We start from the raw sequence: 115,343 nt of genomic DNA, 5'->3' as shown, positions 1-115,343 counted from the left end.
AGCATCTGGTCGAGACTATAGGTTTGCATTTTCTACCGCTTGACGATATGCACTCTTACGTTGCATCAATAGCTCTTTGGAGTTGATGATGTTCTCGGCGAAATCGATCACCTGTTTCTGCAGACGTACGCGGTTGAGTTTGTTGATACGCGTGATGCCGCCCGGACTGAGGACGTTTACCTCGACCAGCTTATTGCCGATCACATCCAGACCGGTGAAGTAGAGGCCGTCGCGCACCAGTTTTGGGCCGATTGCGGCGCACAACTCGCGCTCTTCACGTGTAATAGTGTGTCTGACCACGCTGCCGCCGGCATGGACGTTAGATCTGAACTCGCCCGAGGCTGGCACGCGGCGCATGGCGCCAATGGGCTCACCGTTGAGCATCAATATACGCTTATCGCCTTCCTCGGCACCTTCGATGTAATCTTGCAGGATCACATAGTTGCTCTGTTCATCCGTGCCGATGTAGAAGTCCAGCAGTGAACTGAAGTTTTGGCGTGCGCTCTTTTCGATCACGATAACGCCATGACCGCCGAAGCCGTTCAGTGGCTTGAGGATCATCTTATCGCTGTCGCTCTCTTCCAGTACCCTTTGCAGGTAGTCGCGGTTCTTCGACACATGGGTGGTAGGAATGTACTGGCTCGCCGCACCGCTCATGCTGGCGGTGTAGAGTTTGTTGTTGGCGACTCTGAGTCCCTCGAGATCATTGATGATCAGGGTGTCGCCTTTGACCGAATCTAAGAAGTTGAGCGCCAGGTTATCCAGTGGCGGATTGGCGCGCATAAAGATGCAGTCGAAGCCGGCCATGGGCAGGCGCGCCTTATGAAATTCGGCGGTGCGATAAAAGCGGGGAATGTTGTCCGATATCTTCATCCCTTTCTTGATGATTTGACAAAACCCGTAGACGCTACTGTCACGAATGGTCAGCCCACTGGTAGTGGTGATGGCAACGGTATGACCACGCTGCGCGCACTCATGAACTAATCTCAGGGTGGTATCTGATTCAGGATCGATACGCTCCCACGGGTACATCAAAAAACAGATGTGCATTCTTTAAGCAACCTCATCTTCAGGGGGAGATTCCACATATTCATACTGCTCAACACGCTTGTTGCTCGTGCTGTTTAGGGTGTGGAACTTTTTGGGTTCGCGGGTAAGCTTGATGTACTTCAGCCATACATGCTCAAGCTTGGTATTTGCCTTGTTGGGGTGTTTCAGTACCTTAACAAAGTGTTTTTCCTCTGCAGTTTCAGGCTCAAGATCGCCTGCCTCAAAGGCTTGCATAGTGTCGCCATATAGGCTTAACAATTCAGCTTCAGACAAGGTAAACTCTCCGGACTTACTGAAGCCGCGGGGAAAGTTTTTGTCATCAAAAAAACGCTTTTGACCAAAACGAAATGACTCTTCTGACATAACAACCTCTCACTGTGATAGCAACGCTGTAACTACAGGGTTTTTCGATCGCGAAATTATGATTTTTGTCGTTAAAAGAGAAACAAAACTTTTTTATCGTCACCATTAGGATTAGTTGTTATTCTCTCGGTGAAATTGACCGAGAGACCAAAATGGACGTCAAAGTATTTAAGACCTTTCTAGAGGTGGCCAGAACAAGGCATTTCGGCCGTGCGGCAGAGAATCTCTATATCACTCAGGCGGCGGTGAGCGCCCGGATTAAGCAACTGGAGTCCTTCTTCGATTCCGCCCTGTTTGTGCGTAATCGCAACAGCATTCAACTCACCACCTCGGGCGAGCGCCTGGTGCCCTATGCCGAGGTGATGGTGAGTACCTTGGAGCAGGCGAAGAACGAGCTGGCGCTGACCAATCACAAGGCGTTGCAACTGACCATGGCGGGTACGCCCAATATTTGGGATGCCTATTTGCAGCACTGTCTGAGCAAGGTGACCGACGCCTTCGGCGGCTATGGCTTTCTGGCCGAGGCGCTCAGTCGCGAGCAGCTAAACCGTAATTTACTTGAGCGCACCTTAGATATGGCCTTTGCCTTTGACCCGCTTAAGTCGGAGGAGTTGGTGTGCAAACAGGTTGCAGATCTTATCTTGGTGTTGGTCTCGACCCGTCCCTGCGATCAGTCAGAAGCCCTGAGCGAAAAATATGTCTATGTGGATTGGGGGACACGTTTCGCCTCGGAGCATGCAGAGAGACACTATCGTATGCCGCCACCTTACCTGCGTACCTCTACCGGACGTATCGCCCTGGACTTTATTCTGGATAAGGCGGGGTCGGCCTATCTGCCGCTGTCGATCGTGGAGCCATTTCTACAGTCGGGTCAGCTTTATCGCGTCGAAGGGGTAGAGCCCTGGAATCGCCCCATCTATCTCTCCTACCGCAAAGACAGCGGCTCGCTGGAGGCGATCATCAAGATTGAGGAGCTGGTCAAGGAGATAGACCCCCTGACCGCCTTCAGCCTGCAACAGATCGGCCAGCTTGGCTGACAATCGAATTGAGGAGGTTGATTAATCGTCGGCCTCATCCCTCTGCTTGCGCCTGATGGCGATGCCGATACAGAAGGCGGCGCCGCCCCAGGTCAGGCTTAAGGCAAGCAGCATCATGATAAGGGCACTTTGACTCATGACTTGTCTCCCGGGTGTTTATCTGGATAGCCTGGCGATTTGCTGGTGAAGTTAATCAGCACGGCGAAGAAGAGCATGGTGCCTACTAAGCCCCAGCCTAAGAAAAGCTGATCGGCAATGGGATAATCGCCATAGCCGTTGACTAAGGTGTTGTAGAGATTCTTTATCAGTATGGTGGCTAAGATAGCCGGGCTGATGAAGCGTAGGCAGACGACAAACCAAGCGCCGACCCTGAACTCGGAGTTTTCATTGGCATGCTCATGAATCACAGTCACCTTCAGCAGCCAGGTGATGATCAGCAGCTCCAGCAGGCAGCTCAGCAGCAGGGCGATGTTGTTGATAAAGTAGTCCACCAGATCCAGTAGCAGTAGGCCGCCATTGGTGGCAAAGGCCATGGAAACCAGATAACCAATGCTGCATACCAGTACCGCGGCGGGCCTGCGGCGCGCATGGAACTTGTCGATGACCGCGCTGGTGACCGCTTCTATGATGGAGATGTGCGAGCTTAATCCGGCGATCACCAGGGCGATGAAGAAGAGTGGCCCCAGAATGTAGGGGGCCGGCATCAGGTTGATCGCCGTGGGTATGGTGACAAACGCCAGGCCTATGCCCGAGCTGACCACCTCGGTCAGGGGCTTCATCTGCTCCTCGGCCATGTAGCCCAGCACTCCGAAGATAAGTATGCCCGCCAGAATCGAGAAGCCACAGTTGATCAACACCGTCATGAAGGCGTTGTTGTTGATGTCGGCCTTGCTGGGCAGGTAGCTGGAATAGGCGAGCATGATGGCGAAGCCGACGCTGAGGGTGAAGAAGATCTGGCCATAGGCGGCGGACCATACCTGGGTGTCCAGCAGCCGGCTAAAGTCTGGCTCAAACAGATAGTTGAGCCCAGATAGCGCCCCAGGTAGAAACAGGATGCGACCTATCAGCACCAATACCATGATAAACAACACGGGCATCATGATCTTGTTGGCGCGCTCAATCCCCCCCTTTACCCCGGTAAAGACCGCCATGAAGGTCATCAGCCAGGCGATGCTCATGGCGATGGCTATGCCGACTTGAAAGTCGCCCAGATGGGAAGGTGAGTTGTTTCCTAGTTTAAGATATTGATTAAAAAAGAAGTCATTGGGATTGTCTCCCCAGGCCAGGCTGAAGGAGAAGCCGAGATAGGAGAGGGTCCAGCCGATTACGGCCACGTAATAGACGGCGATCACCGCGGCGATGAACACCTGGAACCAGCCGAGCCATTCGAGCCTGAAACCGAGGGTATGACCGAGCTGGGCGAAGATGCGTGGCGAGGTCTTCTTCAGCTTATGGCCCAGGCTAAATTCCATGATCATAAAGGGGATGCCGGCGGTGAGCATGGCGAACAGATAGGGAATAAAGAAGGCGCCACCGCCGTTGTCATAGGCCATATAGGGGAAGCGCCAGATGTTGCCCAGTCCTATGGCCGAACCGACCGCCGCCAATATAAAACCTACCCTGGAGTTCCACTGCTCTCGTTTCATCTATCACCTCGAGCCTCGCGCCTTTTAAGAATAATTCTAGACGCTTATGTCGAGGTCAGGGCAGAAAATCTCCTGCCTTACATATGACTTATGTGTGGCTTCATGTGCTGACGCATTTCAGGCCTTGTCGTCGCACTCGAGAGATTTAAGCTGCCGGTAGATGGCCTCATTGGTTGGTGTGGCGATGCCGTGGACGGCGGCGCGGCTCAGCAGGTAGCCGGTGATCGCCTCAATCTCTGTCTGGCGGCCGTGGTGGATATCCTGATGCATGGAGGAGTAGTTGCCGGCAGTCAGCTCGATCACTCGATAGACGCGTTCGGTCAGCTGCTGTCGCTCCAGCGTAATCCCTTCGGCGTTTGCCACGGCGATCACCTCCCCAATCAGCGCCAGTATGGTCGGCCTGAACTGGGCGTCGGCCAGTTTACCGTTAGGACAGTCATTGATGGCGGTCAGCGGGTTGATGGCGATATTGATGGCGAGTTTCTGCCACTGCATGGGCAGGATGGGGTCGCACCACTCGCTGTTGCTGATAGCCGTGAGCAGGGCCTGGCGTAGACTCGCCGCAAGGGGGGCACCCTGGGCATGGCCAAGCTGTGTCAGGCCGGCCCCCGTCTGTTTAATCTGCCAGCTGCCGAGTTTCAGGGCCCCTTGGGAGGTGGTGCCCAGGCTAAGGCCGCGGCCTGCTAGATGAGGTGCCACACTCAGGTGGGGCCCTAGGCCGTTGTGCAGCAACAATATGTGTGCGTCGGCAGAGAGAGTCTTTAACAGGGGCAGTAGCGCCGCCTCGACCTGATAGGCCTTGACGCAGACGATTAGCAACTCACAGCTTGCCAGCCCTGTTGGGTCGATGAACTGCGCTTGACGCTTTAGCGTCTTGCCATCGAGGTCGGTCAGTGCCAGCTCCTGGCTGCTGGCCTTTGTGTCTCTGGCCATTAGCACAGGCGCGAGCCCGTGGATGGATAGCTGGTGGAAGATAAGCTGACCTATGGCACCGGCGCCCAGGATGACTATTTTTCCTGGCTGAGCTTCACTGGGCTGGGTTTCAATGGGTTGAGCCTTGCCGGGTAGCATCTCGTTTTGCTTAGCCTTATCTAAAGTGGTCATGGTTGGGTCTTGGCTCTGGCTTTATTGGGCTCGGCTTTATTGGCCCCGGCTTTATTGAACATGCTGGCCTTGATATAGCGGCGGTAGAGCCAGAGGCCGAAGTAAAACAAGAGCACACCCACCATGTCGGCAACGAAGTCGGCGGTGGAGGCGCTGCGATAGGGCAGGCGAGACTGCACCAGCTCGATAAAGAGGGCATAGCCAGCCAAGATGCCCGCCAGACTGTACCACTTAGGTTCGAAGGCGAGATGGGTCAATAGCGCCAGACCGAAGAAGCTGCCTAGATGACCAAGCTTATCCATGTGTGGGATCACTTGTGGGTAGTTAGGGCGGGAGAATACCAGGTAACTGATCACTATGATGGAAAGAAGAAGCGCTATCTTAAAAAAGGTTTTTCGAGAATTCACGGGTCGCTTAGGTTAAGTGGCTTTGCCCAATCATAGGAAAATGTCATCTTAAAGTCATTAAGAAACGCCTGTTGAAACATTAAGAAATTTTGGCGCTCTCTGGCCCGAGCGGGTAAACTAGCGGGCAGATAAAGTGGTTAGGGCCTATTGAACTTTTAGGTTTCATTTTTGTTCAACCTAAACGTGTTTAGATGAACCCCTTGGGCAGCGTTTGTAGGCAATTTCTACGGCGTTATCGCCAGTTTGTGTAATTTTGGTTTATAAAAAACACTACACGACACAGGCCCTACCTTGTATAAATCACCTGCAGCTGCTGTAAAACCAACAGCAAAGATCAACAGGCCTTAAATAGAGGATGATAAATATGCCTTCGATGGATATCGTATCGGAAGTAAACGAAGTTGAACTTCGCAACGCCGTAGACAATACGCGCCGTGAACTGGATAGCCGTTTCGATTTTCGTGGTGTCGAGTGCGAAGTCACCTATAAAGATCATCAGGTGACCCTGTCATCTGAGTCCGATTTCCAGTGCCAGCAGATGGTGGATATGCTGCGTAACCAACTGAGTAAGCGTAACGTAGACCCGGCTTCCATGGACGTGGCCGAGAAGGCGATTCACAGCGGTAAGACCTTCTCGCTTAAGGTGACCTTTAAAGAGGGGATCGACAGCCTGGTAGCCAAGAAGCTGGTGAAGCTGATCAAAGACAGCAAACTTAAGGTGCAGGCAGCCATTCAGGGCGACTCGATTCGAGTGACCGGCAAGAAGCGTGATGATCTGCAGGCGGTGATGGCCATTGCCCGCGAATCGGATCTGGGCCAGCCGTTCCAGTTCAATAACTTCAGAGACTAATCATAGTCAATGATGTCAAAAGCCCCGCCGATTGAGCGGGGCTTTTTTATAGCCTGTTTTCATTGCCTGTTTTTAGCGGCCTACTCGGTAAATGATGTGCTAGTCGCTTGCCTGTCGCTCCTCGGACGGATTTAAGGGGGCGGCCTGCTCGTCACCGTTGGGATGCGGCGCATATTTCTGCACCAGTAGGATGAGTCCCAGCACAGGGAAGCCGATGACGCTGGCGGCGACGAAGAAGTTCACATAGCCGTAGGCATCGATATATTGGCCCGAGAAGCCCGCTACAAACTTGGGAAACAGCAGCATGATGGAGGAGAGCAGGGCATATTGGGTGGCGCTATAGCCGCTGCTGGTCAGGCTGGAGAGGTAGGCGATAAAGGCGGCGGTGGCGACTCCGGCGCTGAAGTTGTCGATGGAGATCACCACCGTCAATAGTTCTAGGTTGTAGCCGATCATCGCCTGATAGGCGAAGAGTAGGTTGGTGACCGCCACCATGAAGGCGCCGAGGAAGAGGATCTTCATGGTGCCGTAGCGGGCCAGCAGCATGCCGCCGGCACCGGCGCCCACCAGGGTCATGATCAGGCCATAGACCTTACTTAGGGTGGCGATCTCCGTCTTAGAGAAGCCCATGTCGACATAGAAGACATTAGCCATGATCCCCATGACGATATCCGAGATCCGGTAGCAGGAGATCAGTAGTAGGATCAGCAGGGCGCTGCGGCCGTAACGCTTAAAGAAATCGACGAAGGGCAATATGCTGGCGGTATAGAGCCAGGAGGCGGCGGCCGCCACAGGTTTGGGGTAGCGCGCGGATAGGCTCTGCTGCATGGCCGATTCAATCGCGTCAGCCTCCTTGGCCTCGACCTTAGGTTCGCTGCTCATCAGTGTGGTGAAGATGCCGATGAACATGAGCCCGGCCATCACCAGATAGGCGGTCTGCCAGGAAGCCAGATCATAGGCCTCGCTGTTGGGGTCGACCCAGGCGGCTATGGTCAGGGCCCCTGCGGTGGCGACAATCATGGCGCTACGGTAGCCCACTTGATAGGCGGCGGCGAGGGCCGCCTGCATCTTCTGCGGCGCGGACTCGATACGAAAGGCGTCGATAACAATATCTTGGGTGGCCGAGGCAAAGGCGACCATGAGGGCGAACAGCGCCAGGCGCTCCAGGTCGGCCAAGGGGTCACTCTGGCTCATGCCTAAGATGGCGAGCACCAGCAGGGTCTGGGCAAATAGCATCCAGCCGCGGCGCCGTCCCAATATTTGGGTGAAGAAGGGCAGCGACATGCGATCGACCAGAGGCGACCAGGCCCACTTGAAGCCATAGGCCAGGGCTATCCAGCTGAAGTAGCCGATGGCGGTGCGATCTATGCCGGCCTCTCTGAGCCAGAAGGAGAGTGTCGAAAACACCAGCATCAAGGGCAGGCCGGCGGAAAAGCCGAGAAACAGCAGGATCAATACCCGCTTGTGGAAATAGATGGTGAGGGCGTCTCGCAATCGGGAAACTCGGGATGCAATCAAAATAGCAGTCGGCTTTGTCAGGCTAGGTGGGGTTAGCTTAAACGCTGACGCGGCAAATAAAAAGTGAAAATTCGGTCATGAAAAAAGCCCAGTCCCGAGAGACTGAGCTTGGCTTTTTACGACTAGTAAAGCATTGGTTATGACATTGAGCTTGGCCTGGTACCGACACAACAACTTGGGCAGGTGCCGCCGAGACTGAGAAAGTCGCAGCAATCGTCGATCTGCTTTCGCAGGAACTGATTGCCCCGTATGGTCCAGTCGGGCCACCTGTCAAAGGCGTGTATCAAGTGCCAAAACACTCGCTCTATATCGGTTTGCGCGTCACCCTGATGATTGAACTGAGCCCACTCTTCTAGGGTGTCCCATAAGTAAAGCTGGATCTCATTGGAATCGAGTTGATTATTTAAAAACGCTTTTCCATATTGAGCCAGCTGGGGCGCTTTATTATCGATGAACTCATTTGCTGTCATCGTTCGCCTCCTTGCTACTACAGGCCTAAGTATAGCCAGTGGATTTGCCGCCAGTTGTCTGAGATAAAAAACTGTGCGTTCTGTTTTTATGGCACTTAGATGAAAGTGCCATTAATTTTGAATGAATGCAAAGCCTTATGTTTATCTTAGGCCGCTAACCTATACTTACTGTCTAGGTAGCAAGGTTGCCTTCTTGAGGATGATCGGCTGCACCGGGAAGTCGGGCCAGCCAAGCTTGGTGTTGATCTGCGTCTCTACCTCGGCCATGGCCTCGAGTACTTCCATGCCTTCCATCACTTCACCGAAGACGGCGTAACCCCAGCGGCGCTTAGAGGGATCCAGGCGCTTGTTGTCGCCCACGTTAAAGTAGAACTGTGCGGTGGCCGAGTGGGGATCGTCTTCGCGGGCCATGGCGATGGTGCCCAGGCTATTGCTCAGGCCGTTGCCTGACTCGTTGACGATAGGCTTGCCATAGGGCTTCTCTTCCAGCTTAGGATTGAGGCCGCCGCCCTGTACCACGAAACCTGGGATGATGCGATGGAACAGGGTGTTGTCGTAGTGGCCTTTGACCACATAGGTGAGAAAGTTATCGACCGTGATAGGGGCGCGTTTACGATCCAGCTCGACCACTATGTTGCCCATGGTGGTTTCCAGTTTGACCTTGGGATAGATGGTATCGCTTTGAATGTCCAATGCCTGCGCCAGGCCGGAAAATGCGAGTAATAGTAGGGCGCCAAGCCAGATTCTCATATGAACTTCCTTATCTTAGTTATTGTTGGATGAACTGGTTGAGTTCGGGGTCGTTGATGATCTTCGCCGTCAGGTCGCTGAGCAGATCGTTGACCGACAGCTCTAAGGTGGCAAAGTCGGCGCTAAAGGGACCGGAAACCAGGTTACGGGCCGTGTAGCGCTTGGTAAAGGTCTTGCTGGTGTTACTGGCGATGACATTGATGATGATGTCGTTGGTCGCCTGATAACCAAAGGTGGTGTCGCTGACATCGGTCAGCAGTTTTTCCAGTTGCAGCTGCATATGATTGACTGAGCTTGGGTCGATACGATATCCCGCCTTGGTAAATCCCTCTCGAAACACCTGTTCCAGCTGACGACGAGGCGACTCTGACGGGCTGACCAGCCTGGCGGCATCCCCTTCATTATTAAAGCGGGCAACAAAGTTTGCCGAGCGGGTATCTATCATCTCGATGGCGATGGGCTTAGCCGGGATCCCCTGAGATTCCACCACAGGCAGCTGTGGATTGAGCGCCATATGGGTCGGGGTATGGGTGGCGCAGCCAAAGAGCAGGCCGGCACAGGCGATGATGGGAATAATTCGTTTCATAGCGGAAAATCATGCTGTAAAAAGGTGGCATCAGCATACCAGAATCCTCATTGGATGCCAGTGTGAGGCGAGTTTGTTAAGGCTTTGTTGTTCGCCGGGGTTTTAACTTAAACCAGAAAGCGTTAGAGTAAAAATTCCACTAAAAAGGCGCGGCCAAGTTGCCGTCAGCCAGATAACAAAGATAAGAAAGATAACAAGCAATGAAGATGGATATTCAACCCGGCGCGGTGCAGACCCTGGGGGCGCCGGATAGCCTGATCTTAAGTTCGGGCCAGGTACAGTATGGTCACTTCGACGGCCCGGTCAAATCCTTTGGCCTGGAGCACTTTCGCTATACCAATGTAATGGACAAGCCTGCCAGTCATCTCGCCCGGCATTTTCATTTCAAACAGTTCCAGTTTGTCTCTGTGGTAACGCCAAGGTATGTGATTGGGGTCGCCATCGCCGATATCCGCTACGCCGGCACAGGTTTTTGTTACCTCTATGACATAAAAGCCAATCGGCTGGTGGAGACCACCTGGCTCAAGCCCCTCGCCATCGGCTGTCAACTGGCAGATTCGCCTTGGTCCGGTCGGGCGCAGCTTGCCAGCGGTAAGGGCAAGGTGACCATAGAGATAGTCGAGGGAATTTGGCAGCTCAATATCGACACGGCGCAGATAAAGGCCGACTTGCAGCTCACCCCTATGCCGCTGAGCCTGCCGATGGCCATGTGTAACCCGACCGGCTATAGCGGCTGGACCTATACCCAGAAGCACAATGGCCTCAAGGTGGGCGGCAAACTGACGATTCACCACGAGCCCCAGCCGCTCAATCGCACCCTGGCGGGCTATGACTTTTCGGCTGGCTATATGCGCCGGGAGACCAGTTGGCGCTGGGCCAGTATCAATGGCTATCAGGGGGATGCGCTGGTTGGTCTCAATCTGGCGGCCGGGGTGAACGAGACCGGCTGTAACGAGAATGTATTTTGGATCAACGGCGAGCGTCATCTATTGGGGCCTGTGCATTTTGCGTTTAGCCGCGCGCCCGAATCCGCTGATGATGTCAGCTGGCAGATCAGTTCTCAGGACGGCCGGGTCGCGCTGAACTTCCGACCGCTCAATCGTCGCCAGGAGAAGCTCAATCTCTGGTTGCTCAAGAGCAACTTCAGGCAGTATCTGGGCTACTTCGACGGTGAGATCCGCGACGGCCTGGGACGCACTCACCACATCGATAATCTGCTTGGCTTAACCGAAGATCACTTTGCACGCTGGTAAGGACTTTGCCCGCTGGTAGGGCGTGCTTAGGAAATAACTTAGGGAATATAAAGGAATAACTAGATGGATTTTAATTCACTCATCGAGCACCCCGAGGTGCTCTTACTGGTGCTCGCGCCGCTGTTTTTTGTCTGTATCCTGGCCGAATGGTATCTGGGGGATCGTCGCGGTCGCCTGCCGGATAATGCCCGTTATCATCTGCCCGAGGTGGTGTGTAACTTCACCCTGGCGGGCCTGCATCAGGGGGCGGATATTCTCACCGGGCTGCTGATCGCCAAGCTCTATCTGTGGGCATTCGGCTGGCGCCTCTTCGATATTCAGATTGGGCTGGGCAGCTTTATCGCACTGATTATTGCCCAGGACTTCTGTTATTACTGGTTCCACCGCGCTAGCCACAGGGTGCGCTGGATGTGGGCGGCGCACGTGGCGCACCACAGCTCTGAGCGAATGAACTTCAGCACCGCCTTCAGGCAGAGTCTGATGTACCCCCTTGCCGGCATGTGGATCTTCTGGCTGCCGCTGGTCCTAGTCGGCTTCGATCCTAACTGGGTGGTGTTTGCCGTGCTGCTTAACCTGGGACTGCAGTTTTTTGTCCATACCCAGGCGATCAAGACCCTTGGGCCCCTGGAGTGGGTGTTTAACACGCCATCCCATCACAGGGTGCACCATGGGCGCAACCCGCAATATATCGACAAGAACTACGCCGGGGTGTTGATCATCTGGGATCGCCTGTTTGGCACCTATGTTAAGGAAGAAGAGACGGTGGAGTATGGTATCACCAAGCCGGTGAACAGTTTTAATCCGCTGGTGGTGACCTTCAGTGAGTGGCGCGACATGTTTCGTGAGGCCTTTGCGCCCGGACTCAGTATGAAGCAGAGGTTAGCGCTGCTGTTTGCGCCGCCGGCGGCCGCCGAGGCGGGTGAAGAGGTGGACGATGCTGGGCCTGAGCACAAGCTGGTCTCTTAGTATGTTGGTTTAAGAAGAGAGGGATTTAGCGAAAACTATCGCTAGGTCGAGGTCGTCAGTCTAAGCGTCACTCAGCTTTATCCAGCAAATAAAAAACAGGGCTAAGGCCCTGTTTTTTGTATTCGCTTCGATGGCTGGAGGCTCGGGCGGGTTCGCCGCGTTACTTGTCTGCCCCCTGAGGAGACTTGATGGCCCTTAAGATCACAAACTTGCCGTTAGCTGCCGCGGTTGTGCAGTTCTTAAAGATCCGCTTGAGCTTGACGTGGTACCCCAGATGGCGATTGCCGACCACCTGCAACATGCCGCCCGGCCTGAGCCTATGGTAGGCGTCTAAAAACATCTGCCAGGCGATATGGTCTGTGATCGCTTCCCCCTGATGAAAAGGCGGGTTACAGAGTACCAGATCCGGTTTCACCTCATCGCCCAGATGTGTCAGGCAGTCGTCCCAGTGAAAGTGTCCCTGAGGTTGTGGCTGCTCAGGGTCATCGAGCTTATTGGCCTGCCAGTTTTGTTTCGCCGAGGTGATGGCCATCTCAGAGTCATCCACAAAATGTACCTGTGCATTTGGGTAGCACTGCTTGGCCCTCAGCCCCAGGATACCGTTGCCGCAGCCAAGATCCACTATGGTGTCGAACTGTCCCTCTGGCAGGTTATCCAGCATGATGCGCGCCCCGATATCCAGCTTGTTGGCGGCGAAGACATTGCTGAGGTTGCTGATGGTGAGGTTAAACTCCTTCACCGGCCAGCTGACCTCTTTCGGTAGCGCTCTGGGCTTGCCGTCGGCGATACAGGTGATCACCCGGGTCTTCTTCCAGGCCAGACTGGCGGTGGCGGGGCCCAGGTGCTTGGTGATGGTCTCCAGCAGTGTCTTGTTGATTGCCTTGGCCTTGGCACCGATATAGACAGGCGTATCGGGCGCCAGGCTTTGTGACAGGCGTTGTAGCTGGTGGACAAAATAGTTGAGGTTTTTAGGCAGCTTCATCAGCACCAGGGCTATGCATTTAGGCGGCAGTTCACGACTGTTGAGCCAGGCGAGATTGGTATAGCTTAACCCATTGGCACTGAAGTTATGCAGCGTACCTAGCTGGCTGGTCTTGGCATCTGTCTCGACCCAGATGGGCCAGTCGGCCTCACTGGAAGTAAGGGCGGTGCACAGGGCGCCGAAACTGTCGTTGACAACGGCCGTGTTGGCTTTGGGTTGCTCAATCTCCTTTAGGTGTTTTATCAGGTGCTCGTCGGCCGCATCCCAGGCCTGCAGGTTAGAGACCTGATTGGCGGGATAACGGGAGAGACTCAGCTCGATATCGGCAACGGAGAATTGAGTTGTCATGGCTAGGCTGCTACTTTGAAAATTGGGGCCGAGATTATCGCAGATTTGCCCCGACAGGTATATGCCTGGCGAGATGTGATTGAGTGAGATGTGATTGGGCGAGGTATGAACGCGTAAGCAGGAAAAGACAGATGCAACAGCGACAGAAAGGGTTTGAGTTTGGCGATATGGAGAACCAGGCCGCAGATGAAGGCGGCGAGGCGGAGCTAGCCTCTAAGCCGCCTATTACCCTGATACCAGGCTATCTCAATCAGGCGCAGCAGCAGGCGTTGATCCATGAGGCTGAACACTACCCCTTCACTCGCCCCGAGATAAGGATTTTCGGCCGCACTCATCCTATCCCCAGACGCCAGGTATGGTTTGGCGACGACGGCTGCGACTATCTCTATTCTGGCCTCTTCATTCGCGCTGAGCCCTGGCCCAAGTATGCCCTGCGACTGCGGGAAAAACTTCAGCGCGACTTTGGCCTGGTAAGCAACGGCGTCTTGGTCAATCACTATCGTGACGGCAGCGATACCATGGGCTGGCACAGCGACGATGAGGCGGAGATAGTGCCAGGTTCGGATATCGCCTCTGTAACCCTGGGGGTCAGCCGCCCCTTCTTTCTGCGCCACAACGAGAGCAAGACTAAGGTCGAGTTGATGCTCAATAGCGGCGATCTGCTGATCATGCACTGGCCCATGCAGTCGAGCTGGCAACATGCGCTACCCAAACGAGCCAAGGTGACTCGGCCTAGGCTAAACTTGACCTATCGGCATTTAATTCCACACTTTCATCAGGGATAAAGTGATCGCGCCGAGGCGGGAAGTGTAAGCTAGCTCTCACCTTTGAGTTGGTGAAAGTTTTATTCTCATCGTGAGCAGGTGTGTCGCACAATGTCTGTGGGACCCGATAATCACCAGAAGGAGTTGCTTATGAATAAGATGTTCGTGACCACGGTAACGGGTGTCGTTACCCCTGGGGTTGTTAAGGCGATGGCTAATCTGACCCGAGAGGCAGGTGGCGAGTGGTTAAGCAGCAAGGTGATCAAGATGGATGCCTGGTTTGCCGCCATGATGAAGGTGGCGATCGCTCAGGATAAGGTCTCCTCACTGCAGGCCGATTTTGTGCAGCAATTTCCTGAGCTGACCTTTAGCTTTAGCGACATGGCCGAGGTTTTGAGTGAGCACACCCGCAGCCTGAGATTCAATGTGGACTGCTCAGACAGGCCCGGCCTGACCCGGGAGATCGTCGATATCCTCTCTAACCTGGATCTCGAGGTGGAGCAGATGGAGTGCAACCGGGTCCATGTGTCTACCCTGGGGCAGACGGTATTCTCCGCCAAGCTGGCCGTGTCAGTGCCCGATGAGATCAGCGGCGACAGCATCATCGAGCTGTTGGAAAACGTCTCCCAAGATGCCAGAGTCAGCCTGACCTAAGCTAGAGGCAAGGGCTGTGGGTTAAGTGATCGCCTGCGGAGTCTGGGTGATGGAGAGTTGATCTTTGTTGCCACTCACAGTACTCTGCGGCCACTTAAGTTTTCTATTCGATAGAGACGATAGCCATGTCAGTAAAACAGCAGATAATCGATACGCTCACCCAAGTCTTAGCCCCTGTGCATCTTGAGGTGATCAACGAGAGCGACAACCATCATGTGCCGCCAAATTCCGAGACCCACTTTAAGGTGATCGTCGCCAGCGCCGTATTTGAAGGCCAGCGCCTTATTGGACGTCACCGAGCGGTTAACGAGGCGCTTAAGGCGCAGTTTGACGCCGGGCTGCACGCCCTGTCGATGCATACCTTTACCCCCGAAGAGTGGGATCAAGAGGTGCTGGTGCCCAACTCACCTAAATGCAAAGGCTAATGCCTAAATCTGGGCGATAATTGAAGACCACAAGGGCTATCACTCTTGTGGTTTTTGTCTTTATGGCCTTGAGCTAAGTTCACTTTACTTTCCCCGGCACCTACCGCATATTGTGTAGGTCTATCGTGGCGCAAGGGAGCACCTTGCTGCCGCACGCCATACTGGTGCTCGGCATGTCGGCCAATCGATAGTTTGAGCATCACTATTTTGGGAGAATAATAATGCCGTTACTCGACAGCTTCACCGTAGATCATACCCGCATGAACGCACCTGCCGTGCGCGTTGCCAAGACGATGACCACGCCTAAGGGCGATACCATTACCGTCTTCGATCTGCGTTTTTGTGTACCCAATAAGGAGATCCTGAGCGAGCGCGGCATTCATACTCTGGAGCATCTCTTTGCCGGTTTTATGCGTGACCATCTCAACAGCGATCGCGTCGAGATCATCGATATCTCCCCCATGGGATGTCGTACCGGCTTCTACATGAGCCTTATCGGCACGCCAAGAGAGGCAGAGGTGGCCGAGTGTTGGCTGGCCGCCATGGAAGATGTGCTCAAGGTAAAACAGCAGTCGGAGATCCCTGAGCTAAACGAATACCAGTGCGGTACCTATCAGATGCACTCGTTAGAGCAGGCCAAGGAGATAGCCAGAAACATCATCGCCGCCGGGGTGAATGTGAATCTCAACGATGACCTTAAGCTCAGCGATGAGATCCTAAAAGGCTTGTAATTCCGTTTGGGGAATTGGCTTCATCTGGATGGTTAAACGTCATAAAAAGCAGCTTAGGCTGCTTTTTATCTCTCAGTATCTTCTTTTGGGCGGTTAGAGGTCGCTGCGCCAAGCGGCATTATTGCTCAAGTTAACACCGACTTCTGGATGAATTTGGCTTATCGGGTGGTTAAACTTTAGTCGAACAGTCAGGCTTTCTGTTGGTTTTTTATGCGGTAAAAATGGGCTAAAAAAGATGCCCTCGGCGGCGCCATTTTGCTTCGTAAATCCATATAACCCTGCTAGGACAGGGGGCTAAATTAATTTCCGTTTACCTAAATCATAAAAATCTCTCTAACTGTGATCTATTCCTCACTGTAAAAATCCCCGCATCCCTTTTAAAACACCCGTATTTTTCATGGCGATAAGCATTTATTTACGGTAAAATGCGCCCGACCAGCGTGATTGCGATCGCATTTCTGTAATAAATCTGCGCTAGCTCAATGCGATAGCTGATGTTTGAAATCTATCTCATTTAGCAGGAACGCGACGCATTATCTTTCCTTCATAAACGTAGTGCTTGTGGATATGATTACAATAAAGAAAGGATTGGACCTGCCTATAACAGGCGGACCAGAGCAAGTTATCCATAATGGCCCAGCCATTAAACACGTAGCTACTTTGGGTGAAGAGTATATTGGCCTGCGCCCCACGATGAAGATCAAAGTGGGTGATAAAGTGCAGAAGGGTCAGGTGATTTTTGAAGACAAAAAGAATCCTGGCGTTAAATATACTGCTTTAGCCAGTGGCACCATCTCAGAAATTAACCGGGGCGCCCAGCGTGTTCTTCAGTCTGTCGTGATCGACGTAGAGGGAGACGACAGCGTTTCCTTCGCTAAGTACGATGCCGCAGCATTAGACACCCTAGAGCCGCAACTTGTACGCGACAACCTGATCGAGTCAGGTATGTGGCCTGCATTGCGTACGCGTCCTTTCAGCAAAGCACCAGCAGTTGACTCAACGCCTGCCGGTATTTTTGTGACCGCTATCGATACCCAACCGCTTGCTGCCGATCCTGCCGTTATCATTAACGAGCACAAGGAAGACTTTGCCAATGGCTTAAGAGTCCTTGCACGATTGACAGAAGGTAAGGTGTATCTGTGTAAGGCACCAGGAGCCGATATTCCTGCGGCCAACGCACAAGTCGAAGAGTTTGCCGGTCCGCACCCTGCGGGTCTAGCTGGCACTCATATCCATTTTGTTCTGCCTGCATCGGCTAAGCGTACCGTTTGGCATGTTGGCTACCAAGATGTGATCGCAATCGGTCAACTATTTACTACTGGTGAGCTAAACACTCAGCGCGTGGTGGCGGTTGCGGGTCCTAAGGCGCTTAAGCCTAGACTCGTTCGTACTCAGAGCGGTGCTTCTATTACCGAGCTTACTGCCGGTGAGACTGCCGACGGTGATGTACGCGTTATCGCAGGTTCTGTGCTTTCTGGTAAGACAGCGACCGGCCCACACGCCTACTTGGGACGTTTCTTTAACCAGGTTTCTCTGCTTGAAGAAGGCCGCGATCAAGAATTTATTGGCTGGGCAATGCCTGGTGCCAACAAGTTCTCTATCACGCGCGCTTTCCTGGGTCACCTGTCACCGTCTCGTCTGTTTAACATGACGACCAGTACAGGGGGCTCTGATCGTGCCATGGTGCCTATCGGCAGCTATGAGCGCGTTATGCCTCTCGACATTCTTCCTACCATGCTATTGCGTGACCTAGTGTCAGGCGATACCGACGGCGCAGCTGCCTTAGGCGCGTTAGAGTTAGACGAAGAAGATTTGGCACTATGTACTTTCGTATGTCCTGGTAAGTATGACTACGCGTCGTACCTACGCGACTGCCTAGATACGATTGTGAGGGAAGGCTAATGGGCTTGAAACAGTTTTTCAAAAGTATTGAACCCCAGTTTGAAAAGGGCGGGAAATACGAGAAATGGTATGCGCTGTTCGAAGCGGCATACACGGTATTTTATACCCCAGGTCACGTAAACAAGGGTCGTACCCATGTGCGTGATAACTTAGACCTGAAGCGTATGATGATTACGGTTTGGGCCTGTGCATTCCCTGCGATGTTCGTGGGTATGTACAACGTAGGTCTCCAGGCACAAGAAGCCCTGATGGCAGGCTTTGCCACGCCAGATACCTGGCAGGTGGCTCTGTTTGGCCTGTTCGGTACCGAACTGACGGCTGACTCTGGTGTGGCTGCCCTGATGTGGTATGGCGCCTGTTGGTTCCTGCCTATCTACGCGGTGACCTTCGCCGTGGGTGGTATCTGGGAAGTCCTGTTCGCCACAGTGCGTGGCCACGAAGTTAACGAAGGTTTCTTCGTTACCTCTATCCTGTTTGCCCTGACGCTACCGGCAACCATTCCGCTATGGATGGTCGCACTAGGTATCACCTTCGGTGTGGTCGTGGCTAAAGAGATCTTCGGTGGTACCGGACGTAACTTCCTTAACCCAGCATTGGCCGGTCGTGCCTTCCTGTTCTTCGCTTACCCGCTGAACATGTCTGGCGATACCACTTGGGTGGTTGCAGACGGTTTCTCTGGTGCGACGGCGCTGAGCCAAGCGGCACAGGGCACACTGGAATATGGCTTTAACCAAGCTTGGTGGGATGCCTTCCTAGGTTTCATTCCTGGTTCTGTTGGTGAAGTTTCTACTCTGGCGATTCTGCTGGGTGGTCTGGTGATCATCTACACCCGTATCGCATCATGGCGCATTGTTGGTGGTGTGATGGTCGGTATGATTGCCGTATCACTGCTGCTTAACGCAATCGGTAGCGACACTAACCCAATGTTTGCAATGCCTTGGTATTGGCACATGGTACTGGGTGGCTTTGCCTTCGGTATGATGTTTATGGCGACTGACCCAGTTTCTGCGTCTTTCACCAACCAAGCGAAGTGGGCGTACGGTATTTTGATTGGTGCTATGGCCGTATTCATTCGTGTCATTAACCCTGCTTTCCCAGAAGGTATGATGTTGGCCATCCTGTTTGCCAACCTATTTGCGCCGCTATTCGACCATTTCGTGGTTCAAGCGAATATCAAGCGGAGGATTGCTCGTGGCTAGTAATAAAGATTCGTTCGGTAGAACGCTGTTTGTTGTTGTTGGATTATGTTTTATCTGTTCGGTATTCGTTTCTACTGCGGCCGTACTGCTTAAGCCAACTCAGCAAGAAAACAAATTGCTTGATAAGCAAAAGTACATTCTTGAAGCCGCTGGCCTGGTAGACACTAAGTCTGGTGAAGTCAGCAAGGCTGAGATCCTCAAGACTTATGACAAGTATGTAGAAGCTAAGCTGGTTGACCTTAAGTCTGGCGACTGGGTTGAAGGCGATGCCAACACATTCGACACCGAAAAGGCGGCTCGTACTGTAGAGACCTCTTTCAAGCCTGAGAACGATATCGCTTCTGTTAAGCGTGTGGCGAACAAGGGCGTGATTTACCTGGTACGCGATGACGCTGGCGCACTGCAGACAGTGATCATTCCTGTTAAGGGTTATGGCCTGTGGTCAACCATGTATGCCTTCCTGGCGGTTGAGTCTGATCTGAACACGGTTCGCAGCCTGGTTTACTACGACTTTACCGGTTCGGGTGAAACACCTGGTCTGGGTGGTGAAGTACAAAATCCTAAGTGGATCGCCAAGTGGAAGGGTAAGAAGCTTTATGATGACCAAGGCAACCTGGCTATCAAAGTCACTAAGAACCCTGCCGTTGCAGAGACAGTTCACGGTGTCGACGCACTATCGGGTGCAACACTGACCAGTAACGGTGTACAGCACTCACTGGATTTCTGGTTGGGTAAAGAAGGTTTTGCACGTTTTCTTGAAAAGGCGCGCAACGGAGGGCTTAGCTAATGGCTGACGCAAAAGAACTTAAACAGGTTCTGACTGGACCTATCATTAGTAACAACCCGATTGCGTTGCAGATCCTGGGTGTATGTAGTGCCTTGGCGGTAACCAGTAAGATGGAAACTGCCTTGGTAATGACCATAGCTCTGACTGCCGTAACGGCCTTGTCTAACTTGTTCATCTCTATGATACGTAACCACATTCCAAGCAGTGTGCGTATTATCGTTCAGATGACCATTATCGCTTCACTGGTGATCGTGGTTGACCAGGTACTGCAAGCTTACGCCTATGACGTGGCTAAACAACTGTCGGTATTCGTGGGTCTGATCATCACCAACTGTATCGTAATGGGTCGCGCCGAAGCTTACGCTATGAAGACGCCACCTATGATGAGCTTCATGGATGGTATCGGTAACGGTTTGGGTTATGGTGCCATCTTGTTGTCAGTTGGCTTCGTGCGTGAATTGTTTGGTAACGGTTCGCTATTTGGTGTCGAGATCCTAAGCAAGATCTCTGACGGTGGCTGGTATCAGCCAAACGGTCTGCTCCTGCTGCCACCAAGTGCGTTCTTCCTGATTGCATCGTTGATCTGGATTATCCGTACCATCAAGCCAGAGCAAGTTGAAGCAAAAGGATAAGCGTAATGGAACATTATATTAGTCTATTAATCCGTTCTGTTTTCATTGAAAACATGGCGTTATCCTTCTTCCTTGGTATGTGTACCTTCTTGGCTGTGTCTAAGAAAGTCACCACGGCCATGGGCTTAGGTGTTGCCGTAATCGTGGTATTGGCAATTTCAGTACCTGTTAACCAAATCATCTATCAGGGTATTTTGGCACCGGGCGCCTTGGCCTGGGCTGGCGTACCCGATGCAGACCTGAGCTTCCTTAAGTTCATCACCTTTATCGGTGTGATCGCGGCGCTGGTTCAAATCCTTGAGATGGCATTGGATAAGTATTTCCCACCGCTATACAACGCGCTGGGGATCTTCCTACCGCTGATCACAGTAAACTGTGCGATTTTCGGTGCGGTTTCTTTCATGGTTGAGCGTGACTACAACCTGGGTGAAAGTTTAGTGTTTGGCATAGGTTCAGGTATCGGTTGGGCACTTGCAATTGTGCTGCTAGCTGGTATCCGTGAGAAGTTAAAATATGCTGATGTCCCTAATGGTCTGCGTGGTCTAGGTATTACCTTCGTGACTGCGGGTTTGATGGCGCTAGGTTTCATGTCGTTCTCAGGTGTGTCTCTGTAATAGAGACACCTTAACGGCTTCTGATTTTGAACCTTTAAGGATAAGTTAATGGGTATTATTGAATCTACTCCAATCGATGTATACCTCGGTGTGAGTATGTTTACAGCCATCGTACTGGTCTTGGTATTGGTGATTCTGTTCGCCAAATCAAAACTGGTTCCGAGTGGCGATATTACTATCGGCATCAACGAAGATGCAGATAAAGCAATTAAAACACCTGCGGGCGGCAAACTACTGGGCGCATTGGCTGATAACGGTATCTTCGTATCGTCGGCTTGTGGTGGCGGTGGTTCTTGTGGCCAGTGTAAGGTGATCGTTAAGTCTGGCGGCGGTGATATTCTGCCAACAGAACTCGACCATATCTCAAAGGGCGATGCCCGTAACGGTTGTCGTCTGTCTTGTCAGGTCAACGTTAAGTCAGATATGGAGATCGAACTGGAAGAAGAGATCTTCGGTATCAAGAAGTGGGAATGTGAAGTTATCTCTAACGATAACAAGGCAACCTTCATTAAAGAGCTTAAGCTGGCTATCCCTGATGGCGAGTCTGTGCCTTTCCGTGCCGGTGGTTACATTCAGATCGAGGCGCCTGCGCACCATGTTAAGTACGCCGATTTCGACGTACCGGAAGAATACCGTGGTGACTGGGAGCACTTTGGCTTCTTCAAGCTAGAGTCTAAGGTTGACGAAGAGACAATCCGTGCGTACTCAATGGCGAACTATCCTGAAGAGGAAGGTATCATCATGCTGAACGTACGTATCGCGACGCCGCCTCCACGTAACCTGTCACTGCCATGCGGTAAGATGTCATCATACATCTGGAGCCTGAAGGCGGGTGACAAGGTGACTATCTCTGGCCCATTCGGTGAATTCTTCGCGAAAGACACCGATGCCGAGATGGTATTCATCGGTGGTGGTGCAGGTATGGCACCAATGCGTTCACACATCTTCGACCAGCTCAAGCGTCTTAAGTCTAAGCGTAAGATGAGCTTCTGGTACGGTGCGCGTTCTAAGCGTGAGATGTTCTACGTTGAAGATTTCGATGGCCTGGCGGCCGAGAATGATAACTTCGTATGGCACGTGGCCCTGTCTGACCCACAACCCGAAGATAACTGGGATGGTTACACAGGCTTCATCCATAACGTACTGTATGAAAACTACCTACGTGACCACGAAGCGCCAGAAGATTGTGAGTTCTACATGTGTGGACCTCCAATGATGAACGCGGCGGTTATCGGTATGCTTAAAGATCTTGGCGTTGAAGATGAAAACATCCTGCTGGATGACTTCGGCGGCTAAGCAATCATTCTTGTGATATTATTGCCGTGATTATCGTGCTCCCTAAGGCGCCCAAAGGCCCTTAGGGAGTGTGTTACCGGGTTATCATTAAGGACAATGGTCAATATGTATAAGACCTTTATCAAGGGGTTAGTCCTGGCGGGACTAGCCTTTTTTATTTCGGCCTGTAGCCAACCTGTCAAGATGATTACTATGTCTGGGCAGACCATGGGCACCACCTACCACATCAAATTTGTCGGCGACAAGCAGATGCCCAACGAGCAGCTGCTGCAGGCGGAGATCGACCTGGCGCTGGAGCAGGTGAACGATCAGATGTCTACCTACCGTAAAGACTCTGAGCTGTCGCGCTTCAATCAGATGACACTCGAATCTAGCTTGGCGGTATCCCCCGATACGGCCAAGGTGGTGCAGGCGGGCATCGACCTCTATCGTAAGACAGACGGCGCGCTGGACATCACCCTGGGCCCGCTAGTGAACCTCTGGGGCTTCGGACCCGATAAGCGCCCGACTCGCGTGCCCAGCGCCGAGCTGATTGCCGCGACCAAGGCTAAGACGGGTATCGAGTATCTTAAGGTCGATGGCCTCAAGCTGAGCAAGACTAACCCGGCGCTTTACGTTGACCTTTCCTCCATCGCCAAGGGCTTTGGGGTCGACAAGGTGGCCAGCCTGCTGAGCAAGTATCACCCCAAAGGCTATCTGGTGGAGATAGGCGGCGAGATCAGCCTCTATGGCGTCAAGGCCGATGATAGTCCCTGGGTGATCGCCGTCGAGCAGCCAGATGAAGATGAGCGCGTAGTGCAGCAGGTGATTGAGCCTGGCAATATGGCCATGGCAACCTCGGGCGACTATCGCAACTATTACGAGGAAGAGGGGCAGCGCTTTACCCATATTATCGATCCCCGTAATGGCTATCCTATCGACCATAAGCTTGCCTCTGTTACCGTGCTGGCCAAGGAGAGCATGATTGCCGACGGTTATGCCACCGCCATGATGGTGCTGGGCACAGAGGCCTCGCTGGCACTGGCCGAGCGTGAGCATCTGGCCGTCATGTTGATCGAGAAGCAAGCGCAAGGCTTCAAGGTCTACTATAGCGATGCCTTTAAGCCCTACGTGGGTTTGTGATAGAATAGGCGCCACTGGTGCGCAGGTCCGTTCAAACATGGTGGCCGGGCGCATTCTAAAATGTTAGTTGAATAGCTAGTCAAATAGTTGGACACATAAGCGCAGCAGTGACTTATGTGTATCTGGAGTCAGTGATGAGCACTTTTTTAGCGGCTTTTGTGGTATTGCTACTGTTTTTCGTTCTTATGTCTATCGGCTACTTGGTGAAGCAGAAGGCTGTCGCCGGCAGCTGTGGTGGTCTGGGTGCCCTCGGTATCGAGAAGGCCTGTGACTGTGATGACCCATGCGATAAGCGTAAGGCGAAGATGGCCGAAGAAGAGGCCCGTCGCGAGAAGCTGGCCAAAGATCGCATCATCTAGCGAACGCCAGTGAGCGTCTGAACTAAAGGTCCCATTCGGGGCCTTTTTTGTTACCCCGTTTTTCTGCTCATGCCTACCTCAAGCCCCACCTTTTTCGGCTATCGTCCTTAACACTCTGGATTCATTATCTTTAATCGCCTTGCTAATCAAAGCGCGAATGAGAATGATTTTCTTTGGTAACTGATTGAAACTTAATGTTTATTTGTAATTGGGTGAAAATTGCTCTAGGCTTAAATATTGATTTAGATCAAATCTTACTAAGGAGATCAAATGAAGGGTCATCCGAACGTCATTCGTCAGTTAAACAAGATACTGACCTTCGAATTGACGGCCATTAACCAGTACTTCTTGCACGCACGCATGTACAAAAATTGGGGTCTGGAAGAGCTCAATGAGAAGTGCTACAAGAAGTCGATCAAAGATATGAAGCATGCCGACAAGTTGATCGAGCGGGTGCTGTTTCTCGAGGGGCTCCCTAACCTGCAACAACTTGAGAAGTTGCGTATAGGCGAGAATCCAGAGGAGATGTTGCAGTGTGACAAGACCATGCTCGAAGAGCAGCTGGTCGAGCTGCGCAGTGTGATCGCCCTGTGTGAGACGGAGCGGGATTATGTGAGCCGTGAGATCCTCGAAAACCTGCTCGAAGATGAGGAGGAGTATCTGGACTGGATAGAGGCCCAGCAAGATCTGATTAAGATGACAGGCATTCAGAATTACCTGCAGTCGCAGATAGAGTCGGAATAGGGAGAGAAAAATGAAAGGCAATCAGGAAGTGATCGACACCCTCAACAAGCTGCTTACCGGTGAGTTGTCGGCGATGGATCAATATTTCGTCCACGGCTTGATGTATGAAGACTGGGGCCTTGACGAGCTGCACGAGCGTATCTCTCATGAGTCTGACGACGAACGTGAACACGCCAAGAAGCTGGTTCAGCGCATCTTGTTCCTCGAGGGTAAGCCGGATGTCGCCAGTCGCGAGGCGCTGAACATAGGTAAAGATCCCCAGGAGATGTTGCAGAACGACCTCAACTACGAGTATCAGGTGGCGGCTAACCTGCGTGAAGCCATCGCCCTGTGCGAGAAAAAGCAAGATTACGTCTCCCGTGAACTGCTAGAGGTCTTGCTGGAAGAGACAGAGTCTGATCACATGTACTGGCTAGAGAAGCAGCTGGGCCTCATCGACAAGATAGGTCTGCAGAACTACCTCCAGTCTAAAATGTAAAAGACTGAGTCGATGGAAGACATTAGCCATTCGGCGCCACGAAACAGAGATAAAGCCACCTTAGGGTGGCTTTTTGCTGTCTGTCATTCAATGCTTTATTGCCTGCTATTCGAGCTTAGGTTATCAACCGCTCGGGAAGTGATTGAATACTGTTTAAATGTACAGTATTCTTGGCGATGGAGGTATTGAGGTGAAAAAGATTATTCATGTAGACATGGACTGCTTCTTTGCGGCGGTCGAGATGCGTGATTTTCCCGAGCTTAGGGGCAAGCCCATCGCCGTGGGTGGACGTAGCGATCGCCGCGGCGTCATCAGCACCTGTAACTATGAGGCGCGCAAGTATGGTGTGCGCTCGGCCATGGCCTCCGCCTATGCACTCAAGCTCTGCCCGGATCTCATCCTGGTGCCCGGACGCATGTCTGTCTACAAGGAGGTGTCGGCGCAGATCCGTGAGGTGTTTGCCCGCTACACAGAATTAATCGAGCCGCTCTCCCTGGATGAAGCCTATCTGGATGTCAGTGACTGCACCCAACACCAGGGCTCGGCCACATTAATTGCCGAGGCGATTCGTCGGGAGATCTTCGAGGCTACCGGACTCACCGCCTCCGCCGGTATCGCCCCGGTGAAGTTTCTGGCCAAGATCGCCTCGGATCTCAACAAGCCTAATGGCCAGTATGTGATCACCCCACAGATGATCCCCGAATTTGTGAAGACCCTGCCGCTGATTAAGATACCCGGCGTCGGCAAGGTGACGGCCGCTAAGCTCGAAGCCATGGGGCTCAACACCTGCGCCGACGTGCAGGCCTGCAGCCGTCAGAGTCTGGCGGATCGCTTCGGCAAGTTTGGTGGCGTGCTTTACGACAGGGCGCAGGGGATAGACCCCCGCGGCATTTCCCCCCACAGGGAGCGCAAATCGGTTGGGGTAGAGACCACGCTCGCCAAAGATATCTATACCTATGAGCAGTGCCAGGCGGTGATGCCCCAGCTTATCCAGGAGCTGTCCGGGCGTATCAGTCGCAGCGCCAAGTCGCGCCGCATTCATAAGCAGGTGGTTAAGCTCAAGTTCGATGACTTCAAACAGACCACCATAGAGCAGCGTAGCGACGAGGTATCGGTGAAGCTGTTTTACGACCTGCTCAGCCAGGCACTGGAGCGCCGCGCCGGTCGTGGTATTCGCCTGCTGGGGGTCTCAGTCGGTCTCGAGAGTGAGCTTACTCATGCCGGGCTGGATGAGGCCGAGCATGGGGCGCAGATGGATCTCGGGTTTTAGCGTTAACTCTATTAACCTTTTTGGCTTGTAGCTTGTAGCTTGTAGCTTGTAGCTTGTAGCTTGTAGCTTGTAGCTTGTAGCTTGTAGCTTGTAGCTTGTAGCTTGTAGCTTGTAGCTTGTAGCTTGTAGCTTGTAGCTTGTTGCTTGTTGCTTGTAGCTTGGACGGTTATTGCGACTGGTTAGATATTTGAAGGTTCTATCTTCATGGCAACCTATCGCCTGCCCGGCGCGGGATGTGCAAGCACGCTTTTGACTCGCGGTGAATATGTCCGTATACGCTCCACGGCGACGTCCTGTCGCCGAGGGTCAAAAGCCTGCTTACACCTGTATCTTCTATTTCTTCGATTTGACCTATTTTGCAATTCTTTGGGTTGGCATGGATTGATTTTGGGGCTTGGGTCTTCTGAGGGGGGATTTTACGAAACTTGGGGGTGGGCAAACTATACTGAGGGTTACCTCCATTCCTGATGAAAAGGATTGCTCTATGAAGAAGGTAGCTATCATTCAAGAGGCGCCTTGTGTTTTGGATAAGCAAGGCACAATCGCTAAGGCGGTGGCTCTGATAGACTCGGCATCGGCTCAGGGAGCAGAGTTGATTGTTTTTCCCGAAGCCTTCATTCCCGGCTACCCGGCGTGGATCTGGCGGCTCAGGCCGGGCGGCGACTGGGGGATCTGTGAAGAGTTACATGCCAGGTTACTGCAAAATGCCGTCGACCTATCGTCGGATGATCTTGAGCCCCTGCAAGCGGCGGCTAAACGAAACGCCGTCACCCTCGTCTGTGGCATTAACGAGAGAGACAATGCCAACAGCCGTGCCACCCTCTACAACTCCCTCGTCACCATAGACCCCCAAGGTCAGATTGTTAATCATCACCGTAAACTCATGCCGACCAATCCCGAGCGCATGGTCTGGGGGATGGGGGACGGTCATGGATTGAAAGTGGTCGATACCCCTGTGGGCAGAATCGGCAGCCTAATCTGTTGGGAGAACTATATGCCCCTTGCCAGGTACGCGCTCTACTCCCAAGGCGTAGAGATCTATATCGCGCCGACCTACGACAGCGGCGCGGCATGGATAGGCTCGATGCAGCACATCGCCAGAGAGGGTAAGTGCTGGGTGATATCCTGTGGCGTCGCCCTAGAGCGGCAAGATCTCCCGGATGATTTTCCCGATATCGACCGGCTCTATCCTGCTGATGATGCCTGGATCAATCCTGGGGACTCTACACTGATTTCGCCAAGCGGCGAGATAGTCTCCGGGCCGCTGTCGAAGGAGAAAGGCAGCTTGATAGTGGAGATCGATGCGCAGCAGGCGGTGACCGCCAAACGCGCCCTGGATGTGGCCGGGCACTATTCTCGCCCGGATGTGTTTGAGCTGCATGTCGATAAGACCCGGCGCGCCCCGACGGCTTTTAAGGAAACTGACTAGTATTTTTTTCTGAATCTATTGAGATTGGCGAGCAGGTTTGAAAGCCGTAACTTTATTGATATTTATCATCTGCGGTGGGCGTATCTAGACTCGGCATCAAATGTCTCTTCGATTTGGCATTGTCTATTGCCGGCGTGGTGCCTTTGAATGAATAAGTCGTAAGGCTGAATTTTTCGATATCTGGGGTTGAACTGGGCGATGCGCGGATTTTTTGAGTGCTTTCTTCGTTACTTGTGAGATATAACTCTGATAACTAATTGCCATTATTGAATAAATTGGTTTTTAGGCGGCTGGGTGTCGCCTCTTTGATGTTCACGCTAGCTTGCGGCTACATAGATATAGCTAATTCACAGTAAGGCGTGATTCAATTCAGAGCTAAGAGATTAAGGGTACAGGGATTATGTATAAAGTTGGCATCGTGTTGTTTGATGACTTTACCGATGTAGATTTCTTTCTGATGAATGACTTGCTGGGAAGAACCTCTGATAGCTGGACGGTCAGGATACTCGGCACTAAACCCGAACATCATTCGCAGCTAGGGATGACAGTGAAGACTGACGGCCATGTGTCTGAGGTAAAGGATCAAGATGTCGTTCTCATCACCAGTGGTTACCGCGGTATTCCCGCTGCGCTTCAAGATAATGATTTTATGTCTGCCTTAAAACTCGACCCGAGCAGGCAGTTGATTGGCTCTATATGTGCGGGTTCCTTTGTGCTTCATGAGCTGGGGTTACTGAAGGGGAAGAAGCTAACGACAAACCCTGATGCTAAGGTGGCTTTAGTGGGCATGGGCGGTGATGTTCAGGATCTACCCCTGGTGATAGAGGGGAACATAGCAACTGCTGGTGGTTGTCTTTCTATCCTCTATCTAGTGGGCTGGTTAGCCGAGCGTCTGTTCGATGCGGCGAAACGCAAACAGATCCAGAATCAGTTGATCCCCGCAGGGCAAATGGAGATATTCGAAACGCTTATATCCGAGACTATCCAAGCGGCCGAAGCCGCCTATGAGCATCGCTTAGCGTGTGGGAGTGATGCCGAGTCTTTGGTGGTATAGGGAGTAAGGCTCTCTAAGGTGTTATCTTGCAAGCGTAAGGTTCAGAAGTAAATAAATGGAGTTATATGAATTTTCTGAAGCAAATGGTTATGAAACCACTGGAAGGCTATCTAGATCTAACCGCTTGGTTAATCTTTGCATGGCTGTACTTTCAAATCGTACTTTCTGCAACCGCAATTTTTTGTATGTTGAGTGTATTTGGATTTTATCTTTTTGACTTCGAAACGGCCTTAAATATCTGCTACGGCACAGCTGGTGTCGGCGCTATTGCGGGTGTTGTTTGGGCCGAGAGAGTTCGTAAGACACTCGGAATTATTACTTTTCATGCTTACCTTCTTTCAACTCCCGAAATTGAAGGTTGGCGTGATAAGCATGGAAATGTCATTCGTAAATGGAACAAATAGGGGAGTCATTAGGGGGGCATAAGTTCGTATAATGCTATATGAATCAGCCATCTATATAAGTAAGGTGTGTTATATCAAAGGAGTTGTTTAGTGCTTCCAACTTATGAAGTTGACCATTTTGTTTTAGATAACGCAGAAGAGTTAAATCAGCAGTACCCTGATTCTTTTTGGATTCCTGACCAGCTAAAGAGGGAATCGCTTGAGGTAGGTGCGTTAGTTAAGCTGATTTTTAGCATGGAAGAAACCGAAGGTTCTGAGATTACTTCTGTCGAGCGAATGTGGGTTGAAGTTGTTCAGGTCGAAAACGATTATTATGTTGGGAAAATTGATAACGATCCTTACGGTAGTACTTGTGTAAAGTGTGGCACTATTTTTAGTTTCAAACCTTGCCATGTAATCGACATTTATGAAGAGGACTCGTAAAAGGTAATAAAAAGTATGGAGATGGAAATGGAGTATCCGGTGAAAGGGGCGTGTCAGTGTGGCGGTGTGACTTATGAGCTACATTCGGCGCCGCTGATGGTGGTGGCCTGTCATTGCAAGGAGTGCCAGAAGCTCTCCACCAGTGCCTTTAGTATCACGGCCGTGGTGAATGCCGATAGCATAGAGTTTCAGGGAGAGATGGCCGAGTGGAGCCGCGTGGCCGATAGCGGCAATGTTAATGGCGCCAAGTTTTGTCCCACCTGTGGTAACCGCATTTATCATTTCGACCCAAAAGATCCCTGCAAGATTAAGCTCAAGCCGTCGAATCTGTCTGATACCAGCCTGATCGCGCCTACCGCCCATGTCTGGGTCAGCGAGAAGCAAAGCTGGATTACCATCCCCGAAGGCGTTGCCGTTTATGATAAGCAGCCCTAATTGGTTAGGGGGAGGGCATTTGCATGCTAGTGCCGCTTTTTAGATGCCAGATTAGGCATTCTTTAATTGTCGGTTGGAGCCTTTACCGCATTGGCTCCTTGAAAGATATCTGGGCGTTCTGCCTTCTTGGCAATTTAGCGCCTGCCCGGCAGGTGCTGTACATGGATGTACCAATGTCGTGATCACAGGGTCAGTGATGCTCCCGACATCAGGCCGATATTTCCCATATCCCTATGGGTCAGATGTGGAGGAACGACGTATGTGCAAGTACATTCTGTGACACGCTGTACGTCTTCAGACCTGCATGGATGCTGGAGAGGCGATTGAAGGTCGTACCTTCGCTGTAGTTAATAGCCTGCGGCTAGCTTTTGTGCAGATACATCTGCTACACGCCGACTCTTTATTTCAAAGAGAGTCGTCCGTGGAGGCTCGACGATGGCATCTGACCTACATGAATGTTGGGAATGCCAAAAAATGTTAGGAACATTTTTGGCCCTGCCATCGACGTCCGCAGATGCATCTACACTCGGTATCTATCGTCTCTTCGATTTGGCGGTATTTGGTCCGAGTAGCGTATCTAAAGGCTGGGTTTGCCCCAAAGTGTGTTGGCGGCGAAGAGTTTGAAAGCCTTGAAGATTTGCTTTTTGATGTTTGAGCTAATGAGGGCGAAGCCAGAGCTCGCTGGTCTTGTTCTTGATGTATTGAAGTATATTATTTTTTTGTGATGAGAGACTACATGATGGATATGTAGAGAGTTGTATGCTTGCACATGAACGTTTGCATTAGAAGAGGTTATTATGGATAACGCTAGACCAAGACTAAGAAAGCTATCGATAAAGAACTTTAGGTGTATTGGTAGCACGCCTGTTGAAATCGAACTTGACGAAATTGTTGTTCTTGTTGGGCCAAATAACGTTGGTAAAAGCTCGATTCTTAGAGCGTATGAAGTAGCCATGGAAGAAGCCTCTAAAACCGGTCAATTAACAATACACGACTTCCCAAATGAATCTATCGACCCAGAAAACCTCCCAGAGATCATCATTGAGACCGTTATTTTTGATGAAGGTCAGCCAGGCAAACAATGGGTTATGACTGATGAAGAAACGAAAGAAAAGTACGTAAAAGAAAAATGGACTTGGGAAGCACCCGGCAAACCATTACGAGTAGGTTGGGATGTCAAAGCTAACAACTGGCACCAGTCTAAGCGCCCTTGGGGAGCTCCGAATGTAGCTCAAGCATACAGATCTGAACCTCATAGAGTAGATGCATTTTCCGACCCCGAAACTCAGTCTAAAGAAATTGTCAAACTGCTACAGAGTGCTTTGACAGAAAGGGTTAAAGCACTTTCTGAGGAAGAACTTCCTGATGGAGAACTAACACCATATAAGAAGCTTCTGCTTAACGTTATGGAGCTACAAAAGCTTGTTGTTAAAGATACTGAGCAAGAAATTGAAGCTGTTCAAGCTGAAATGAAAAAGATGGTCAGTGAAGTATTTCCAGGCTATGAGGTCAAATTTGATGCAAGACCTGAAGATGAAGTTGAGAAATGTATCAACCTATTTAAAAACGATCCTGAGCTTCGTATGGGGCATGTCGATGGTCATCAAACTTCCATAGAGAAACAAGGGAGTGGTGCTAGAAGAACGTTATTGTGGTCTGCTTTAAGAATAATCTCTGAACAAAGGCGTGCGAAAGCAGGAAAAGGGCCTGAAAGACCTCACCTTCTTTTACTTGATGAGCCCGAACTATGCCTACACCCAAACGCTATTCGTGAAGCTTGTAAAGTTCTTTATGACTTACCAAAAAGTGGAAACTGGCAAGTCATGGTGACGACTCATGCCCCTGCGTTTATTGACCTATCTAGAGACAATACCTCAATAGTCAGAGTAGAAAGAGCTGGTGATGGAAAAATCAAAGGCACTACGATTTTCAGACCGCAGAGAGCCAAACTTGATCCGGATGACAAAGCAAGACTGAAGCTTCTAAATACTTTTGATCCTCATGTCGCTGAGTTCTTCTTTGGTGGTAAGACCGTACTTGTAGAGGGAGATACAGAGTACACAGCGTTTAAACACGTTATAGCGAAGCATTCTGATACCTTTAAAGATACGCATATCGTTCGTGCAAGAGGGAAAGCAACACTAGCTTCTCTTGCTAAGATATTGAACCAATTTGGGGCCCCATATGCATTGCTTCATGATTCGGATAGACCTTTCTGTAAAGCTAAAGAAGGTAAAGAGCCAAAAGCAAACCCAGCATGGGGAACTAACAATAATTTGTTAGAAGTGGTTGAGCAAGCACCGGACACTGCAAAAATTCGACTTGTAGCTTCAGTACCGAATCTGGAAGAAGCTTATTTTGGCCAGGAAGTTACATCAGAAAAGCCATACTCTGCACTACAGATAATAAGTGATGAAGATGGTCAAGAGTTCGCTAACCTTAAGCAGTTACTGGAAGCTCTAACGGACTTCACCAAGCCACTTCCAGAGAACGCTGTCGAGTGGAGTGAGATTGCAGATCTAGAAAACGCTCTCATGTAACGGAGTAGCCACTAACTGTAAGCCACTACAGTCAAGAACTGGTGCGATGGATAAATGGGGTCAGAGTAAACTTATTTACCATGCCATATTTGGACGGCGCAGCCAAGATCCCTAATTAATGCCAATAAAAAAGGCGTCTTGTTAGACGCCTTTTCTCATCATTTACCTAATTACGCTTTCTATTATGCTTTCTCTGGAATACGTTCCAGTACGGCGAGGAGTAGCTTCCAGTATTGCTCGACGGTCTCGATAAGTACCATCTCATCAGGGCTGTGTGGGAAGCGGATGGTGGGGCCAATGGAAACCATATCCATCTCTGGGTAAGGCTTCTTGAACAGACCACACTCCAGACCCGCGTGGATCACCATGATGACGGGTTCCTTGTTGTAGATAGACTCGTAGGTGTCTTTCACAATCGCCATCACAGGAGAACTGCTGTCTGGCTTCCAGCCAGGGTAGGCGCCGCTGAATTCTACTTCGGCACCGGCCAGGTTGCTCAGGGCGGTTAGGTAGCCTTCGACCTCTTCGCGGCCCGAGTCGATCAGCGAGCGGATGAGACAGAGGATGCTTACCGATTCGGCTTCTGTGGTGATCACGCCAACGTTGAGCGAGGTCTCGGTCACGCCTTGGATCTCATCGCTCATGCGCATCACGCCGTTAGGGCAGGCGTTTAGCAGGTCGATCAGTGTCTGCTGGGTGGCTTCGCTCATCACCTGAGTGGCGGCCGGGATCTCGCTGAGGGTCAGCAGCATGTCTGGGTCGGCGATGGCCAGTTCCTGACGCACCAGATCTGTATATTCCTGGATCAGGGTTTCCAGGCGTGGCAGGTTTTCGCTTGGCAGCATGAAGCTGACGCTGGCCTCACGAGGGATGGCGTTACGCAGCGAGCCGCCGCTGAAGTTGGTCAGTTCCAGTGCCAGTTCGTCGGCGTGGTTAAACAGGAAGCGGGCCAACAGCTTGTTGGCGTTGCCGCGGCCCAGGTGAATGTTCACCCCTGAGTGACCGCCCTTAAGTCCTGAGAGTGTTAGGGTGTAGGTCGACAGACTCGGCTCGGCCGCCTGCCAAACCATAGGCACAGTGATTTGGGCATCGACGCCGCCGGCGCAGCCCATGTAGATCTCGCCTTCCTGCTCTGAGTCTGTGTTGATCAGGATCTCGGCGTCCAGGTAACCGGCTTCCAGGCCAAAGGCGCCTGTCATGCCCGCTTCTTCATCTATGGTCAGTAAGACTTCCAGTGGGCCGTGAGGGATGTTGTCGCTGCCGAGAATCGCCAGGGCCGACGCCATGCCGATGCCGTTGTCAGAGCCGAGTGTGGTGCCCTTGGCCTTGACCCAGTCACCGTCTACATAGGCTTCGATGGGATCTTTTTCAAAGTCGTGCACCTTGTCGGCGTTTTTCTGCGGCACCATGTCGATATGGGCCTGCAGGGCGACGATCTTGCGGTTTTCCATGCCTGGAGTCGCCGGCTTCTTGATGATCAGGTTACCGACCTTGTCTTCGACAACGCTGAGTTGTTTGTCTTTGGCCCAGTTTTGGATGTATTGGCTTAGTGCCTGCTCATGCTTGGAAGGGTGGGGAATGGCGCAGATCTGTTCAAACCACTGCCAAAGTGCCTGAGGTTGCAATTGACTTAATGTGCTCACGGACAACTCCTCTGTAATAAAGGTCTTTGAGGTCTAATTTGGCGATAGTCTATCATAGACTCTAGGGGCTCGGGGGGATTTGCCACTGGGCCTGGTGGGCATGAAAGCAGGCGGGTATCCCTCAAGTGTCATACTAAGTTGCCACCCACCAAAAGCTGCCTTAGGGGGCGGCATCATTATTTTCATTTGGCATTGGCGCCAGATAGGAGAATAATGCCAACTCTCACGACGATTAAGCCTTGCCTGACATGGCCTTAACCCAACCCTCAAACCTTGGGTAAGCGGCCTTACAGAGATTGCTGGGGTTAGTATTGTCTTTAGTGAGAGGTTGATATTCACGATAGGCAGGCAAAGATCTGTCAAAGCTCAGGGCGCTTATGTTGCTTATATAGGTGCCAATCGATTCGGCTAAGACCGAAAAACTGCTAGATGAAAAGGATGAGGCATGACTGGGGTTCAATTTATAGATGTAACAGATTCAGAAGCCATTTTTGACGATAACGCGTGGGATGCCGTGGTGCTGGTAACCCCTGGCCTAGACGCCATTGCCCAGGAGGAGCTGGCCATGCTCGCCAGCCATGGCGCCCAGGTGGATGCCAGGGTAGGGCGCTCGACCACCTTGTTGTTTGCCCCCGGGCTGGCCGGTGGCCGCCTGATTGTGGCGCCAGTCTCCGACAGCGACAGTGATATACAGGATGTTCGTGGTTATAGCGACGCCGCCCGTCAGGGGATAAAGGTGGCCTTCGATGCCGGCGCCAGACGCCCGCTGCTGATCGTCACACCCTCGACTCAGGCGAGGTATCAGCAATCTATGGGCGTCGCCGCGCTGGGCTGTGCCCAGGCGCTGTGGCAGGCGCTAGAGCGCCGCGAGGCCCTTGGCGAGATGGACAACATCTCACAGATCGGTCTGCTGGTAGACGAGAAGGCGGCCGAGCTGCTTAGTGCCATCGAGGCGGGTAAGCATTTGGCGCGTGACCTTTGCGGCACCGAGCCCGAGCGTATGTCGGCGCCCGCCTTCGCCCAGTACTGTGTCGATGCGCTTAAGGGGCTGGACCTGACCATGTCGGTTGTCGAAGACAGAGACGTGCTGGAGCGTGACTATCCACTGCTGAGCGCCGTGGGCCGCGCCTCTTTCGCCGTATCAAGGCATCAGCCTAGAGTGGTCAAGCTGGAATATAAGGCCGAGGGGCCTATCGATCGCAGCTACTTCTTTGCCGGTAAGGGCGTGGTGTATGACACGGGCGGGGCCGATCTTAAGGTTGGCGGCGCCATGGCCGGGATGAGCCGTGACAAGGGCGGCGCGGCCGCCGTTGCCGGCCTGATGAAGACCCTGGCCCTGCTGAAACCTAAAGGCGTTCGTGTGGTGGCCGAGCTTGGCCTGGTGCGTAACAGCATTGGCAGCGAGGCCTTCGTGACCGATGAGATCATCACCAGCCACGCCGGTGTGCGGGTGCGTATCGGTAACACTGACGCCGAGGGGCGCCTGGTGTTGGCCGATCTCCTGTCGCACCTCAGACTCAAGGCCCAGGATGCCGTGGCGCCTCAGTTGTTCTCGGTGGCTACCCTCACCGGCCATGTGGTGCGCGCCTACGGTGGTTATACCGCCGTGGTCGAAAATGCCGTGGCGCGGCAGCAGAAGGTAGGTGACAGCCTACAAGGGATCAGTGAGGCCTGGGGCGAGCCGATAGAGGTGTCACGCCTGCGCCGTGACGATTATCAGAAGATTGTCGATCCTTCTGGCGCGGCGGACGTGTTGTCATCCAACAACGCGCCTTCTTCTGTGACGGCAAGGGGACACCAGTATCCGGCGGCCTTTTTGCTGAAGGCTTCTGGCCTAGAGGCCCACGGCCTGTCGAGTGACAAGCCGATGGCCTATACCCATGTGGATATTGCCGGTAGCGCCACCGAGGGCGACCCGCTTTATGGCACGCCGACGGCGGCGCCACTTGTCAGTTTGTGTCAGATGATCCGCGGCTGATCAGCAACTCGCAGGGTTAAAATTTGACGAGGGCAACCATGGGGTTGCCCTTTTTCGTTGCAGGATCACAATAGGCTTTAAAAGCGTGATCTTGACCGGATCGGGAATCGGTGTTTGATGTAGTAAAATTACATTTTAAAGGGTTTTTTAAAAAAAATAGAAAAAAAGCTTGTAATAAAACTACATTTATCTATAATGGCTCTCGTTGGTTAGACACAGTGTCTTCCACCTCAAAGTCTATCCAGGATGGATAACTCTCCAAGGAACCGAGCGACAAGTTGACTGCGGCACCAGCCTGAAGATGAAGGCCTGCCAAGTTTCACTAGAGATTAATTTTTCAACTTTGTTAGGAGTTATTGACTATGTCTTATACAGGAATTCAGCACGTTTATTGGCAGAATACTTGGTTTTGTACCGATTCACTACGTGGTGGTCTGTACGCTATGACTTTCAAGGGCTAACTACCCCTAAAGTCGTTTGAACCTGGTTCACTCGATTAAAGTAGTTGCATCATCCATCAACCTTACCCCATTTGGGGATTTTTAGACTCAAGTTGTCTATTGCTCATTGAGCGGTAGGCCAGTGTAACCCGCTAGCGCGGTAACTCTTTCCTTTCGGAACACTTGAAACATGTCTCGCCTGCTCTTTGAGCAGGCTTTTTTTTTGCCTGAAATTTACCATCGACGCCTCGTCATTCGGGCGATAAATCTGGCGTAGATCACCTTTATGTCATCCTCTCGAGTCATGGCTCTAAACTGGCTCGCGTTTGCGCAATTATTGCGTATATAATCGTCGCTTGTTATCAAGTCGTTAACTTGGTTTCAACTTTTACCCTACCTAAATAAACCATAATTAAATCAAGGAACCTCGTTCCATGTTAGAAAAAGTATTTAAGTTAACCGAGCACCAGACAACGTTAAAACAAGAGGTGGTGGCCGGGCTGACCACCTTTTTAACCATGGCCTATATCATCTTCGTCAATCCCATGATGTTGGCCGATGCCGGCATGGACCATGGCGCCGTGTTTGTCGCCACCTGTCTGGCCGCCGCCGTGGGCTGCCTGGTGATGGGCATAGTGGCGAATTACCCTATCGCCCTAGCACCGGGCATGGGGCTTAACGCCTTCTTCACCTATACCGTCGTCGGCGAGATGGGCTATAGCTGGGAAACGGCCCTGGGCGCGGTATTCCTCTCGGGTATCTGCTTTCTGATATTGTCGCTGGTGAAGATCCGAGAATGGATAGTCAACAGCATTCCTATGTCCCTGCGTCTGGGGATCGCCGCCGGTATCGGCTTGTTTCTGGCGCTGATCGGTCTCAAGAGTGCTGGCATAGTGGTGGCCAGCCCAGCGACTCTGGTGACCATGGGCGATGTGACCGCCTTGCCGGCCGTGATGTCTGTGTTGGGCTTCTTCATCATTATCGCCCTGGTACACAGAGGTTATCAGTCGGCGGTGATCATCAGCATTTTGGGGATCACCGCGCTGGGCTTGCTGCTTGGCGACGTGCAGTATAACGGCATGGTCTCGACGCCGCCGTCGATTGCGCCCACCTTCATGAAGATGGATCTCGCCAACGTGCTCGAGGTCAGCATGCTTTCGGTGGTGTTTGCCTTCCTGTTTGTGGATCTGTTTGACACCTCTGGCACCCTGGTGGCCGTAGCTCAGCGCGGCGGCTTCCTCGACGACAGGGGCAGACTGCCGCGTCTTGGCCGCGCCCTGACCGCCGACAGCAGCGCCACTATCGCGGGGGCCATGTTGGGCACCTCGACGACTACTAGCTATATCGAGAGTACGGCCGGCGTGAGCGCAGGTGGCCGCACCGGACTCACCGCCGTGGTGGTGGGGATCATGTTCCTGCTGTCGCTGTTTATCTCGCCGCTGGCGGGCATGGTGCCGGCCTACGCGACTGCGGGCACACTCTTCTATGTCGCCATCTTGATGATGTCTGGCCTGGTGCATGTGGACTGGGAAGATCTGACCGAGGCCGCGCCTGTGGTGGTGGTCTGTATCCTGATGCCGCTGACCTTTTCGATCGCGACCGGGATCGCCATGGGCTTTATCGCCTATGCGGCCATTAAGCTGTTCAGCGGCCGCTATAAAGACCTCTCTGTTGGCGTGGTGGTGCTGGCGGCGCTCTTCCTGGCCAAATTTATCTATGGATAAGTCTATCTATGGCTAAGTGCTTTAAGGTTTCATGGGAGCTGGGCTTGACGTAAGTTGAGTTTTGCTCGGCTGTGATTAAAGGTCATACAATGTATGGCCTTTTTTATGGGCTTTTTTTAAAGGAAATTTGAAGGAAGGTAGACTGGCTCTAATCTTTTATCTTCCCCGCTACCATTTGCCCTGGGGATTGGGTATAACTTGGGGTTCGGTTTTTTTCTGTCTAAATGTCAATGAACTTAAGTGAGATAGGCTACCGCCGTGTGGTGGTAAAGTTGGGCACTAGCGTGCTCACCTCCGGATCGCGCCAGCTGGATAAGGCGCATATGGTTGAGCTGGCCAGACAAATGGCCAAGCTGATGAAGTCGGGTGTCGAAGTGGTGCTGTGCACCTCGGGCGCCATCGCGGCCGGACGCGAGCACTTAGGTTACCCCACACTGCCGGATACGGTCGCCAACAAGCAGCTGCTGGCGGCCGTCGGCCAGAGTCAACTGATCCTCGCCTGGTCACAGCTGTTTAGCATCTATGGGCTGCATGTGGGCCAGCTGCTGCTAACCCGCGCCGATCTGCACGACAGGGAGCGTTATCTCAACGCCAGAGACTCACTCAACGCCCTGCTGGCCAACGGCATCATTCCTATCATCAACGAGAACGATGCGGTGGCCACCAACGAGATCAAGGTGGGCGACAACGACAACCTGTCGGCCAGGGCGGCGCTGCTGTGCGATGCCGATCTGCTGATCCTTTTGACGGATCAGAAGGGGCTGTTCGATGCCGATCCAAGGGCCAACCCGGATGCCAAGCTTATCAAGCAGGTGGTAAATATCGACGACAGCCTGCGCAGCCTGGCGGGCGGCGCGGTTTCTGGCCTGGGCACAGGCGGCATGGCGACTAAGCTGCAGGCGGCGGATATTGCCCGCCGCGCCGGAGTCGAGGTGGTGATCGCCTCTGGTCATCATCCTAAGGTGATCTTAGATGCCGTATGTCAGCTGCCGGTGGGCACCCATTTTACCGCGCTGGAAAATCCGCTGGAGAGCCGCAAACAGTGGATCTTGGCGGGCCCGGCGACGAAAGGGCGGCTGGTGCTGGACAGCGGCGCCATCAATGCCGTGACCCTGAAGGGACGCAGCCTGCTCTCTAAGGGGATCTTGTCGGTGAGCGGCGCCTTTGATCGCGGCGCCACCCTGCAGCTGGTGGACGAGCTGGGGCGGGAGCATGCCAGAGGCATGAGCCGTTACAGCGCCAAAGACCTACAAAAGATCGCCGGTAAACATTCCGATGAAATTGAGTCGCTGCTGGGTTACGACTATGGTGATGCCATAGTGCATCGCAACGACATGGTGGTCTTGTAAGGTTTTCGGCAGAGTCAATTTGTGCAGATTAAAGATGAGTGGAACAGAAACGATGGACGATAAGCAGCAGTATTTAAACACTCTCGGTGAGCAGGCCAAGGCCGCCAGCTACGCCATGGCGAGCCTCTCGGCTTCGCAGAAGCGCGACCTGCTTAGGGCAATTGCCGCTAAGCTTAGCGATAAGAGCGCATCGATTGTCGCGGCTAACCAGCAGGATGTGGCCAAGGCGCGAGAAAATGGCCTGAATGATGCCATGATCGACAGGTTATTGCTCGACGATGCGCGTCTCTCTGGGGTTATCGCCGATATCGAAAATGTGGTGGCGCTGGCCGATCCTATCGGTAGCGAGCTGGAGAGTCAGCTGCTGGACAATGGCCTGCGCCTGTCCCGCCGCCGAGTGCCGCTGGGTGTGCTCGGGGTTATCTATGAGGCGCGCCCCAACGTAACCGTGGATATCGCCGTGCTGGCGCTGAAGACGGGCAATGCCGTGATATTGCGCGGTGGCAAGGAGACCCTGGCGTCTAACCTGGCCCTGAGTGAGGCCATCCGGGAGGCCATTGGCGAGCAAGGACTGCCCTGTGATGCGGTGCAGTTGATCCAAGATCCCGACCGCGCCTTAGTCTCTGGCCTGTTGAAGCTCGATAAGTATGTGGACATGATAGTGCCCCGAGGTGGTCAGAACCTGCAGCGCCTGTGCGCCGAGCAGGCGACCATTCCGGTGATCCTTGGCGGCATAGGGATCTGCCATCTGTATGTCGACAGTGAGGTGGAGCAGCTAAAAGCCATCGAGGTGATCGCCAATGCTAAGGTGCAGCGCCCGACCGTGTGTAACGCCCTGGATACTGTGCTTATCCATAGAGACCTTGCCAAGGTCTTCTTGCCGCAACTCTACGCCCGCCTCGGTGCCCTGGGCGTCAGTTTCTATGCCTGTGAGCAGGCCAAGACGATAGGTGAGGATGCCGGGGTAGCCACACACGAGGCGAGCGATGAGACCTTTGGTAACGAGTGGCTGTCTCTTAATCTTGGGGTTAAGGTGGTCGAGAATATCGATGAGGCGATCGCCCATATCCGTCGTTTCTCCAGTGGTCACTCCGAGGGGATCTTGAGCGATAACATACATGCCACGGCACACTTTATTAATGAGGTGGATGCGGCGGCTGTGTATGTCAACGCCAGCACCCGTTTTACCGACGGTGGCCAGTTTGGTTTGGGCGCCGAGGTAGCGGTATCGACCCAGAAGCTGCACGCCAGAGGCCCAATGGGGCTTGAGGCGCTCACCACCTATAAGTGGATCGGTGTCGGGGACTATACTGCCCGCGGTTAAGTTAAGAGCCATACATTTCGTAAAAAGGAGCCATCAGGCTCCTTTCTTATATCTAAACCTTCTTCATTTTAAACTGCCTTTGCGCTAATGAATCGGCATCTCTATTCGGCGCCCTTATATGAAACATATCTGGCTCTAATTACCTGACTCTCATACTAGCTACTCTTACCTGGCATTTTTACCGGGTACTCTGATCTAGCTTAGCCAGTGAGCAATTTAACTAATCCCCTTGGTGAATTTCACAACTTGTTTGGTAAAGTCATCAAGGTTAAAAAGTGAATCTTATTTAAAACCCCTTTAACAACAATGTCTTATCGTTTTGGCATCTTGTTTGCTTTGTCTTTATCAATCTCACAGGGAATCGGTTACGGAGCATAAGATGAAAAACAACATGGTTAACAAGACATTGGTCGGTTTAAGTCTGGTCGTAGGTTTGATGAGTGCGGGAGCCCATGCGGCCTCGAGCATCACGTTGAATGATGAATTTGATTATCACGGCCAGAAGGTGACTCTGGACATGGACGTGGGGCAGGCGGAGTTGATTGCCGGCGATCAAGATAAGGTGCGGGTCGAGGTGGTGGTGAAGGCCAACGACTCTAAGTGGTTTGGTTTCTGGCAGAACAGTGATGTGAGTTCGGCCAAGTTCGATATCCTCGACGATGGTGACAAGCTGGTATTAAGACTGGCGGATCAGGATGATGTGAACCAGAGGTGGCGTGTCTATCTGCCCAGTAATGCGGCGTTAAAGGTCGATGCTGGTGTCGGTGAGGTGTCTGTCGAAGGTCTCAGTGCCAGCATAGAGGTAGAGCTGGGTGTGGGGCGCGCCGAGATCAATCATCAGGCGAACTTTGGTGAGGTGTCACTCAAGTCAGGTGTGGGCGAGGTGAGCATTCGTGACGGTGGTCAGCGCCTGGAGGTGAATCAAAACCTGGTGAGCCAGAGCTATCATCAGCAAGGCGCCGCTGGCGATGATCATCTTTATGTCTCAGTGGGCGTGGGTGAGATAGACGTGCGCAACTAGCCACAGAAAATCGATAAGTGATAAGCATAAAAAAAACCGACCCTAGGGTCGGTTTTTTTTATGCAACGGCGTCTATCTCGAACAGCTTATGTTAGCCGATGACTTTAGTTCTCTGGCGTCAGCGCAGGGCCGGTTTTGGTTCGTAGGCGCTTAAGCTGAGGCAATAGCTGTTGCAGCGCCAGCGCGGTGAGGATAAGTCCCAGGCCGATGAAGGTCGACGGGGTGATGGTCTCTTGCAGGATCCAGGCGATGAAGCCCACCGAGAGAACCGGGGTGATAAATACTAGGGTACTCATGCTGGCGGTGCGATCCGCCTTCTTGAGGGCGACCAGCCAGAGGACGAAGGTGACGCCCATCTCAAACAGGCCGACATAGATGCCGGCGCCAAGGGCTTTGAGATCCCAGCTCGGCAGCGACTGGGTCAGCAGCAGGGTGATCACGATAAAAGGCAGTCCCACCATGAAGCTCAGCAGTAGGCTCACCACTGGGTCACCCTCATCCTTAGTGTTTACAATCCAGTAGAGCGACCACAGCAAGGTGCTGGTCAGTGCCAATAGCACGCCGGTGGCACTCTCGAAGCGCACGCTGGCTACTTCACCATTAGTGGCGATGACAAAGACCCCTAGATAGGCGATAAGTGCCGCGGTGAGATCGCTCTTGCGTAGCTTTTGTTTGAGTAGCGGCACCGCCAACAGGGGCAGCAATATGGCCCAGGTATAGTTGAGCGATAGCGCCTGCTGGGCGGGCAGCAGGGCATAGGCCTTAAACAACACCAGGTAATAGAGAAACGGGTTCAGCAGTCCGGTCTGCAGGTAAAACCAGGGGCGATTGACGAATTGGCGCCTAATGAGATGCAGCTTACCCGTGGCGGCCAGGATAACGCCTAGGGCGACGATAGAGGTCGAGACGGCGACAAACACCAGCTGCAGCGGCGTGAAATGGCTCAGCGCCAGCTTGAAGGCGGTGGCAACGGTCGACCAGAGTAAGATGGCCGCTAGGGCATAGAGATAAGCTTGGTTGGATGATTTCACTGAACCTTCTCACTAAACGAGACAACTAAAAAATCCCACGCGCCTGGGGCTCTGAGGGATATCTTCTTCGATTGCATGCATTATACGCTTCTTGTTTGCGGTTCGGCAGCTTTTAAGATCAAAAAAATACTCAATTAAGTTAATTTTTATCTTTGTTGCCCTTGTATTCCCATTTGGAGGCCCAATATAGGGTGTTAAGGAAAGATATTGGCTTGGAAAATTAGGCTTGAAAACGAATTCGCCTATCCCCATATCTGAATCAGATAACAAAGTTAGCGTTAGTTAAAAGTTTTTTGGAGGACTCCATGGGTAAAATTATTGGTATCGATTTAGGTACAACTAACTCTTGTGTAGCTGTACTTGATGGCGATAAAGCACGCGTAATTGAGAACGCGGAAGGCGATCGCACTACCCCGTCGATCATCGCATATACAGGCGAAGAAGTATTAGTTGGTCAGCCTGCGAAGCGCCAAGCTGTAACAAACCCAAAGAATACCTTCTTTGCTATTAAGCGTCTTATCGGTCGTCGTTTCAAAGATGACGAAGTACAGCGTGACGTAGACATCATGCCATTTAAGATCATCGGTGCAGACAACGGTGATGCATGGGTTGAAGCGCACGATAAGAAGATGGCACCGCCACAAGTTTCTGCAGAGATTCTGAAGAAGATGAAGAAGACTGCCGAAGACTACCTGGGCGAGCCAGTAACCGAAGCGGTAATTACCGTACCGGCTTACTTTAACGATTCACAACGTCAGGCGACAAAAGACGCCGGTCGTATCGCTGGCCTTGAAGTTAAGCGTATCATCAACGAGCCTACTGCTGCGGCACTGGCTTATGGTATCGACAAGAAGCAAGGCGACAACATCGTTGCGGTATACGACTTAGGTGGTGGTACCTTCGATATCTCTATCATCGAGATCGATAGTGTCGATGGCGAGCAGACCTTCGAAGTATTGGCAACTAACGGTGACACTCACCTAGGTGGTGAAGACTTCGATAACCGTCTGATCAACTACCTGGCCGACGAGTTCAAGAAAGAGCAATCTTTAGATCTGCGTAACGACCCATTGGCGATGCAGCGTCTGAAAGAAGCTGCCGAGAAGGCGAAGATCGAGCTGTCTAGCACCACACAGACTGAAGTTAACCTGCCATACATCACGGCAGATGCGACAGGTCCTAAGCACTTAGTGGTTAAGATCACTCGCGCCAAGCTTGAGTCTCTGGTTGAAGACCTGATCCAACGTTCACTCGAGCCGCTAAAAGTGGCACTGGCTGACGCAGACCTGTCTGTATCAGACATCAACGAAGTGATTCTGGTGGGTGGTCAAACCCGTATGCCTAAGGTTCGTGAAGAAGTTTCTAGCTTCTTCGGTAAAGAGCTGCGTCAAGACGTTAACCCAGACGAAGCGGTTGCTATCGGTGCTGCGGTTCAGGCGGGTGTACTTGCGGGTGACGTGAAAGACGTTCTGCTACTAGACGTAACGCCTCTGTCTTTGGGTATTGAAACCATGGGCAGCGTGATGACCAAGCTTATCGAGAAGAACACTACTATCCCGACTAAGGCTAGCCAGATCTTCTCAACAGCCGATGACAACCAAAGCGCGGTAACCATCCACGTGCTACAGGGTGAACGTAAGCAATCTAGCGCCAACAAGTCGCTGGGTCAGTTCAACCTGGAAGGTATCGAGCCTGCTCCACGCGGCATGCCACAAATTGAAGTGGCCTTCGATATCGACGCCGATGGTATCTTGCACGTGTCAGCGACTGACAAGAAGACAGGCAAGGCACAAAACATCACCATCAAGGCCTCTTCTGGTCTGAGCGATGAAGAAGTTGAAGCTATGGTACGTGACGCCGAGGCGCACGCCGATGAAGACGCTAAGTTCGAAGAGCTAGTGACTGCACGCAACCAGGCTGACGGCATGGTTCACGCGACCAAGAAGCAGATCGAAGAAGCGGGCGATGAACTGCCAGGCGAAGACAAAGAGAAGATCGAAGCGGCGATGGCTGAAGTTGAAACTGCCACTAAGGGCAAGGACAAAGAAGCTATCGAGAAAGCGACGCAAGCCCTGATGGAAGCGTCTGCCAAGCTGATGGAGATCGCTCAGGCTAAGGCGCAAGCTGGCCAAGGCGAGCAGGCTCAGCAGTCTAACGAAGCTCCTGCTGACGATGTTGTCGATGCCGAGTTTGAAGAAGTTAAAGACGACAAAAAATAATTCAGGCCCAGCCTAAATTATTTCCAGCGGGCGTTATGGGGTAACTCTAACGCCCGTTCGTACAACTCTAGCGCAGAAAGTATGAGACTATGTCAAAGCGAGATTATTACGAAGTATTGGGCGTAGGTCGCGACGCCAGCGAGCGTGAGATTAAGAAGGCCTATAAGCGCCTCGCCATGAAATTTCACCCGGATCGCAACCCAGGTGACAAGGCGGCCGAAACCAGCTTCAAAGAGGTAAAAGAAGCCTACGAGATCCTCACCGACAGCGACAAGAAGGCGGCCTATGATCAGTTTGGTCATGCGGGTGTCGATCCTAACCGCGGCGGTGGTGGATTTGGCGGCGGTGCCGACTTCGGTGATGTATTCGGTGACGTATTTGGTGACATCTTCGGCGGTGGACGCCGTGGTGGCCAGCGCCAGGCGGCGCGTGGCTCAGATTTGCGTTACAACCTGGAACTGTCGCTCGAAGAAGCGGTACGTGGCCTGACCAAAGAGCTACGTATTCCAACCTTAGCCACCTGTGATCTGTGTGACGGTAGCGGCGCCAAGAAAGGCACTTCGCCAACCACATGTGGTACCTGTCACGGCCAGGGCCAGGTGCAGATGCGCCAAGGTTTCTTCGCGGTGCAACAAGCCTGTCCTACCTGTCATGGCCGCGGTAAGATCATCAAAGATCCTTGCAGCAAGTGTCATGGCGAAGGTCGCGTAGAGAAGAGCAAGACGCTGTCGGTGAAAATTCCTGCGGGTGTGGATACCGGCGATCGCATTCGTCTGTCGGGCGAAGGGGAAGCGGGCGAGTTTGGCGCGCCTCCAGGGGATCTCTATGTACAGGTGACGGTACGCGAGCACGCCATCTTCGTGCGTGACGGTAACAACCTCTATTGTGAAGTGCCTATCTCTTTCAGCACGGCAGCACTGGGCGGCGAGATCGAAGTCCCGACACTCGATGGCAAGGTGAACCTGAAGATCCCATCGGAAACTCAGACGGGTCGTATGTTCCGTCTGCGTGGCAAGGGCGTCAAGTCGGTGCGCAGTCATGCGGTCGGCGACCTGCTGTGTAAGGTGGTGATGGAAACGCCGGTGAACCTGAGCGATAAGCAGAAAGAGCTGCTACGTGAATTTGATAACACCCTGACGGGTTCATCAAAAAAGCACAGCCCTAAGGCCGAAGGCTTCTTCGACGGTGTGAAGAAGTTCTTTCAGGACTTGAACAGCTAAGGTGTGCTGATACACAATAAAAAACCTCGCAACGCGAGGTTTTTTTATTGCTATTTTTTACCGCTATTCTTAATAGTCTAATACCAATCACAGTAAGTATTTGATCAGAAATAGCGCAGGAAAAACGCTTGAGAACAAAGCAAAATTTTTAGATAAGTAGTTATTCTACAATTAAAAATATTAATGCAGTTATCGAGCGTTTTAACAAGCTAGAATGATCAATTATTTATTACGATTGGTATAAATGAAGTTTCATGACAGATAAGGGATGAGAGATGAAGCAGTTAACCGCGGCGCTGGTAATACTTTTATTAGCCGGCTGCGCCACCACACAGTCACCCACCGGGCGTAAACAGACCCTGCTGTTTTCTTCGCAGCAGATGGATCAGATGGGGGCCGAATCTTTTGCCGAGATGAAGAAACAGCAGCAGGTGAGTCAGGATAAGCAGGTCAACCAGTATGTGGCTTGTGTGGCCAACCGCATCACCTCTGTGCTGCCCGGCCGTCAGCCCAGCTGGGAGGTGGTGGTGTTTGAATCGGAGCAGGTTAACGCCTTTGCCTTGCCTGGCGGACATATAGGTGTCTATACCGGCCTATTGAAGGTGGCGAAGAATCAGGATCAGCTGGCGACGGTTATCGGCCATGAGGTGGCCCATGTGCTGGCCAACCACAGCAACGAGCAGGTATCTCGGGCGCAGATGACGGGGGTGGGGATGCAGATTGCCGGCGCCGCCATCGACGTCAGCGGCCTGAGCAACAAAGATCTCTATATGTCGGCGCTGGGGCTAGGTGCCCAGTATGGCTTTATTCTTCCCTATGGCCGCGCCCAGGAGAGCGAGGCTGATGTTATGGGCCTAGAGCTGATGGCCAGAGCCGGGTTCGACCCCAGCCAGAGTATCAACCTGTGGCAGAACATGGCCAAGGCGGGAGGCAGTCAGGGCCCCGAGCTGTTATCGACCCATCCGTCACACGACCATCGCATCGCCGATCTGCAGCAGATGCTGCCGCAGGTGACGCCTCTGTATCGCACAGCAAGCGCCAGTGGAAAAAATCGCTGCGACTAGGGGCAATTTTTGGGTTTTTTATCACAGTTTGTGATAAAATCCGCCGCGAAATTAATTGAATAAATGAGAGTACAATCATTATGTCTGATAAGTTCACCACAATTGAACAGCACGCCAGCTATGGTGTTGGCCGCCAATTAGGCGAGCAACTCGCAGCTAACTCATTCGAAGGTATCGATATTTCAGCTGTTCAAGTTGGTCTGTCAGATGCGTTTGAAGGTAAAGAGAGTGCCGTCTCTATGCAAGATCTTCAAACTGCATTCACTGAGATTAGTCAGCGTATTCAAAAGGTTCAGGAAGAAGCTGCCGCGGCTGCATCGGCCGAAGGCGAAGCTTTCCTTGCTGAAAACCAACAGCGTGACGGTGTTGTGACTTTGGAATCGGGTCTGCAATACGAGATCATCACCGAAGGTTCAGGCGACAAGCCAAGCTATGATTCAACTGTACGTACTCACTACCATGGTACTTTCATCAGCGGTGACGTATTCGACAGTTCAGTACTACGTGACCAGCCTGCCGAGTTCCCAGTATCTGGCGTTATCGCCGGTTGGACCGAGGCACTGCAGCTGATGCCTGTAGGTTCTAAGTGGAAGCTATATGTACCGCATCACCTGGCCTATGGCGAGCGTGGCGCAGGTGCCTCAATTCCTCCGTATTCGGCCCTAGTGTTCGAAGTGGAATTGCTCGACATTCTCTAATCGAAAAAGCCTAAGCGTTTGCTTAGGCTTTTTTTTGAAATGATTTGGCGTTAGCCTTGTGCTCAATTAACAGTAGCAAATGTTTAGGAGAGTTAGATGACAGAGCAAGTAAGAGTGGCGATAACCGGTGGCAGTGGTCGCATGGGCCGAACTCTTATTGAATCGGCAAAACTCAGCAGCAATATCTATCTAGGTGCGGCGGTTGAGCGTGCGGGTTCGACTTTGATTGGTGTCGATGCGGGCGAACTCGCCGGTGTGGGTGCCATGAATGTTGCCATCACTGATTCACTGGACAATGCCGTAGACGATTTCGATATCCTGATCGACTTTACCTCGCCCGAGGCCAGTGTGGTGCATACCGACTGGTGTTCGCGTAACGGTAAGGCGATTGTCATCGGCACGACCGGCTTCAATCATGCTCAGAAAGAGCAGATTGCGGCCTACGCAGAGAACACGCCGATTGTGATGGCGCCTAATATGTCTGTGGGCGTTAACCTGATGTGGCGCCTGCTGGAGCTGGCCGCCGAGGTGATGGGTGACTATACCGATATCGAGATCATCGAAGGTCACCACAGACACAAGAAGGATGCGCCTTCGGGCACCGCACTTAAGATGGGCGAGGTGATCGCCGAGGTCTTGGGTCGCGATCTGGAAAAATGTGCCGTCTATGGCCGTGAGGGGATCACCGAAGAGCGTAGCCGTGAGACCATAGGTTTCTCTACTATTCGCGCCGGTGACCTAGTGGGCGAGCATACCGCCATGTTTGCCGACATTGGTGAGCGCCTGGAGATCACCCATAAGGCATCGAGTCGTATGACCTTTGCCAACGGTGCCATGCGCGCCGCATTTTGGCTGGGCGATCAGGGCCCGGGATTATACGACATGCAACAGGTCTTAGGCCTGAAGGATTAGTATTTAAAAAAAACGCCTATTTGGCGTTTTTTTTTGAAAGAAAGTACCGCTTATCTATAGACGAGTTGCACTATTACCTATAAAATAGTCGGAATTTGTCAAAATTTCGTATTTAAGCGGAAGTTGGTATTTTAAACACAAAATAAAACCTTATTATTCAATGGCTTGGCTCTTTTCGGAGGTCGCGTTGACAAAGTCTGCCTTACTCGTACTCGAAGATGGAACCGTATTCTCTGGCACTGCAATTGGTGCTGATGGACTCGCAGTTGGTGAAGTGGTATTTAACACTTCCATGACGGGTTACCAAGAGATCCTCACGGATCCTTCCTATTCTCGTCAAATTGTTACTCTAACCTACCCGCACATTGGTAACACTGGTACCAATAGTGAAGATACCGAATCTGATGCCGTACATGCTTGTGGTTTGATCATCCGTGATCTACCGCTACTGGCGAGCAACTTCAGAAATCAGCAATCTCTCAGCGATTACCTAAAAAGCAACAATGTTGTAGGCATTGCCGATATCGACACGCGTAAACTGACACGTATCCTCAGGGAAAAAGGGGCACAAGCGGGTGCCATCTTAGTGGGTGACATGGATGAAGCTAAGGCGCTGGCGGCTGCTAAAGCCTTCCCTGGCTTGAAAGGCATGGACTTGGCCAAAGAGGTGACCACACAGCAGCAATACCAATGGCGCAGCGGTAGTTGGCGTCTGGTGGGCGGCTTGCCGAGTGACACCCCTGAGTCAGAACTGAAATACAAGGTCGTGGCCTATGACTACGGCGTTAAGCGCAACATTCTGCGTATGTTGGTTGACCGCGGTTGTGATGTGACTGTGGTACCGGCGCAAACCCCAGCCTCAGAAGTGCTGGCGATGAATCCAGATGGTATCTTCCTGTCAAACGGCCCTGGTGACCCAGAGCCATGTGACTACGCCATCGAAGCGATTCAGACTTTCCTTGAGACAGACATTCCACTCTTCGGTATCTGCCTTGGCCATCAGCTGTTGGCACTGGCCTCAGGCGCGAAGACACTGAAGATGAAGTTTGGTCACCATGGTGCCAACCACCCGGTCAGCAACCTGGAGAAGGGCAACGTGATGATCACCAGCCAGAACCATGGTTTTGCCGCCGATGAAGCCAGCCTGCCGGCCAACGTCAAGGTGACTCACAAGTCGCTGTTCGACGGTTCGCTACAGGGCATCCATCTGACCGACAAGCCAGCGTTTAGCTTCCAGGGACACCCTGAGGCAAGCCCGGGTCCTCACGACGCCGCGCCGCTGTTCGATCACTTTATCGAGTTGATCGAAGAATATCGTCATAACGCCAAGTAGTCCGGGAGAAAGTTTCAGCAATGCCAAAACGTACAGACATAAAAAGTATTCTTATCCTGGGTGCTGGCCCGATTGTTATCGGTCAGGCATGTGAGTTTGACTACTCTGGTGCCCAGGCGTGTAAGGCGCTTCGTGAAGAGGGTTACCGGGTTATTCTGGTGAACTCTAACCCAGCGACCATCATGACAGACCCAGAGATGGCCGATGCGACCTACATCGAGCCTATTCACTGGGAAGTGGTGCGCAACATCATCGCTAAGGAACGTCCCGATGCGATTCTGCCGACCATGGGCGGTCAGACGGCATTGAACTGTGCCCTGCGCCTCGAGGCAGAAGGTGTGCTGGCCGAATTTAACGTCGACATGATAGGTGCAACCGCCGATGCCATCGACAAGGCTGAAGACCGTAGCCGTTTCGATGCGGCGATGAAGAAGATTGGTCTCGAGTGTCCTCGCGCCGGTATCGCCCGCAGCATGGAAGATGCCTACGAGGTACTCGAGCAGGTTGGTTTCCCTTGTATTATCCGTCCATCATTTACCATGGGTGGCTCGGGCGGTGGTATCGCCTACAACAAGGAGGAGTTCGAGGAGATCTGTTCTCAGGGTCTCGAGCTGTCACCGACCAACGAACTGCTGATCGATGAGTCGCTCATCGGTTGGAAAGAATATGAGATGGAAGTGGTTCGTGACCGCAACGATAACAGTATCATCGTCTGCTCTATCGAAAACTTCGATCCTATGGGCGTGCACACCGGCGACTCTATTACAGTGGCCCCGGCGCAGACCCTGACAGACAAAGAATATCAGCTGATGCGTAACGCCTCTCTGGCGGTACTGCGCGAGATCGGCGTCGAAACCGGTGGCTCAAACGTTCAGTTTGGTATCAACCCGAAAGATGGTCGCATGGTGATCATCGAGATGAACCCACGTGTATCACGTTCATCGGCCCTGGCCTCTAAGGCGACAGGTTTCCCTATCGCCAAGATCGCCGCTAAGCTGGCCGTGGGCTTTACCCTGGATGAGCTGAGCAACGACATCACAGGTGGTGCGACACCAGCCTCATTCGAGCCAGCCATCGACTATGTGGTCACTAAGGTTCCACGCTTCAACTTCGAGAAGTTTGCCGGTTCAAATGACCGTCTGACCACTCAGATGAAGTCAGTGGGCGAGGTGATGGCTATCGGTCGTACCTTCCAGGAGTCGCTGCAAAAGGCACTGCGCGGTCTCGAGGTTGGCGTTAATGGCCTAGATCCTATCGTCGATGTAGAAGATAACGATGCCCTGTCACGCATTCGCCACGAGCTGAAAGAGCCGGGCGCCGAGCGTATCTGGTATATCGCCGATGCATTCCGCGCCGGTCTGAGCATGGATGCCATCTTCAAGCTGACCAATATCGACCCTTGGTTCCTAGTTCAGATTGAAGAACTGCTATCACTTGAAAACCAGGTGAAAGAAGCTGGCATGGCTAGCATGGACAAAGACTTCCTTTACAAGCTTAAGCGTAAAGGTTTCTCCGATGCGCGCCTGGCGGCCCTGATGGGGGTCAGCGAGTCTGAGATGCGTAAGCTGCGTTACCGTCACGAAGTGTACCCAGTGTACAAGCGCGTCGATACCTGCGCCGCCGAGTTCTCAACTGACACCGCCTACATGTACTCTACCTATGAGGAAGAGTGTGAGGCTAACCCATCTAACCGCGACAAGATCATGGTATTGGGTGGTGGTCCTAACCGTATCGGCCAAGGCATCGAATTCGATTACTGTTGTGTGCACGCGGCGCTTGCCTTGCGTGAAGATGGTTACGAGACCATCATGGTCAACTGTAACCCAGAGACAGTATCTACCGACTACGACACCTCAGATAGACTCTATTTCGAATCTGTAACCCTGGAAGATGTGCTGGAGATCGTTCGCATCGAGCAGCCTAAAGGGGTTATCGTGCAGTACGGTGGCCAGACGCCACTGAAACTGGCCCGTGACCTGGAAGCCGCCGGTGTGCCTATTATCGGTACAAGCCCGGATGCGATCGACCGCGCCGAAGACCGTGAGCGTTTCCAGCAGGCGATTCAACGCCTAGAGATGAAGCAGCCAGAAAACGATACCGTCACCACGGTAGAAGGTGCCGTGATCGCTGCCGAGCGTATCGGTTACCCTCTGGTGGTGCGTCCATCTTACGTGCTGGGTGGCCGCGCGATGGAGATTGTTTACGACGAACAAGACCTGCGCCGTTACTTCAACGAAGCCGTTAGCGTCTCTAACGCCTCGCCAGTATTGCTGGACCGCTTTCTCGATAACGCCACCGAGGTGGATATCGATGCGGTATGTGACGGCACAACCGTAGTGGTTGGCGCCATCATGGAGCATATCGAGCAGGCGGGTGTTCACTCGGGTGACTCAGGATGTTCTCTGCCTCCTTACACCTTGAGCCAGGAGATCCAGGATCAGATGCGCGAACAGGTGCGCAAGCTGGCGATGGAACTTGGGGTTGTAGGTCTGATGAACGTGCAGTTCGCGGTGCAGGACAACACCATCTACATGATCGAGGTTAACCCGCGTGCGGCCCGTACCGTACCATTTGTCTCTAAGGCGACGGGTGTACCCCTGGCTAAGATAGCGGCGCGCGTCATGGCTGGTCAGACACTTGAGCAGCAGGGCTTTACCAAAGAGGTGATTCCACCTTTCTACTCAGTGAAGGAAGTGGTACTGCCATTTAACAAGTTCCCGGGTGTTGACCCGCTACTTGGCCCTGAAATGCGCTCGACCGGTGAGGTGATGGGTGTAGGTGCTACCTTCGCCGAGGCTTATGCCAAGGCTGAGCTGGGGGCAACCTCTGAGGTGCCTAAGTCTGGCCGCGCGCTACTCTCTGTGCGTAACAGCGATAAGAAGCGTGTTGCCGACCTGGCCGCCAAGCTGATTGAGCTAGGTTATGAGATCGATGCGACTCACGGTACGGCTGTGGTGCTTGGTGAAGCCGGTATCAATCCGCGTCTGGTAAACAAGGTACACGAAGGTCGTCCGCACATTCTTGACCGTATCAAGAACGATGAGTACACCTATATCGTGAACACCACCGAGGGCCGCCAGGCGATCGAAGACTCGCGTCAGCTGCGTCGTGGCGCCCTGCGTTACAAGGTGAACTACACCACGACTCTGAATGCCGCCTTTGCGACCTGTATGGCACACTCTGCCGACAGCCGCACCAATGTGACTTCTGTGCAGGAACTGCATCAGCGCATTAAAGGTTAAGGGTTAACCCTTGATAAGAGGCCGCGCAAGCGGCCTTTTTTATGGGCGCTTTAGGGGGTGAGAGATAACCAATGAGGCAATCAACAAGCCGGTTATATGGCGCGAGTTTGTTTGCTTCGGGCGCGCTAAGGAACACACAGTTCTGCGGGCGTACTAACAAACTCTTGGGGAACCGATAGCTTATCCCGTCATCAGGGTATAGAATAGATGGATTCCAAGCGTTCTTTATTCCTAGTCGGTGGCCCAAGTGGTCAGGCTGACTAGGTTGCTTTTGTTTTGAGGAGACGAGTGTTCCTATGAATAAGGTTCCAATGACAGTTGTTGGTGCAAATCAACTGCGTGAAGAGTTAGATTTTTTGAAGTTTGAGAAGCGTCCAAAAATTGCCGAGGCCATTGGGGTGGCGCGTGAGTTGGGCGATCTGAAAGAGAACGCCGAATACCACGCCGCCCGCGAAGAGCAGGGACTGTGCGAGGCTCGTGTACGAGATATCGAAGGTAAGCTGTCTAACGCACAGATCATCGATGTGACTAAGATGGAAAACACGGGCCGAGTGATCTTCGGTACCACTGTTACTATTTTGAACCTGGATACCGAAGAGGAATTTACCTACCGTATCGTGGGTGAAGACGAGGCCGATATCAAGGCTAACCTGCTCTCTGTTTCTTCACCAATTGCTCGCGGTCTGGTGGGTAAATCGGAAGGGGATGAAGTCTCTATTCAGACTCCAGGTGGCATGACAGATTATGAGATCACTGCGGTCGAGTATATCTAACTTGCGCTAGGGTCGGTCGACGACCGCTTCATACTTGGTATGTAAAGTAGCAACAAAAAAGCCGCTATCGATAGCGGCTTTTTTGTTGAGTCCAGGAGCTATTTGGCTCTTGGTACGGCAATCTTCATCTCTGGAGATTGACGGAATAGGACCAATACGTGACCGATAAGCTGAACCTTTTCAGCTTGAGTTTCGCGTACGATGGCGTCAACGACTGCATTTTTTAGCTCTCTGTCTCCAGAGGCAACTTTCACTTTGATTAATTCATGATGAGAGAGTGCATTATCAATTTCAGCCAGTACACCTTCAGTCAGGCCATTGGCACCAAGCTGCACAACAGGCTTGAGGTTATGTGCTAAGCCTTTTAGATGCTGTTTTTGTTTGGTTGTTAAGTTCATTTCTACCAACTTTATGCTGAGTTACTGTTGAAAAACCGCTATTCTACCCTCATATAGCCTTTGTGTAACTCATATTTGTTGCGGATTTTAAATGTCAGGTAAAAAACGAACGGCCAGTTCCGCCCGATGGATGCAGGAACATTTCGATGATCATTATGTTAAGTTGTCGCAGAAACGGGGATTGCGTTCGCGAGCTGCGTTTAAAATAGAAGAGATACAACAAAAGGATAAGCTGATCCGCCCTGGCATGACTGTGGTGGATCTCGGTGCAGCCCCGGGTGGCTGGTCACAGATCGCCGTGAAGCTGGCGGGAGAGACTGGCAAGGTTATCGCTTGCGATATCCTGCCTATGGATCCCATCGTCGGTGTCGATTTTCTGCAAGGCGATTTTCGTGAAGAAAAGGTGCTCGATGCCTTACTCGAACGAGTTGGCGATGCTAAAGTCGATGTTGTGTTGTCGGATATGGCACCTAATATGAGTGGCACAGGTGGTGTGGATCAGCCTCGCGCCATGTATTTGGTGGAGCTGGCACTGGATATGTGTCATCAGGTGTTGGCACCAAATGGTAGTTTTGCTGTCAAAGTCTTTCAGGGGGAGGGCTTTGATGAGTATATGAAGGCGGTGAGACAGGCATTTACCACCGTTAAAACACGTAAGCCAGACTCGTCGCGACCGCGTTCGCGTGAAGTCTATCTTGTGGCGACGGGTTACAAGTTGTAGTAACCTAACGTCAGTAACCGCAAGACTGTATGAGGTCTAGTAATTTTGAGTGATATGGCAAAAAATTTAATTCTCTGGGTTGTCATCGCCGTCGTGCTGATGTCAGTGTTTCAGGGCTACTCCCCCTCTTCATCGAACTCCATGAAGATGGATTATTCTACTTTCTTGGACGATGTACGCTCCGGGCAGATTAACACTGTCGAGGTGAAGAGCGACCAGCGCACCATCGAGGGTACCAAAAGAACCGGGGAAAAATTTATCACTATCATGCCTATGTATGATCAGGATCTGATCAACGATCTTGACCGCAAGGGTGTGACCATGAAAGGTCAGGAAGCCGAAGAATCAGGTTTCCTCACGCAGATCTTCATCTCTTGGTTCCCTATGCTGTTACTCATCGGGGTATGGATCTTCTTCATGCGCCAGATGCAGGGCGGTGGCGGCAAAGGCGCCATGTCTTTCGGTAAGAGTAAAGCCAAGCTGATGAGCGAAGATCAGATCAAGACCACCTTCGGTGACGTTGCCGGTTGCGACGAGGCCAAGGAAGATGTCAAAGAGCTGGTCGATTACCTCAAAGAGCCGACTAAATTCCAGAAACTGGGTGGTCGTATTCCGACAGGCGTACTGCTTGTTGGTCCTCCTGGTACAGGTAAGACCCTGCTTGCTAAGGCGATTGCCGGTGAAGCTAAGGTACCTTTCTTCACGATTTCAGGTTCCGACTTCGTCGAGATGTTTGTCGGTGTTGGTGCCTCCCGTGTGCGTGACATGTTCGAGCAGGCAAAGAAGTCAGCACCTTGTATCATCTTTATCGATGAGATCGACGCCGTAGGTCGCCAGCGTGGTGCCGGTGTCGGTGGTGGTCACGACGAGCGTGAACAGACCCTAAACCAGATGCTGGTTGAGATGGATGGCTTCGAGGGTAACGAAGGTATTATCGTTATCGCCGCGACCAACCGTCCAGACGTATTGGATGCTGCCTTGCTGCGTCCGGGTCGTTTCGACCGTCAAGTGGTGGTTGGCCTGCCAGACGTACGTGGTCGTGAGCAGATCCTTAAGGTGCATATGCGTAAGGTGCCGCTGGCCGATGACGTTAAGGCGAGCGTGATTGCCCGCGGTACGCCAGGTTTCTCTGGTGCCGATCTGGCTAACCTGGTAAACGAGGCGGCGCTGTTTGCTGCCCGTGGTAATCGCCGCGTGGTGGGCATGGAAGAGTTCGAGAGCGCCAAAGACAAGATCATGATGGGGGCCGAGCGCCGCACCATGGTGATGTCTGAAGAAGAGAAAGAGATGACCGCCTATCACGAAGCGGGTCACGCTATCGTCGGTTGTCTGGTGCCTGAGCACGACCCTGTGCATAAGGTCACCATCATTCCGCGTGGCCGCGCCCTGGGGGTAACCTTCTTCTTGCCTGAGGCCGATGCCATCAGTCAGAGTCGCCGTAAGCTGGAGAGTCAGATCTCTGTGGCCTACGGTGGACGTATCGCCGAGGAGCTGATCTACGGCAGCGAGCGCGTTTCTACCGGTGCCTCTCAGGATATCAAGTATGCAACTACCATTGCGCGCAACATGGTCACCCAATGGGGCTTCTCAGAAAAGCTCGGCCCGGTATTGTATGCCGAAGATGAGGGCGAAGTATTCCTGGGTCGCAGCATGGCTAAGGCGCAGCATATGTCGGATGAGACGGCTGCCATTATCGATGTCGAAGTTAAACAGCTGATCGATAACAACTATGGCCGTGCCCATCAGTTCCTGACAGATAATATGGATATTCTTCATGCGATGAAAGATGCGCTGATGAAGTATGAGACTATCGATGCGACTCAGATTGACGATCTGATGGCCCGTCGTGAGGTACGTGCGCCGGCCGATTGGAACATGGATGAAAATGGTTCTAACGGCAAAGGTAATGGCGGTCGTGGCGAGGCGGTGAAGTCGCCTGAGCCGAGCGAGACCGAAGCCGAGCCTGCGAGTGAGCCAAAAGAAGGTGATGAATCACCTGTAGTTAAGTAATCATCTTTGCGATAGATTAATTGCATTGTCTAAGAAAACCCCTTAACGGGGTTTTCTTGTTTACGTCTTTAGCGTGTGATCGAGGAGCCTCTCTTGCAGCAAGGGTTTCAACTTGTCTGTGGCGATAAATGCCTGGACCTTTCTCAGCCCAGAGTGATGGGCATTCTTAATGTGACACCTGACTCCTTCTCCGATGGGGGGCGTTTCGCAAATCTTGAGCCTGCCTGTCGCCATGCCGATAGTTTGGTTAGCGAAGGCGCCAGCATTATCGATATCGGTGGCGAGTCGACTCGCCCCGGCGCTGCCGAGGTCAGTGTGCAACATGAGCTGGACAGGGTGATTCCTCTGGTGGAATATGTCAGTGCTCATCACGATGTGTGGGTCTCGGTCGACACCAGCAAGCCTGAGGTGATGAGTGAGGCGGTTGCTGCCGGCGCGCATCTGATCAACGACGTGCGAGCGCTTCAGGAGCCTGGGGCGTTAGCCGTGGCTGCCAAGCTGAATGTGCCCGTTTGTCTGATGCATATGCAGGGACAGCCGAGAACCATGCAGGATGCGCCCGAGTATCAAGATATCATATCGGACATCAGCGACTTCTTTGAGAAGCGCATTCAGGCCTGTCTGGGGGCGGGGATAGTCAGAGACAACTTGCTGCTTGATCCGGGTTACGGCTTTGGAAAGACACTGTCACACAACTATGAATTATTAAATCGTCAGGCTGAACTCAACGCATTGGGCTTGCCGCTGCTAATCGGGTTGTCGCGTAAGAGTATGATAGGTAACCTACTTAACGTACCGACCAGCGATCGCCTCGCGGGTAGCCTGAGCGCAGCGCTATTGAGTATTCAGCAGGGCGCACATATTATTCGTGTCCATGACGTAAAACCGACCGTGGATATGATCAAGGTCATGCAGGCTTGCGCCAACTATCAGGCATTATAGGCCTAATGCGCCACTTGTTGGCGATTGCAAACGGATCAAATAGGAAAGACCCCTGGATGGGGCAGAGGTAATCACAAGTGAGAAAATTCTTCGGAACCGATGGTATTAGAGGCAAGGTGGGCGCGGGTAAGATGACCCCGGAATTGGCGCTCAAACTAGGCTGGGCGGCTGGGCGTGTATTGTCCCGCGCCGGCACCAAGAAGGTGATCATAGGCAAGGACACGCGGATTTCAGGTTATCTGTTCGAATCGGCGATGGAAGCTGGTCTGTCGGCGGCAGGTTTAAATGTGATGCTGATGGGACCAATGCCGACACCGGCGGTGGCCTACCTAACCCGTACCTTCAGGGCGGAAGCCGGTGTGGTGATCAGCGCCTCTCACAACCCTTACTATGATAACGGCATCAAGTTCTTCTCGACCGACGGAAGCAAGCTCGATGACGAGGTTGAACTCGAGATCGAGCGTGAGCTGGAAAAGCCGCTGGTGTGCGTCGAGTCTCATCTGCTGGGTAAGGTGTCTCGCATCGACGATGCAGCCGGTCGTTATATTGAATACTGTAAGGGCAATTTCCCCGCCGAACACACCCTCAACGGGCTCAAGATAGTGGTGGACTGTGCCCATGGGGCGACTTATCACATTGCGCCGAGCGTGTTTCGCGAGCTAGGCGCCGAGGTGATCACTATCGGCGACAAGCCTGATGGCATCAATATCAACCATGAGGTTGGCGCCACCTCTATGGGTAAGATCCGAGAGACCGTCATTGCCGAGCAGGCAGATCTGGGTATCGCGCTGGATGGCGACGGTGATCGCATCATGATGGTGAATCGTCACGGTAAGGTGATCGACGGTGATGAGATCCTCTATATCCTGGCCTGTGACGCGCAAGATCGCGGCGTATTAAAGGGCGGCGTTGTAGGCACACTTATGTCGAACTTAGGGTTAGACCTGGCGCTTAAGGCTCGCGATATCCCGTTCGCCCGCTCGAAAGTGGGTGATCGCTATGTGATGGAGCTGCTGAAAGAGAAAGATTGGCGCATCGGCGGCGAAAACTCGGGCCATATCCTGAATTTGGATCACGGCACCACGGGGGATGGTATCGTCGCCGGTATTCTGGTGCTGGCGGCCATGTGTCGTAAGCAGGCGACCCTGGAGGAGCTGACCGAAAGCATTAAGATGTTGCCACAGGTGCTGGTTAACGTCAGGTTCGAAGGCAGCCATAATCCGCTAGAGGCCGACAGTGTATTGAGCGCCCAGGCGGAAGTGGAAGCCAAACTTGGCGAACGTGGCCGTGTACTGCTGCGTAAATCGGGTACCGAGCCGCTGATCCGTGTCATGGTAGAGGGCGATGTGGCCAGCGATGTAAAAGCCCATGCTAACTATATTGCCGAGGCCATCAAGGCGCTGGTTTAAGGCCGCTGCACAGGATTTAGCCTTGCCAGGTTAAATCCTGTGCTATTTATCCCGCGCGAGGATAAAAAGTAATCGCTTCGACACTTTATCGCAAAAATTCGAGATTTAGGTATTGTAACTTAACAAGTGGTTCGCTATTATTCAGCCCGCTTTCAGAAGGAGACAGTGATGGCACTAAGACGCCCAATGGTCGCTGGTAACTGGAAAATGAACGGTACTGCGCAACTAGCGCAAGAGTTGTTTACCAAGTTTGCTACCAAGCTTCAAAATGATTCTGCGGAAGTGGTCTTGTGTCCACCAAGTATTTTTCTTGAAAGTGTTCGTCAGCAACTCGATGCTAACAAAGAAGCCTTAAACGGCTGCTTGGTTAGAATGGGTGCCCAAAACCTGAGTCAGCATGACTTCGGTGCCTATACAGGCGAAGTCTCTGGGCAGATGCTGAAAGATTCTGGATGTCGCTATGTGATTATCGGTCACTCCGAACGCCGTAGAATGTACGGCGAAACAAGCGACATCGTGGCGGAAAAATTTGCCGCTGCACAGAAGCATGGTTTGACTCCTATCTTATGTGTAGGTGAGTCGGGTCCGGCACGTGAAGCAAGACGCACCTTCGAGGTGATTGCTGAAGAGCTGGATGTGGTCATCGAAAAGAATGGCACCATGGCTTTTGATAATGCGATTATCGCCTATGAGCCTCTTTGGGCCGTAGGGACAGGTAAGAGCGCTACGCCAGAGCAGGCGCAGGAAGTACACGCGTTTATTCGCAAGCGTCTCTCTGAAGTGTCTCCGTATATCGGAGAGAATATCAGGATTTTGTACGGTGGTAGCGTAACGCCGAGTAATGCAGCAGATCTATTTGCTCAGCCTGATGTAGATGGTGGACTGATAGGCGGTGCTAGCTTAAACTCTACCGAGTTTTTAAGTTTATGTTCGATAGCGATGAGCGCATAATATGTACGAAGTTCTAATGGTTATTTACTTGTTGGTTGCGTTAGGCCTGATTGGCTTGATCCTCATCCAGCAAGGTAAGGGAGCTGACATGGGGGCCTCTTTTGGCGCCGGTGCATCAGCAACTCTGTTCGGTTCTTCTGGTTCGGGTAACTTTCTGACTCGTTCCACTGCGATACTGGCGATTGCCTTCTTTGCCCTGAGTCTGACGATTGGCAACTTAAGTGCAAACCATGCCAAGAGCGAAGAATCTTGGAAAGATTTAGGTGCCGATGCCGCCGCAGTAACTGAACAAGTAACTGACGCTGCAAAAGACGCACAAAAGTCAGAAGATAAGATTCCTGACTAATAGCTCGAAAGAGCAAGGCGCAGTTTGAATTTGACCCTGGTTTGATTTAAACGGCGTGACTGGAAAAGATGAGTCTCCTCAATACTCATAAAAAGTCTTAGCCAGTCGAAGTAACGATCACATGCGGATGTGGTGGAATTGGTAGACACGCCATCTTGAGGGGGTGGTGAGCCTAGCTCGTGAGGGTTCAAGTCCCTCCATCCGCACCAAATTTAGATTGAGCCTAGCTTAATCTGAATCGATAAAGTGGCAGAGGTTTATGCCTTTATCATTGCAAATATTGTTCTCAATCAATATAATTGCAGCAGTTGACGCGGGGTGGAGCAGTTTGGTAGCTCGTCGGGCTCATAACCCGAAGGTCGTCGGTTCAAATCCGGCCCCCGCAACCAGCTTCCCAGTGATGAAGCAAGGCTTCATTTCTGTTACAGGTTCTGAATGATATGACCTCGTGATTACGGGGTTTTTTGTTATCTGGACTTTTGAAATATCGTCATTTGATGATGTCGTACTGGGGCTTTATGCCCTTTTTTGTTTTTCGGGGGGTAACCTTGGCAACTCTAGAAAGTAAGCTGGAACAGATGCTTATCGCACCAGTTGAAGCATTGGGCCATAGTCTGTGGGGATTGGAATATGTACAGGCAGGCAAGCATTCTGTGCTGCGTGTATATATAGATAATGAAAACGGCATTTTTATCGATGATTGTGCCGATGTCAGTCGCCAGATCAGTGCCGTGCTCGATGTCGAGGACCCGATTTCGACCGAATATACGCTAGAAGTTTCCTCACCGGGTGTCGATAGACCATTATTTACTGCAGAGCAGTATGCACAATACCTAGGTGAAACCGTAAAGGTACAACTGACTATGCCTGTCGCTGGTAGTCGTAATTTAAAAGGGACCGTCGCGGGCGTTGAGGGGCAGATGCTGACCCTTACCGTAGATGGCAACGAACTGATTATTGCCTTGGATAATATCCGTAAGGGCAACTTAATCGCTAAGTTTTGATGGATTCGAGCTGAACGAGGCAAGAGAATGAACAAAGAGATTCTGCTAGTCGCTGAGGCGGTTTCAAATGAGAAGGCCGTGCCACGCGAAAAGATTTTTGAAGCGTTGGAGATTGCGTTAGCGACGGCTACCAAGAAAAAATATGAAGGCGATATCGAAGTTCGTGTCGCTATCGACCGTAAGACAGGCGAATACGAAACCTTCCGTCGTTGGATGGTGGTTGAGGATGACGGTCAGGCGCTGGAAAATCCTTTCCGCGAGATCACCCTGGAAGCGGCTCGTTACGAAAACCCAGAGATTCAAGTGGGTGAGTATATCGAAGATGAGATCGAGTCAGTCGTCTTCGACCGTATTACCACTCAAACCGCTAAGCAGGTAATCGTACAGAAGGTACGTGAAGCCGAGCGTGCACAGATCGTCGACCAGTTCTTGGAGAAAGAAGGAGAGCTGATCACTGGTGTGGTGAAGAAGAGCAACCGCGAGAGCGTAGTCGTCGACTTGGGTAACAATGCCGACGCCGTGCTGTTCAAAGAAGATCTTATCTCACGTGAAAGCTTCCGTCCTGGTGACCGTGTTCGTGCGCTGCTATACGCCGTACGTCCAGAGGCCCGCGGTGCGCAGCTGTTCCTGACCCGTACTAAGCCAGACATGCTCATCGAGCTGTTCCGTGTGGAAGTACCGGAGATTGCCGACGAGATGATTGAGATCATGGGCGCGGCCCGTGACCCAGGTTCTCGCGCTAAGATTGCGGTCAAGTCAAATGACCGTCGCATCGATCCTATCGGTGCTTGTGTGGGCATGCGCGGCGCGCGTGTTCAGGCCGTGTCTAATGAGTTAGGCGGTGAGCGTGTTGATATCGTGCTTTGGGATGATAACCCAGCGCAATTTGTGATCAATGCCATGGCGCCGGCCGATGTGGCTTCTATCATAGTCGACGAAGATAACCATTCTATGGATATCGCCGTTGAAGCCGACTCATTGGCGCAAGCTATTGGCCGTAACGGTCAAAACGTGCGTTTGGCGACTCAGTTATCGGGCTGGGAACTAAACGTGATGACAGTGGAAGATATGCAGGCTAAGCATCAGGCGGAAAGCGCCAAGATTGTTAACCTGTTTGTGACGTCACTGGATGTCGATGAAGATTTTGCTCAGGTTCTGGCAGATGAAGGTTTTACCTCACTTGAAGAAGTTGCCTATGTGCCTGAGTCAGAACTGCTAGAAATCGACGGCTTCGACGAGGAGATCGTTGAGGCACTCAGAGAACGCGCCAAGGCGGCGATCTCTACACGGGCTTTGGCATCCGAGGAAGCACTTGACGGTGCTGAGCCAAGCGAAGATTTACTTGCCCTAGAAGGTTTAGAGCGTCACTTGGCGTATGTGTTGGCAAGTAAAGGCGTGATTACGCTTGAAGATTTAGCCGAACAAGGCATTGATGATTTGATCGAGATTGAAGAATTAACAGAAGAAAAAGCTGGTGAGCTCATCATGGCGGCCCGCAACATCTGTTGGTTTGGCGAAGAAGCTTAAGTCGATCAACAGAGGGGAGTTTACAGATGGCAGATACCACAGTAGCAAAACTGGCCGAGGAAGTAGGGAAGAGTGCTGATCGATTAGTTGAGCAGTTTTCTGAGGCCGGCATTAAGAAGAGTAAAACAGATACTGTTTCAGAAGAAGAAAAGCAGAAGTTGCTTGAGTTTTTGAAGAAGCAACACGGCGGCGATGCCGCGCCAACCAAGATGACACTGCAACGCAAGTCTATCTCGACGCTGAGTGTGTCGGGAAGCGGTGGACAGTCGAAAGACATCAAGGTTGAAGTACGTAAGAAGCGTACTTTCGTTAAGCGTGACCCGGCGGCAGAAGCCGAGGCCGAAGCTAAGGCCAAGGCAGAAGCCGAAGCTAAAGCAGCGGCAGAAGCAGAAGCCAAGGCTAAGGCCGAAGCAGAAGCTAAGGCAAAGGCCGAGGCAGAAGCCAAGGCTAAGGCGAAGGCGAAAGCCGACGCAGAAGCTAAGGCCAAGAAGGCTGCTGAGAGCAAGCCTGCTGTTGAAGAGACAGCCGAAGAAAAAGCGGCTCGTGCCGAAGAGGCCCGTCTGTTGGCGGCTAAAGAGGCTGCTGCTAAGGCTAAGGCCGACGAAGAAGCTAAGGCTGCGGCCGAAGAAGCACGTCGTCTTGCCGAAGAGAACGAGAAGCGTTGGGCAGAAGAAGAGCGTCTGCGTAAAGAATCTGAAAACAGCGCCGATCACCATGTGACCACATCGACTGAAGCGCGCGCCGCCGAAGATACCGCCGATAGAGACGCCGAGCGACGTGGTCGCCGTGCGCGTAAGCCTGCCGGTGGCAAGAAAGAAGCTGCGAATAAGAAGCGCGGCGGAAGAGATGCCCGCGGTGGTCGTAACAACCGCAATCAGCGCAACGCGCCAGAGTCGATGGATCATGGCTTCAACAAGCCTGCTGCCGCCGTTACCCGTGACGTGACCATTGGCGAAACCGTAACGGTTGCCGAGCTGGCACAGAAGATGGCGGTTAAGGCGACCGAGATCATCAAGCAGATGATGAAGATGGGCTCTATGGTGACCATAAACCAGGTGCTGGATCAGGAAACTGCGCAGCTGGTAGCCGAGGAGATGGGTCACAAAGTGGTTCTGACTCGCGAAAACGAGCTTGAGCATCAAGTGCTTGCTGACCGTGACGGTAACGTTAAGGTTGAGCCACGTGCACCGGTTGTGACCATCATGGGTCACGTTGACCATGGTAAGACATCGCTACTTGACTATATTCGTCGCGCTAAAGTGGCTTCTGGCGAAGCGGGTGGTATTACCCAGCATATCGGTGCATACCATGTCGAAACCGGCAATGGCATGATCACCTTCTTAGATACCCCAGGTCACGCCGCGTTTACCGCTATGCGTGCTCGTGGTGCTAAGGCGACCGATATCGTTGTGCTAGTGGTTGCGGCCGATGACGGCGTTATGCCACAGACCATCGAGGCTATCCAGCACGCGAAGGCGGGCGGTGTACCGCTTATCGTTGCGGTGAACAAGATAGATAAGCCTGAGGCCGATCCTGATCGCGTTAAGTCTGAGCTTTCTCAGCACGGCGTTATGTCAGAAGATTGGGGCGGCAGCAACATGTTCGTCCACGTATCGGCTAAGTCTGGTGAAGGTATCGACGAGCTGCTGGAAGGCATCTTGCTTGAGGCCGAGGTACTGGAACTTAAGGCGGTACGCGAAGGTATGGCGGCCGGTGTCGTGGTCGAGTCTAAGCTAGATAAGGGCCGTGGTCCTGTTGCGACCATTCTGGTACAAGAAGGTACTCTGAAACAGGGCGATATCGTTCTGTGTGGTCTAGAGTACGGTAAAGTCCGTGCGATGAAGGATGAGAATGGTAAGTCGATCACCGAAGCCGGTCCATCGATTCCAGTTGAGATCTTAGGTCTTTCTGGTGTGCCATCAGCAGGTGACGAAGCGACTGTTGTTCGTGACGAGCGTAAGGCGCGCGAAGTGGCACTCTACCGTCAAGGTAAGTTCCGTGACGTTAAGCTGGCACGTCAGCAGAAGTCTAAGCTTGAGAACATGTTCGCTAACATGACCGAAGGCGAAGTCCAAGAGCTGAACATCGTACTGAAGGCAGACGTACAAGGCTCGCTGGAAGCGATCTCTGACTCGCTCAACAAGCTGTCTACCGACGAAGTTAAGGTGAACATCATCGCTAGCGGTGTAGGTGGATTAACCGAGACAGATGCGACCCTGGCGGCTGCGTCAAACGCTATCATGGTTGGTTTCAACGTTCGTGCCGATGCTCAGGCCCGTAAGACGATTGAAAGCGAAAGCGTTGACCTGCGCTACTACAGCGTTATCTATCATCTGATCGATGAAGTTAAGGCTGCTATGGGCGGCATGTTGGCACCAGAATTCAAGCAAGAGATCATTGGTCTTGCCGAGGTGCGTGACGTGTTCAAGTCACCTAAGATTGGTGCTATCGCTGGTTGTATGGTTACCGAGGGTACCATCAAGCGTAGCGCGCCTATCCGCGTACTGCGTGACAACGTGGTGATCTTCGAAGGTGAGCTGGAATCTCTGCGCCGCTTTAAGGATGACGTTAACGAAGTCCGTAACGGTATGGAGTGTGGTATCGGCGTGAAGAACTATAATGACGTCAAAGTTGGCGATCAGATTGAGGTCTTCGAAACGGTCGAAATCGCTCGAACCTTATAATACCAATTACAGTAAGTTAGTGATTAGGAGTAGCGTAAGAAAAACGTTTGAGAACAAGGCAGGATTTTTCGATAAGTAGTTCGTCTACAATCAAAAATGCTAGCGCAGTTATCGAACGTTTTAACAAGCTAGGATGATCAGCTATTTACTACGATTGGTATCAGTATCCAAGGGGCGGCGTAAGCCGCCCTTTTTGTTCAGGCATGACCCGAGGCAAGGCGTTACCGACATAGCGTTGGTTGCAGCTTTACCAAGCCGGTCACCTGTTTTTGAGATGGCAAAATATTATGGCAAGAGAATTTAGTCGTACTCGTCGCATCGCCCAGCAGCTACAGCAAGAGCTGGCTCAGGTGTTGCAACGTGACATCAAAGATCCGCGTATCGGTATGGTGACGGTTAACGACGTCGATGTATCTCGCGATCTTAACTACGCCAAGGTCTATGTCACCTTCTTCGAGGAAGACAAGGCGGTGGTAGAAGAGAAGCTGGCGGCACTAGAGGCGGCAGCGGGTTATGTACGCTCACTGGTAGCGGGTCGCATGAAGCTAAGGGTTATGCCTGAGATTCGCTTCATCTACGACGCCTCACTGATTGAGGGTATGCGTATGTCTAACCTGGTGAGTCAAGTGATCACCAAGGATAAGGCCAAGGCGCGCGAACACGGTCGTGAAGACGAAGAGCAGGACAGCACCGAGCAGGATGATAACTAATGGCGCGTAAACCTAGAGGTCGCTTGGTCGACGGCATAGTGCTGCTGGACAAAGACACAGGAATGAGCTCCAACTTCGCCTTGCAGAGAGTCAAGCGAATCTATAACGCCGCCAAGGCGGGCCATACCGGCGCGCTAGATCCCTTAGCGACCGGCATGCTGCCGATCTGCCTGGGGGAGGCCACCAAGTTTTCTCAGCATCTGCTCGATGCCGACAAGCGTTACCTGGTGACCGCCAAGCTAGGTGTGCGCACCGATACCAGTGATTCAGATGGAGAGGTGGTGCAGACGCGCCCGATTAACTTCACCGAGCAGCAGCTCGAAGAGGCACTGGAACATTTTCGTGGCGAGACCATGCAGGTGCCCTCTATGTACTCGGCGCTCAAGTATCAGGGCCAGCCCTTATACAAGTACGCCAGAGAAGGCAAAGAGGTGCCTCGTGAGGCGCGCCCTATCAATGTCTTCGAGCTCAATTTTATCAAGCTCGAGGGTGATGAGCTGACCCTGGACATTCACTGTTCTAAGGGCACCTATATTCGCACCATCACAGACGATCTCGGTGAGATGCTGGGATGTGGCGCCCATGTCATCATGCTGCGCCGCACAGGCGTCGCCGGTTATCCTTACGATAAGATGGTGACCCTGGAACAGCTCGAGGCATTACTCGCCCAGGCACTGGCCGAGGAGCGCCCTCCCAAGGAGCTGCTGGATCCTTTGTTGTTGCCTATGGACACAGCGGTGAGCGGCCTCAAGGAGATCAACGTTTCCGATGAGCTGGCCCACTATCTGATGAATGGTAATCCGGTTCGGGTGGCGAATCTGCCGGTGGATGAGCTGGTACGCATCACGCTCGGTGAGGCGAAACAATTTGTCGGCATCGGCCAGATGAACGACGATGGGTTGTTGGCGCCTAAGCGCCTGGTGGTATTGCACGACGAGCAGGCCTGAGGCTTGCTTAATGGCGCTAAAATCGGTACTATAGCGCGCTCTCTTTGGCTGAGTTAGTGATCGGCTGAAGTTTCTATCTATTTTTGGAGAAAAAAATGTCACTAAGTAAAGAAGTAAAAGCACAAATCCTGGCTGATTTCGGCCGTGGTGAAAATGATTCAGGTTCTACTGAAGTTCAGGTTGCCCTGCTAACTGCACAGATCAACCACCTACAAGGTCACTTCAAAGAGCACATCCATGATCATCACTCACGTCGTGGTTTGCTTCGCATGGTTAACTCTCGTCGTAAGCTTCTAGCTTACCTGAAGCGCACTGAAAACGAGCGCTATCAAGAGCTTATCAAGAAGTTAGGTCTACGTCGCTAATCTATCGATTAGTACTGTAGTGAAAAAAGGAGGCTTAGCCTCCTTTTTTTATGCCTGATTTTCGGAAATGGCTGTTGCTAATGGCATTGGCTAATCGCTTTGGTGACATTAAAGCGGCGATTAAATCTGGCTGATGCTAGCGTTGTTGGGGGCGATATAGCGTTCCTCAAACTCGCTAATATCCAGCGGCTGACTGTAATAGAAGCCCTGACCTATCTGGCAGTCCATCTGCTTGAGCCAGTTCAGCTGCTGCTCATTCTCAATGCCTTCAGCCACGATATGCAGGTTTAACTGTTTGCCGAGCATCAAGATGGTAGAGGCGATGGCGCTCTCATTGGGGAGATCCGTTACGAAGCAGCGGTCGATCTTCATGGTGGTGATCGGCAGGTGACGCAGGTAAGAGAGCGAGGAGTAGCCGGTGCCGAAGTCGTCCACCGCGATACCAAATCCGGCGCCCTTGAGCTGCTCCAGTTTATGGATGGCGAGCTCGATATCATTCATCAGCGAGGTCTCGGTGATCTCTATCTCAAGCAGGTTAGGATCTATCTGGTAGCGCAGTGCCAGTTGCTTGATATCCGGCACCAGGCTGGCATCGGCAAACTGCTGTGAGGCGACGTTGACCGCGATGGGGATGGCGTAGTTATAGCGCTTACGCCAATGCTTCAGGGTGCGGCAGGCCTCTTCGATAACCCAGCGCCCGAGCGGGATGATGATGCCTGTCTCCTCGGCTACGGGGATGAAAGACATAGGGCTGATGAGCCGGCCATCTTTCTTCCAGCGTATCAGCGCCTCACAGGCGATAACCTTACCTGTTTTGATATTAAACTTGGGCTGAAAGTGCAGCAGGAATTCGTTGTTTTTCAATGCGTCATGTAGGGAGGCCTCGGTTCTGAGGCGCACGGCGGCCCGCTCAGTCATCTGCTGCTTGAAGAAGGCCCATTGATTGGAACCTGCGGCCTTGGCGCTGTACATGGCGATGTCTGCATGGCGGATCAGATCTTCGGCGCTCAGGCCATCATCGGGATAGATAGAGATCCCCACGGACGCCGCTGGATGTATGGTGTGTTCGTTAAGCTGCAGGGGCACGTTGAGCTGCATGAGGAGCTTGTCGACAAAATCCGCCGCTTGATCCGGTGTTCTGGCATCTTCGGCCAGGATGACAAACTCGTCGCCGCCCAGGCGGGCCACAGTGCCGCGATCGCCGACGACACGCTCAAGCACCCTGGCGATACGGGCGAGGAATTGATCCCCTAGCGCATGCCCCAGAGAGTCGTTGACGTTCTTGAAACGGTCGAGATCGATAAACAGCATGGTAAATTGATGCTTATGCACCCTGGCGCGCTGAATCGATACGGCGATGGTTTCCAGCAGCAGGGTGCGGTTGGGCAGGCCGGTGAGGGGATCCCGGGTGGCCATGCGGCGCAGTTTGCTCTGGGTCTGACCAAATTGAATTAAGATTTGATTAAATTTTGATGTCACCAGGCCCAGTTCGTCGTCCTGATGGGCAGGAGACATGGGCAGCAGATTCTCGTCCGGCAGCTCTGGATCTATCTTATCTATCGCCTCGCTGATCTGGGCGATAGGTTTGGTCAGGAAGCGGTGGAAGATGATGGACAGCGCCATGGTGACCAGGAGCGCCCGGGCCAGGGTGGCCAGGAAGCTGAAACGTAACTGGGAAAACAGGGAGTCGGTCAGCTCCTGGGTGTTATAGAAGATGGTCAGGGTGCCGATGATCTGTTGTTTCTCCGTACCCTCGAAGAAGGAGGGACGGTAGAGGGTGCGGCTGATCTGTTTCAGGTCGCCAAACAGTTTTTCACTGAGCTTACGCACCAGTGGGTTATCGGTGAAGGGATTGTTCATGGAGACAAACATACTGCCGTCATCGAGTTCGATCACCGCCTCGCCCACATGCTCGACCTTAAGCACCCCTTCCAGGGTCTGGGTGGCCAGGTTGTCGTCCAAGGCCCAGACGGCATTGGCGGCGGGCTGCTCGATAGAGTTGAGGAGCTCTTCCTGGGCGACCATGAGCTGTTGGCGGGCCGAGACCCCGACCAGGGCGACCTCGACAATAAAGATGGCAACGGCAAAAAATAACGCTGAAAAAACGACCAGAGTCGTTTGTTTCCATGTTAAGGATTTAAACCGAGCGCTCATTTGCCACCCCTTGTTACCAGTGACCAATCACATTCTAAATTTCAGAAAAAGCAGCGATAGACAGAAATTTATCTTTATCTAACCACTTTAGAGAAAAGATTCAGCTTTGTCATCTACATGTGCTCTTTATCTATTGATTAGACTTGCAGTATACTTAGCCGCGAAATTAAGGTTATTAAATTAAGGAAAGGTTCACGTGAATCCAATCGTAAAGAGTTTTGAATATGGTCAGCACACAGTCACGCTAGAGACTGGGGTTATTGCACGTCAAGCAGACGCAGCTGTTTTGGCAAGTATGGGCGATACAACGGTATTGGTTACTGTTGTAGGCAAGAAAGCTGAAGAGCCAGGTCGTGACTTTTTCCCGTTAACCGTTAATTACCAGGAAAAAACTTACGCTGCGGGTAAAATCCCTGGTGGATTCTTCAAGCGCGAAGGCCGTCCATCTGAAGGCGAGACCCTCACTGCGCGTCTGATTGACCGTCCTATTCGTCCTCTATTCCCTAATGGTTTTAAGAACGAAGTTCAGGTGATCATCACTGTGGTTTCTGTTGACCCAGAAATCAGCCCTGAAGTGATCTCTATGATAGGTACTTCGGCGGCACTGTCTATTTCAGGCATCCCATTCAACGGTCCACTGGGTTCTGCTCGCGTGGGTTATGTCGATGGCGAATACATCCTCAACCCAACGGTTTCTCAGCTTGCAGACAGCCAGCTAGAACTTTCTGTGGCCGGTACTGAAAATGCAGTACTTATGGTTGAGTCTGAAGCCGATGCGCTGCCAGAAGAAGTGATGCTTGGCGCCGTGGTTTATGGTCACGAGCAACAGCAAGTTGTTATCCAGGCGATCAAAGAGCTAAAAGCAGAAGTTAACAAGCCTGAATGGGACTGGACCGCACCAGTACAAAATGAAGAGCTGGTTGCCAAGATCAAAGAATTGGCTGAAGCGGGTCTAACCGAAGCTTACCAAATTCAAGTTAAGCAAGATCGTTACGCTCAAGTGGGTGTAGTGAAGACTGCCGCCATCGAAGCATTGCTGGCAGAAAACCCAGATGCAGATGTACGTGAAATCGAAGGTCTACTAGGTAGTCTGGAGAAGAAGGTGGTTCGTAGCCGTATCATCGCAGGCAACCCACGTATCGACGGTCGTGAACCAGATATGATCCGTGCCCTGAACGTCATGGCGGGCGTATTGCCACGTACTCATGGTAGCGCACTGTTCACCCGTGGTGAGACTCAGGCGCTGGTTACCTGTACCCTAGGTACCGAGCGTGACGCACAGAAGATCGATAGCATCATGGGTGAGCAGACCAGCCGCTTTATGCTGCACTACAACTTCCCTCCATACTCTGTGGGTGAAACCGGTATGGTTGGTTCGCCTAAGCGTCGTGAAATTGGTCACGGTAAGCTGGCATGGCGTGGTATCAACGCGGTTATGCCGTCAGCGGAAGAGTTCCCATACAGCATCCGTGTGGTATCTGAGATCACCGAATCCAACGGTTCAAGCTCTATGGCGTCAGTTTGTGGTACTTCACTGGCACTGATGGACGCAGGTGTACCGATCAAGACTTCGGTTGCTGGTATCGCCATGGGTCTAGTGAAAGAAGGCGACGACTTCGTCGTACTGTCTGACATTCTGGGTGACGAAGACCACCTGGGTGACATGGACTTCAAAGTGGCCGGTACCCGTGACGGTGTGACTGCGCTGCAGATGGATATCAAGATCGAAGGTATCACCAAAGAGATCATGCAGATCGCGCTGCAACAAGCCTATGGCGCTCGTGTACATATCTTGAACGTGATGGATCAGGCTATTTCTGGCCACCGTGCCGATATTTCTGATCACGCTCCACGTATCACTACTCTTAAGATCAACCCTGAGAAGATCCGTGACGTGATTGGTAAAGGTGGCGCGACTATCCGTGCATTGACCGAAGAGACTGGTACCACCATCGAGCTGGAAGATGACGGTACCGTGAAGATTGCTTCTGCCAACGGCGATGCGACCAAGGAAGCTATCCGTCGTATCCAGGAGATCACTGCCGAGGTTGAAGTGGGTAGTGTCTACAACGGTAAGGTTGTTCGTATCGTCGATTTTGGCGCCTTCGTGACTATCCTACCGGGTAAAGACGGTCTGGTGCATATCTCGCAAATTGCCGAGGAGCGCGTCGCCAACGTCTCTGACTACCTGGAAGTGGGTCAGGAAGTGAAGGTTAAGGTGATGGAAGTCGATCGCCAAGGCCGTGTACGTCTGTCGATGAAAGAAGCTCAGCCAAAAGAAGAAGCGGCAAGCGAATAATCGATAGCGCAAGCGAGTGAAATTTGAAAGGAGACCATTAGGTCTCCTTTTTTATTGGTTTTTTCTCATAGAAGATAGCCGTCACAATTTGGTATTGCTATGATTGAGGCAATTGCAGCGCTGAAAAGGTTAAATGGATGACTCATAAATTACGCTCGGTCTCTTTGGCAGTGATGACCGGCCTAAGTTTGTTACTGACAGGATGTGTATCGACTCAATCGGCGGCGACGGCAGAGCAGGGTAAGCTGATGGTGGCCCCGGTAATGCCCGATTATAAGCTCGAGGTTACCTTAGCCAGATTGAACGATATCCTAGCCTCGGCCGAACTGACTCCTGAGCAGCGTGCGCGTTTTCATTATGACCGTGGGGTGATCTACGACAGTGTCGGACTACGCATCCTGAGTCGCATCGACTTTCACCAGTCGTTGAAGTTGCAGCCTAATCTGGCCGATGCCTATAACTTTATCGGCATCTATTACACCCAGGAAGGGGAATTTGAGAGTGCCTATGAGGCCTTCGACGCCGTACTCGAGCTCTCCCCCGATTATGACTATGCCTATCTCAATCGCGGCATCGCCCTCTATTATGGTCAGCGAGACGAGCTGGCCGTGGCCGACATGCAGTCTTTCTATCGGGCCAATGAGCAAGATGGCTACCGCGCGCTTTGGCTCTATATCACAGAGTCGAAACTGGGCGCCGAGCAGGCTAAGCAGCATTTAGCCGAGAACAGAGCTAAGCTGGACGACTCGCAGTGGTCCACCACATTAGTGGATTTCTATCTTGGTAAGGTGAGTCGTGAGCAGGTCTTTGAGGTGGCTAAGCAGGGGCTGAGTCATCCCAATGAGTATGCCGAGCGCCTATGTGAGGCCTATTTCTATATCGCTAAGATCGCCGAGAGGCAGGGCAACTACAGCGATGCCGCCAATTACTTCCGCTTGGCCTTGGCGACCAACATCTATGATTTCGTCGAGCATAGATATGCCAGGGTCGAACTGGCAAAGATAAACGAACTGATTGCTCAGCCTTAATGCAGAACGTAAGTTATATTATCGTTTGTTGAGGCTCGCCCTATTGGCGGGCCTTTTCGTTTTTATCTGTCGGCGCCACACAAGCGCCCAGTTCCGGGTTGCCAAACTAGCCATAGGATAAGCTTGGCGCTATAATTGCCCGCTTTTAACACTCCATCAAATTCGCAGGTAATCATGTCAGGCTATACAGTTGAAGTCGACAAGCGTCGTACTTTCGCCATCATCTCGCACCCGGATGCGGGTAAAACCACCATCACCGAGAAGGTCTTGTTATTCGGACAGGCGTTGCAGAAGGCGGGCACGGTAAAGGGTAAGAAGTCGGGACAGCATGCCAAGTCTGACTGGATGGAGATGGAAAAGGATCGTGGTATCTCGATTACCACCTCTGTGATGCAATTCCCTTACCGCGAGGCCTTGGTGAACCTGCTGGATACTCCGGGTCACGAAGACTTCTCGGAAGATACCTATCGTACGCTGACCGCGGTTGACTCTTGCCTCATGGTGATCGACTCGGCAAAGGGTGTTGAGCAACGCACCATCAAGTTGATGGAAGTGACCCGTCTGCGTGATACGCCGATCGTGACCTTCATGAACAAACTTGACCGTGACATTCGTGATCCTATCGAGTTGATGGACGAGGTAGAGAATGTACTGAACATCGCCTGTGCGCCAATTACCTGGCCTATCGGCGCCGGTAAAGAGTTCAAGGGTGTCTATCATCTGCTCCGCGATGAGGTGATCCTGTATCAGAACGGTATGGGGCACACCATCCAAGACTCGCGCATCATCAAGGGCCTGGATAATCCCGAGCTGGATGAGGCGATTGGCAGCTACGCACAAGACCTGCGTGACGAGATGGAGCTGGTGCTGGGCGCCTCCCATGAATTCGACCTGGATGCCTTCCTCAAGGGCGAGCTGACCCCTGTGTTCTTTGGTACCGCACTGGGTAACTTTGGTGTTGACCATATTCTCGATGGCATCGTCGAGTGGGCGCCGCGTCCCCAGGCCCGTGAATCAGATCTGCGTAATGTCGAGCCCGATGAGCCTAAGTTCAGTGGCTTCGTGTTTAAGATCCAGGCGAACATGGATCCTAAGCACAGGGACCGTGTCGCCTTCATGCGTATCTGCTCCGGTCGTTATGAGCAAGGCATGAAGATGCACCATGTGCGTATTGGTAAAGATGTGAACGTCAGCGACGCCCTAACTTTCATGGCCGGCGATCGTAACCGTGCCGAGGCGGCTTATCCTGGTGATATTATCGGCTTGCATAACCATGGCACCATACGCATCGGCGATACCTTTACCCAAGGTGAGAAGCTTCGCTTTACCGGTGTACCAAACTTCGCACCTGAGATGTTCCGTCGTATCAGGCTCAAGGACCCGCTGAAGCAGAAACAGCTGCTCAAAGGTCTGGTACAGCTGTCTGAAGAAGGTGCGGTGCAGGTGTTCCGTCCGCTGGACTCCAACGACCTGATCGTGGGCGCCGTGGGTGTGCTGCAGTTTGAAGTGGTTGTGCAGCGTCTTAAGAGCGAATATAAGGTCGAGGCTATCTACGAGGCGATCAGCGTGGCGACGGCGCGCTGGGTCTACTGCGAAGATGCCAAGAAGCTTGAAGAGTTTAAGCGAAAGTGCAGCAACAATTTGGCGCTAGATGGCGGCGACAACCTCACCTATGTGGCGCCGACCATGGTGAACCTCAATTTGTCGATAGAACGTTATCCCGACATAGAGTTCGCCAAGACCCGCGAGAACTAAAAAATTGAAAAAGCAGCCTAGGCTGCTTTTTTTATGCACATTTTTTGAGCCCTTCAGTATAGTGAAACTAAGCGATTGAACTAGGCGCTATTGAAGTAGGGGACCATTGAAGTGGGGCCAGAGAAGTCAAAAACCATAGAATTAAGGAGCCAAGATGATAGTGAAATGGTGGCGCGCCTATATCGCCTGGTGTGATCGTATGGGGCTAACGCCGGAGAATCAGCGCTGCTGCGCGCCCAAAATAAGTGATCCCGAATTAAATGAGCCTAAATTGAGTGAGTCGGCATTAACCGCTCACCAGGCAGAGAAACCTCAGCAAGCACCACATGATGCCAAGGCGAGAGTTGAAGATGCGCGCCGGTGATTCCCAGGATAGCAAGGCATTCGATAGCAGGCTTGCGGTTATCGACAGTCATGTGCATCTGGATTTTGACGAATTCGATGCTGAGCGTGAGCAGTTAGTCGCCAGGCTCAGGGCCAATGGCCTTAAAGATGCGGTGATCCCAGGCGTCAGCGCCAGTCAATGGCCTAAGCTTCAGGCGATTGCGGCGCGCCATGGCTTTCATTATGGACTCGGGGTTCATCCCTGGTATTGCACTGAAGATTGGCAGCAAGATATTGAAAACTTGTCTAAACTTCTTGAGGAGCGAGGCGACGACCCCAAGCTGGTTGCCATCGGCGAGTGTGGGTTAGATGCCTTACATAAAGCTTCCTGGGAGGCTCAGCTTCCCTGTTTCGAGGCGCAACTGCAGTTGGCCCAGCAACACGAATTGCCGGTGATTCTGCATAGCGTCAAGGCCCACAACGAGGTGCTGGCGTTACTCAAACGCTACCCTTTGGCAAGAGGAGGTGTGATACATGGCTTTTATGGCTCGATGCAGTTGGCTCAGCACTATGTGGATGCGGGGTGTTACCTAGGAGTAGGTCATCTGTTGCTGGAGGAAAAGGCGAAAAAATTGCAAGAAACGCTTGTCAAGTTACCGTTAGAACATCTGGTGATCGAGACTGATTTGGCCCTGGTTTACCAGCTGAAAAAGTCGCAATTTGCCGATAAAACCGGCGGATCTGGCTTAATTTTGCATTTGCTAATTGAGAAAATCGCAAATTTGCAAAAAAAATCTAACGTTCTGGTATCAGAACAAGTGTTTCGAAATACGCTGCAACTCTTTGACCTCTAGTTTATTTTTGAAAAAACAGATGTAAATCGCACCAAGTTTTTTTTGTAACACCTTGAAATAAAACTTCAAAAACTTGATCAAAACGACGATTTTAACCATCCGGTCGGGTATAATCTGTCGGTGAAAAAGGTTGGTTAACAACATAATTAAAAAGTATTAACAATAGGGTGATGGTTAATGGATATTTTAATGAGTTTAGTAGGGGTGGTCGTCCTACTCGCGATAGGTTTTTTGCTTTCTAACAACAAAAAAGCTATCAACATGCGTACCGTATTTGGTGCACTTGCGATTCAGGCATTCTTTGCTGGTTTCGTACTGTACGTACCTATCGGTAAAGACATTCTAAAAAGTGTTTCAGATGGCGTATCTAGCGTTATCGGTTACGCACAAAACGGTATTGGCTTCTTGTTCGGCGATCTGGCTAACTTCAAAGTTGGTTTCATCTTCGCCATCAACGTACTGCCTGTAATCGTCTTCTTCTCATCGCTGATCGCGGTACTTTACTACCTAGGTATCATGCAGTGGATCATCCGTATCATCGGTGGTGGTCTGCAGAAAGCTCTGGGTACTAGCCGTACTGAGTCTATGTCAGCGACTGCTAACATCTTCGTTGGTCAAACTGAAGCGCCACTGGTTGTTCGTCCATTCATCGCGACTATGACTCAATCTGAGCTGTTCGCTATCATGGTGGGTGGTCTAGCCTCTATCGCTGGTTCAGTATTGGCTGGTTACGCGCAGATGGGTGTACCTATCGAGTACCTAGTTGCTGCATCATTCATGGCTGCACCTGGTGGTCTATTGATGGCTAAGCTAATGCATCCTGAAACAGAGAAAACTGTTAACGAAATGGATGAGCTGCCAGAAGATCCAGACAAGCCAGCTAACGTACTTGACGCTGCGGCTGCCGGTGCTTCATCTGGTATGCACCTAGCTCTGAACGTTGGTGCGATGCTACTAGCCTTCGTTGGTCTGATTGCGATGATCAACGGTATTATCGGTGGTGTAACTGGCCTGTTCGGCGCCGAAGGTATCACGCTTGAGCTGATCCTTGGTTACATCTTCATGCCTCTAGCATTCCTAATCGGTGTGCCTTGGAACGAAGCCCTTATCGCAGGTTCTTTCATCGGTCAGAAGATCGTTGTTAACGAATTCGTTGCTTACCTGAACTTCGCTCCATACCTGAAAGATGTTGCTGATGGTGGTCTGCTGGTTGAAGCGACTAACGCTGTAATGTCTGACAGAACTAAGGCAATCATTTCATTCGCTCTGTGTGGTTTCGCTAACCTGTCTTCTATCGCGATTCTACTGGGTGGTCTAGGTGCAATGGCTCCTACCCGTCGTCACGACCTAGCTAAGCTTGGTATCCGTGCGGTAGTAGCTGGTTCTCTAGCTAACCTAATGAGTGCAACGCTAGCGGGTCTGTTCCTAGCGTTATAAGTCTCAGGAAATTCCTTGGGGGGATGCCCCTGAACGACGACTCTGCCCAGCAGGGCAGAGTCAGCGTTAACTCAACCATTTTTCAACGTATTAGTAACAAGATGGCTATTTATCACTGCTGTTGATGGGTAGCTGTGTGTAAACAAACTTCAGCCTATTAGGTGATTAGACACCAATATCAGTGATAAATCAGAAGTTTGTTTTAGTGTTAGAATATTGTGTTCGCATTTTTACATTAATTATATTGTGATTTAATACAATTTGAGTAAAATGCGGCGCCAACAAAGAAAGAAACGCTGACTCGTAAAGAGCAGTAAAACCATAAAATAATGGGGTTGATGATGAAAAACGTTAAAACTTTAGCTTTAGCCGCTACTACCGTAGCAGCAATGTCTACCAGCGCTTTCGCAGCAGATCGTTCAGATCTATACGCTACCGACTACAAGTGGATGCAGTTCAACGCTATGTACTCTGTAGACGAGCTACCAAGTGCTGGTGAGAGCGGACACAACTACCTAGAGATGGAATTCGGTGGCCGTAAGGGTATCGTTGATCTATACGGTTATGTTGATGTGTTCAACCTGGGCAACGAAAGCTCTGGCGACAAAGCTTCTGGCTCTGGCTCTAGCAAAATGTTCATGAAGTTTAACCCACGCTTCTCTCTAGATGCGATCACAGGTAAAGACCTGTCTTTCGGCCCAGTTCAAGAAGTTTACTTCTCAACTCTGTTCAACTGGGGTGGCGGAGCTATCGGTGAAGACGTAAACGCTACTTTCTGGGGTATCGGTGCTGACGTAAACGTGCCTTGGTTAGGCAAAACCGGCATGAACCTATACGCTCACTACGACCTGAACAAGAAAGAGTGGAACGGTTACCAGTTCTCTGCTAACTGGTTCAAGCCTTTCTACTTCTTCGAAAACAAGAGCTTCCTATCTTTCCAAGGTTATGTTGATTGGCAGTTCGGTGGTGACGAAGATATGGGTAACGAGTTCGTTCCTATGTCTGACAACGGTGGTGCAGCCTTCTTCGGTCTGTACTGGCACTCTGACAAGTATGCACTTGGCTATGGTCTGAAAGGCTACAAAGACGTTTACCTGCTGAAAGATGGCGCTGGTATCGTTGGCCTGGAAACCACTGGTTGGGGTCACTACTTCACCGCAACTTACAAGTTCTAAATTCAGAATTTTGTAGGTTTGGGAGCCGCCTGAAGGCGGCTCCTCATCTCTCTCTTAGGTTTGTCATGATTGTTTAACCTAAGTGAGTAATCTTTATCTAAGCATGGACTATATTAATAGAGCTTGTTTACATAAAGGTTAGTAGTTTTACGCGCTAAAAAGGATTTTTCGCGGAAAGGCTGGAACACTACTCTACAAAGTATAATTACTTAGTTCCCCCTTCCCGGTCTTCAAGGATTCAAGTCGTGACCCTTGTGTCAGGATCGCCGCTGGTTTCACCAGGGCATTGAATACCTGAATTAGTAAACTTGTTGTGTCGTACCGATAAAACAAATTTACGGCAACGCCTGAAGGCCCGGCCATAAATATAATCAAAAGATGCCAACTCTAGGTGCTGTCATACGTCAATTTCTTATTTCTGAATTAATAATTTACGTTTCGGAGAGCTAATATGAGTGATTTAAAAAAAGCAGCACAGCAAGCCATTGAGTTGATGGATCTGACGACCCTGAACGATGACGATACCGATCAAAAAGTGATTGAGTTATGTCATAAGGCTAAGACTCCTGCAGGTAACACAGCTGCAATCTGTATCTATCCTCGTTTTATTCCTATCGCTCGTAAGACCCTGAATGAGATGGGTTGTGAAGAGATCAAAATTGCTACAGTCACTAACTTCCCCCATGGTAACGATGACATCGCGATCGCCGTGCTAGAGACGCGTGCCGCCGTTGCCTATGGCGCCGATGAGGTTGACGTAGTATTCCCATACCGTGCCCTGATGGCCGGTAACGAAACCGTAGGTTATGAGCTGGTTAAAGCCTGTAAAGAAGCCTGTGGTGACGATGTATTGCTGAAGGTGATCATCGAGTCTGGCGTACTGCAAGACCCTGCGCTTATCCGTAAGGCCTCTGAGTTGTCTATCGACGCCGGTGCTGACTTTATCAAGACCTCTACAGGCAAAGTGGAAGTTAACGCCACCTTAGAAGCCGCCGAGATCATGATGACAGTTATCGCCGAGAAGAACCCTAAAGTTGGTTTCAAACCAGCCGGTGGTGTGCGTGATGCTGCAGCCGCAGAAGAGTTCTTAGGTGTCGCCGAGCGTCTGCTAGGCAAAGGCTGGGCTACTCCACGTACCTTCCGTTTCGGTGCGTCTAGCCTGCTAAACAACCTGTTACACACCCTGGGATTGGCCGAAGCACCTAAGGGTCCTCAAGGTTACTAAGCGACGCGGTTAGCTTTATTAGTTAAGTGTGATCTAAATCTATTTGATAACGCCAAAACTTGTATATATTGTTCGTAATTAAATTACGGTTTTGGCGTTAAACAAGAGAATTTGTCACTCGAATACGAATTTTTGTGACAAATTTGGAGGCAGTACCATGTTTCTAGCACAAGAGATTATTCGTAAAAAACGTAATGGCGAAGTGTTGTCGACTCAAGAGATCCAGTTTTTCGTTCAAGGGATCACTAACAACACAGTGTCTGAAGGCCAAATCGCTGCACTGGGTATGGCGGTCTATTTCAAAGACATGAACATGGATGAACGTATTGCGCTGACGACAGCCATGCGTGACTCTGGTACCGTTCTTAACTGGAAAAACCTTGGCTTAGATGGCCCTATCATCGACAAGCACAGCACGGGCGGTGTGGGCGATGTGATCAGCCTGATGCTTGGCCCCATGGCAGCCGCCTGTGGCGGATATGTGCCCATGATCTCCGGCCGTGGCCTTGGCCATACCGGCGGAACCCTGGATAAGTTCGATGCGATTCCAGGGTACCAGACTGAGCCTGATAGCGACCTGTTCAGAAAAGTCGTTAAAGAAGCCGGTGTCGCCATCATAGGTCAGACTGGTGACCTGGTCCCCGCCGATAAGCGCTTCTATTCAATTCGCGATAATACCGCAACCGTCGAATCCATCTCTCTCATCACAGCTTCTATTCTTTCTAAGAAACTTGCCGCCGGTCTCGATGCATTAGCCATGGATGTTAAGGTGGGTAGCGGTGCCTTTATGCCGACCTATGAAGCCTCTGAAGAGCTGGCTCGCAGTATCACAGCCGTGGCCAATGGTGCCGGTACCAAGACAACTGCGCTGCTGACCGATATGAACCAGGTGCTGGCCTCATGTGCGGGTAACGCGGTGGAAGTGAAGGAAGCGGTTGATTTCCTCACGGGTGCATACCGTAATCCACGTCTGTATGAAGTGACCATGGGTCTGTGTGCCGAGATGCTACAGTTAGGTGGCTTGGCCGCTAACGAAGCCGAGGCGCGTGACAAGCTCAATCGTGTGCTGGATAACGGTAAGGCTGCCGATATCTTTGGCCGCATGATTTCTGGCCTAGGTGGCCCTGCAGACTTTATCGAAAACTATGCTAAGTATCTGCCACAGTCGCAGATCATTCGTCCTGTCTACGCCGACCGTAGTGGTTTTGCAACCTCTATGGATACCCGTGAGCTTGGTCTTGCGGTGGTGACCCTAGGCGGTGGACGTCGTAAGCCAGGTGATGCCCTAGACTACAGTGTGGGCTTGACCCAAGTCTGTGCACTGGGCGATGAGATCACCTCAGATAAGCCGATTGCCATGGTACATGCGCAATCTGAAAGCGCCTTCGAAGAAGCGGCGGCAGCCGTGAAGAAAGCGATTCACATTGGCGATGAAGCGCCAGAGAAAACACCAGAGATCTATCGTTACATTCGTCAGTCAGATCTCTAGGAGAGTAAAAGATGAAAAGAACTGTCATTATGATGCTCGACTCCTTCGGGGTCGGTGCAGCAAAAGATGCTGAAGCCTTTGGCGACACAGGTTCAAACACCTTCGGTCATATTGCTAAGGCGTGTGCCGAAGGCAAGGCAAACGAAGGTCGCGAAGGTCCGCTTAAGCTACCTAACCTGGCCAAACTCGGCCTGGCAATGGCCGCTAAAGAGAGCACAGGCAGCTTTGCTGAAGGCTTCGGTGACGATGTCGAAGTGATCGGTGCCTACGGTCATGCCGATGAGCTCAGCTCGGGTAAAGACACCCCGAGTGGTCACTGGGAAATGGCGGGCGTGCCCGTACTGTACGAGTGGGGTTACTTTAGCGACCTGCAAAACTCTTTCCCTAAAGAGCTGACAGATAAGATCCTCGAGCGCGCTGGTTTGTCTGGCTTCCTGGGTAACTGCCATGCCTCAGGCACGGCGATTCTCGAAGAGCTGGGTGAAGAGCATATGCGTTCTGGTCTGCCTATCTTCTATACCTCGGCCGATTCTGTATTCCAGATCGCCTGTCACGAAGAGACATTTGGTCTGGATAACCTCTACACCTTGTGTCAGATCGCCCGTGAAGAGCTTGAGCCTTACAACATCGGCCGCGTTATCGCCCGTCCATTCGTTGGCACAGGCCCGAGCGATTTCGCCCGTACCGGTAACCGCAAAGACTACGCGGTCGAGCCACCATCAAAGACGGTTCTCGATAAGCTGAAAGAGGCCGGTGGTGAAGTGGTGAGTGTGGGTAAGATTGCCGATATCTATGCGCACTGCGGTATCACCAAGAAGGTAAAGGCCACAGGTTTGGAAGCTCTGTTCGATGCTACGCTTGAACAGGTGAAACAGGCTGGCGACCGCACCATAGTCTTCACTAACTTCGTCGACTTCGACTCTCACTACGGCCATCGCCGTGACATCGCCGGTTATGCCCGCGCGCTGGAGTACTTCGACAGCCGTCTGCCAGAGATGTTGGCACTGCTAGGTGAAGACGATCTTCTGCTGCTGACCGCAGACCATGGTTGTGACCCAACCTGGCAGGGTACAGACCATACCCGTGAGCGCGTGCCCGTATTGGCCTATGGCGCAGGTTTAGCACCAGGTTCGCTGGGTCGTCGCAATAGCTTCGCCGATATCGGTCAGAGCATTGCCAGCTACTTCGGCCTTGAGCCTATGGAGTACGGCGAGTCATTCGTCGCCTAGGCAAATAAGGATGACTTAAGGTCATCCTGCTACAATATTATGATTTGGTGGCTTAAATTGGGCCACCGCTACTAGAAAAAGACTTAAGTCTAAAAATAGGGGTTATATAGATGGCTACACCACACATTAATGCTGTTGACGGTGCATTCGCTGATACAGTGCTTTTCCCAGGCGATCCACTGCGTGCTAAGTACATTGCTGAAACTTTCCTAGAGAATGTTGAGCAGGTCACTGACGTACGTAACATGCTAGGCTTCACAGGTACTTACAAAGGCGTTCGTATCTCTGTAATGGGTTCTGGTATGGGTATCCCTTCTTGCTCTATCTATGCGACTGAGCTGATCAAAGACTACGGCGTGAAAAACCTGATCCGCGTAGGTACTTGTGGTGCGATCAGCACAGACGTTAAGGTACGCGACGTGATCATCGGTATGGGTGCTTGCACCGATTCACAAGTAAACCGTCTACGTTTCAAGGGCCAAGACTTCGCTGCTATCTGTGACTACGGTCTGTTGAGCGCGGTAGTTAAGGCTGCCGAAGAGAAGGGCACTAAGTACCGCGTAGGTAACGTGTTCTCTGCCGACCTGTTCTACACGCCAGATCCAGAAATGTTCGACGTGATGGAAAAGATGGACGTGCTAGGCGTCGAGATGGAAGCCGCCGGTCTATACGGCGTTGCTAAAGAGTTCGGTGCTAAGGCGCTATGTGTGGTAACAGTATCTGACCATATCCGTACCGGTGAGAAGACCTCTTCTGACGAGCGTCAAACCACCTTCAACGAGATGATCGAAATGACACTGGAAGCGGCAATTACTCTGTAATTATCACGCTAGTGTTGAAGAAAAACGGGCCAATCGGCCCGTTTTTTTGTGTCTGCTCTAAGGTTTCTCTGACCAGGGCTTTCCTCTGATCAAGACTTTTCTCTGTCTAAACCTGACTTAACTTATGTTGAGCGCGACTCTCGTCTGTGTCCTTCGCCTGGGGACGGCTTAATTTTCTCGCTTCTTATCACCGGAAGCATCTTGAGCTGAGTCGTCGCTCTCCTGCGTCTCATCCGCGTCCAAGGTGGCGGCGATTTGCTTGCCGATTTTGCTCTTGGTCTTGCGACGCTCGAAGTCGGCCCGTTTAAAGGAGAGGGCACGGGAGAGCAGCATGCCTATGAGCCCGGCGATGATCAACATCATCTGCTGTTGCTCCATGTTGAGCTGGTGCGCCTCCTTGATCTCGTTGAAGAAGCGCTGCGGCACTAACCTGACCTCGATATAGCCAAGGTTTTTATCATCCTGGAGCACGGCCTCGACATAGGGGGGGTAAGGTGCCAGTAGAGCCCTTAGCTCTTCCGATTCAGGCTCGAGCGGCTCGTCGGTGACGCTCTGGGCGAAGGCTAGGCGTTGCCCCTTCTCGCTGAAGATGGTGGCTGACATCACCTTGGGGTCCAGTACCAATGCACTGGTGAGCCACTGCAGTTGCTCATCATTTTGCAGCTGCAAGGCCGGCGCGGCGCCATAGGCGGTCTGTTGCACCAATAAACGAGCCATCTTTTGGGTTTGGGACTTTAGAAGCTGTTGACCTTGTAGTAGGCTAGTTTCCCATAATTGGAACAAGCCCACCATGAGGGCGACAGCGACACTGATCTGCAGCAGTCGTGTCAGCCTTTGGGTCTTTTTGAGTCCTTTAAGAAAAAACACTTTGTACCTGAAGATGATAAGGGTTTTATTAATCATAATGGATTATTTTCTAACCCGATACCCGGAGACGCACGACTAATGGCAAATCAGCAACAAAATCCTCTGTTTTCATGGCTCTATGATGAGGTTAGCGCGAGTATTACCCTGAATGGCTGTCTCTTTTCGCGCCATGAGGAAGCAAGCGCCCCCAACGCTGATTTACGCCTGCGTCTGGTCTATCAGGATGCTCAGTGCCAGGGTGACATCGCCGAGGCGGTTTTGTCCTGTGCAAAGCCGATGAGCCTTGCGGTGATCACACGCCAAAACGACCTATCTTGTATCGAGCTCTGTCTTGATAAACAGGCAGGGCAGAAGCTGGCCGACGTCCTGGCGGAGAGGGACGATATTGAGATCTTGTATATTGGTGGCCAGCAGCCAAGGCTGGACCAGCCGGGACTGCTGGTAATGGATATGGACTCGACGGCGATTCAGATAGAGTGTATCGACGAGTTGGCGGCCATGGCCGGGGTTGGCGAGGCGGTGGCCGAGGTCACCGAGCGTGCCATGCAGGGCGAGCTTGATTTCGAGCAGAGCCTGCGACAGCGAGTGGCCAAGCTGGCGGGCGCCGATGCCGGCATCATAGATACCCTGTGTGGCCAACTGCCGCTAATGCCGGGCCTCGAGGTGATGGTGGCGGAGCTGCAGGCCCATGGTTGGCGTTTGGTGCTGGCGTCGGGAGGCTTCACACCCTTTGTGGGCCATCTAAAGCAGCAACTTAACTTAGATGCGGCCTATGCCAACGAACTTGTGATCGTCGAGGGCAAGCTAAAAGGCGAGGTGATAGGCACAGTGGTAGACGCTCAGTTTAAGGCCGATACCGTGCTGCGCAGCGCCGAGACCTGGCAGATCCCCGTGGGCCAACGCTTAGCCATAGGCGATGGCGCCAACGATATCCCCATGGTGCAGGCGGCCGATTTTGGCATCGCCTACCATGCCAAGCCTAAGTTGCAGGCGGCTGCCGATGCGGCGATTGCCAAGCTGGATCTGCGGGTGCTGACCTTTATGTTAGTTAACCTTGCCTAGGCGAGATTTCAGGTTCGCGCCAATGATGAATCGATAGGCTCGCATGATGCGGGCCTTTTATTTTGGCTATTTATGAAGAGACCCCAATAAGGCTCGCGTTTAAAATCAATCTTTTATCTTTGATCTACAAGTCATTATCTTTAAACGCATGTTTAAGACAGTTTTGCGCTTGTTTTTTGCTTTTTGTACTTGAGTTACCCCTTTAAAGTCAGTACCTTAAATCAAATTTTATTCGGATATCTTCTGTGTCGGCTCCGATCCAAGAATCACGTTTTATTCCCTATCATCAGGGGCAACTACACCTGCGTCTGCTTAAGCGGCCCGATGCCGACATGAGCCAACCGCCTATTTTGATGCTCCACGGCGCCATGTCTAACGGCCGGGTCTTCTATAGCGACAAAGGCAGGGGACTGGGTTGTTACCTGGCCGAGGCGGGGTTTGTGGTCTACGTGCTCGACACCCTGGGACGGGGGCTGAGTACCCCTAAACTGAGCACTGGCGCCAGTCATGGGCAGGGCGAGGTGATCCGCGAGCAGCTTCCGCTGGTGCAGCACTATATCCTGTCGCAACATCCGCAGGCACATAGGGTGCACTGGTGTGCCCACTCCTGGGGAGGCGTGCTGATGGCCAGCGCCATCGCGCGTTTCGAATTCTTTCAGACCAGTGTCGCCTCGCTGTTGACCTTCGGCAGCAAGCGGGCGATCAAGGTACGTTCATTCAAGAAGTGGCTGATGGTGGATCTGGTCTGGAACAGGCTGGCTCCTGCGATTGCTGCTGGCCATGGGTACCTGGCCGCCGATCGCTGGCGCATGGGAATGGACAATGAGAGTAAGGCCTCTCTGTCCCAGAGTATCGACTGGGTCAGAGGAGACTGGATAGATCACGACGACGGGTTTGATTATGCGAAGGCGGCTAGTGACTTGGGGACGAAACAGGGCTGGCCTAAGGCCTGGTTTATCGCCGGCAAGGGGGATCAAGTGCTGGGCAATCCTGCCGATGTCCAGCGCATGATAAAAGAGTGCCACCTTAAGCAGGTGACCTATAGCCTGCTTAGTAAGGCAAACGGCAACCTGCATGACTATGGCCACGCCGAGATGCTCACCCATAAAGATGCCATACGGGACCATTTTCCCCAGGTGCTGAGCTGGTACCGCGCGCTCTAACGCTCTAGTGCTGGTTAAGCGCCTAGATTTTCATTGTGTAACTGCGGATAGCGCAGCATTACCTCGTCGGTAATATCCAGCAGTTCACCCACGCCTATGATGTGCCACATCAAGTGTTCCAGCTTCTTGGCCTTGTGCTGGGCGTGTAGGCCAATATATTCCAGCTCGCGCCTGATGTAGTTGATATCCGGCTTGCCGGCGGCGCCGCGGTAGATGCGAAGCGCCATGAAGCGGCCCAGATTTTGACTCTGTCTGATGAAGTGCAGCTGGGCCTGTTCATCGCCTATCTCCTTAGGCGGCAAGCACTTTATCTTGATTCGTCCCTGAGACTGACGGGAGATCTGCACATAGGTCTCGAAAAACTCTAATCCATGTTGCGGCTTCATCTGGCGGATAGGCGTGATGAAGTCCTCTTTGAGGCGTCCCTTGTCCAGCAGGGCGCTGAGGTCGTATTTCAGTGTCTCCTGGGTCGTCGCCGCAAATAGGTCGGCGATGGCGTTGGAGTGCTTGCTCACGCCCAATACGCTCAGCTTGGCCGATTTTGCCGTCTTCTCGATGAAGTAGGGCACAGAGGCCAACTCCCTCATCAGCAGGTTTTTCAGCCCGTCTGAGAGCTCCTTCATGTCGCTATTGGCCTCGGTCAGCTTCCTGAGCTTGTCACGGTTAGCCTCGATGAGACGGCTGAGGAAGGCCACGCCGACATGGGGCGTATGACCAACCATTGCGGCCAGGTGTATGGTGACGCCATTCTTGCGGGTGCGGATAAGCCTATAGGGCAGCTGCGCCAGACGTGTCTTACCCGCCAGATGTTGCAGCTTGGGAAAGGCGACCATGACAGGAGCCGTGGTATCAAAATCGGCTGGTTCATCTAGGGTGACCTGCAGGCCCTTGCCCGAGATATCTAAGGTAAAGCCGTGGTGACTCTGCTTGCCCTGGCTGACGGTGACCAGTGTCTTGAAGGAGAAGCGCGCCTCATTGCGCCGCTCGGTAAATTGCAGCGACAGCAGCTTGATCTGATCTTCCAGCAGCTTCTCCTGTCCGAAACGCTTCAGCTCATTGGCCTGATGGCCTTTGGCATCCCAGGCCTCATACTGAGGCAGAATATCTTCGTTGGTGAGATCGATAAGCTGCAGCACATGGGTGAAGCACTTGAGCTGGGCCTCTGTCAGCGAGGCGTAATAGCTCGAATCACCGGGCAAGACGCTGGATTTATAGGAGATCTCAGGGTCTATCTCATGACAGGCCAGCTTGAAGATGCGCCAACTGGCCTTAGTCGCGCCAAAGCGCAGGAAGAGGCCAAGCAGATCGCTCTGTTTTAGCTCGGCGAGACTGGCGGAATAGAAGAAGATCGCCCCCTGGGCCTGAAAGGTAAAGCAGAAAAACAGGTTGTGGTCAGGGTCTTGCGGCGCATTAAATAGTGCCTGTAGCCGCTCGTGGGTCAACATGCCGCCGAGCTGACTGACCGACTTCTCATCGACAAAATATTGCTGTAGCTTCTGGTTGTCGCGGCTCAGTAACTTATGGGTCACACGGGACTGACCATCAATCTGCTCTACGTACAGGGGCAGATGAGGCAGATGGGGCAGATAGTGGCGCTCGAAGCCCAGCCCCGTGGCGGTCACCAGTATGTCGTTGATATCCACCTTGTAGCGAAACTTATAGCCCTGGATCAGGTTGGCCAACATATCGGCAAGGGCATCGCTGCCACCCGTGCGTTTCAGGCGCATCCAACAGTATTCATGGTTGCTCTCAACGTCGACCACCTGATACTCGACCCCTTTCTGCAGATCATCGAAATAGTACTCGGCGCTCAGCTCCAGCAGTTTGACGATGAGCGGCTGCTCTGGGTTGAGGCCATGGTCGACAGGTAAGCGAATACGGGCGCCGCCGACCGAGAGATCGACTGTGATTCCCTTAATCTCGCTGCGACCCGGCTGCAACACGCCGATGCGGATCGCATAGTTCATCCGCTCTTCGGCGCGATTAAAATAGCTGCCTAAGATGGCGCCGCTGGCCACATAGGGAGTGAGGGCGCTATCGCCCTGAGCTTCGCCTTCACGCGTGCGTTGTCGCCGCAGTTTATGTCCCTCGATGACCTGCTCATACACCCCTAGCGTGTATTGCCCCTGATACAGTGCCAGTGCCTGCATAAAGTTCTCTTTAGCCGGGGCGTCGATAAAGTGGGTCTGGGCGCCGCTGTTAAAGGGCGCGCAGGGCAGTTCGGATCTGTCCCTGAGGTCGATCACCCGGGTACAGGGAGAGGAGAGACGGTTGAGTTCCATCTTGAGCAGAAAACGGGTCGAATTGGACTCGCTGGCGGTTAGATGATCAAACAGTTCCTGGAAATTGGTTTCCATCAGGAGGGGTTTTAGCTGTTCGATCAATGCCTTATGTTGCTCTAGACTCATGGATTATATCTTTTCGACTCAAAGTTGACGGCGCGGCTTATCTGTTAGTGTCGGCGGCTCGGGAAAAAACTTGATAGCCTTTTGTTTATTCAACACAATTTGCCCTCTCCGTGAGAGACAAATTCCGGGGAAAGTCCTAGGGGCAGTGTAAGGCATTTTGGCTTCCTTGTGGGAATCATTTTCTTCCCCAGGGGGATGGGAGATAGGGGAAAGTAGACTACAGCCCCTTAAGATACTCATGTAGAATGCCCCCATGGAAGCGTGCGGCCCTTAGATTCGTGAGTCGAGAAGGCAGATGTAGACGACGGGCGCGGCGAGATTAATGAGAAGACAAAACAGTTAAGCTATGGCGAAAAATAAAACAGCATATGTGTGCAGCGAATGTGGTCAGGACTTTCCCCGCTGGCAGGGGCAGTGTAACGCCTGCGGCGAGTGGAACACCATCTCAGAGGTGAGATTGGCGCCGACCAAGTCGAGCGCTGGTGCCGTGGCTGGCTATGCAGGCGCCGTCGGTGGAGGCTCGAAGAAACTCAGCGAGGTGGAGGAGTTCGAGGCCAAGAAGCTGCTTACCGGCATTGGCGAGCTGGATCGCGTGTTATGTGGCGGTCTCACCACAGGTTCGGTCAACATCATCTCGGGGGATCCCGGTGCGGGTAAGACGACCATATTGTCGGATCTGGTGTCACGCATGTCGCAGCTGATGCCCTCGCTCTACTGTACCGCCGAGGAGTCGCTGTCACAGTTTAAGAACCGCGTAAACCGCCTCAGGCTCGATTGTAATGAGGAAAACCTCTACCTGATGGCCGAGACCAATGTGGAGGCGATTATCGCCGAGCTTGAGGCCAAACAGGTCAAGTTTGCGGTGATCGACTCGATTCAGGCGGTGGTGACAGATTTGGCCAACGGCAGCCCAGGCTCGCCGTCTCAGGTCAAGGGCAGTGCCCAGGCGCTGACCCAATACTGTAAGCAGAACAATGTCACCATGTTCCTGGTGGCCCATGTGAACAAGAATAACGAGACCGCGGGGCCGCAGACGCTGATCCATATCGTCGACTGCCTGACCCACCTGGAATGTAACGACGGACAGGTACGCACCCTGAGGGCCAACAAGAACCGTTTCGGCGACGTGGATACCGTCGGTATCTTCAGGATGACAGAGCGGGGCATGATAAGTGTCGATAACCCCAGCGAGATCTTCCTCTCGGGTTCCAGCACTGAATCGCCCGGTGCGGCCATCACCTGTATCCGCAAGGGCAATCGCAACCTGCTGCTGGAGATCCAATGTTTAACGACTGAGGCGGAGGGGGAGTTTCCCCAGCGGGTCTGTGTCGGGCTCAACATGAACCGTATCAAGATGTTAACTGGGGTTTTGCGCAAGCACACCCGTACCAAGATCTACCACGATACCTATTTCAACCTGGTGGGCGGGCTTAAGATAGACGAGTCTGAGACCTGTATCGACCTGGCCCTAGTCACCGCACTGCTGAGCAGCCTTAACGAGTTTGTGGTACCGCGCACCACCTGCATCATGGGGGAGCTGAGCCTCAACGGCGACGTGCGCCCCATCGACAGCGGCGTGCCCAGGGTGAAAGAGGCTGTGCAGCACGGCTTTACCGAGATCTTTATTCCCTATCGCAACTATCATAAATCGATGGAAGGTCTGGGCGCCAAGATCAATCCGATTAAGACGATTCACGAGCTGCTAGAGCTGATTAGCTAGCACACATTTAATGAGGGTAGAGATGCAGCTTAAAATACGTAGCGAAGCACCGGGCGATATTGCTGAAATTTACGCGCTGACTGAGGCGGCCTTTCTCGATGCGCCTCACACAGAGCATACCGAGCAGCATATCGTGAATGCCTTGCGTGAAGCCGGTGCGCTGGCGATATCCTTGGTAGCCGAATATGAGGGGCGCTTGGTGGGGCATCTGGCGCTATCAAAGGTGACCATCTCGGAGAACAGCCTTAACTGGTATGGACTCGGCCCCATCTCGGTGTTGCCCGAGATGCAGGGAAAAGGGATTGGCAGCCAGTTGATGCGAGCCGGTATCGAAGCGCTAAAAAAGGCGCAGGCCAACGGGTGCGTCCTGCTGGGTGAGCCTAATTTTTACCAGCGCTTTGGCTTTGCGCCTGTTGCGGGACTGGTGTTGCCGGGCGTTCCCGAGGAGTATTTTCTTGCTCTTAAGCTTACCGGTAAGGCGCCACAGGGAGAGGTGAGCTATCACCCTGCCTTTTTGGCGAAAGGAGAATAGCCGCAAGGCCCTAGCCAGGACTTTACGCTTGGGGTTAATCTTCTTTGTTTGGCTTCCCCCCTGTCGTTGCCAAAGGGGTGATACAGCGCAGAGACTAAAAAGGGGACGCTATGTCCCCTGTTATTGATATCGACCGCAAAGTCGCTAGACGATGGATTTACCCTTGGTCATGGACCTCGATAAACATCTTGAGTTCGCGGTCAAGCAGGGACGCATCGCCTATGTTGAGTTCGAGCATGCGCCTCAGGTGGCTGATGCTGTCGATATCGATATGCAGGCATTCGAGTCCAAGCTGGCCATCTTTTTGGTGGATGACCTGGGTCTCCATGGTGACCTCTACGTCAGAGCCCTCTAGGGTGAAGCTCAGGAGTATCGGTTCCTGGCTTGGTGTGAAGGCTGGGGGCAGCTCGACCAGGGCACCATTTAGGCTAAGATCATGGAGCGTGGTCGACCATACCTTATCGTCTTGGGTGAGCGTCGCATTGACATCGAAGAAGATGCGCGAAAATTGCCGCCTTTCATCCATAAGCTGTCTTAGCCTCTAATGTGAGCGTGATGTTAATAAGGTAAGCATAAGCTAACATGACCCAAGTGTAAAAATCTTGATTTATATTTAGCTTTAGTGACTTGAGGCAAATTCTCTTTGCCTGGGGCGATGAATCTGGTAGGCGACGCTGCTGGTGATTTTTTAGGGGCTATGGCGGCTAAAAATCGCGCCAGATCCCATAATTGAGATAAAGCTTATATGCAATTATGAAAAATTGTGAATAATAGCCTTAACCTTTATTTAACGTGTTTGGGAGCTGGGTCATGGCCCTAACTTCATTACAACCTTGTGTGCTTGTGGTCGACGATGAGGCGGTGATCCGTGCTCGTCTGAAGGGCTATTTCGAGAAAGAGGGTTATCGGGTGCTCGAGGCCGCCGATGGTGAAGATATGTGGCAGCAATTCAGCCAGCAACATGTCGATCTCGTGATGCTGGATATCAACCTACCCGGTGTCGATGGCCTTAGTCTGACGCGAGAACTGCGCAGTCGTAGCGACGTGGGGATCATCCTAGTGACGGGACGTGACGAGGCGATCGATAAGATCATCGGCCTGGAGATGGGCGCGGACGATTATGTGACGAAGCCCTTTGAGCTGCGCGAACTCCTGGTGCGGGTCAAGAATCTACTCTGGCGCATCTCTCTGGTGAAGAAGGCGCAGCAGCAGACCATCGCCGAGCTCGAACGCGGCGACGATCTCATCGAATTTGAAGATTACTGCCTGGCGCTTAACAGTCGTAAGCTTTCCCTGGGCGATGAGGTGATCAAGCTGACCAAGGCCGAATTTGAACTGCTGAGCGCCTTCGTGCTGCATCCTCAGCAGGTGCTAAGCCGTGAGCGTCTGATGCAGCTCACCAGCCATCGCAATCAGGATGTGAATGACAGAACCATAGACGTGATCATTCGCCGTTTGCGCAACAAGCTAAATGCCGAGCTCTTCGTGACCGTCCACGGTGAGGGTTATCTGTTTGCCGCTAAGGTTGAGGATTAGCCCCGGGCACCTCGACCCGGTAGATGGGGTAAAAATCCGCCGGTGCCAGGCTGTCAGTCAGCTGTTTCACCTGGCTATTTTGAGGCGTGAGTCCCTTTATCCTGGGGCCGATATCACCAAAGGGGGCGGCGCCCTCGAGTTCTCGCACCACCACATCTATCGCCAGCTTACCCTGTAATACCACCTGATCGTCACTGCTGAATGATACCCTGTGGCGATACAGGCCACGCAGGGTGGCAGGGGAGAGGTAGCTGCTCACCAGCGCAACGTCTTGAGCTGTCTCCTGTTGCGCCAGGGCGCCGATGGCGGCCTCGATGGCCACGGCGCTGCCGAGAATATAGTCGGGGGTGTGATCTTTGAGCAGGTGATGCAGCTGATCTCGATAGAGGGAGCGATTATTGTCGGCATGGCGATTGGAGGAGATAGTTACCCTACTGCCCTTGAGTGCTGCCATGATCCCTTGTTCCACCCAGGTGCTGCCTCCCAGCTTCTCTGGGCCGAGCAGCAGTGCTAGCTTAGCGGGCTTATTTTTGGTGGTGCGGCGAATATAGTCGCCGGCATGCCATCCCATCTGATACCAGTTGACGCCAATGCGTGTGTTTACCAGCGGGCTGTCGAGTCGGTTTACCAAGGCCAGCATGGGCTTGCTGATCTGCCCCTGATAGTGCTTGAGCAGCTCGGGGTCCACTGTACCCAGCAAGATGGCGTCGAAATTGCCGGCCATGCAGCGCTCGAGCTGCTCGAGTTGTTTGGCCTTACCATAGTAACTGCCGGCCTCAAACAGCTCCAGGGCTACGCCCAATTGCCTAGCCTGGGTGACCAGGCCATAGTCTATGCCTATCCAATAGGCATCTTTGAGGTGAGGAACCAGGGCGCAGAGTCGCCAGGGCTGTTTGGTCATGTTCAGGGGCTGATAGGTGAGCGTCTCGACCTGCTGAAGCTTGGCGTTATAGGGGCTGCGCTGCTGAAGTGACCAAGTATCTGCGGCGTAGGCGTGTGCCGATATTGCCAAACAGGCAGAGATCGCTAGGCCATTGAGGCAAAGATAAAAGGCGCTGAAAAAGGGAGATTTATTATGCTTCACCACGGGGCACTCAGTATAATGTAACCAGACGCATGTTATTGATTCATTGTAACAGTTAAACGGGAGCCATGTGGGCGCTTTATCACTCTCAGGAAAAAGTTTAGTCGGCCGATTGATGCTGGCTTTCAGCCTACTGGCCCTGCTCTTACTTCTGCTGGTGAGCCTGGGCAGCATTTCCCTCTATTGGGTGAAGATTGCCGACCAATATCTCTATGAAGAGGCGCTGCCCGCCTCTGAAGCCGCGCGCCAATTGATGCAGTCGGCCAATGTGCTGCAGGACAATGCCCAGGCGCTGGAGCGAGTCGAGGAGGAGGCGGAGCGCGCCTTTATCGGCCGCAAGCTATCCATCGAGAGCGGCAACCTGCTCGGCGCCATCGCTCGTCTCAAGTCGCTGAATCTGCAAGGCGATAGTCACCTGGGGCCCAGGGCGGCGGAGATCATCCATGATCTCACTCAACTCGGGCATCAGGTGGGAGAGCGTCTGGCGCTCGCCAAGCAGTTGAGGGGGGATGGCGAGGCCCTAGTGGACGCCTCCGGGCGGGCAATCGAGCTGCTGGAGGCGGAACTGGCCGTAGTCGATTCGGCCGTGCTGGCCAAGCTGAGTCTGGCCTACCCCGAGGTTGCCGGTGCGACACAGAGTGGCTATCTGCTCGATACCATCATAGAGAAAGATCTCGATATACAGGCGCGTCTCAATCGCGCCCTGGCCCTCATTCATCATCTGGCGCTGGTGGGTCAGCTACTGCAGTCGCCCGAGCAACATCTGGGCCTGACTAAGGTGCTGGTCAGCATGTCGCGGGTGGTGACTCAGCAGCCCGGCGGCGAATATCGATTGCAGCCGAGTGAGGCCCAGGGGGGCGCTCCAGGTAATGATGCCGTTAACGCGTCAACCAGGGAGCAGAGCCGCGATCTGCTAACCACTCAGCCCGATCTGATGCCGCTCGAGCTGCTCAAGGGGGTGGTGCGCGATCCCGTGCGGGCGGCCGAGCTGGCCCATGAGTTAGATATCTTGCGCGGTGTCGGCGATAAGCTCATGCTGCAGCGCCGCTATGCCAAGGTGCTCGCCTCCCAGACGGCTCAACTACAGCGGCTGAGCGATAAGCTGGGCCAGCTCAATACCCTGGTGGACTCGGCCATGAAGGCTCAGCAAACCCAGGCGGAGCAGGCGAGAGGCGATTTTTTACGTCAGCTCTTCTGGGCCAAGGCCGGGCTCTGGGGCACAGGCCTTGTGATGCTGGTGCTGATTCTGCTGGTGGTCTACCGGGTGATCTACAAGGGGATCGCGCTGAGGCTGCATGAGGCGACCGATGCCCTGGCACGCCTTAGCAAGGGCGATACTCAGGTGGCGCTCGATCCCCATGGTGATGACGAGCTGACCGCCATGGCCTCGGCCATCGATGCCTTTAAACAGAAGACAGATCATAATCAGCGTCTGCAGTCGGCGCTGCAGGAGACGGCCGATGAGCTATCGGCCCACAAGGCGTCGCTGGAGACCACGGTACAGAAGCGAACCCAGGAACTGGCCCAGGCCAATCGCCGCCTCGATGCCGAGGTTAAGGGCCATGCTCAGGCGAGACAGTTGGCCGAGTCGGCGGACAAGGCCAAGTCCCTCTTTTTGGCTACCATGAGCCATGAGATCCGCACTCCCCTCAACGGCCTGCTCGGCACCTTGACCCTGCTGGCCGAGTCACCCCTGCCGACGGCGCAGAAACAGATGCTCGCCCTGTCGCAGTACAGCGGCGCGCTGCTGCAGACGGTACTGAACGATATTCTCGATTTCTCCCGTCTGGAGCAGGGTAAGCTGACTAACGAGCTGCGCCCTGTGGCCATTAACGAGCTGCTTGATGAGGTGGTGGCCATCATGCTTGCCGGTGCGGGCAACGCCGGTCTGTCGCTGCGCCTCGAGCGAGACCAGCTGCCCGAGTGGGTAAGCCTGGATGGCCCCAAGCTGCGACAGGTGTTATTTAATCTGCTAGGCAACGCCATCAAGTTTACCCCGGCTGGGGAGATCCGTCTCAGGGTGCACAGCCAGGGGGAGCGTATCCATTTCGCGGTGAACGATACCGGCCTAGGGATCCCTGAGGAGGTTATGCCGCGCCTGTTTACCGCCTATAGCGCCCAGCCCAACCAGGGGCGAAGCCGGGGCACCGGTCTGGGGCTAGCCATCAGCAAGGAGCTGGTCACCCTGATGGGGGCGAGCGATGAGGGGCTCTGGGTAGAGACTGAGGTCAATAAGGGCAGTACCTTCGGATTTAGCCTGCCGTTGATCGCCTGTGAGGCGCCTGCGCAGAGCACGACAGATATCGTCCCTCAGGTCGCGCCTAAGAGGGTGCTGGTGGTGGAGGATAATCAGGTCAATGCCATGGTGGCTCAGGGCTTCCTAGCTCATCTTGGTCATGAGGGGATATTGGTACCGAGTTGCGCCGAGGCGATGACGGTTTTCGAGGATAAAGAAGCGGGTTTTGATGCCGTGATGCTGGATATTCAGCTTACCGACGGTTCAGGTATAGAGCTACTGAGCCGATTGCGTGCTAAGGCTGCCCCCGGTGTGCCCTTTGCCGCCTTTACCGCTCAGCTACAGCCTCAGGATCTTGAGCGTTATCGCGAGGTAGGCTTCGATGAGATCCTGGCCAAGCCATTGAACATGCAGGCCTTGATGCGCTGGCTGGGGCGGGCCTCGCAATCATCAAGCCCGCTATCTACAGAAACCAAAGCCACAGAAGTAATAGAAACAACAGAAGCCACCGAAGTCGCTAACGTCACGGCGCAAATCACTGAGGTTGAAACGCCTAAGGCGTCGAAGGATGAGCATCCTCTGCTGGATAGCAATCAGTTCCAGGCGGATCTCGACTGCCTCGGCAAGGCGGCGATGACCGAGATGCTTAGCCTCTACCTAAGCTCCAGCGAGGCGCAGCTGACGCAACTTGAGGCATTAGTGGACGCTGTGGGAACAGACAGCAAGAATGAGACCAGTGGCAAGCTACTGCACGGCCTCAAGGGCAGCAGCGCCAACATGGGCATGCTCAGCATGACACGGCGCTGCCAACAACTGGAACATCAGGCGTTGCAGGCATCTGACATTGTGGCGCTTAAACAGCTGTGGCATGAATCGGTAGCCGCCTTCGAGACGCGGCTAGCCCAGGCGGTTTAACCTGCTCTGCAGTGCCCCGCCGGGCGGGAAAATCTACTAGAGCCCTGGGGGAAATCTGCTACACTGCGCGCCTAATAGCGAGTCTAAGACCAAATCAATAGCAAACCATTAGCAACGATAGTCAACCTAAAGCGGGATCCTCACCTATGTTATTTTCTCAATTGTCTCTGCCGGCCCCCCTGCAACAGGCGCTGGAAGCCTTGGCATTTAGCGAGGCGACTCAGATCCAGGCCGAGGCGATTCCCTTGGTGCTCGGCGGCGGGGATCTTATGGCATCGGCTCAGACGGGCACAGGCAAGACGGTGGCCTTCGCCTTACCTATCTTGGCGCACCTACTTGAACAAGAAGGTGAGGGGGCGTCCCCGGTTTCGCCAAAGGCGTTGGTGCTGGTGCCCACCCGTGAGCTGGCTGTGCAGGCGCATCAGGGGATAGTGGATCTCGCGCGCTTCACCTCGTTGTCGGCGGGACTGGTTTATGGCGGTGTCAGCATAGACGCTCAGTGTCAGCAACTCGCCAAGGGGGTTGAGTTGATAGTGGCTACTCCTGGCCGCCTGCTGGATCTGCACAGACGCGGCGCGGTTAAGCTGGATGCGATAGCGCATCTGGTGTTTGATGAGGCCGACCGTATGTTGGACATGGGCTTTGCCGATGAGATAGCCCAGCTGATGGCCCTCTTGCCGAGCGAGCGTCAGACCCTGCTGTTTTCCGCCACCCTAGATGACAAGGTACTTGAACTGAGTCATCGCTGGCTTAGGCAACCTAAACGCGTTGCGGTCAATGCGCAAAACAGTGCCAGCAAGGACGTCGAGCAGCGAGTCTTTGCGGTGGACAGCGAGCGTAAGTTTGCCCTCTTGTCGCACCTGATCAACAAGGGCGATTGGCAGCGGGTGTTGGTGTTTAGTCGCAAGAAGGTCGCCGCCGATAAGCTGGCTGCGCGCCTGAGTGAGCAAGGCATAGCCGCCAAGGCGTTTCATGGGGATCTGAGCCAGGGCGTCCGCGAGCAGGTGCTCGGTGATTTCCGCAAGGGAGGCGTCAAGGTGCTGGTGGCCACAGATGTAGCGGCGCGGGGGATAGATATCGAGTCTCTCGACTATGTGGTCAACTATGAGCTGCCCTATGTGGCGCAGGACTATGTGCATCGTATCGGCCGTACCGGCCGGGCGGGTAAACAAGGAGTTGCAGTCACCCTCTATTGCGAGGAGGATGCCCTGCTGCTGGAGGAGATTGAGGCGCTGCTGGATAAGCGTCTGCCTCAGCAATGGTTACCCGGTTTCGAGCCGGATCTTACCAAGGCGGATCCCAATCCCCGTCGTCATGGCAAGGCGGCGCAGAAACGCCGCGCCAAGCGGCGCGGTCAGGGTGGTAGACGCTAGCAGCCTGCCGTTAACGTTAATATCAGGGGTTAGGCCGAGAGCCCCTCACAGTCCTGGCGTACCCAGGTTTGGGTAAGCCTGGCGAGGGCCTGATAGAAGCGGCCGCTGTCTCTGTCACTCACCCGCATGGCAAACTCGGGTAACCAGGCATCCAGGTACTGGGCGATAAAGGCCTGTTGGTCTTTATCATCCAGGCGAGTGGCCTGCTGGGCGACATAGGCCAAGATCACCGCAATATGATCGGCGGGCTCGGGAAAGTCGCTTTGCACCTGTAGCTGGCTCTGCTTAAGCAGCGCCATCATTTCCTGATGCTGGTCGCCGAAGAGCAAAGGCTGCTCCTCGTCTTCCTTAGGCGTCAGATAGAGGCTGGCATAGGGATTGGCGCTCTGCTTGCCGCCCACCAGAAACAGGCCGCAATAGTCGGCGGCAAGGTTGAGCAGGGCGGGCTCATCATTGAGGCCTACCAGTACCTCCTGCAGGGTGTTAACCTCTGGTGCCAGCTCGGGAGCGGTGGCGAGCAGGTCAAAGAAGGCCCGCGCCTCGACGCTTTGCAGGCTCTGTAGGCGCTGATGATCTATCTCTTTGGCAAACAGATCCGACAGCAGGCGGTAGACCCTGGCTCGCGCCTGGTTTTGCGCTGTTTGGTTAATCGATGTTTGGTTCATCTTGTTTCTCCTTTGACCCGGCCCGCTTAGCGGCCGATCTCGATTGGACCGCTAAAGGCGCTGACTTCAGGCACCTTGCCGCTGAACTTCTCAAACTCCACCAGACAAGTGTAGGCGGCGCAGGCCTGTGCCAGCTTAGAGCTGCCGATATCCTGGGTCAGGGTGTTGGGGTCGCCGTAGCTGCACAGGGCGCCTATCTCGTTGCCGCCTTGCTTGCTGCCATCCTTGCCGACCGGGCCATACCAGGCGCCTTCGTGGATACGGATCACCCCCTGAGGGAAGCGGTTCGATACCCGGGCGCCCGCCAGTAGCTGACCCCTGTCGTTGAAGACGCGCACCAGATCGCCGTCTTTGATGCCGCGAGCCTTGGCATCCAGCGGATTGAGGTAGACAGGCTCACGCCCCTGAACCGTATAGGTTTCACGGTATTGCTCCGATTCACACATCTGCGAGTGCAGACGTTGATCCGGGTGGCATGACTGCATCCAGATGGGGTACTTGTCTGAGCCGGGGCCGCCGTGGCTGCGCTCGCTCTTCTCCATCCAGGTGGGGTGGCCAGGACAATCGTCGTAGTTAAACTGGGCGATCTTACGGCTAAAGATCTCTATAAGGCCCGATGGTGTGCCCAGCGGGTTGATCTCGGGATCCTCTCTAAAATCGCTGTGACGTGTCCAGGGCTGGCCTTCACCGAAGTGCACATAACCTTGCTGCCAGAAGGTGTCGAAGTCAGGCATCTCGAACTTACCGGCGTTGGCGGCCTTACATTCGTCGTAGAGCTTTCTCAGCCAATCCATCTCGGTCAGGCCGCGAGTATATTGCTTCTCTTTACCCATGAGCGCCGCGAAGCGGGTGAAGATCTCAAAGTCCGACAGGCTCTCGTACAGAGGTTCGACCATCTTCTGCATCGCCAGGACGCCGCGGTTGGCATAGCTGCCGTACACGTCGATGTCGTTGCGCTCGAAGGTGGTACAGGCCGGTAGCACTATGTCAGAGAAGCGACAGGTTGCCGTCCAGTTTACGTCTATGGTGACCACACATTCCAGCTTGTGGAAGGCGCGCTTCATCTTGTTTCTGTCCTGATGGTGGTTCCAGGGGTTGTTGCCCGAGAACACCATCATCTTGATGTCCGGGTAGGTGACCTTGTTACCGTTGGCATCTATCGTCTTGCCCGGCTCCAAGATGGCGTCGATCCAGCGCGCGACAGGGATAGTGCTGCTGGCGCCCTTGAAGTCACTGCTGTCAAACAGAGGCTTTTGGCCCTCATCCAGGTTACGCGGGAAGGCGCCAGGCGCCGCCGCACCCGACGAAGGTACGCCTATGCTGGAGTAGTGGTGGCCGTAGCTGATGCCGCCGCCGGGCAGGCCGATTTGGCCTATCATGGTGGCCAGTACAGCCGCCATCCAGTATGGCTGCTCGCCGTGTTGCTGGCGCTGAATACACCAGCCCATCATGAGTTGGGTGCGGCCCTTAGTCATCACCTTGGCCAGATCTTTGATGATCTCGACGCTGACGCCGGTGATCTTGCTGGCCCACTCAGGCGTCTTGGCGATGCCATCTTTCTCACCCATGAGGTATGGCAGGAACTCGTCGAAGCCCAGGCTGTAGCCGTCGATGAAGGCCTTGTCGTGTAGCTCTTGGGTCACCATCTCGTGGGCGATACCCAGCATCAGGGCCACGTCTGTCTGTGGGTTGATGTAGAGCTGTTCACAGCCAAGGTACTTCTGGGTCTTGGTGACCACGGGATCTATGCTGATCACCCTGATCTTACCCTGGGCCACCTTCTCCTTGAGCAGCGCCAGATAGGCGTACGACTCGTGGGTCTCGGCGTTCCAGCCCACCTGCAGGTTCTTGTAGGGGTCGTTCGACCAGAGGATGATGGTGTTGCTGTGCTCGAGGATCAGCGGCCAGGAGGTGCCCTGGGCGTAGACCTCGGTCGAGCCGAGCACGTAGGGCAGAATCGTCTGACCGGCGCCGGTGGAGTAGTCGCCGACCTTCTTGACGAAGTTACCGTGCATTCCTACCGCGCGCTGCATGTGGCTGGTGGATGAGTGCAGCTGACCCGTGGCGCGCCAGCCGGTCTGACCCGCGTGTAGTCCGGATGGACCATATTTGGTCTGGACCTCATCTAATGAGTCCTTAAACAGCGACAGCGCCTTGTCCCAGGTGACACGCACGAAACGATAATCGCCGCGCTCCTGGGTATTGCTCTTATGCCCCTTGAGCAGGAAGTCGAGGCGCACCATAGGGTAGCGTACCCGCGATGGGTTATAGACCAGGCCTTTTACCCCGTTAATCATGTCGGTTGGGTATTTATCCAGGTCGAAAGGAATTACCTTGTCGATGACGCCATTCTTGCGGGTCATCTTAAAGGCGCCGAAATGGGAGCCGGTAGTTTTCCACACCTCATCGGTTCTGGTGCTTGCCAGGGCGTTGAGCGGTGCCAACAGCGACGAGCCGCTTAGGGTGACATAGGAGCTGGCGGCGAGGCCTTTTAGAAAATCTCTTCTGTTCATGATGCTATCCTGTTAGTGCGCTGACTTGTCGAAAGTGGATGAATGTTCTTGCAGGTACTTCTGCACCAATGCCTGGGTGTCCTGGTCCATGTTGACGAAGGCGATCATTCCCTGAAACATGCCAGGCCAGGTGTTGGCGTCGAAATGGGCCTCATCGGGCTGGGTGTGACACACGCTACAGCTACTGGAGTAAGTGTCGCGGGCGTAGTCCCATAGCGGCTGCAGGTCTTTCACCAGATAGTCGCCATCCACCCAGATCTTGGCCTCGACGCGCTGCCAGGTCAGGCCGGTGAGCGGGTCTTGCTGCTCTTCGAACACTTCCATCACGCCTGGCTCTAAGGCGGCATCTTTTGAGAGCTGCGCCGAGAGGATGTTCATGCCGAAATCGAAGTAGATCACTCGGCCTGCGCCTATCTTCTTGCGCCAGCCGTCGATGCCAACCTTGGCACGTTGGCCCTTGAGCTCAAGCACCTTTACCTTAGTGGCTATGTTGAGGGTGCCTGCCTCGACGTCTGTCTTCTCGTTGAAGAACAGCGGCTTGGTCAGGGCGCTGAAGTAGTTCTCACCGATAACCAGGCTGCTCTCGCCTGACCCCACCTGGGCGATAAGCTCAGGGGCGCGTGAGGTACCCATGTCGGGCAGCTTGTGAGCGATACCCTTGTGACAGTCGATACAGCTCTGATCCAGCTCGGCGGCACGTTTCATCTGTTTCTGGGCCAGCTTCGACATCTCGTCCCACTTCATCGAGTCATAGTTGTGGCAGTTCTTACAGGCCAGTGAGTTGTCGCGATCGAAACGTTTCCATTCGCGGCTCGCCATCTCCAGACGCTTGGCCTCGAACTTCTCTTCTGTGTTCACAGTCTGTAGCAGCCAACCCCACATGTCGTGAGAGGCCTCTATCTTGCGGCCAATCTTGCGGCTCCAGTTGTGGGGCACGTGGCAGTCGGGGCAGGTGGCGCGCACGCCTGAGTGATTAGACCAATGCACAGTCTCTTGCAGTTCCTTGTAGGGCGTGCTCTCCATGCTGTGACAGCTGATGCAGAAGGCTTCGGTATTGGTCGCCTCGAGGGCAGTGTTAAAGCCGCCCCAAAAGATGATGCCCATCAGGAAGGCTGACAGGCTGATGGCGCCCAGGGTAAGGGTCTTGGCGGGTTTGTTGAGGGTACGCCAAAGGGTGATAAACCACTTCATAGCAACATCCTTTCTCGAGTTTAGTAATGGGTTAATGGGCGACGACGCCGCCGAAGGCCTGGATCATCCAGATGATGAAGCCATAGGCGCTGATGCCTGTGATGGTCAGGATCGGGAAGAGCAGCAATATGATGAAGCCAAGGGCTTTGAGCTCTCTGGACTTATCCTGATCTCGCGTTTCGTTTATTGGGTGTGATGGCATGACAGACTCTCTTAGTTGATCTTTGTCTATGCATGCATGGTAGAGAAGGGATGTGAATAGGGGTGATGCCTGGCATGAACCAAGAGTGACAAGTTATGAAAAAATATGAATGAAATGAGGTTGGATGAATTGCTTGGGTTCTCACCAGTATTAACTAGTTGATAATAAACAAGATAACTTAATGTCTTAGGTGGCGGAGATAGATTGTTCTAGGACCTTGGATTCGAAAAAGGGGGCACTGGCGAAACTTGTACAAAAGTTTGGCGAATTGTTAGCTTGCTCTGGTTTATGCCACTCTCTTTGCTGTAGAATGCGCCGCCAACAAAGGCTGTGTTATGGGTAAGTGTTTGCTTACCTTAAAAGGTCGGTATCTCCTGGGGTACCGATTTGCAGGTCACGTTAGGGTACACCAATAAGTACTCAGTGGATCTCTCACCCACAGACATATGTCGTGGGGCTCTAACTTGCCACAGCCTTCCAAATTAAGAGATCAAAAAAGGTAACTACTATGAAGTCTGAACAGACTCTCGCTGCACCCGCTGTACCTGCAAGCTCCCTGCTTGACCGTTATTTTTCCATCACCGCTCGTGGTAGTACGCTGCGCCAAGAGGTGATAGCCGGCCTTACCACCTTCCTCGCCATGGTCTATTCGGTGATCGTGGTGCCTAACATGTTGGGCGCCGCCGGTTTCGACCCTGGCGCCGTCTTCGTGGCCACCTGTCTGATTGCCTCCTTTGGCTCGCTCTTGATGGGGCTCTGGGCCAACCTGCCGATGGCGATTGGTTGTGCCATCTCGCTCACCGCCTTTACCGCCTTTAGCATGGTGTTGGGCCAAGGCATCTCTATCCCTGTGACCCTGGGGGCCATCTTCCTCATGGGCGTGGTGTTTACCTTGGTGAGTGTCACCGGCATACGTCAGTGGGTACTGACCAACCTGCCTAAGGGGATCGCCCACGGTACCGGCATAGGTATCGGCCTGTTTCTGCTGCTGATCGCCACCAACAGTGTGCACCTGATTGTCGCCAACGACACGGGCTTGCCGGTGAAGCTTGGCGATATCCATAGCCTGCCTGTGCTGGCGACCGTTATCGGCCTGGCGGCCACCATAGGCCTGGAGCGCCGCGGCGTACCAGGTGGTATCTTGCTGGTGATCATCGCCCTGTCGGTATTTGGCCTGGCGTTCGACCCGAGCGTGACCTATCAGGGCTTATTTGCCCTGCCGGATTTGATGTCTGACAAGTCGCTCATCGGTCAGCTGGATATCATGGGCGCGCTTAATCCTGTGGTGCTGCCTATCGTGCTGGCCTTGGTGATGACGGCGATTTTCGATGCCACGGGCACCATACGTGCGGTAGCCGGTCAGGCGGAACTGCTGGATGAGAAAGACAATATCGTCGGCGGCGGTAAGGCGCTGACCTCAGATTCGGTGAGCAGCATCTTCGCAGGCACAGTCGGCGGCGCGCCGGCGGCCGTGTATATCGAGTCGGCGGCGGGTACCGCGGCCGGTGGTAAGACGGGCCTGACTGCCACCATCGTCGGTGTCCTGTTCCTGTTGATGGTGTTCCTTGCGCCGCTAAGCTATCTGGTACCGGCCTATGCTACCGCGCCTGCGCTCATGTATGTGGGCCTCTTGATGCTGAGCAATGTGACTAAGCTGAACTTCGACGACAAGGTCGATGCCATGGCGGGCCTAACTTGCGCCGTGTTTATCATCCTCAGCTGTAATATCGTTACCGGTATCATGTTGGGCTTCGTCACCCTAGTGATTGGTCGTCTGGCCAGCGGTGAGTGGCGAGCACTGAAACCCGGTGTGTTAGCCATCACTATCGGTCTGGTGGTCTTCTACATGGGCGGATGGGCGATTTAACGCTGCAATTGGCGAGCGGTCGTTCAGCTGAGCGCGACTCAAATCGCGACTTTGACCGCAACTCAGACCGTAATACTGAAAATACAAACCCAGGCTTTTTAGCCTGGGTTTGTCGTTTCTGCTGCCGGCAGCATTTGGTTAACGCATTTGGTTAAGGCAAAAGCGGGTTAGGCCTGTTCTGGTTCTGGCTCATCCTGACTGAAGGCGCGTAGCAGATCTTTCCAGGTGATGATGCCCACTATCTTGTTCAAGGCCATCACAGGCAGACAGCCTATGTCGTGTGCCAGCATGAGTTGGCTGGCGGTCTTGATGTCGGCCTCGGGGGCTATGGTGATGGGATCACGGCTCATTACCTGATGGGCGCGGCGGTGCAGGGTGTCGCTGTCGCGCTCGGTCTCGCCTATGCTGCCGATGTGTGGGCTGAGGGTGCGCAGATAGTCGCGCTCGGATAACACTCCCTGCAAGCTGTCGTTTTCGACCACCAGCAGGTGATGAAAGGGGGCGCAGTCAAAGATCTCTTTGACTATGGTGAGCCTGTCATCCATATCTATGGTGACGACCCTGGTACTCATGATCTCCGATACCCGAATTTCCATGGCGACTCCTGAGACTTAGGGGAATACTGAGTTTTGTATGTTTCTCAGTAACTTTGGTGAATTATCACCTGTTTCCAGTTATAACAGATAAATGAATGTTCAACAAATGACCATCTATATTTCACATAAATGTCATGGGCTTGCCTTTTAATGGCTGGGTTTATCTTCGCATCAGGGCAAAAAGATGAAATCCATGCCATTGGCTTATCGGGCCGAACCTCTTTACTCAGATTCCAATCTATCGGCGCTTAGTCACTTCGAGCCGAGCCAAACTAATTCGAGTCATGCTAGTTTAAATAAGGCTAATTTAAACCAGGCTGATCTGAGTCAGCATAAGGCGGTGCGTTACTGTCGTGAGCTGATGCGCCGCCCCTCCATTACCCCAGAAGATGCCGGGTGTCAGCGATGGCTAGGGGCAAAGCTTGAGGCCATGGGGTTTGTGGTTAGCCACTATCAGGATCACGGGGTAAGCAATCTGCTGGCATCCTTGGACGAGCGTCCGGCGCAGCTGGCTCTTGCCGGCCACACGGATGTGGTGCCGCCTGGCGATCTGAGTCGCTGGCAGACGCCGCCGTTTGCCGCCACCTTGGTGGGCGAAACCTTGATAGGTCGCGGCGCGGTCGATATGAAATCTGGGCTGGCGGTGATGCTGGCGGCGGTTGAGGATCATATCGCTTGTTATGGCCGGCCCAAGGTCAATTGGCAGTTTATCGTCACCAGCGACGAAGAGGGCGAGGCCGAGTTTGGCACCCGCGCCCTGGTAGAGCGCCTGGCGGCCGCGGAGCGTCTACCTAAATACTGTGTGGTAGCCGAGCCGACCGCCGATAAACAGGCGGGGGATGTGATTAAGATTGGCCGTCGCGGCGCCATCTCGGCCCGGCTGCAACTCAAGGGCAAGCAGGGTCATGTAGCCTATCCTAAGAATGCCGTCAACGCGCTGCACATGGCGGCGCGGGTGATGCAGGCATTGGAGGCCCTTAGTTGGGATGAGGGCAGTGATGACTTTCCCGGCACCAGTTTACAGGTGACCCATGTGGATTCGGGCAGCTTTACCGACAATATCGTGCCGGGCAGCTGTGAGATCTGTTTTAACATCCGCTACAGCTATCGCTACAGCGAGGCGGGGATTATCGAGCGGATCCAAAGCTGTCTTGCTGCATTGGCTTTAGGCAAGGATGCCATTAACTTGCGCTGGGAGCGCGGCTGTCCCCCCTATCATACCCAGGAAAATGGCCAGCAGAGCCTGATCGCCCAGGTGGAGGCGGCGATCTTCGAGGTGACCGCCAGCTTTCCCCGCCTTTCCACCTCGGGCGGCACCTCGGATGGACGCTTCCTATCATCACCCCAGACTCAGGTGATCGAACTTGGGCTACCTAACCACAGCATACATCAGGTTAACGAGCGGGTGGAGCTGGCGCAGATAGTGCGCCTGTATCAGATCTATCGCGCCCTGCTGACGCGCTTTCATCGCTAATCACTAATCACTAAGCGCTAAGCACCAAGCAATCTTGCTAGGCCATTTAACTCGCCACTTACATCACCACCTAAGCGCTCAAATTAAGGCGGCAAAAAAAGACGCCGCTGGGCGTCTTTTTGCTTTATTCAATCTGTACCCGCTATTGGGCTAGTTTAACTGGCTACTTCAATTGGCTATCCTCGCCGCCGGTATTGAGCTCGGGCAGGTGGCAGTCGATGTAGCGGGCACGCTTCTTCGCCTTGAGCTTGTGGGTGTCCACCAGCACCAGGCCGTCGATGCAGTCGCCAAATTCGGCGTCTATGCCAAAGTCGAGGAAGCTTACGCCCAGGCCATCGCACAGCTCGCCATATTGCTTATACAGGGCGGGAACCGCCGCGCCCATGCTGGCGAGTGCCTGCTTGAGCTGCTTAAACTCCGCCTGATAGTCTTCGCCGGGGAACAGGGCAACGAGCCGCTCGTGCTGCTCTGGGGTAAAGCTGTAGCGGCTGTTGGCGTGTGCCAGCTCCTGAACCGGGCAGAAGTGGGTCTGATAGAAGTAGACCAACATCGCCTTGGCCTGCTCCGGCAGGGCGTCGCTGATGGAGACGGGACCGAACAGGTAGCGATATTGTGGGTGTTTGGCGAGGAAGGCGCCTATGCCGAACCAGAGATAGTCCAGGCTGCGCTTGCCCCAATACTTGGGTTGCACGAAGCTGCGCCCCAGCTCCAGCCCCTGCTCGAAATAGGGGGCGAACTCGTCGCGGTACTGAAACAGCGACTGGCTGTAGAGGCCTTTAGCCTCATCCTGGTAGAGATGCTTGGCACTGGCGAAGCGGTAGGCGCCGACGATCTCCAGCGCTTTGTGATCCCAGAGCACCAGGTGCAGGTAGTCGGCGTCGTACTTGTCTGTGTCGCGGCGCTTGCCGCTGCCTTCACCCACGGCGCGAAAGGCGATCTCCCTCAGCCTGCCTATCTCACGCATGATGGGATTGCTATGCTTGTGGCGGTAGAGATAGATGAGTTTCTCGTCATGGGTCTGGCCCAGCAGCTCGCACTGGGACAGGGCTTCGATCAGATCGCTGCGCGACTCGGGGTGGGCGATGGCATTCTGGGTCTTAAACAGGGGGCTGCGATTCTTACCGATACGGTACAGGTGGTTCTTGAGCAGCTTTACCTGGGTCTTTAGCGGGAAATCGCTGCTGGCCACCACCTCCTTGGGGATCAGCTGACCTATGCGCAGGGGCATGGTGCGCTTGGCCTGCTTAAACATCTCCTTGACCAACAGTAGGCTGGCCAGGGGCTTGTAGATCATCGAGGCGCCGTAGAAGGTGGCCGAGTTTTTGGCGTCGGCAAACATGGGCAGTAGCGGCGCCTGACAGGCCTTGGCGATCTTCAAAAAGCCGCTGTGCCAGTGCAGATCCCGTACGCCGTTGGGGCGCAGGCGTGACACCTCGCCAGAGGGGAAGATCAGTACGGCGCCTTCGCTCTTGAGGTGCTGGTGGATCTTCTCAAGGTGCTGTTTGGGGGTGCCGCCTGTCATGTTGCGTACAGGCAGCAGGATGGAGTGCAGCGGCTCAAGGGTCATCAGCAGTTCGTTGGCCACCACCTTGATATCCGGGCGCACCTTGCTGATCAGCTTGATTATCGCCAGGGCGTCCAGTGAACCGATAGGGTGGTTGGCATAGATCACCACCCGGCCCTCGCTGGGGATATTCTCCACCTCTGTGCTGGGCACGCTATAGGTGAAGTTGAAGCTGGCCAGGACCTGCTCGATAAAGTCTACCCCCTCCAGGTAATCGAACTCCTGGGTGATGGCATGGCACTCTTTCTCCATCAGGAAATAGCGCAGCAGCGCCTTGGTGGGGGTCGCCAGCCAGGGGCTCTGATTGAGCTTGGGCAGGTTGTTGGCAACCACATCGTCTACGGTAAAAATCATCTTTTGCATGGGATCTGCTCGCTGTGTAGGGGGGGGCCCGTTATGGAGACACCCTATCCATAGCGTCAGAGTAAGAGGGGAGTTTGACTAGTAGATGAACAAATTATTGCAGCCAGATGACGCCTACTGCACTATGAGGCTGTCGGGTAGACGTATGATGAAGGTGCTGCCTTGCCCCTCCTGAGAGTCTATGCTGATCTCTCCCTTCAACACCTGAGTGACTATGTTAGAGACGATATTCATCCCCAGGCCGCTGCCGCCTTTGCCGCGTTTAGTGGTGAAGAAGGGCTGGAACACCTGGGTCTGGATTTCCTCCGGCATGCCGCAGCCATCGTCTTGGTAGGTGATGCAGATGCCGTCATCTGTGCGTGTCACCTCCAGGCTCAGCTGGCCCGACCTGCCATCTGGGTAGGCGTGGATCACCGAGTTGTTAAACAGGTTGCTGACGATTTGGTAGAAGGCCCCCGGGGTACTCCTGATGATCAGCTTCTCGGGACAGTGATAGCTGTATTCATGGGGGGTACGTGACAGCATGGGGTTGAGGGAGATGAAGATCTCCTCCAGGTATGCGTGTAGGTCGAACTCGCGCACATCCTCGTGGGACTGATCCACAGAGACCTGTTTGAAGCTGGCGATCAGCTTAGCAGCGCGTTCCAGGTTAGCCAGAACCAGGCGGCAGCACTCGGCCACCTCGGTTTGGTACTCTTCGAAATCCTCTTCGGTGATCTCGCCTCGGCGATAGAGCTGGTCGAAGTGTTTGACGCTCTCCTGCAGGTGGGAGGCGGCGGTGACACTGATGCCGATGGGGGTGTTGACCTCGTGGGTGATACTGGCCACTAGACCGCCCAGTGCTGCCATCTTCTCTTTGTCCATCAGCTCGCCCTGGGTATGTTCCAGCTCATCCAGGGTGTGTTTTAGCTCGTCGTTACGCTGTTGCAGCTCCAGGGTGCGTTCGGCTACGCGCTGCTCTAGGCGCTGATTGAGCTCGCGCAGGGCATGCTCTGTCTCTTTTTGCTGCTGAATGTTCTTGATAGTCCCTGCGATCCGCACCGCCTTGCCCATCTCGTCACGCTCCACCACCTGGCCGCGATTGAGTACCCAGAGCCACTCGCCGTCGGGCGCCAGGCCGCGATAGGTGAGGGAGAATTTATCTATCTGATCGTTAATGCACTCCTTGGCGACCCGAGACACCTTGGGGATGTCGTCCGGGTGGACGCAGCTGGCGATGGTCTTCTTAAGCTCCTCTTCCTGCTCCGGATATTTGAGGAAGGTGTTGGTGCGGGTCGCGTTGCCGTGAACAATGTTCCAGTCCCAGAACTCGTCGCCGCTGCCCCACAGCGCCAGCTGCAGACGCTGTTCGCTCTCGGCCACCTCATGCAGCAGCGCCGCCTGCTGTTGATACTGAGACCACTTGCGATAAAAGATCAGGCTCACCAGCATCAGTGTCAGGGTGAAATAGAAGGTGTAGGCGAAGGGCGACTGCCAGGGGGCCGGTTCCAGCATGATCTGCAGGCGCCTGATGGGGCTGTATTGCTGATTTATATCCTTGGCGCGGATCTCAAACAGATAGTTGCCGGGGTTGAGCCCGGTAAAGTAGGCGACCTGCTCTGGCGAGCCGGCGATCCAGGTGTCGTTGAGCCCAAGCAGACGGTACTGGTAGCTGAGCCGGGTGGCGTTGTGCAGATCTGGGCTGTGATAATGCAGCGAGAAGATGTCGGCGGTATGGGAGAGGGTCAAGGCCGGTGGCAGCCTGGGGGTGCCCTTGTCCATATCCGGCAGCCCCTGAGCCTGACCCAAGACAAAGAGATCTGTGATCACTGGCAGGGTTGGCGGCTGACGCCTGGGGAGCTGTGACGGGTTAAAGTGGTTGAAGCCGTTGACGCCACCCAGGTAGAGGCTGTTATCGCTGCCCAGTGCCGCCGCACCGAAGTTAAACTCGTTGTCCTGTATGCCATCGAGGTCAGTGTAGTTGGTGATCTTTAGGCTGCCCGGGTCTAGGTGGGTCAGCCCCTTGGTGGTGCCAAGCCACAAGTGGCGGCGCTGGTCGGCGAACAGCAGATAGATGGTATCGTCGATTAGGCCATCTGCCGTGGTAAGCAGTCGGCTGCTGAAATCCCGGGTGTTGAAATGCAGTAACCCCTCGTTGCTGGCAATCCACAGGCTGTGGTTGTCACCAGGGATAATGGAGAACAGGTGCTTGGGCAAGGCATTGGGGGTATGCGTGGAAAAGTGGGTGATCTCGCCATCGACCGCAAGCCTGAGCAGGCCGTCGCTGGAGGAGGTGAGCCAATAGTTGCCGTCGCTGTCCTGCAGCATATCTGTGACCGTCTTGATAGGGAGCGGCACACTAATAAAGCCTGTTGCTATGCCGGCATATCTGGCGACGCCGCCATCTCTACTGGTGATCCAGGGTGTCCCCTTATGGTCGAAATAGAGTGAATACAGCTGATTGCTGGGCAGGCTGTTTGGGCTCTTGGCATCGGTTAGATAGTGAATATAGCTCTGCTTGTCGGCGGTATAGATGAAGAGGCCGTCGCCTCGGGTGCCTATCCACAGCTGGCCGCTGGCATCCTCCTTGATGAAACTGACGAAGGCCCGACCCAGCCTAGGGTTTTGCACATGGAAGGGGGCAAAGCCTGCCAGTTCGCCCCTGGTGTTTTTTAGCCCCCGATAGACCCCGCTGGCTGTGCCGACCCAGAGGGTACCCTGGCTGTCCTCCAGCAGACTACGAATGTCCACATTAAGCAGGTTGTTGTCGATGAAGCTAAAGCCATGCACGTGGCCGAAATATTGGGCGTCGAGAAAGGTTTTGCTCAGGCCGCCGCCCTTGCTGCCGATCCACAGCTGCTGTTCGTTGTCTACCCATAGCGAGGTGATGACAGGGCTGTTGATGCTGTAGCGGTTCTCGGCGGATGCGTTGAGCCTGTGGAGCTCATCACTGCTTGGCTCATATCTGGCTAAGCCCTGGGCGCGAAAACCAATCCAGAGGCTGCCGAACTTGTCTCGCTTGAGGGCGGAAATGGAGAAGGCGGCGCTGGCGGGCACGGAGTCGATAGCCATGGCCTGGTCGTTGGTGATATCCAGCAGGAACAGGCCGCGGGTCTGGGTGCCTACCCAGAGGGTGTTACTCTTACCCGCCTCGATGGCGGAGACGCCGCGAAGCTCGGCCTGGGCATATTGGGTCAGGCTAACCTTGTCTTCCGTTTGTTTAAGGCTGGCGAGGCCGTTGAGGGTGCCAATCCAGAGCTTCTCCTGTCTATCGCGATACAGGGTGTTGATACGCCCGCCGGGCAGGCCCGGGGTATTGCTGCTGTCTAGGGTGGCCAGCAGCTTGTTGCTGGCGGGGGAGTAGTAGAGCAGGCGGTTGTCGGCGGTGGCGAGCCAGAGGTTGCCCTCGGCGTCTTCGTCCAGGTCGACGATATCGTCGGGTAGCGGACTGTTACTGGCGTTGAAGGGCTCGAAGCGTCCACTGTCGGCGTGATAGCGGTTGATCCCTTCGTTACGGGTGATAAGCCATAGGGTATTGCGGCTGAAATGCAGTTTCTTGATAAATTTGGCCGAGGGGCCTTGTTCATCATCTCGGGTGTCGAAGATCTTGAAACGCTTACCATCGTAGCGGTTGAGCCCGGCCTGGGTGGCGACCCATAGGTGGCCATCCTTGTCGTTGACGATATCTGTGACCGTGTTCATCGACAGCCCCTCCTTGGCGCCGAATGAATCGAATTGCGGCTGATAGCTGAAGGCCTGGCTGTGCTGGCTCACCAGAAGCAAGAATAAGAGGATGAAAGCTCTCATCTAGGTGCGCCAACTCGTGTATTTGCAAGTCATAACTTGGCCCTTGTGATCTAGGGGGCTGTTTGGCACTCAGTTTTTGGGGAATTGGGAGAGATAAATATCCGCATGGCCCCTGACAAAACGAGCACTTCTTGAGTGTTTAAGTTTAGAAGTCTTTGGGGAAATAGCGAGTTGAATGAATAAGATAATGTGCCAATTTGGCCATAAGAAAGGGCAGCCTGAGCTGCCCTTTTGCGTCTAACGTCTCTGCCCTAGAAGATGAGGTGGGCGACACCAGCGATCACCGGCAGGGTGACCAGGGTTCTGAGGATAAAGATGACAAACAGCTCGACGATATTGACCGGGATCTTGCTGCCGATCAGCAGGGCACCGACTTCACTCATGTAGATCAGCTGGGTCACCGACATGGCGGCGATGATGAAGCGGGTCATGTCTGACTCGATGGAGCTGGCCAGGATAGAGGGAATGAACATGTCAGCAAAGCCCACCACTATGGTCTTAGAGGCCTCGGCGGCTTCCGGCACCTGCAGTAGTTCCAACAGTGGGATAAAGGGCATGCCCAGATAGTTAAAGATAGGCGTGTATTCGGCGATCATCAGCGCCACAGTACCTATGGCCATCACCACGGGAATCACCCCGAAAATCATGTCGATGACATTCTTCAGACCATCTTTGACCGTGTGACCCACACCGTCGGCCTTGGCCGCCTTGGCCAGTGCCAGCTCTAAGCCCCAGGCGAATACGCCGCGGCCGTGGGGGATCACTTCATCATCAGGGTGACGTGGGGTCTCATCTATGTAGTGGTCTTTCTTCCAAGAGAGTGGCGGCAGTTTTGGTACGACAATCGCTGCCACGACACCGGCCAGACAGACGGTGAGATAGAAGGGCACGAACAGGTGTTCCAGTTTGACCTGGGAGATCACCACCAGTGAGAAGGTAATAGAGACCGCCGAGAAGGTGGTGCCTATCACCGCCGCCTCTCTCTGGGTATAGAATCGGGATTCATACTGTTTGCTGGTCATCAGAATGCCGACGCTGCCATCACCCAGCCAGGAGGCCATACAGTCGATGGCGCTGCGTCCGGGCAGGTTGAACACAGGGCGCATCACCTTGGTCAGCAGGGTGCCGAAAAGCTCCAGCAGGCCGAAGTTGAGCAGCAGTGGTAGTAACATGCCGGCAAAGATAAACACGCAAAATAGCACGGGCAGTAGGTCGTTGAGTACGAGTGCACCTGTATTACCCGAGTGAATCGCCTCAGGCCCAGTGCCGGTAAAGGTCAGCACGATAAAGATGGCGCCCAGGACACGCACCAGAGTCCACATGGGGCTGACATCGAGCAAGGCACCAAAGAAGGGATAGCGCTTGAGTATCGCAGGTTTTGCCAGCTTACTAATCAGCGTCGCGATAGCGGTGAGCACCACAATGGCAGTGACGATGGCGACAATGCTATCGCCCAATAGGTTTTGCAGCCCCTTAGATACGATGGCGATGGGGATCGTGATGGCATCTTGATAGCTAATGGGGGTCATGAAGAGTAACAGTCCGATAATGGAGGGGACTAGAAACGTCAGCACTGTTTTTATGTTATGGGTTTGTTTTTCAGCCACTTTATTTAGCCTTTATTCTTAGCTTCCCAAGCATGGGTCGCCATCTACTCAAAGATCCGTTAATCAATACACTCTGAATATCCATTCATGAGATAAGCGGGGAAGGTTACCCCCTAAGTCCAGTGATGTAAAACGATTATAATGCTTGGTGAACCGTTTCACCGTCGCAGCATAGTTATTAGCACTTTATGACTATTTATATTGTACCTAAATTGCCAAGCGCTAGGCTAGGTAAATATTGGTTAAACCCCT

98 protein-coding genes and 2 tRNA genes (1 of these 100 cut by a window edge) are annotated in these 115,343 nt (G+C 53.2%); 72 read left to right on the top strand and 28 right to left on the bottom strand.

The window, feature by feature from the left end; all coding sequences use genetic code 11:
* The 3 genes in view from L1D43_RS12235 to L1D43_RS12225 are tightly spaced (at most 3 nt apart) and all read right to left on the bottom strand, a layout consistent with a single transcriptional unit that may run on beyond the window.
* Positions 1–29 carry the beginning of a flavohemoglobin expression-modulating QEGLA motif protein gene (locus L1D43_RS12235; protein WP_239851906.1) on the bottom strand. 1,963 nt of this gene lie to the left of the window's left edge, so only the first 29 of its 1,992 coding nucleotides appear in the window; it begins with the start codon at positions 27–29; the stop codon falls past the left edge of the window.
* Positions 16–1,050, bottom strand: coding sequence for a glutathione synthase (gene gshB / locus L1D43_RS12230; RefSeq protein WP_041509057.1), 1,035 nt, complete (start codon positions 1,048–1,050; stop codon positions 16–18). Before gshB ends, L1D43_RS12235 begins: the two co-directional genes overlap by 14 nt.
* A gap of 3 nt (positions 1,051–1,053) precedes the next feature.
* Positions 1,054–1,413 carry a DUF413 domain-containing protein gene (locus tag L1D43_RS12225; protein WP_041509058.1) on the bottom strand — a complete coding sequence of 120 codons (360 nt, stop codon included), beginning with the start codon at positions 1,411–1,413 and terminating at the stop codon, positions 1,054–1,056.
* Between the two features lie 152 nt (positions 1,414–1,565).
* Between L1D43_RS12225 and L1D43_RS12220 the strand changes: the two genes are divergently transcribed.
* Positions 1,566–2,450, top strand: a complete 885-nt coding sequence (locus tag L1D43_RS12220; RefSeq protein WP_239851905.1) for a LysR family transcriptional regulator — start codon at positions 1,566–1,568, stop codon at positions 2,448–2,450.
* A gap of 21 nt (positions 2,451–2,471) precedes the next feature.
* On the opposite strand, the gene L1D43_RS12215 is transcribed toward L1D43_RS12220, so the two are convergent.
* From L1D43_RS12215 to L1D43_RS12200, 4 genes are all read right to left on the bottom strand, one after another.
* Positions 2,472–2,588 (bottom strand): MetS family NSS transporter small subunit, encoded by a 117-nt coding sequence (locus tag L1D43_RS12215; protein WP_152619090.1) that lies wholly within the window; start codon positions 2,586–2,588, stop codon positions 2,472–2,474.
* On the bottom strand, positions 2,585–4,096 hold the full coding sequence (locus L1D43_RS12210) for a sodium-dependent transporter (protein WP_239851904.1): 1,512 nt from the start codon (positions 4,094–4,096) through the stop codon (positions 2,585–2,587). The genes L1D43_RS12215 and L1D43_RS12210 overlap by 4 nt, the downstream gene beginning before the upstream one ends.
* A 117-nt stretch (positions 4,097–4,213) precedes the next feature.
* A complete protein-coding gene (locus L1D43_RS12205; protein WP_345773704.1) occupies positions 4,214–5,200 on the bottom strand; it encodes a 2-dehydropantoate 2-reductase in 987 nt (328 codons plus the stop codon).
* On the bottom strand, positions 5,197–5,607 hold the full coding sequence (locus L1D43_RS12200; RefSeq protein WP_239851903.1) for a VanZ family protein: 411 nt from the start codon (positions 5,605–5,607) through the stop codon (positions 5,197–5,199). Before L1D43_RS12200 ends, L1D43_RS12205 begins: the two co-directional genes overlap by 4 nt.
* 364 nt (positions 5,608–5,971) lie before the next feature.
* Between L1D43_RS12200 and L1D43_RS12195 the strand changes: the two genes are divergently transcribed.
* Positions 5,972–6,457, top strand: coding sequence for a YajQ family cyclic di-GMP-binding protein (locus L1D43_RS12195; protein WP_041509061.1), 486 nt, complete (start codon positions 5,972–5,974; stop codon positions 6,455–6,457).
* A 99-nt stretch (positions 6,458–6,556) separates the two neighbouring features.
* Here L1D43_RS12195 and L1D43_RS12190 read toward each other — a convergent pair whose 3' ends face one another.
* The 4 genes from L1D43_RS12190 to L1D43_RS12175 form a co-directional block, all read right to left on the bottom strand.
* Positions 6,557–7,975, bottom strand: a complete 1,419-nt coding sequence (locus tag L1D43_RS12190; protein ID WP_239851902.1) for an MFS transporter — start codon at positions 7,973–7,975, stop codon at positions 6,557–6,559.
* A gap of 137 nt (positions 7,976–8,112) precedes the next feature.
* On the bottom strand, positions 8,113–8,445 hold the full coding sequence (locus L1D43_RS12185) for a hypothetical protein (RefSeq protein ID WP_041509063.1): 333 nt from the start codon (positions 8,443–8,445) through the stop codon (positions 8,113–8,115).
* A 165-nt stretch (positions 8,446–8,610) separates the two neighbouring features.
* The gene (locus L1D43_RS12180) at positions 8,611–9,195 is read right to left on the bottom strand and encodes a peptidylprolyl isomerase (protein ID WP_239851901.1); all 585 of its coding nucleotides are present in this window, start codon (positions 9,193–9,195) and stop codon (positions 8,611–8,613) included.
* A 19-nt stretch (positions 9,196–9,214) separates the two neighbouring features.
* The gene (locus L1D43_RS12175) at positions 9,215–9,781 is read right to left on the bottom strand and encodes a YajG family lipoprotein (RefSeq protein ID WP_239851900.1); all 567 of its coding nucleotides are present in this window, start codon (positions 9,779–9,781) and stop codon (positions 9,215–9,217) included.
* Between the two features lie 200 nt (positions 9,782–9,981).
* Between L1D43_RS12175 and L1D43_RS12170 the strand changes: the two genes are divergently transcribed.
* A complete protein-coding gene (locus L1D43_RS12170; RefSeq protein WP_239851898.1) occupies positions 9,982–11,034 on the top strand; it encodes a DUF2804 domain-containing protein in 1,053 nt (350 codons plus the stop codon).
* 63 nt (positions 11,035–11,097) lie between these two features.
* Entirely contained in the window at positions 11,098–12,000 is a 903-nt protein-coding gene (locus L1D43_RS12165) for a sterol desaturase family protein (protein ID WP_239851897.1), read from the top strand.
* Between the two features lie 160 nt (positions 12,001–12,160).
* Here the strand turns inward: L1D43_RS12165 and L1D43_RS12160 are convergent, their stop codons facing one another.
* Complete coding sequence (locus tag L1D43_RS12160; RefSeq protein WP_239851895.1) at positions 12,161–13,330, bottom strand: methyltransferase; 1,170 nt, start codon at positions 13,328–13,330, stop codon at positions 12,161–12,163.
* 167 nt (positions 13,331–13,497) lie between these two features.
* Between L1D43_RS12160 and L1D43_RS12155 the strand changes: the two genes are divergently transcribed.
* The 21 genes from L1D43_RS12155 (at position 13,498) to L1D43_RS12055 (ending at position 32,592) form a co-directional block, all read left to right on the top strand.
* Complete coding sequence (locus tag L1D43_RS12155) at positions 13,498–14,115, top strand: alpha-ketoglutarate-dependent dioxygenase AlkB (RefSeq protein ID WP_239852002.1); 618 nt, start codon at positions 13,498–13,500, stop codon at positions 14,113–14,115.
* Between the two features lie 129 nt (positions 14,116–14,244).
* Entirely contained in the window at positions 14,245–14,748 is a 504-nt protein-coding gene (locus L1D43_RS12150) for an ACT domain-containing protein (RefSeq protein WP_239851886.1), read from the top strand.
* Between the two features lie 125 nt (positions 14,749–14,873).
* The gene (locus L1D43_RS12145; protein ID WP_239851884.1) at positions 14,874–15,173 is read left to right on the top strand and encodes a BolA family protein; all 300 of its coding nucleotides are present in this window, start codon (positions 14,874–14,876) and stop codon (positions 15,171–15,173) included.
* 221 nt (positions 15,174–15,394) lie between these two features.
* A complete protein-coding gene (luxS, locus tag L1D43_RS12140; RefSeq protein ID WP_239851883.1) occupies positions 15,395–15,904 on the top strand; it encodes an S-ribosylhomocysteine lyase in 510 nt (169 codons plus the stop codon).
* 567 nt (positions 15,905–16,471) lie between these two features.
* Positions 16,472–17,806 carry a Na(+)-translocating NADH-quinone reductase subunit A gene (locus L1D43_RS12135; RefSeq protein ID WP_239851994.1) on the top strand — a complete coding sequence of 445 codons (1,335 nt, stop codon included), beginning with the start codon at positions 16,472–16,474 and terminating at the stop codon, positions 17,804–17,806.
* On the top strand, positions 17,806–19,005 hold the full coding sequence (locus L1D43_RS12130; protein ID WP_041509073.1) for an NADH:ubiquinone reductase (Na(+)-transporting) subunit B: 1,200 nt from the start codon (positions 17,806–17,808) through the stop codon (positions 19,003–19,005). The genes L1D43_RS12135 and L1D43_RS12130 overlap by 1 nt, the downstream gene beginning before the upstream one ends.
* Complete coding sequence (locus L1D43_RS12125) at positions 18,998–19,792, top strand: Na(+)-translocating NADH-quinone reductase subunit C (protein ID WP_041509161.1); 795 nt, start codon at positions 18,998–19,000, stop codon at positions 19,790–19,792. Before L1D43_RS12130 ends, L1D43_RS12125 begins: the two co-directional genes overlap by 8 nt.
* On the top strand, positions 19,792–20,424 hold the full coding sequence (locus L1D43_RS12120) for an NADH:ubiquinone reductase (Na(+)-transporting) subunit D (protein WP_041509074.1): 633 nt from the start codon (positions 19,792–19,794) through the stop codon (positions 20,422–20,424). The genes L1D43_RS12125 and L1D43_RS12120 overlap by 1 nt, the downstream gene beginning before the upstream one ends.
* Positions 20,425–20,429: 5 nt before the next feature.
* The gene (gene nqrE, locus L1D43_RS12115) at positions 20,430–21,038 is read left to right on the top strand and encodes an NADH:ubiquinone reductase (Na(+)-transporting) subunit E (RefSeq protein WP_011866674.1); all 609 of its coding nucleotides are present in this window, start codon (positions 20,430–20,432) and stop codon (positions 21,036–21,038) included.
* A gap of 48 nt (positions 21,039–21,086) precedes the next feature.
* On the top strand, positions 21,087–22,334 hold the full coding sequence (gene nqrF / locus L1D43_RS12110; protein WP_220081535.1) for an NADH:ubiquinone reductase (Na(+)-transporting) subunit F: 1,248 nt from the start codon (positions 21,087–21,089) through the stop codon (positions 22,332–22,334).
* Positions 22,335–22,439: 105 nt separating this feature from the next.
* Entirely contained in the window at positions 22,440–23,456 is a 1,017-nt protein-coding gene (locus L1D43_RS12105; protein WP_239851882.1) for an FAD:protein FMN transferase, read from the top strand.
* Positions 23,457–23,590: 134 nt separating this feature from the next.
* The gene (nqrM, locus tag L1D43_RS12100) at positions 23,591–23,815 is read left to right on the top strand and encodes a (Na+)-NQR maturation NqrM (protein WP_011866671.1); all 225 of its coding nucleotides are present in this window, start codon (positions 23,591–23,593) and stop codon (positions 23,813–23,815) included.
* A 270-nt stretch (positions 23,816–24,085) separates the two neighbouring features.
* Positions 24,086–24,559: a bacterioferritin gene (gene bfr / locus L1D43_RS12095; protein WP_239851881.1), complete on the top strand. Its 474-nt coding sequence runs from the start codon at positions 24,086–24,088 to the stop codon at positions 24,557–24,559.
* Positions 24,560–24,569: 10 nt separating this feature from the next.
* Positions 24,570–25,037: a bacterioferritin gene (gene bfr / locus L1D43_RS12090; RefSeq protein ID WP_239851880.1), complete on the top strand. Its 468-nt coding sequence runs from the start codon at positions 24,570–24,572 to the stop codon at positions 25,035–25,037.
* Positions 25,038–25,227: 190 nt separating this feature from the next.
* Complete coding sequence (gene dinB, locus L1D43_RS12085; RefSeq protein ID WP_239851879.1) at positions 25,228–26,307, top strand: DNA polymerase IV; 1,080 nt, start codon at positions 25,228–25,230, stop codon at positions 26,305–26,307.
* A gap of 484 nt (positions 26,308–26,791) precedes the next feature.
* Positions 26,792–27,736, top strand: coding sequence for a carbon-nitrogen hydrolase family protein (locus tag L1D43_RS12080; protein ID WP_239851878.1), 945 nt, complete (start codon positions 26,792–26,794; stop codon positions 27,734–27,736).
* Positions 27,737–28,136: 400 nt separating this feature from the next.
* Positions 28,137–28,790 (top strand): DJ-1/PfpI family protein, encoded by a 654-nt coding sequence (locus tag L1D43_RS12075; protein ID WP_239851877.1) that lies wholly within the window; start codon positions 28,137–28,139, stop codon positions 28,788–28,790.
* A 65-nt stretch (positions 28,791–28,855) separates the two neighbouring features.
* The gene (locus L1D43_RS12070; RefSeq protein ID WP_239851876.1) at positions 28,856–29,194 is read left to right on the top strand and encodes a hypothetical protein; all 339 of its coding nucleotides are present in this window, start codon (positions 28,856–28,858) and stop codon (positions 29,192–29,194) included.
* A 90-nt stretch (positions 29,195–29,284) separates the two neighbouring features.
* On the top strand, positions 29,285–29,617 hold the full coding sequence (locus tag L1D43_RS19930) for a DUF2314 domain-containing protein (protein WP_239851875.1): 333 nt from the start codon (positions 29,285–29,287) through the stop codon (positions 29,615–29,617).
* Positions 29,618–29,632: 15 nt separating this feature from the next.
* Positions 29,633–30,052 (top strand): GFA family protein, encoded by a 420-nt coding sequence (locus L1D43_RS12060; RefSeq protein WP_239851872.1) that lies wholly within the window; start codon positions 29,633–29,635, stop codon positions 30,050–30,052.
* A 797-nt stretch (positions 30,053–30,849) separates the two neighbouring features.
* Entirely contained in the window at positions 30,850–32,592 is a 1,743-nt protein-coding gene (locus L1D43_RS12055; protein ID WP_239851871.1) for an AAA family ATPase, read from the top strand.
* A gap of 182 nt (positions 32,593–32,774) precedes the next feature.
* Here L1D43_RS12055 and L1D43_RS12050 read toward each other — a convergent pair whose 3' ends face one another.
* Positions 32,775–34,235, bottom strand: coding sequence for an aminoacyl-histidine dipeptidase (locus L1D43_RS12050; RefSeq protein ID WP_239851870.1), 1,461 nt, complete (start codon positions 34,233–34,235; stop codon positions 32,775–32,777).
* A gap of 445 nt (positions 34,236–34,680) precedes the next feature.
* Here L1D43_RS12050 and L1D43_RS12045 point away from each other — a divergent pair, with 445 nt between their 5' ends.
* The 5 genes from L1D43_RS12045 to L1D43_RS12025 all read left to right on the top strand — a co-directional run bounded on the left by L1D43_RS12045 (position 34,681) and on the right by L1D43_RS12025 (position 42,071).
* On the top strand, positions 34,681–36,213 hold the full coding sequence (locus tag L1D43_RS12045) for a leucyl aminopeptidase family protein (protein WP_239851869.1): 1,533 nt from the start codon (positions 34,681–34,683) through the stop codon (positions 36,211–36,213).
* An 874-nt stretch (positions 36,214–37,087) separates the two neighbouring features.
* On the top strand, positions 37,088–38,377 hold the full coding sequence (locus tag L1D43_RS12040) for an NCS2 family permease (protein ID WP_239851868.1): 1,290 nt from the start codon (positions 37,088–37,090) through the stop codon (positions 38,375–38,377).
* A gap of 230 nt (positions 38,378–38,607) precedes the next feature.
* Complete coding sequence (proB, locus tag L1D43_RS12035; protein ID WP_239851864.1) at positions 38,608–39,726, top strand: glutamate 5-kinase; 1,119 nt, start codon at positions 38,608–38,610, stop codon at positions 39,724–39,726.
* A gap of 34 nt (positions 39,727–39,760) precedes the next feature.
* Positions 39,761–41,050, top strand: coding sequence for a glutamate-5-semialdehyde dehydrogenase (locus L1D43_RS12030; RefSeq protein WP_239851863.1), 1,290 nt, complete (start codon positions 39,761–39,763; stop codon positions 41,048–41,050).
* A gap of 379 nt (positions 41,051–41,429) precedes the next feature.
* Complete coding sequence (locus L1D43_RS12025; protein WP_239851860.1) at positions 41,430–42,071, top strand: hypothetical protein; 642 nt, start codon at positions 41,430–41,432, stop codon at positions 42,069–42,071.
* A gap of 104 nt (positions 42,072–42,175) precedes the next feature.
* Here L1D43_RS12025 and L1D43_RS12020 read toward each other — a convergent pair whose 3' ends face one another.
* On the bottom strand, positions 42,176–43,102 hold the full coding sequence (locus tag L1D43_RS12020) for a DMT family transporter (RefSeq protein WP_239851857.1): 927 nt from the start codon (positions 43,100–43,102) through the stop codon (positions 42,176–42,178).
* Between the two features lie 305 nt (positions 43,103–43,407).
* Between L1D43_RS12020 and dnaK the strand changes: the two genes are divergently transcribed.
* From dnaK to greA, 8 genes are all read left to right on the top strand, one after another.
* The gene (dnaK, locus tag L1D43_RS12015; RefSeq protein WP_041509091.1) at positions 43,408–45,321 is read left to right on the top strand and encodes a molecular chaperone DnaK; all 1,914 of its coding nucleotides are present in this window, start codon (positions 43,408–43,410) and stop codon (positions 45,319–45,321) included.
* Between the two features lie 89 nt (positions 45,322–45,410).
* On the top strand, positions 45,411–46,541 hold the full coding sequence (gene dnaJ / locus L1D43_RS12010) for a molecular chaperone DnaJ (RefSeq protein WP_239851856.1): 1,131 nt from the start codon (positions 45,411–45,413) through the stop codon (positions 46,539–46,541).
* A 275-nt stretch (positions 46,542–46,816) separates the two neighbouring features.
* Positions 46,817–47,605, top strand: a complete 789-nt coding sequence (locus L1D43_RS12005) for a M48 family metallopeptidase (RefSeq protein ID WP_239851853.1) — start codon at positions 46,817–46,819, stop codon at positions 47,603–47,605.
* Between the two features lie 80 nt (positions 47,606–47,685).
* Entirely contained in the window at positions 47,686–48,303 is a 618-nt protein-coding gene (locus L1D43_RS12000) for an FKBP-type peptidyl-prolyl cis-trans isomerase (protein ID WP_041509094.1), read from the top strand.
* A gap of 96 nt (positions 48,304–48,399) precedes the next feature.
* The gene (gene dapB / locus L1D43_RS11995; RefSeq protein ID WP_011866637.1) at positions 48,400–49,215 is read left to right on the top strand and encodes a 4-hydroxy-tetrahydrodipicolinate reductase; all 816 of its coding nucleotides are present in this window, start codon (positions 48,400–48,402) and stop codon (positions 49,213–49,215) included.
* Between the two features lie 160 nt (positions 49,216–49,375).
* A complete protein-coding gene (gene carA / locus L1D43_RS11990; RefSeq protein ID WP_239851851.1) occupies positions 49,376–50,548 on the top strand; it encodes a glutamine-hydrolyzing carbamoyl-phosphate synthase small subunit in 1,173 nt (390 codons plus the stop codon).
* A gap of 20 nt (positions 50,549–50,568) precedes the next feature.
* Entirely contained in the window at positions 50,569–53,790 is a 3,222-nt protein-coding gene (gene carB / locus L1D43_RS11985) for a carbamoyl-phosphate synthase large subunit (RefSeq protein WP_041509095.1), read from the top strand.
* A 296-nt stretch (positions 53,791–54,086) separates the two neighbouring features.
* Positions 54,087–54,563, top strand: coding sequence for a transcription elongation factor GreA (gene greA, locus L1D43_RS11980; RefSeq protein ID WP_239851849.1), 477 nt, complete (start codon positions 54,087–54,089; stop codon positions 54,561–54,563).
* Positions 54,564–54,661: 98 nt separating this feature from the next.
* Here greA and yhbY read toward each other — a convergent pair whose 3' ends face one another.
* Positions 54,662–54,961, bottom strand: a complete 300-nt coding sequence (gene yhbY, locus L1D43_RS11975) for a ribosome assembly RNA-binding protein YhbY (protein ID WP_033537396.1) — start codon at positions 54,959–54,961, stop codon at positions 54,662–54,664.
* Positions 54,962–55,052: 91 nt separating this feature from the next.
* Between yhbY and rlmE the strand changes: the two genes are divergently transcribed.
* The 14 genes from rlmE (at position 55,053) to rpsO (ending at position 68,577) form a co-directional block, all read left to right on the top strand.
* A complete protein-coding gene (gene rlmE / locus L1D43_RS11970) occupies positions 55,053–55,682 on the top strand; it encodes a 23S rRNA (uridine(2552)-2'-O)-methyltransferase RlmE (protein ID WP_041509097.1) in 630 nt (209 codons plus the stop codon).
* A gap of 45 nt (positions 55,683–55,727) precedes the next feature.
* Positions 55,728–57,692: an ATP-dependent zinc metalloprotease FtsH gene (ftsH, locus tag L1D43_RS11965; RefSeq protein WP_275659125.1), complete on the top strand. Its 1,965-nt coding sequence runs from the start codon at positions 55,728–55,730 to the stop codon at positions 57,690–57,692.
* Between the two features lie 156 nt (positions 57,693–57,848).
* Positions 57,849–58,634 (top strand): dihydropteroate synthase, encoded by a 786-nt coding sequence (gene folP / locus L1D43_RS11960; RefSeq protein WP_239851992.1) that lies wholly within the window; start codon positions 57,849–57,851, stop codon positions 58,632–58,634.
* Positions 58,635–58,711: 77 nt separating this feature from the next.
* Positions 58,712–60,043 (top strand): phosphoglucosamine mutase, encoded by a 1,332-nt coding sequence (glmM, locus tag L1D43_RS11955; RefSeq protein ID WP_041509100.1) that lies wholly within the window; start codon positions 58,712–58,714, stop codon positions 60,041–60,043.
* Between the two features lie 168 nt (positions 60,044–60,211).
* A complete protein-coding gene (tpiA, locus tag L1D43_RS11950; RefSeq protein ID WP_011866628.1) occupies positions 60,212–60,994 on the top strand; it encodes a triose-phosphate isomerase in 783 nt (260 codons plus the stop codon).
* A gap of 1 nt (position 60,995) precedes the next feature.
* Entirely contained in the window at positions 60,996–61,340 is a 345-nt protein-coding gene (gene secG, locus L1D43_RS11945; protein ID WP_041509101.1) for a preprotein translocase subunit SecG, read from the top strand.
* A gap of 123 nt (positions 61,341–61,463) precedes the next feature.
* A tRNA-Leu gene (locus tag L1D43_RS11940) sits at positions 61,464–61,549 on the top strand.
* Positions 61,550–61,652: 103 nt separating this feature from the next.
* Positions 61,653–61,729, top strand: a tRNA-Met gene (locus tag L1D43_RS11935).
* A 159-nt stretch (positions 61,730–61,888) separates the two neighbouring features.
* The gene (gene rimP, locus L1D43_RS11930) at positions 61,889–62,344 is read left to right on the top strand and encodes a ribosome maturation factor RimP (protein WP_239851845.1); all 456 of its coding nucleotides are present in this window, start codon (positions 61,889–61,891) and stop codon (positions 62,342–62,344) included.
* A 27-nt stretch (positions 62,345–62,371) separates the two neighbouring features.
* The gene (nusA, locus tag L1D43_RS11925) at positions 62,372–63,871 is read left to right on the top strand and encodes a transcription termination factor NusA (protein ID WP_239851843.1); all 1,500 of its coding nucleotides are present in this window, start codon (positions 62,372–62,374) and stop codon (positions 63,869–63,871) included.
* 26 nt (positions 63,872–63,897) lie between these two features.
* Entirely contained in the window at positions 63,898–66,555 is a 2,658-nt protein-coding gene (infB, locus tag L1D43_RS11920) for a translation initiation factor IF-2 (protein ID WP_239851841.1), read from the top strand.
* Positions 66,556–66,842: 287 nt separating this feature from the next.
* The gene (rbfA, locus tag L1D43_RS11915) at positions 66,843–67,265 is read left to right on the top strand and encodes a 30S ribosome-binding factor RbfA (RefSeq protein ID WP_041509104.1); all 423 of its coding nucleotides are present in this window, start codon (positions 66,843–66,845) and stop codon (positions 67,263–67,265) included.
* The gene (gene truB / locus L1D43_RS11910; protein WP_239851839.1) at positions 67,265–68,212 is read left to right on the top strand and encodes a tRNA pseudouridine(55) synthase TruB; all 948 of its coding nucleotides are present in this window, start codon (positions 67,265–67,267) and stop codon (positions 68,210–68,212) included. Before rbfA ends, truB begins: the two co-directional genes overlap by 1 nt.
* Before the next feature lie 95 nt (positions 68,213–68,307).
* Positions 68,308–68,577 carry a 30S ribosomal protein S15 gene (gene rpsO / locus L1D43_RS11905; RefSeq protein WP_033537407.1) on the top strand — a complete coding sequence of 90 codons (270 nt, stop codon included), beginning with the start codon at positions 68,308–68,310 and terminating at the stop codon, positions 68,575–68,577.
* Positions 68,578–68,697: 120 nt separating this feature from the next.
* Here rpsO and L1D43_RS11900 read toward each other — a convergent pair whose 3' ends face one another.
* Complete coding sequence (locus tag L1D43_RS11900; protein WP_041509106.1) at positions 68,698–70,731, bottom strand: EAL domain-containing protein; 2,034 nt, start codon at positions 70,729–70,731, stop codon at positions 68,698–68,700.
* Positions 70,732–70,927: 196 nt separating this feature from the next.
* On the opposite strand from L1D43_RS11900, the gene pnp reads away from it, so the two are divergent.
* The 11 genes from pnp to deoD all read left to right on the top strand — a co-directional run bounded on the left by pnp (position 70,928) and on the right by deoD (position 84,367).
* Positions 70,928–73,030, top strand: coding sequence for a polyribonucleotide nucleotidyltransferase (gene pnp / locus L1D43_RS11895; RefSeq protein ID WP_239851837.1), 2,103 nt, complete (start codon positions 70,928–70,930; stop codon positions 73,028–73,030).
* A 137-nt stretch (positions 73,031–73,167) separates the two neighbouring features.
* Entirely contained in the window at positions 73,168–74,058 is an 891-nt protein-coding gene (gene nlpI / locus L1D43_RS11890) for a lipoprotein NlpI (RefSeq protein WP_239851835.1), read from the top strand.
* 174 nt (positions 74,059–74,232) lie between these two features.
* The gene (gene prfC, locus L1D43_RS11885) at positions 74,233–75,813 is read left to right on the top strand and encodes a peptide chain release factor 3 (RefSeq protein ID WP_041509109.1); all 1,581 of its coding nucleotides are present in this window, start codon (positions 74,233–74,235) and stop codon (positions 75,811–75,813) included.
* Positions 75,814–75,967: 154 nt separating this feature from the next.
* On the top strand, positions 75,968–76,177 hold the full coding sequence (locus tag L1D43_RS11880) for a hypothetical protein (protein WP_144203805.1): 210 nt from the start codon (positions 75,968–75,970) through the stop codon (positions 76,175–76,177).
* Positions 76,164–76,991, top strand: a complete 828-nt coding sequence (locus L1D43_RS11875) for a TatD family hydrolase (protein ID WP_239851833.1) — start codon at positions 76,164–76,166, stop codon at positions 76,989–76,991. The genes L1D43_RS11880 and L1D43_RS11875 overlap by 14 nt, the downstream gene beginning before the upstream one ends.
* 177 nt (positions 76,992–77,168) lie before the next feature.
* On the top strand, positions 77,169–78,428 hold the full coding sequence (locus L1D43_RS11870) for a NupC/NupG family nucleoside CNT transporter (protein ID WP_220060173.1): 1,260 nt from the start codon (positions 77,169–77,171) through the stop codon (positions 78,426–78,428).
* A gap of 341 nt (positions 78,429–78,769) precedes the next feature.
* A complete protein-coding gene (locus L1D43_RS11865) occupies positions 78,770–79,603 on the top strand; it encodes an outer membrane protein OmpK (RefSeq protein ID WP_239851831.1) in 834 nt (277 codons plus the stop codon).
* A 451-nt stretch (positions 79,604–80,054) separates the two neighbouring features.
* Positions 80,055–80,828, top strand: coding sequence for a deoxyribose-phosphate aldolase (deoC, locus tag L1D43_RS11860; protein ID WP_239851830.1), 774 nt, complete (start codon positions 80,055–80,057; stop codon positions 80,826–80,828).
* A gap of 157 nt (positions 80,829–80,985) precedes the next feature.
* A complete protein-coding gene (gene deoA, locus L1D43_RS11855) occupies positions 80,986–82,317 on the top strand; it encodes a thymidine phosphorylase (RefSeq protein WP_239851828.1) in 1,332 nt (443 codons plus the stop codon).
* Positions 82,318–82,328: 11 nt separating this feature from the next.
* Positions 82,329–83,546: a phosphopentomutase gene (locus tag L1D43_RS11850; RefSeq protein WP_239851826.1), complete on the top strand. Its 1,218-nt coding sequence runs from the start codon at positions 82,329–82,331 to the stop codon at positions 83,544–83,546.
* Positions 83,547–83,656: 110 nt separating this feature from the next.
* Positions 83,657–84,367 (top strand): purine-nucleoside phosphorylase, encoded by a 711-nt coding sequence (gene deoD, locus L1D43_RS11845; protein WP_041509114.1) that lies wholly within the window; start codon positions 83,657–83,659, stop codon positions 84,365–84,367.
* Positions 84,368–84,535: 168 nt separating this feature from the next.
* Here the strand turns inward: deoD and L1D43_RS11840 are convergent, their stop codons facing one another.
* Positions 84,536–85,270, bottom strand: coding sequence for an AhpA/YtjB family protein (locus L1D43_RS11840; RefSeq protein WP_275659124.1), 735 nt, complete (start codon positions 85,268–85,270; stop codon positions 84,536–84,538).
* A 42-nt stretch (positions 85,271–85,312) separates the two neighbouring features.
* Here L1D43_RS11840 and serB point away from each other — a divergent pair, with 42 nt between their 5' ends.
* Positions 85,313–86,296: a phosphoserine phosphatase SerB gene (serB, locus tag L1D43_RS11835; RefSeq protein ID WP_239851824.1), complete on the top strand. Its 984-nt coding sequence runs from the start codon at positions 85,313–85,315 to the stop codon at positions 86,294–86,296.
* A 236-nt stretch (positions 86,297–86,532) separates the two neighbouring features.
* Complete coding sequence (locus L1D43_RS11830) at positions 86,533–87,459, top strand: alpha/beta hydrolase (RefSeq protein WP_239851990.1); 927 nt, start codon at positions 86,533–86,535, stop codon at positions 87,457–87,459.
* 14 nt (positions 87,460–87,473) lie between these two features.
* Here L1D43_RS11830 and L1D43_RS11825 read toward each other — a convergent pair whose 3' ends face one another.
* Positions 87,474–89,867 carry a PilZ domain-containing protein gene (locus tag L1D43_RS11825; RefSeq protein ID WP_239851822.1) on the bottom strand — a complete coding sequence of 798 codons (2,394 nt, stop codon included), beginning with the start codon at positions 89,865–89,867 and terminating at the stop codon, positions 87,474–87,476.
* A gap of 346 nt (positions 89,868–90,213) precedes the next feature.
* Between L1D43_RS11825 and radA the strand changes: the two genes are divergently transcribed.
* On the top strand, positions 90,214–91,587 hold the full coding sequence (radA, locus tag L1D43_RS11820) for a DNA repair protein RadA (RefSeq protein WP_239851816.1): 1,374 nt from the start codon (positions 90,214–90,216) through the stop codon (positions 91,585–91,587).
* A 22-nt stretch (positions 91,588–91,609) separates the two neighbouring features.
* Positions 91,610–92,119, top strand: a complete 510-nt coding sequence (locus L1D43_RS11815; protein WP_239851815.1) for an N-acetyltransferase — start codon at positions 91,610–91,612, stop codon at positions 92,117–92,119.
* A gap of 157 nt (positions 92,120–92,276) precedes the next feature.
* On the opposite strand, the gene L1D43_RS11810 is transcribed toward L1D43_RS11815, so the two are convergent.
* Positions 92,277–92,645, bottom strand: a complete 369-nt coding sequence (locus L1D43_RS11810; protein ID WP_239851814.1) for a PilZ domain-containing protein — start codon at positions 92,643–92,645, stop codon at positions 92,277–92,279.
* A gap of 284 nt (positions 92,646–92,929) precedes the next feature.
* Here L1D43_RS11810 and torR point away from each other — a divergent pair, with 284 nt between their 5' ends.
* Entirely contained in the window at positions 92,930–93,655 is a 726-nt protein-coding gene (torR, locus tag L1D43_RS11805; protein WP_239851813.1) for a two-component system response regulator TorR, read from the top strand.
* Here torR and torT read toward each other — a convergent pair.
* The gene (gene torT / locus L1D43_RS11800; RefSeq protein ID WP_239851989.1) at positions 93,639–94,679 is read right to left on the bottom strand and encodes a TMAO reductase system periplasmic protein TorT; all 1,041 of its coding nucleotides are present in this window, start codon (positions 94,677–94,679) and stop codon (positions 93,639–93,641) included. The genes torR and torT overlap by 17 nt on opposite strands.
* Before the next feature lie 130 nt (positions 94,680–94,809).
* On the opposite strand from torT, the gene torS reads away from it, so the two are divergent.
* Together torS and L1D43_RS11790 are read left to right on the top strand one after the other, a co-directional pair.
* Complete coding sequence (gene torS, locus L1D43_RS11795; RefSeq protein WP_345773703.1) at positions 94,810–97,890, top strand: TMAO reductase system sensor histidine kinase/response regulator TorS; 3,081 nt, start codon at positions 94,810–94,812, stop codon at positions 97,888–97,890.
* Positions 97,891–98,036: 146 nt separating this feature from the next.
* Positions 98,037–99,263: a DEAD/DEAH box helicase gene (locus tag L1D43_RS11790; RefSeq protein WP_239851810.1), complete on the top strand. Its 1,227-nt coding sequence runs from the start codon at positions 98,037–98,039 to the stop codon at positions 99,261–99,263.
* A gap of 29 nt (positions 99,264–99,292) precedes the next feature.
* Here the strand turns inward: L1D43_RS11790 and torD are convergent, their stop codons facing one another.
* Genes torD through torE form a run of 4 tightly spaced genes read right to left on the bottom strand, consistent with a single transcriptional unit; the run spans position 99,293 to position 103,834 of the window.
* Positions 99,293–99,928, bottom strand: coding sequence for a molecular chaperone TorD (torD, locus tag L1D43_RS11785; RefSeq protein WP_239851808.1), 636 nt, complete (start codon positions 99,926–99,928; stop codon positions 99,293–99,295).
* A 26-nt stretch (positions 99,929–99,954) separates the two neighbouring features.
* Positions 99,955–102,441 carry a trimethylamine-N-oxide reductase TorA gene (gene torA / locus L1D43_RS11780; RefSeq protein ID WP_239851806.1) on the bottom strand — a complete coding sequence of 829 codons (2,487 nt, stop codon included), beginning with the start codon at positions 102,439–102,441 and terminating at the stop codon, positions 99,955–99,957.
* A 12-nt stretch (positions 102,442–102,453) separates the two neighbouring features.
* Entirely contained in the window at positions 102,454–103,632 is a 1,179-nt protein-coding gene (torC, locus tag L1D43_RS11775) for a pentaheme c-type cytochrome TorC (RefSeq protein ID WP_239851800.1), read from the bottom strand.
* Positions 103,633–103,663: 31 nt separating this feature from the next.
* On the bottom strand, positions 103,664–103,834 hold the full coding sequence (gene torE / locus L1D43_RS11770; protein ID WP_239851799.1) for a trimethylamine N-oxide reductase system protein TorE: 171 nt from the start codon (positions 103,832–103,834) through the stop codon (positions 103,664–103,666).
* Between the two features lie 508 nt (positions 103,835–104,342).
* On the opposite strand from torE, the gene L1D43_RS11765 reads away from it, so the two are divergent.
* The gene (locus L1D43_RS11765; protein ID WP_239851798.1) at positions 104,343–105,701 is read left to right on the top strand and encodes an NCS2 family permease; all 1,359 of its coding nucleotides are present in this window, start codon (positions 104,343–104,345) and stop codon (positions 105,699–105,701) included.
* A gap of 167 nt (positions 105,702–105,868) precedes the next feature.
* On the opposite strand, the gene L1D43_RS11760 is transcribed toward L1D43_RS11765, so the two are convergent.
* Positions 105,869–106,297, bottom strand: a complete 429-nt coding sequence (locus tag L1D43_RS11760; RefSeq protein WP_239851797.1) for a CBS domain-containing protein — start codon at positions 106,295–106,297, stop codon at positions 105,869–105,871.
* 184 nt (positions 106,298–106,481) lie between these two features.
* Here L1D43_RS11760 and dapE point away from each other — a divergent pair, with 184 nt between their 5' ends.
* A complete protein-coding gene (gene dapE, locus L1D43_RS11755; protein WP_239851796.1) occupies positions 106,482–107,771 on the top strand; it encodes a succinyl-diaminopimelate desuccinylase in 1,290 nt (429 codons plus the stop codon).
* 163 nt (positions 107,772–107,934) lie between these two features.
* Here the strand turns inward: dapE and L1D43_RS11750 are convergent, their stop codons facing one another.
* The 3 genes from L1D43_RS11750 to L1D43_RS11740 all read right to left on the bottom strand — a co-directional run bounded on the left by L1D43_RS11750 (position 107,935) and on the right by L1D43_RS11740 (position 115,091).
* Positions 107,935–109,698 (bottom strand): lysophospholipid acyltransferase family protein, encoded by a 1,764-nt coding sequence (locus tag L1D43_RS11750; protein WP_239851794.1) that lies wholly within the window; start codon positions 109,696–109,698, stop codon positions 107,935–107,937.
* 114 nt (positions 109,699–109,812) lie between these two features.
* A complete protein-coding gene (locus tag L1D43_RS11745) occupies positions 109,813–113,484 on the bottom strand; it encodes a two-component regulator propeller domain-containing protein (protein ID WP_239851792.1) in 3,672 nt (1,223 codons plus the stop codon).
* A 251-nt stretch (positions 113,485–113,735) separates the two neighbouring features.
* Entirely contained in the window at positions 113,736–115,091 is a 1,356-nt protein-coding gene (locus L1D43_RS11740; RefSeq protein ID WP_239851781.1) for a YjiH family protein, read from the bottom strand.
* Between the last annotated feature and the right edge of the window lie 252 nt (positions 115,092–115,343).

The organism is Shewanella sp. Isolate8, assembly GCF_022398495.1.
Taxonomy (GTDB): Bacteria; Pseudomonadota; Gammaproteobacteria; order Enterobacterales; family Shewanellaceae; genus Shewanella; species Shewanella aquimarina.
This window is presented reverse-complemented; position numbering and strand designations above follow the sequence as displayed.

What these genes read in the sequence shown, in the direction of transcription:
- gshB (WP_041509057.1), bottom strand. Translation starts at nt 1,050, where the DNA reads ATGCACATCTGTTTTTTGATGTACCCGTGGGAGCGTATCGATCCTGAA.
- L1D43_RS12225 (WP_041509058.1), bottom strand. Translation starts at nt 1,413, where the DNA reads ATGTCAGAAGAGTCATTTCGTTTTGGTCAAAAGCGTTTTTTTGATGAC.
- L1D43_RS12220 (WP_239851905.1), top strand. Translation starts at nt 1,566, where the DNA reads ATGGACGTCAAAGTATTTAAGACCTTTCTAGAGGTGGCCAGAACAAGG.
- L1D43_RS12215 (WP_152619090.1), bottom strand. Translation starts at nt 2,588, where the DNA reads ATGAGTCAAAGTGCCCTTATCATGATGCTGCTTGCCTTAAGCCTGACC.
- L1D43_RS12210 (WP_239851904.1), bottom strand. Translation starts at nt 4,096, where the DNA reads ATGAAACGAGAGCAGTGGAACTCCAGGGTAGGTTTTATATTGGCGGCG.
- L1D43_RS12205 (WP_345773704.1), bottom strand. Translation starts at nt 5,200, where the DNA reads ATGACCACTTTAGATAAGGCTAAGCAAAACGAGATGCTACCCGGCAAG.
- L1D43_RS12195 (WP_041509061.1), top strand. Translation starts at nt 5,972, where the DNA reads ATGCCTTCGATGGATATCGTATCGGAAGTAAACGAAGTTGAACTTCGC.
- L1D43_RS12185 (WP_041509063.1), bottom strand. Translation starts at nt 8,445, where the DNA reads ATGACAGCAAATGAGTTCATCGATAATAAAGCGCCCCAGCTGGCTCAA.
- L1D43_RS12180 (WP_239851901.1), bottom strand. Translation starts at nt 9,195, where the DNA reads ATGAGAATCTGGCTTGGCGCCCTACTATTACTCGCATTTTCCGGCCTG.
- L1D43_RS12175 (WP_239851900.1), bottom strand. Translation starts at nt 9,781, where the DNA reads ATGAAACGAATTATTCCCATCATCGCCTGTGCCGGCCTGCTCTTTGGC.
- L1D43_RS12170 (WP_239851898.1), top strand. Translation starts at nt 9,982, where the DNA reads ATGAAGATGGATATTCAACCCGGCGCGGTGCAGACCCTGGGGGCGCCG.
- L1D43_RS12165 (WP_239851897.1), top strand. Translation starts at nt 11,098, where the DNA reads ATGGATTTTAATTCACTCATCGAGCACCCCGAGGTGCTCTTACTGGTG.
- L1D43_RS12160 (WP_239851895.1), bottom strand. Translation starts at nt 13,330, where the DNA reads ATGACAACTCAATTCTCCGTTGCCGATATCGAGCTGAGTCTCTCCCGT.
- L1D43_RS12155 (WP_239852002.1), top strand. Translation starts at nt 13,498, where the DNA reads ATGGAGAACCAGGCCGCAGATGAAGGCGGCGAGGCGGAGCTAGCCTCT.
- L1D43_RS12150 (WP_239851886.1), top strand. Translation starts at nt 14,245, where the DNA reads ATGAATAAGATGTTCGTGACCACGGTAACGGGTGTCGTTACCCCTGGG.
- L1D43_RS12145 (WP_239851884.1), top strand. Translation starts at nt 14,874, where the DNA reads ATGTCAGTAAAACAGCAGATAATCGATACGCTCACCCAAGTCTTAGCC.
- luxS (WP_239851883.1), top strand. Translation starts at nt 15,395, where the DNA reads ATGCCGTTACTCGACAGCTTCACCGTAGATCATACCCGCATGAACGCA.
- L1D43_RS12135 (WP_239851994.1), top strand. Translation starts at nt 16,472, where the DNA reads ATGATTACAATAAAGAAAGGATTGGACCTGCCTATAACAGGCGGACCA.
- L1D43_RS12130 (WP_041509073.1), top strand. Translation starts at nt 17,806, where the DNA reads ATGGGCTTGAAACAGTTTTTCAAAAGTATTGAACCCCAGTTTGAAAAG.
- L1D43_RS12120 (WP_041509074.1), top strand. Translation starts at nt 19,792, where the DNA reads ATGGCTGACGCAAAAGAACTTAAACAGGTTCTGACTGGACCTATCATT.
- nqrE (WP_011866674.1), top strand. Translation starts at nt 20,430, where the DNA reads ATGGAACATTATATTAGTCTATTAATCCGTTCTGTTTTCATTGAAAAC.
- nqrF (WP_220081535.1), top strand. Translation starts at nt 21,087, where the DNA reads ATGGGTATTATTGAATCTACTCCAATCGATGTATACCTCGGTGTGAGT.
- L1D43_RS12105 (WP_239851882.1), top strand. Translation starts at nt 22,440, where the DNA reads ATGTATAAGACCTTTATCAAGGGGTTAGTCCTGGCGGGACTAGCCTTT.
- nqrM (WP_011866671.1), top strand. Translation starts at nt 23,591, where the DNA reads ATGAGCACTTTTTTAGCGGCTTTTGTGGTATTGCTACTGTTTTTCGTT.
- bfr (WP_239851881.1), top strand. Translation starts at nt 24,086, where the DNA reads ATGAAGGGTCATCCGAACGTCATTCGTCAGTTAAACAAGATACTGACC.
- bfr (WP_239851880.1), top strand. Translation starts at nt 24,570, where the DNA reads ATGAAAGGCAATCAGGAAGTGATCGACACCCTCAACAAGCTGCTTACC.
- L1D43_RS12080 (WP_239851878.1), top strand. Translation starts at nt 26,792, where the DNA reads ATGAAGAAGGTAGCTATCATTCAAGAGGCGCCTTGTGTTTTGGATAAG.
- L1D43_RS12075 (WP_239851877.1), top strand. Translation starts at nt 28,137, where the DNA reads ATGTATAAAGTTGGCATCGTGTTGTTTGATGACTTTACCGATGTAGAT.
- L1D43_RS12070 (WP_239851876.1), top strand. Translation starts at nt 28,856, where the DNA reads ATGAATTTTCTGAAGCAAATGGTTATGAAACCACTGGAAGGCTATCTA.
- L1D43_RS12060 (WP_239851872.1), top strand. Translation starts at nt 29,633, where the DNA reads ATGGAGATGGAAATGGAGTATCCGGTGAAAGGGGCGTGTCAGTGTGGC.
- L1D43_RS12055 (WP_239851871.1), top strand. Translation starts at nt 30,850, where the DNA reads ATGGATAACGCTAGACCAAGACTAAGAAAGCTATCGATAAAGAACTTT.
- L1D43_RS12045 (WP_239851869.1), top strand. Translation starts at nt 34,681, where the DNA reads ATGACTGGGGTTCAATTTATAGATGTAACAGATTCAGAAGCCATTTTT.
- L1D43_RS12040 (WP_239851868.1), top strand. Translation starts at nt 37,088, where the DNA reads ATGTTAGAAAAAGTATTTAAGTTAACCGAGCACCAGACAACGTTAAAA.
- proB (WP_239851864.1), top strand. Translation starts at nt 38,608, where the DNA reads ATGAACTTAAGTGAGATAGGCTACCGCCGTGTGGTGGTAAAGTTGGGC.
- L1D43_RS12030 (WP_239851863.1), top strand. Translation starts at nt 39,761, where the DNA reads ATGAGTGGAACAGAAACGATGGACGATAAGCAGCAGTATTTAAACACT.
- L1D43_RS12025 (WP_239851860.1), top strand. Translation starts at nt 41,430, where the DNA reads ATGAAAAACAACATGGTTAACAAGACATTGGTCGGTTTAAGTCTGGTC.
- dnaK (WP_041509091.1), top strand. Translation starts at nt 43,408, where the DNA reads ATGGGTAAAATTATTGGTATCGATTTAGGTACAACTAACTCTTGTGTA.
- dnaJ (WP_239851856.1), top strand. Translation starts at nt 45,411, where the DNA reads ATGTCAAAGCGAGATTATTACGAAGTATTGGGCGTAGGTCGCGACGCC.
- L1D43_RS12005 (WP_239851853.1), top strand. Translation starts at nt 46,817, where the DNA reads ATGAAGCAGTTAACCGCGGCGCTGGTAATACTTTTATTAGCCGGCTGC.
- L1D43_RS12000 (WP_041509094.1), top strand. Translation starts at nt 47,686, where the DNA reads ATGTCTGATAAGTTCACCACAATTGAACAGCACGCCAGCTATGGTGTT.
- dapB (WP_011866637.1), top strand. Translation starts at nt 48,400, where the DNA reads ATGACAGAGCAAGTAAGAGTGGCGATAACCGGTGGCAGTGGTCGCATG.
- carA (WP_239851851.1), top strand. Translation starts at nt 49,376, where the DNA reads ATGGCTTGGCTCTTTTCGGAGGTCGCGTTGACAAAGTCTGCCTTACTC.
- carB (WP_041509095.1), top strand. Translation starts at nt 50,569, where the DNA reads ATGCCAAAACGTACAGACATAAAAAGTATTCTTATCCTGGGTGCTGGC.
- greA (WP_239851849.1), top strand. Translation starts at nt 54,087, where the DNA reads ATGAATAAGGTTCCAATGACAGTTGTTGGTGCAAATCAACTGCGTGAA.
- yhbY (WP_033537396.1), bottom strand. Translation starts at nt 54,961, where the DNA reads ATGAACTTAACAACCAAACAAAAACAGCATCTAAAAGGCTTAGCACAT.
- rlmE (WP_041509097.1), top strand. Translation starts at nt 55,053, where the DNA reads ATGTCAGGTAAAAAACGAACGGCCAGTTCCGCCCGATGGATGCAGGAA.
- folP (WP_239851992.1), top strand. Translation starts at nt 57,849, where the DNA reads ATGGGCATTCTTAATGTGACACCTGACTCCTTCTCCGATGGGGGGCGT.
- tpiA (WP_011866628.1), top strand. Translation starts at nt 60,212, where the DNA reads ATGGCACTAAGACGCCCAATGGTCGCTGGTAACTGGAAAATGAACGGT.
- secG (WP_041509101.1), top strand. Translation starts at nt 60,996, where the DNA reads ATGTACGAAGTTCTAATGGTTATTTACTTGTTGGTTGCGTTAGGCCTG.
- nusA (WP_239851843.1), top strand. Translation starts at nt 62,372, where the DNA reads ATGAACAAAGAGATTCTGCTAGTCGCTGAGGCGGTTTCAAATGAGAAG.
- infB (WP_239851841.1), top strand. Translation starts at nt 63,898, where the DNA reads ATGGCAGATACCACAGTAGCAAAACTGGCCGAGGAAGTAGGGAAGAGT.
- rbfA (WP_041509104.1), top strand. Translation starts at nt 66,843, where the DNA reads ATGGCAAGAGAATTTAGTCGTACTCGTCGCATCGCCCAGCAGCTACAG.
- truB (WP_239851839.1), top strand. Translation starts at nt 67,265, where the DNA reads ATGGCGCGTAAACCTAGAGGTCGCTTGGTCGACGGCATAGTGCTGCTG.
- rpsO (WP_033537407.1), top strand. Translation starts at nt 68,308, where the DNA reads ATGTCACTAAGTAAAGAAGTAAAAGCACAAATCCTGGCTGATTTCGGC.
- L1D43_RS11900 (WP_041509106.1), bottom strand. Translation starts at nt 70,731, where the DNA reads ATGAGCGCTCGGTTTAAATCCTTAACATGGAAACAAACGACTCTGGTC.
- nlpI (WP_239851835.1), top strand. Translation starts at nt 73,168, where the DNA reads ATGACTCATAAATTACGCTCGGTCTCTTTGGCAGTGATGACCGGCCTA.
- prfC (WP_041509109.1), top strand. Translation starts at nt 74,233, where the DNA reads ATGTCAGGCTATACAGTTGAAGTCGACAAGCGTCGTACTTTCGCCATC.
- L1D43_RS11880 (WP_144203805.1), top strand. Translation starts at nt 75,968, where the DNA reads ATGATAGTGAAATGGTGGCGCGCCTATATCGCCTGGTGTGATCGTATG.
- L1D43_RS11875 (WP_239851833.1), top strand. Translation starts at nt 76,164, where the DNA reads ATGCGCGCCGGTGATTCCCAGGATAGCAAGGCATTCGATAGCAGGCTT.
- L1D43_RS11870 (WP_220060173.1), top strand. Translation starts at nt 77,169, where the DNA reads ATGGATATTTTAATGAGTTTAGTAGGGGTGGTCGTCCTACTCGCGATA.
- L1D43_RS11865 (WP_239851831.1), top strand. Translation starts at nt 78,770, where the DNA reads ATGAAAAACGTTAAAACTTTAGCTTTAGCCGCTACTACCGTAGCAGCA.
- deoC (WP_239851830.1), top strand. Translation starts at nt 80,055, where the DNA reads ATGAGTGATTTAAAAAAAGCAGCACAGCAAGCCATTGAGTTGATGGAT.
- deoA (WP_239851828.1), top strand. Translation starts at nt 80,986, where the DNA reads ATGTTTCTAGCACAAGAGATTATTCGTAAAAAACGTAATGGCGAAGTG.
- L1D43_RS11850 (WP_239851826.1), top strand. Translation starts at nt 82,329, where the DNA reads ATGAAAAGAACTGTCATTATGATGCTCGACTCCTTCGGGGTCGGTGCA.
- deoD (WP_041509114.1), top strand. Translation starts at nt 83,657, where the DNA reads ATGGCTACACCACACATTAATGCTGTTGACGGTGCATTCGCTGATACA.
- L1D43_RS11840 (WP_275659124.1), bottom strand. Translation starts at nt 85,270, where the DNA reads ATGATTAATAAAACCCTTATCATCTTCAGGTACAAAGTGTTTTTTCTT.
- serB (WP_239851824.1), top strand. Translation starts at nt 85,313, where the DNA reads ATGGCAAATCAGCAACAAAATCCTCTGTTTTCATGGCTCTATGATGAG.
- L1D43_RS11825 (WP_239851822.1), bottom strand. Translation starts at nt 89,867, where the DNA reads ATGAGTCTAGAGCAACATAAGGCATTGATCGAACAGCTAAAACCCCTC.
- radA (WP_239851816.1), top strand. Translation starts at nt 90,214, where the DNA reads ATGGCGAAAAATAAAACAGCATATGTGTGCAGCGAATGTGGTCAGGAC.
- L1D43_RS11815 (WP_239851815.1), top strand. Translation starts at nt 91,610, where the DNA reads ATGCAGCTTAAAATACGTAGCGAAGCACCGGGCGATATTGCTGAAATT.
- L1D43_RS11810 (WP_239851814.1), bottom strand. Translation starts at nt 92,645, where the DNA reads ATGGATGAAAGGCGGCAATTTTCGCGCATCTTCTTCGATGTCAATGCG.
- torR (WP_239851813.1), top strand. Translation starts at nt 92,930, where the DNA reads ATGGCCCTAACTTCATTACAACCTTGTGTGCTTGTGGTCGACGATGAG.
- L1D43_RS11790 (WP_239851810.1), top strand. Translation starts at nt 98,037, where the DNA reads ATGTTATTTTCTCAATTGTCTCTGCCGGCCCCCCTGCAACAGGCGCTG.
- torD (WP_239851808.1), bottom strand. Translation starts at nt 99,928, where the DNA reads ATGAACCAAACATCGATTAACCAAACAGCGCAAAACCAGGCGCGAGCC.
- torA (WP_239851806.1), bottom strand. Translation starts at nt 102,441, where the DNA reads ATGAACAGAAGAGATTTTCTAAAAGGCCTCGCCGCCAGCTCCTATGTC.
- torC (WP_239851800.1), bottom strand. Translation starts at nt 103,632, where the DNA reads ATGAAGTGGTTTATCACCCTTTGGCGTACCCTCAACAAACCCGCCAAG.
- torE (WP_239851799.1), bottom strand. Translation starts at nt 103,834, where the DNA reads ATGCCATCACACCCAATAAACGAAACGCGAGATCAGGATAAGTCCAGA.
- L1D43_RS11765 (WP_239851798.1), top strand. Translation starts at nt 104,343, where the DNA reads ATGAAGTCTGAACAGACTCTCGCTGCACCCGCTGTACCTGCAAGCTCC.
- L1D43_RS11760 (WP_239851797.1), bottom strand. Translation starts at nt 106,297, where the DNA reads ATGGAAATTCGGGTATCGGAGATCATGAGTACCAGGGTCGTCACCATA.
- dapE (WP_239851796.1), top strand. Translation starts at nt 106,482, where the DNA reads ATGAAATCCATGCCATTGGCTTATCGGGCCGAACCTCTTTACTCAGAT.
- L1D43_RS11750 (WP_239851794.1), bottom strand. Translation starts at nt 109,698, where the DNA reads ATGCAAAAGATGATTTTTACCGTAGACGATGTGGTTGCCAACAACCTG.
- L1D43_RS11745 (WP_239851792.1), bottom strand. Translation starts at nt 113,484, where the DNA reads ATGAGAGCTTTCATCCTCTTATTCTTGCTTCTGGTGAGCCAGCACAGC.